Origin of the sequence: Pseudomonas sp. BP6, from assembly GCF_017875935.1 — a bacterium.
GTDB classification, from domain to species: domain Bacteria; phylum Pseudomonadota; class Gammaproteobacteria; order Pseudomonadales; family Pseudomonadaceae; genus Aquipseudomonas; species Aquipseudomonas putida_Y.
Map to the genome: position 1 here is coordinate 3,932,597 of NZ_JAGINI010000001.1, position 115,343 is coordinate 4,047,939.

Below are 115,343 nucleotides of genomic sequence, written 5' to 3' on the forward strand. Positions count from 1 at the left end.
CGCTCGCCCATCTGGCCCGCCGGTATTCATGGCTCGATCACACACGGCAAGGGCTGGGCCGCCGCGGTGGTTGCCGACGAAAACAGCTGCCAAGGCCTGGGCCTGGATCAGGAAGCCTTGCTGGATGACGAACGCGCCGAGCGGCTGATGGGTGAAATCCTTATCCCGGCAGAGCTCGAACGCCTGGACCGCCGTCAGCTCGGCCTGACCGTTACCTTGACCTTTTCGCTGAAGGAAAGCCTGTTCAAGACCCTTTACCCGTTGACCCGTCAGCGCTTCTACTTCGAGCACGCCGAAGTGCTGGACTGGTCCAGCGAAGGCCTGGCGCGCCTGCGCCTGCTTGCCGACCTGTCGCCGCAGTGGCGACACGGCGCAGAGCTGCAAGGCCAGTTCTGCCTGCAGGACGGCCACCTGCTGAGTCTGGTCAGCGTCTGACCTTTACAGCGGTGCCTGCTGCCGCGGCCAGGTCAGGCTGAAGCAGGCTCCACCCAACGCGGCACTGCGCCCCACCGTAGCCCGACCCGCGTGCCAGTAGATGATCCGCCGTACGATCGACAAACCCAGGCCATGCCCGCCCGAAGCACGGGTACGGCTGTCATCGAGGCGGGTGAACGGTGTGAAAATGCGATCCCAGACCCCTTCGGGTATCCCGGGGCCGTCATCTTCCACATCGATGCGGCAGCGTTGCTGCCCCAACTGAAAGCTAAGGCGTACCTCGGACTCGGCATGGCGCATGGCATTGCCGACAAGGTTCTGCAGGGCCCGGTGCAAGTAGCGCGGCTCGGCCTCGACCCAGGCGCCTTCGGTATCCGCACCCTGGCAGTCGCCGCGCACCACCCGCACCTCGGCACGCAAAGGTGCCAGCTCTTCGATCACCCGATCGAGCAAGGCATCCAGATCGACCCGCTGGAACTTCAAGGCCGGTGCGCCCTGCTCCAGGCGGGCGTAGGTCAGCATCTCGTCGACCAACTTGTCGAGGTCCTGGATATCCCCGTCCATGCCCGCCAGGTGCTTTGCACGCATCTGTTCATTCGTGGCGCTTTCGATCATCTCCAGGCCAAAGCGCAGGCGCGCCACCGGCGTGCGCAGCTCGTGGGACACCGCTCGCACCAGCTCGCGCTGCATGGTCAGCGAACGCTGCAGGTGCTCGGCCATGCCATTGAAGGCAGCAGCCAGGCGCCCTACCGAGTCGGCGTCGCCGGCCGGCACGCGGGTGTCCAGGCTGCCCTGGGCGATGCGCGTGGCAGCAATCTCCAGGCCTGACACACGACGCTCCAACTGACGCACCAGCAGGTAGACCACCAGGCCGATCAGGCACAGCCCCAGGAAGGCAATCAGGATCAGCAACTGCGGCGGATAAGGGTTGAGCTGGTACAGCGGGCCGATTTCCAGTACCCATGGCGAGCCCGTCAGCCCGGCGAACACACGGATCGAGTCACCATCCTTGCCCAGCGCCATCACCGTGTCCCCCTCCTCCACCCGGCGCCGCTGGTCATCGTCCAGGCCGACCCGCTCGATACGTTGCAAGGCGACGCCAAAGCCGAAGCCTTTTTCCTGCTTGATCTGTGCCAGGCGTTGCTGCTGTTCGGTTACCGGGTAGCGCACCAGCTCGTCGGCCAGTAAATAGAGGGTGGCCCGCGCCAGTTGCTCGCTGATCTGTTTGATCTGCGCGACCAGCATCAGGTCTTCCTGGCCCACCTTGCGCAGCACTTGCGCCGCATGCGGGCCAATCCTCTCGACCACCACCAGGCCACGGTACAGGCGCGCCCGCTGGCCGCCGTCAAGGCTGCGTGCGCTCATCGGCTGCAGCGCCAACGGCACGCCAAGCAGGCGCTCCCAGATCAGCAGCGAACGCTTGCGTTGGGTTTCATTCTGCACTGCCAGGTTGTCGGCCATCAGGCTGAAGGTGCCTTGGGCCAGACCCTCGCGGTGCTGAGCAGCGCGCACTTCATTGACCAGGTGCAGGCTGAGCACGCCAAGCAGGGCCACCAGCACCAGCACGGCCAGCATGCCGCCGTAGATGCGCAGAAAGATCGAATTGTTCATGGTGCCTCGCCGACGAACAGGTAGCCTTTACTGCGCAGGGTCTTGATCAACCGCGGCTGAAGCGGGTCATCGCCGATCTTGGGGCGGATTTTCGAGATGCGGATGTCGATGGAGCGGTCCTGGCCGTCGTAGCCCACGCCACGCAGTGCGGTGAAGATCTGTTCACGGGACAGCACCCGCCCAGCGTTGCTGGCCAACAGCCAGAGCAGGTCGAATTCGGCGCCGGTCAGCTCGATCAACTGCTCGCCCAGGTGCGCCTCGCGCAGGCGGTTGTCGATACGCAGCGCACCGAAGGCCAGGTCCTGGCGCTTGCTGTCCACGGTTTCGCTGCGGCGCAACAGGGCCTGGATACGTGCCAGCAGCAGGCGTGGGCGTACGGGTTTGCAGACGTAGTCGTCGGCGCCCAGGTCCAGGCCCTGAACCTGGTCGAGTTCATCGCTGCGCGCGGTGAGCATGAGGATCGGCCCCTGATACTGGCTACGCACCCGGCGGCAGATGCTCAGGCCGTCCTCGCCGGGCAGCATCAGGTCGAGGATGACCAGGTCGGGCTGGCTGTCGATGATGCGCCGGGCGGCGCGGGCACCATCACCCTCCACGCTGACCTCGAAGCCGTTGGCCTGCAAGTACTCGGCGGTCAGCTCGGCCAGGCGCTGGTCGTCTTCGACAATGAGGATGCGGGGTAGGGTTTGGTCCATGACTTTGGCCTTGTTTGTTCTTGGGATCGTGTCAGGGCAGCTGAGAGTATGACTGTAGATGGGTGGGGCCTGCGAGATCGAGCGCCACCCGCGCGGCGCATCGCGAGCGACGCTCGCTACTACGGCCTGTGTCCAACCCCCGATGTGTGCCCACCACCGATCAATGTGTAGGAGCGGGTTTACCCGCGAATACGGTGGCGGGGGCAACGGTGAACGGCAGGTGGAGATTGGCCAGCAGGCTCGGCCCTTTCGCGGGTAAACCCGCTCCTACAGGTGACCGCGCGCGGGGGAACCAGGATCTTCAGGCATGCCCCTACCGCCCCCTCGACTGAACCGTTTTTTGTGATAGGGTTCGCGCCCGAAAAAAACTGCCCAAGGGCGTCACGTTGCAGAAAAATACTGCAAACCACTTGGCACAAGGCCTACAGCGAATACCCACCATTCACTCACAAAGTACGCACACGTTATCCACAGGCGCTCGCCTTGCAAAGCCCCCAATACCGCATTATCTTGTATCCCGATCGCAGTGAACCACTAGATATAGGGTTTCGTGCAAAATCACACACAAAAGTCAACCCGCAAAATCAAGCGATTTTCCGGGCGGAACTTGAAGTGATTTCAGCAACCAAACCGCTCCTGCGGAGGCGACCGAGGCAAGCCCTTCCAGGGCCTTGTTCGGGCATGGGTGTTGCAGGCCAGGCCTGGCATCCATCAGCAACAGATTTTGGGCCCCGCCCAGAACCTTTGACTTCGGCCAGGGAGCGGCAAGCCATTGCCCCTTATTCCTGAGTCTGTCCCGAAGTCGGTACGCCCGTGCGGGCGGATGCGCATGCTTTGCGCATCCCCGCAGGGCCATCGAGCAAGTGGACGGAACGGTGGGCGCCCCTAGGGCGCCTGAACAAAATAGAAATTGTGGAGACACCCACCCATGCAAACCGACACAACTCGCGAGAACCCGCAGGCCAAGGTGCCGCAGGCCGCCGATTCCAACCAGGATCTGGCTGCCACCGCCCCTGGCCAACTGCGCGTGATCAAGCGCAACGGCACTGTCGTCCCTTACACCGACGACAAGATCACCGTGGCCATCACCAAGGCGTTCCTCGCAGTTGAAGGCGGTACCGCCGCCGCTTCGTCGCGCATCCACGACACCGTCGCGCGCCTGACCGAGCAGGTTACCGCCACGTTCAAGCGTCGCATGCCATCGGGTGGCACCATCCACATCGAAGAAATCCAGGACCAGGTCGAACTGGCCCTGATGCGCGCCGGCGAGCAGAAAGTCGCCCGCGACTACGTGATCTACCGTGACCAGCGCGCCAAGGAGCGTGCCACCCGCGCCAACACCGACGCCGTGGTCGAACCGCACCCGAGCATCCGCATCACCCTGGCTGACGGCAGCCTGGCGCCGCTCGACATGGCCCGCCTGAACACCATCATCAGCGAAGCCTGCGAAGGCCTGGCCGAAGTCGATGGCGACCTGATCCAGCGCGAAACCCTGAAGAACCTGTACGACGGCGTGGCCATCAAGGACGTCAACACCGCCCTGGTGATGACCGCCCGTACCTTGGTGGAGCGCGAGCCGAACTACTCGTTCGTTACCGCCCGCCTGCTGATGGACACCCTGCGCGCCGAAGGCCTGGGCTTCCTGAATGTAGCTGACAGCGCCACCCACCACGAGATGGCTGACCTGTACGCCAAGGCCCTGCCGGCCTATGTCGCCAAAGGTATCGAGTTCGAGCTGCTGAACCCGGCCATGGCCGACTTCGACCTGGAAAAACTGGGCAAGGCGATCAACCACGAGCGCGACCAGCAGTTCACCTACCTGGGCCTGCAGACCCTGTACGACCGCTACTTCATCCACAAGGATGGCGTGCGCTTCGAGCTGCCGCAGGTGTTCTTCATGCGTGTGGCCATGGGCCTGGCGCTGGAAGAAAAAGACAAGGAAGCCCGTGCGATCGAGTTCTACAACCTGTTGTCGTCGTTCGACTACATGGCCTCGACCCCGACCCTGTTCAACGCCGGTACCCTGCGCCCGCAGCTGTCCAGCTGCTACCTGACCACCGTGCCGGACGACCTGTCGGGCATCTACCACGCGATCCACGACAACGCCATGCTGTCGAAATTCGCCGGTGGCCTGGGCAACGACTGGACCCCTGTGCGCGCACTGGGCTCGTACATCAAGGGCACCAACGGCAAGTCGCAGGGCGTCGTACCGTTCCTGAAAGTGGTCAACGACACCGCCGTTGCGGTCAACCAGGGCGGCAAGCGCAAAGGCGCCGTGTGTGCGTACCTGGAAACCTGGCACCTGGACATCGAAGAGTTCATCGAGCTGCGCAAGAACACCGGTGATGACCGCCGTCGTACCCACGACATGAACACCGCCAACTGGATTCCTGACCTGTTCATGAAGCGTGTCTTCGATGACGGCAAGTGGACCCTGTTCTCGCCTTCGGAAGTGCCAGACCTGCACGACCTGACCGGCAAGGCCTTCGAAGAGCGCTACGAGTACTACGAAGCCCTGACCGAGTACAACAAGATCAAGGTATTCAAGACCGTCCAGGCCAAAGACCTGTGGCGCAAGATGCTGTCGATGCTGTTCGAGACCGGCCACCCATGGCTGACCTTCAAAGACCCGTGCAACCTGCGTTCGCCGCAGCAACACGTGGGCGTGGTCCACAGCTCGAACCTGTGCACCGAGATCACCCTGAACACCAACAAGGACGAGATCGCGGTCTGCAACCTGGGCTCGATCAACCTGCCGAACCACATCGTCGACGGCAAGCTGGACACCGCCAAGCTGCAACGCACCGTGAACACCGCCGTGCGCATGCTCGACAACGTGATCGACATCAACTACTACTCGGTGCCGCAAGCGCGTAACTCGAACTTCAAGCACCGTCCGGTCGGCCTGGGCATCATGGGCTTCCAGGATGCGCTGTACCTGCAGCACATTCCTTACGGCTCCGATGCTGCCGTCGAATTTGCCGACAAGTCGATGGAAGCGGTCAGCTACTACGCCATCCAGGCTTCCTGCGACCTGGCCGATGAACGCGGCGCCTACGAGACCTTCCAGGGTTCGCTGTGGTCCAAGGGCATTCTGCCGCTGGATTCGCAACAGATCCTGATCGAGGCCCGTGGCCAGAAGTACATCGACGTCAACCTGGAAGAAACCCTGGACTGGGCGCCGGTACGTGCCCGCGTACAGAAAGGTATTCGTAACTCGAACATCATGGCCATCGCACCAACCGCGACCATCGCCAACATCACCGGCGTATCGCAGTCGATCGAGCCTACCTACCAGAACCTGTACGTGAAGTCGAACCTGTCGGGCGAATTCACCGTGATCAACCCGTACCTGGTTCGCGACCTCAAGGCTCGCGACCTGTGGGACTCGGTCATGATCAACGACCTGAAGTACTACGACGGTTCGGTACAGCAGATCGAGCGTATCCCGCAAGAGCTGAAAGACCTTTACGCCACTGCGTTCGAAGTCGAGACCAAGTGGATTGTCGACGCGGCTTCCCGTCGCCAGAAGTGGATCGACCAGGCGCAGTCGCTGAACCTGTACATCGCCGGTGCATCGGGCAAGAAGCTGGACGTGACCTACCGCATGGCCTGGTACCGTGGCCTGAAAACCACCTACTACCTCCGTGCCCTGGCCGCGACCAGCACAGAGAAGTCGACCATCAACACCGGCAAGCTCAACGCCGTTTCCAGCGGTGGCGACAGCGCCCCGGTCCAGGCAGCCGGCCCTGCGCCAGTGCCAAAGGCCTGCGCGATCGACGAGCCTGACTGCGAAGCCTGCCAGTAAGGCCTGAATGCCGCGCGGGGTGCCCAACGGTGCCCCGCGCGGCATTTTTGTATCCGCGCCTCAGAGAAACCTTGCCCTTTGCCCACTGTTCACGCAGCTCGGTAAAAGAACAGGACCTCTCAAAACAGGATGTAAACCCATGGCGCGGAAAAAACTGGCATCTCGCAAGATTGGTCGCAACGCCGAAACCGGCCGTTTCACCTCGGTCGAACAGGCACGCAAGCACCCCAAGACACACATTGTCGAAACGCTGCACACCCACCGCAGCTAGTGGTAGCTGGCCTCATCGCCGGCAAGCCCGCGGTGAGGCCGGTTCCGACAACGCAGCCCTCATCAAAACACCATATGATGTGCCTTAAAATTTAAACTGGCACAACATATAGGTTGGCGCTACACTCTCCCCCGGTAGAAGAAGCCACCTATTTCGTGAACCGACGCATGCCAAACCGGTCGAAAAAGTTACCCTCGCCGGCAACACGCGCCCCCCGATCGAAGGTGATTTCCGGTATACTTTGCGCCCTCTGAAAAGAGCACCTATTCAATTGTCCTGGCCCCTCCCAGAGGCCTGGCCAGGTACAAGCCAGAACACATTCAGATGTAAACGAGAGTCAGCCTCTCGAGCTGCCCATTCGCCATTACGGCCTTGCGTCAGGCATCACATTCTTAAAATCCAACCGGTTGCCTCTGGGCGACCCTCAAGCAGGAGCCAAACCATGCTGAGCTGGGACGAATTCGACAAAGAAGACGGCGAAGTAGCCGCCAAAGGCAACACCCCTGCGCAGGCCGCTGCCACCGCCACCCTCGACAAGCTCGACAGCGCCGGTGGTGCCGCCGCCCTGGAGGCCCGTGCGGCCACCGCTTCTGACTCCGAAGCCGTCAAACGTGCCAAGGCTGCCCTCGACGCCCTCGACGTTGCCGAAGGCCTGGCCGAGCTGGAAGGCTCCTCGGCCCGCGTTGCAGTGGATGAAAAGCGCATGATCAACTGCCGCGCCGACCTCAACCAGCTGGTACCGTTCAAGTACGACTGGGCCTGGCAGAAGTACCTGGACGGCTGCGCCAACCACTGGATGCCGCAAGAGGTCAACATGACCGCCGACATCGCCCTGTGGAAAAGCCAGGACGGCCTGACCGAAGACGAGCGCCGCATCGTCATGCGCAACCTCGGTTTCTTCTCCACCGCCGACTCGCTGGTTGCCAACAACCTGGCCCTGGCCGTGTACCGCCTGATCACCAACCCGGAGTGCCGCCAGTACATCCTGCGCCAGGCCTTCGAAGAGGCGATCCACACCCACGCCTACCAGTACTGCATCGAGTCGCTGGGCATGGATGAAGGCGAGATCTTCAACATGTACCACGAGATCCCGTCGGTCGCTAAAAAAGCCGCCTGGGGCCTGAAGTACACCCGCGCCATCTCCGACCCGGAATTCAACACCGGCACCGTCGAAACCGACAAAGAGCTGCTGCGCAACCTGATCGCCTACTACTGCGTCCTGGAAGGCATCTTCTTCTACTGCGGCTTCACCCAGATCCTGTCCATGGGCCGCCGCAACAAGATGACTGGCGTTGCCGAGCAGTTCCAGTACATCCTGCGTGACGAGTCGATGCACCTGAACTTCGGTATCGACGTGATCAACCAGATCAAGATCGAGAACCCGCACCTGTGGGATGCGGCGATGAAGGAAGAAGCGACCCAGATGATCCTGCAAGGGACCCAGCTGGAGATCGAATACGCCCGCGACACCATGCCACGCGGCGTGCTGGGCATGAACGCGGCGATGATGGAGGACTACCTCAAGTTCATCGCCAACCGTCGCCTGACACAGATCGGCCTGAAGGAAGAGTATCCAGGGACTACCAACCCGTTCCCATGGATGAGCGAGATCATGGACTTGAAGAAGGAGAAGAACTTCTTTGAGACGCGTGTGATTGAGTATCAGACGGGTGGGGCGTTGAGCTGGGACTGATCGTCCGCGCTGAGCCTTATTTTTCAGCGAGAACCGAACAAATTTCAAATTTTCCGAATTCTCGCACCAAATAAGCGCATGAAATGAAAAAAGCCACCTGAACCGCAAAGGCCAAGGTGGCTTTTTCGTATAAGCCGAAGAACGGCTAAACCCCTACCCGCTTCAGCGCTCTGATTTCATCCCGGATTTTTGCCAGAAGCTCGTCCACATCGCCCTCCTGACCGACCTGCATCAAGACAATCAGGGTCGCAGGATTCACTCCTAGTCGCTCCGCAAATTCTTCCATTTTTTCGATCGTTGGACTGCGAATGCCACGCTCAATTGTGGAAACGAAGGATTGGCTCGCCCCCAGCTGCTCTTGTGCGATCTCCTTTCGTACCCGCACCTCCTTAAGCGCGGAGCCAAACGCCAACTTGCGTTCCATCTTGTTACCCACAAAAGGAACGATAAAGCCCTGATGTGGACTCAAACGCTATGCTGCATACAGCATATATGAGAAAATTCGTTGTACTCCTAAATAATCAGTACGACCCACTCCGTCTCCGTTTCGATTGAGGTTTCAAGCCGTGTTTGTTTCAGATCCCCAGGAAGAGGTCATCACTCTTATAGGCAAGGTCGACCCCAGCCACAAGAGTTGGCCTAGAGTTGATACTAGCGAAACATTCTTCCAGGTTCATACTAAGCAACAAGGGGACCCCAAGCTCACCTTCGGCGTAATATTGCTGGCGACCCCGCGGGCGCTCCTGGATTTTCTGGAATGCTGTCAACGGGATGAGCAAATACGAATTGTACAAATTATTATATCAACCCCTCCTCATGCTAACCGGTCTAGGAAATGGCGCACCGAGGCACTCGCCAAACTTGAGGTAGGCTTCGATGATAACGAGGTACCAAACTCGATCATCTACCACACGATTGACGAAACCTATTATGAGGATCGTGTGTACGGAAAGCGTAGAAACCAAGGTCAACCAGCATTAAAAACAGTATACAAAGCGCGCGCAAGACGCTCGACAACGCAAGAAAAAATTAACAAGCTGCAGCCACTCGCTAGCAAAAGCGTTGTCCAATGCTAAAACGTACAATGCTTGAAATCATTTTCAGACCTCGCGCTAATTTTGCTCGCGCACGGGCCACGCTCTCCCCACTAGGCCGTTGAGTTTTTTTCAACATGAGAATCACTTAAACAGCATTAAGCAGATCAAGCAGGCAATCCGGGTGCGACATATTAAGTCGCACCACCCCCCTAAAACTCAGTTACAAGTTACGAATTGAAAACACTATGTTTTGCTTCAAAAGCAAAATTAGATGAAACGATTCATCAAAGATTATCTTCTTTGACTTCCAATTGGATCCATGATCAAATCTGGTCTAGATAGAATATCCACACCCGCTCTTCTGCCTGTGCGGTGAGGATCAAACATTCAGCAAATCGATGTCAAAAAATCGCCGTCAATTCGGCAGCAAAAAAAACGGTGCAAGCTCTAGTCTTGGACAACTTTCACCGCGCACTTCTGTGAGCACCCCTTAGGGATTTCATCCTACGGCCGCGCGCATTATTTATCAGCTAAAAATTTACAACCTGCAACCCTACCATCTTCATTGCCGGTACATCTAAAGAGATTGGTTCTGGCAGCGCCGGAGCAGCAGGAAGCATATGCGTTATACACGCGAAAGAATGGAGCTATTAGACCATTCCAACGCCTTATGACCTTGGGCCACACTTCTGACGAGACTCGACCATGATTACAAAAGATGAATCAACCAGGCGCAGTAGCTGGGAACGCCTACTTCTGCGCGCTGCTAGCAGCATCTCTTTGACTGCCAGCCAATACAAGGTGATTGAGGATCGCTACTCACAGCTGCAGAGTATCCTCTCGGCCTCCAAAGACCCTTTGCTTGAGGGTGCGCATATCTTCCCTCAGGGTTCAATGCGCCTTAAGACGACGATCAATCCAGTCAAAGATGCCCCCAAAGATCTCGGCACGATCGATGCTGATGCCATCGTCTGGCTACCCAATGCCGGGGATGCAGATGCCGACACGGTTCTAGCAGCTATAGAACAGCGCTTCCGTGAAGGCAGCCGAGTGCAATCGGATATTGTCCAGCTGCGCCGAGGAATCCGTATCGAGTACGCAGACGAAAACCCTGGATTCCACATTGACATCACACCTGCGCGTGCGGTGCAGGGGAATAATGAGAGTAACGGTCAAGGAAAACTTGAAGTACCTGACCGTGTCACAGGCTGGAAGGCCAGTAGCCCAATCCCGTATGCCGACTGGCTACATAGCGCTTCGGAGCAAAAAATCTCGCTGGAGCTCCTCAAGAGCTTTGTGGCCAATGAGAGTCGAGCCATGGACTCTGCCACACAAGAGCCCCTTCCCTCGTATCAGGAGTACGACAAGCTCGATCCTTTGCGAGCCACCATCAAACTGCTTAAACGGCACCGCGATGAATGGGCAATTGAAACGCGAAATGAGGATTACCGCCCTATTTCTGCCGTGATCACCACCTTGGCAACTCATGCCTACCTCAAGGTGGTAAAAGAGTCACATCACACTCCACTGACCCCGATCGATGCGATCCTCAAGATTGTGGAAAAAATACCTGAGGAGATCAAAGTCTTTGCTGGGAAGTACTATGTGGTGAACCCTCGAGATCCCGGTGAAAACTTCGCGGAGAAATGGAATAGGCCTGACGAAGGACACAAATACTGCCAAGCCTTTGACAATTGGCATGCGAGTGCATTGGTTGCCTTTATGCTTGGCCTGCAGTCCCACGACAGCGCTGACTCATTCGCCAACGTCATGAGGCGAAGCTTCGGGATCGGCCAGAGTGTGATTACAGAGGTCAACAACGAAATTCCGGGGCACTGGACGATGGCTGGTCGAAAAGTTGGGACTACCAAAAACATCTTAGCCGCCACTGCAATCTTTGGCAGCTCGAGCCACGCCACTCCACAAACGAATGTGAAACCAGTTGAACGCCTCGGTTAAGCCCAACCTATCCCCGGCCGTGGAGCGTGGCATCGCCGCGCTTCGCGCATTTATAGGCGAGGAAGTTGCGACTACGATCCTTAGAACCACAGATCGGAAACAAGGCGAAGCCGCCAGCTTTCTGTTGCCTCTCCCACCCGACTACACCGGCATTGAAAGGCAGTTGCGCATAGCGTTTCCAAACCAGTTTCCATTGGTCTCGCTGAGGATCCAAGTCGAGCCGTCCCCCTGGCTCGCATGGCCGCATGCCACTAGATCCGGGCTCTGTCTGCACGGTTTCCGCGAAAGGCCAATTACGGGAGATCCGGAAACAGTGGTACAGGACTGCCTCGTACGGCTTGGGGCAATTCTTGAGTTTGTTCGAGCAGATGCAGATCCTGCATTGCGTGACACTGAATTCGAAAAAGAATTTACCTCGTATTGGAACATGCAGCTTGATATTTCTCCTCAAGATGTCTTGCTGCTGGAGAGGCCTAAGGCGGCATCAGAACTGTTTGCAACCAGCGACCCTCGCCCTGGCCGACGCACCCGTACCGCCTGGCTTGCACCGGATGTGCAATTACTCAGAACGCATATCAACCGTACGCTTGGGTTAAGCGCGAAAATCAAAGCACCAGCTGTCGCAGGCTTCTATCTGAAGTTGCTGACCTACCCCGATATCCAATGTCCAACTCCTGATCGCTTGCTGGAATGGCTGACACCGCACCTCAGCCCAGACGATAGCAAGCAATTCCTGGCCTGGTTCTCCGGAAAGGGCTCACTGGCCAATCGGTGGCTTGTACTTGAGTTACCCGGCCCCACAGGAGCGCCTCTGTATTGCCTAGATGTCCGTTCTTACAGTAAACAACCAGACCATGGCCGCTGGTATGGCTTTCGCTCAGCTCGGCGATGGTCAGGCAAGAATCAGCCATCCCACTCGCCTGTTCTGGTGAGGGGCGCCATCCTCAATGTGTTAGATCGGGATGACATTCTTTCCCGCGACCTCAGCGGTACCGCCAAGAGCCTGGAAAAGTCCAAAGTAGTAATGGTCGGCGTTGGCTCGCTGGGGAGCACTGTTGCCTTACAACTGGCCCGCTCGGGCGTGGGAGAGCTCGTCCTCATCGACCCTGACATCCTAGAGTCTGCGAATCTGGGACGTCATGTACTAGGGGCCGACGATCTCGCTCAGTCAAAAGCGACTGCTCTTGCCGAAAAGATTACGCATGATCTGCCTACCGTTAAGGTCACGGCCTTCATGGACTTCGCTGAGCTCATGCTGCTCAAGATGCCGGAAATTTTCGACAATGCAGACATGGTGCTTGTCACCACTGCAGACTGGTCATCGGAGGTAGCCCTGTGGTTCCGCAAAGCGCAAACCGCAGGCTGGAATCTCCTGCAAGCGTGGAGTGAGCCTCACTCATTTGTTGGGCATGCGCTCTTAGCGCCACAGGGGCAGCATGATGGACGCCCCTTGTTCGATGACACTGGTAATTTCAACTTCAAGTACACCGAGTGGCCGAACGGTGGCGGGGTGGTTCCACTGCCGGCGTGTGGCCAAACCTTCATCCCTGGAGGCGCCTCAGGCATGGCCAACGTGGCGTCGATGGTTACCCAAGTAGCATTGCGGGGTCTTACCGGGCAGATCACCAAACCTATGTGGACCACAAGTATCTATCGACCTCAGGACATTCCTACTCATGACGGCACTTACAGCGGGCCACCCTTAGCAGATGGAGTCCAACACATCGTGCTTGAACGTGATTGGCCAGATGCGGAGAGTGGTAAGCAGTGAGTGCTATAGCGTGGGCATGGAAATGGCCTGGCATCGATATTCGCTTGTCGGTTTCCCAAGCTGTTGCCGAAGTGCTTGATCAGTTCAGACAACGAACGTGGAGAACTGAAAGAGGTGGTCAACTGTTTGTCGACTTGGCCAACCCCGCTGGTTTGATCATGAGCCTCGCCACACCGCCACATGCAAGAGACCGCGCTGGATGGTCCTGGCTGGAACTCGACGCTGACCGCTGCCGCAGGGAAATTGAATCGGCCAATGCACAAGGGCTTCGGCTTGTGGGGTATTGGCATACACATCCACAAACCGTTCCGGCGATTTCTCCCACAGATATAGCAAGCTTTTCTCGATTCGCAGCACGCTACGCGCAGGAACTACCTCACCCGATCGCAGTGATTGTAGGCCTATCCCCAGAACCCGACGGCATCAAGGCGTGGTTGTTCCGTGACGGGAAGTGCGTGGAAGCCGCCTTGGCCAACTGATCAGGGCAGCGCTGCCCTACGCTGCAGCATCAACTGGAAAAGCTCTGCCTGATAGCGCGCGTCATCCAGCGCATTATGCGTGGGAGATGACTGCGGTAGCAAATTTGCACTCATGTACGATGATTTGGTCTGCTTCCAATCGAGATTGAAAGCCCCCATGTAATACGCCTTGATATCAAGTGCCGCAAACCCGAAGGGGTTCTCCCCCACATACTTATGAAAGTAATAATTGACAAACGACCAATCAAAAGGAGCGTTAAGACCGACAAATATAGCTCTTTGACCTGGCAGACTGACATTGGCCAACCATTCCGCAAGCCTCTGCATCGCTTGTACGGGAACAATTCCTGTAACTGTCAATTCCTGCAGATCGAATCCCGTTACAGCCACCGCTTCAGGATCGTGCTTGGGGCTGTCTGGCTTTAGCTCCAGGTAGATAGCCTGATCTGGGCGCCCTACAACACACGCCCCAAGGGAGAGCATGCTGTACTCGCCAGGGATCGGGCCCGAAGCCTCGATATCTATAGAAATATAAAGTTCTTCAGTGCTCATTCCCTTACCTCCTGGATAGACAACTGGCGATCTGCAGTGTCGAATTCACTATGCTACTAGAACACAGGCTAGCAGCCGAGCATATTGGAATATGACAATAAGTATTTAAACGCCAAATAGCTCGTCCACGCGATCCGGAATTTTTGGCGTCTTTGAGAGCACCAAACAGCGACTGGTACCGACGAACTCTTCAATCAGATAGAGCGAATCCCCAACGTCAACGCCAAGCTCTTGCAAGGCTTGATCGGGTATGCGGACGGCTCCGTCTCCATCCCAGTCTTCAATGGTTATTCTGAATCGAGTACTCATCGACGCTCCAAAATCCGCCATGCATAGAAAATCCCACAAGCCCCTTCCAGCTCAGCACCTGACTCGGTCAAGGCAGCACTCATTTGCCTGCCTTGAAGGGTCGGTGGCCGCCAATCTGGGCCACCTTGCTGGGAAACAGGATCAGTGAGCAACTCAAGAAAGCCAGGACTCTACGGTACCGGCACCGTACTGAGCTTTCCATTCTTTCAGTGTACGATGATTCCCACCCTTGGTTTCAACCACCTCTCCCGTGTGGGGGTTTTTGAAAACCTTTATTTGACGAGGTTTTCGAGCATTTTTGGCCGGCAGGACTGCTACTTCTGCGCGAGCGCTGGGGTCCAAAATCTGAATTACGTCGCGCAAGCTGTAACCATATTCTCCCAACAAAGAACGCAGCTTTCCTTCAAATTCGATTTCTTGCTTAAGCGCGTTGTCATTTTTCAAGCTTTCCAGCTCGGCCAGATGCGCCGCAAGCTTTTGCTCAAGGGCACGAAATTCAGCGAGTTTAGACATGATAAGAGCCTTTATCGGGTAAGTCCTATCATTCAATCATTAGCTTGCTTAGCATGTAAACCAGATGCCATCCCATTCAGGACCGGCGAAAAAACCAATCAAAATTTCCTAAGAAATCGTACCGATGTGGACAGTTTGATATCATTCGTACCAGCACTTATAGCTTTTCCGAAGGAATGCTAATTTCCTATTAACTTCACTGCAATCAACCTCGATCAATTAACCATCTGCACTCAGTCGTGAGACTGCGGCAGCCAGCCGTAAGGATGTACTTATGCTTAAGGAAGAATTGCTAAATTGGGGAAGAAAGCTAGTCGACTGGTTTGTTCGCCCCAAAAATCTCGGTGTAACGCTGATCCGCAGTGGTGCTGTAGTGATAGGCCTCTCGCTTGCCGGCGGGATCGTCGGGCAAATTGTGTATAAAAGCGATTCGACACAGCTACAGGCCAGCGTAGACACCTCAGGAGGGCCTGCCACCTGGATCAGCCTGACTGCGTTCGGCGTTGGCGTACTCATGATTGTGGTTGGGATTTACCTCAACCTGCAGGACCGTCAGCAGTTGGCCCGCCAACGAGTCCTGACCCTTGAACAAAAAGGACTATTCAAAATTGATAGCCCTTTGGACACCACGGTTAAGAACACCATTGGGGGTAACGTCGATACCATCCTCGTCGACATTCGCGAAGGGGTAACCGAGGGCCGAATCACCAATCCAGAGATCGCCCTGAAAAAGGTGGTAGACGGCAGAGGTGATCTGATCCGACGCCTTGATGGGCAGAATAAAAATGATATTGAGATCGTCTACGGCGGACTCATGGCCGTGCCTTTCACTTTTTTGACTGGATGCCTGCTCGATGACGAAGGAGGCAGAATTAAGGTCTTTGACTGGGACCGCCTAGGAGGCGGCCAGTGGCGCCTGATTCAGAGCGGCGTTGACGACAATCAAAGACTGCAAACTGTGTCTGCCATCACCGGCAGCGTAAAAGAAGTGGTCTTAGCCCTTTCGATTTCTTATCCGGTAGACGAGGCTGGCATCGCAACCACCTTCCCAGAATTGCCCGTCGTACACATGAAAATGGACGATCTGTCCTCCAATGCCCACTGGTCTATTGAAAAGCAAAGCGCGATGGCAGAACAATTTCTGCAAGCTCTCAAAGGGCTGTCAGCCAGAGGGGTTAAGACAATTCACCTGATCATCGCCGCACCAAACAGTGTGGTATTCAATCTGGGGCGTATCTATGATCGAAGACTGCTACCTTCGGCCATTGTCTATCAATACGAACGGTCATCCAGTCCGGCCTTCCCCTGGGGCGTTGCTCTTCCCTCTCACGCGCAGGATGAGCCCTCAATTTCTAGACACGAGGCGAAACAAGCGGCAGTGCCACTTTCTTAAATTGCCCGGATGATACACCGAAATATTGTTGCCCGGCTGGCACACGGATCCACGCATACGCAGCCAGCCCTCTACATCACGACATCACCCGTGGCCACAGGGAGGTGGCTACAGCACCAGTGAGCATCCTCAAACCAAATCTTTTTTGTCGGCTGGCTTAATGTCAAGGCGGTTGAGCGTGCGCTGAGCAGCACGAGCATCACGGCCACGGCATGTTGAACGATTAATGGCTCATCACGTATTTATTTCTGAGGAGCACGTTGCTTTACGAGATAGCTTAAGATGAGTAGACACCCTCTTTTTTTGCATGAACGGACACACTCCCCTCCAAAAAGCTCATTATTGCCCCCTCAAGCTGGGTGATGTAATTACGCGCAAAAGCCTCCAACTCATCATCATAATTATCTGGAGACTTGAGCAATTTGGCGCGAGCCAAAAAATTCAAACTACCGAAATAGGCCCTAGCAATTATCAATCCCAAATTGCGCTGAGCGCTCTCCAGATTGAACGCATCTTTCTTCAAGATGAATTTGCAGTTCAGGTAATCTTCACTATAGTCCGATCCAATTTTTACAGGTACCACCAAAGACGACCCATGAAAATTCCGCCATATATTCTTGGATTTCTCAACGATAAGTTCCTTTGCCGACTTACTTTTTTTGCGGCAGGGTGCGACCCCGACGCTACCTGAAAGCTGCATGAGGATTTGATAAATTGTAGGTCCAAAGCCGGCGGTAGCAACAACGTTTTCTATATGCCAAACTGTATCAAATCTCTTGAAGACAATAGCGGCCAATATATCGCCTTCAGAACTCAGCAGGGCCAGCATTGGGTAGTATGAACTTCCAGCTTTCTCAGGATGAAAGCCCTCCCTTTTAAAATAAAGACCAAGCCCATCAATATTGCGAATAGCCATGAAAGCGTCCTAGCACTGAAAAAGGGTTTGCATAGTACCTCATCTCAAGCCGCAACACTTCGTCGTCCAGTAAATTTAGGCGCTATCTTACAAAAAGGGATTCCACACCTGCGTGACGTCCCTCACAGCCAACCAGCCTTTCGTGTGTGATCTGCTGCCCGACTCATCAACTTTGCATAGCAAAGCATAAGTGATAAATCCGCCCACTATCGATCCGTTTAACCTTCATAGCCAGCTCGCCTAGGTGATCACCGGCTGAGCGACTAGGTGTGAGGTCCTGGAATGAGTTGGTGCGGATTAATAGAGAATCGCTCTGGGTTTTTCGTCCAGGCCTCAAATACCAGGTTGAAGGGAGTGCGCCATCTCAAGGACTCGAGGTGTCTGGCGAAGTTGTAAGCCATCACGAAGGCCAGTATTTGCGTCTTCAGCGCAGCGAAGTCGGGATAGTGATGCGCCTTGATGGTGGCGTCTTTGATCGTTCGGTTCATGCGCTCGACCTGGCCATTGATCCACGGGTGGTAGACCTTGGTCAGCCGATGTTTGATGGCGTGTTCGTGACAGACACAATCAAAATGTGCCCACCAAACCGCTTGGTCGTGCCGTTGCGATACCGGGGCTGCTCGTGAATGCCACACTGTTGCCAGCCAAGACGGTGTGCATCGTATGCACGACCTGGCGTAGAAACTCAGCGCCATTACGCTTACCCAGGCTGTTCGACCGGCCCAAATACCGACAGCGCAACATTATCGAACGTATGTTCGGCTACTAAAAGAGAAACGCCGAATCCTCACGCGCTTTCACAAGCTCGCAAAAAGTTATGCCGCGATGCTCTCGCTGGCTTGCGTCAAGCGGTGTATGCGACGGCTTTTTTCAGACAGAGCCTAAGGCACCCGTTCAGCATAAGGGTAGAATACCTCTGTTCCGCATTACCTCACGAAAAGCTACCTGCTTGGGCTGCAACACAATGCAATCGCCCTTCTTAGGACTGTCCAATTGCGAGGAGCTTTTGTCTTCGCTTAACTGCATCCAGTCGCGGGATGATTCGCCGCTAGCCACCCAGACAGTCATGGCTGGAATGCTGCCGCAGTTGCCGATAATCACCATGAAATAACGATTCCTGTCACCCTCAAAGGAATCAAGATAGTCCCAGGTAGTTTTCTGGTCACGCCAAGAGGGTGATGGCGTACTCTCTGGATGTGTATGCCACAACCCTACAGCATGCCTGTATTGTTCGAATTCACTTTGCCTGTTCCTATCAGAGGCTTTTACATCTGGATTCCAAGCGTGCCTGCTTCGCCGGTCAGCAGGATTCGGCCCCATGGCGTTACTGATGATCAGCCCGTGAGAGTCCGGCTCTGGGCTAAAAATCTCCCCTCCAGCTTCCTTCTGCCAGAACCGACGTTGAGCATAGCTGTACATGTGTGCCAGGACGTTATCAGTAAACAGCACGTATTTACTGTTGTCGGGATAGAAAAAGACCCTGCTCATGGAAATGCTCTTATCAGGGTCAGGCCTTCGAATCCAGATGCAATACTCGCCCACTCATTATGCTTCAATCCCGGCCAATGCTTATCCAAATAAAGCTGCCCGCGCACCCAGCTCCGCACTCGAGGAGGAAATGGTTCGACTGCATCGATCATCTCCAACGCGGACTCAGCAACCAAGGCGACGGCGTGTTCGGCTGCAGCTGCGGTGTAACTCTGGAACCGGCTGCTGCACCCAGGCTCTTGTTGGATCACTTCATCGGGCCACACCACCGCCTGTAAGCCATACAACGGATCTATCGGGCCTTGTAGCCACAATTGCCCCGATGGTAAAGAACAAGCATGAGCAGCAGCCACATAGGGCTCCATCCAACCTACCAACAGCGGGCATGGATGCTTTTGTCGAGCGTTCTCAATCTGCGCTCTCACATCTGGCTCACCGGTGAGATCGAGCACTGCGTGCACATCAGCCAATGAATTTTCTTTCAGCCATGCGGCCGTATTCTTGAAGTATGGAACTACCTCGGTCGAAGGGAAGGCCAAATTAACTCGCTTGGCCACTGCACGTGCTTTGCTCTCACCGATAGACTCTGCGCCAAGTAGATGTCGCCCGACATTCGCTGGAGACATGGTGTCAGCATCAACCAGAGAAATCTTGCCGACTCCAGCCTTGGCGAGGTGGTCGACTATCGGACTCCCTAGAGCTCCCGCTCCTAACACCAGAACATGGTTTGCCTGGCGCCGGTCAACCTCTGGATGCTGATCTCGACCGGCTGTCCAGTTTGGGTCTAGGCGAGACGTAATAAGTGGCAGTACTTTGGATGGAGAAGGAAACGATTTTTTTCGTTTACCTTTACCCTTCCCAATATCCCGAACCGTCGGTGGGCCGCCTGGAAGCAGGTACGCGAAAGCAAATTGAGCATTCCTTAATAAGACTACACGGTGTATCTCTCGGCCGCGGCGACTACGGTGTATCTGGAACTGTGAATAGTCCGCGGGAAGAAGACGACCTTTCAGTATGCGCTCCAGATCACCCATAGATTTAGGCCAGGTGCTGGGCGTAAGCACATATGAAATCGGGACGTCAGCAATCAACACCGCAGTACGTTGCTCAGCCCCCAACGACTGAACTACGCGATTGGTGATGCGTAGAGCTTCATCGGCGGCCACGATGATCCTGTTCGGCGTCAGGAGCATTCCGCTCCTGATCATTGCCTTCTTGGGCGGTGGGTCTACGGTCCAGACTGCGGTCACTGGGTCGTATTGCGACCGGGCCCGAGCAACCTCGATAACCCAGTAGTTGATTGCTTCCGTCTCAAAGGCTTCGTCCAAGCTACCATTCAACCAAGGCTTGAGAAACTGCTCCAAGTAAGCATTCAGAAGGAAAAGAACCCTCTCCTCTGCGGAGTGGCCCGAGCCTGGTCCGGGGTCACCGTCCATGCAAAGAGCCCCGTTATCGTCAACGTGCGGAAGCCTCAGCACCGCATCGGAGGAGAGCTGAATGAATGCCTTGGCGCACCCTGGGAATTCGGCAGGCAGACGTAACTCGGCCCACTTAAATCCCCTTCCCTCCTGAAAAGTAGGTAACTGCAACTGGTAAGCAGTGATGCCCCCTTCCCGACGAAACGCTGAAGGCAGCAAATCCGGAAATTGCTCGCGTATGAGGGCCAAGTTCAAAGTCAACTGATTCTCCCCACTACTCAAGCGAGTCCAGTCGTAACCGGAGTGGCTTTAGGTTTTGGGGTCTCTATTGTAGGCAACACGCCGCCCCCGCCAGTCGGCGCCGGAATACCGAACACCTCCCGCACACGCTTGGAAATAGCTTGTGGTTCAGTTAATGCCAGAATGGTTTTGAGATCCGCTGACAGCGCATCGCACCAAGTCATAAAGGATCGGAAACGCTCTTCCCCATCATCATTCCACTTCTCGGCAAAATTCTCTCCCTCGACGGTGGGGTTATCTACTCGATACTTGCCGTCAAGCTTAAGCACCAGGTGCGGCATGTAGAGCGCGAGCTCATTCAGCACCTCCACCGGATGTTGGAACACACGCCCCAGATCCGCCAAGCCTTCATAGCAAGTGGTCAGTAAGGTAACAATGATCACCGAGATCGGCTTGGTCCCCCCTTCAATGAGGCCACGCCTAACGCACATGTCCCGATGACGCTTGAACAGGCGAATGGCTACTCGGAGGGTATCGGTAATTTCCACGGTTTGATCTGGCACTGGTGCAATGCTATCCATTACCCGGTTCTTCGCCAATGCCTCCATCGCTGGGACAAGAATCAGCGCACGCTTGGCGGTATCGTCCACCCACTTGCTCATACCGGCCGGATTGGAGGTCTTCCAGCTTGTAGTAGGGGTATCCACCACTGCCAATGCCGTTCCCTCGTATCGCACAGCGCGATAGCGCGGAGCCATGGACTCATACGTATTCCGAGGAACAGTATTCAATGGTACCGATGGCGTGAACTCTAGGTAGAACGACCGCTGTGGGAAAGGGATATTCCAGCAACGCCTTTTTGCTTCAGCGTTCAGATCAACCAAAGCCTTCCCAATGGATTCAAAAAATGCCATTGGTTCGGAGGCTTCGATACGAGAGATGTCCACCTGGCATACTGCGTCGATGTCAAATTTCTCTCTTCCATTAGGCGACCGTATCAAAGTTTTGGTACTGACCGAGCCCTGAGGCAGAATTGATATGGCTTCGGGTGGCCACGAAAGGTTGGAAGCGAGTAGCTCAGCCACTTCCTGATAAGCCCCCTTGGCAGCCTCGATTTCCTCATCACGCACCGCGATGTGCTCATTCACCGCATTGAGCGCTTTTTCCCAATGCGAGTATTCGAGCTGCATGCTTCGAGAGTCGGACGCCAGGCCATCGAGTAGACCCGCATACGACTCAAAGGATTCCTTCAATCGAACAGGGCGTGACCGTTCGGCGTGGATCACCAGCTCAGCACTTTTGGTTTGGCTCATGGCATTAGGCTCGTTATCGAAGAGGAATAGTGATGGACTGCTGCCCGTGAGTGGCGGATACGTGATGACCTGTGATCGATAGGGCAGGAACAAATTTGAAGTCGCGACCTGCGCGGTCATAAACCACGTACTCGGGGTGGTGACCTGCTTGTAACATCTGGCCGAAACGGAACACCGTGCTGGCAGGGCTGATCGCGATGAGGTGGACCTTTGCAACTCGCATCACGTCTTGAGCGTGAACAATTGCTTTGCGCGCAGCTTGCGAAAACTGCTCAAGATCCTCCGGACACCCGATACAATCGGCTCCTGTCTTTGACGTGGTCACACGAATCCAAGGGATCTCGCCGGAATCGACCGCGCGCCTGAATTCAGGAGACAGTGAATCCTCATCAAGACTGGCCGACAGCTCGAGTGTTATAAAAACTTCGTCTGCGCGAACCGCTGGCAAAGGGCTAACGCTGAAAGTACCTGGTGAAGGAGCAGTGGCCTTTGGGTCCCACGCCCAGGTCTTGCGAACCTTGTCGTACTGGAAGACTTGAATAGCCTGCGCTTCACCCATCACTCGACCGGCCAGAACCAAGGTAGGAATATGGTGCAGAGGGAAGATGGCCAGACTTTCGGTGCTCAAGCCGCTGCTGGAATTGAATCCGGTGACGAGCTCTCGAATATGATGCTCATGCTCCCGTAAATATTGGTACCAAAACTCTGGCAGATGACGGTCATCTCGCTGTGATTTGCGGCGCACGTAATGGACGACACCTGGCTCCATGGCTCGTCTGGTCGCCACAATGGCCTCAATCAGCTCCGAGTCATGAAAGTAAGTCGGCACGTTTGCCAAATTAGCATGCAAAGTCACCGCTTTAGTACGCGGAAACGCCAGTGAATTTAGATAATTCCGTACGATATCCCGGTGAGACTGGCGCATTTCGTTCAGGATTTCGGCGGTATAAAACTGAGGTGCGAACGAGTCAATCAGACGATGGTGCTCATCACACATCAGCATGATGTTATCGGGGACATTGGCGAGACGGTGCGAATCAGTCTGACTACCCCGTGGCCCTTCTGGATCCGATGCAACGATGTGTGCCAAATATCCGACTCGGGCAGCTTTGGTCCACAAGGCAATCTCTGACAGATCATGCCCGCAGCCTTCAAACATGCATCTTGCACCTGCATCAGCCCAAACCTTTTGTGCCGTTTTCTCCGAGATCTCTGGTCCCCGACCACTGGTCCTACCGAGCAATCCATCCCGGGTCGCGATGAAAACATCCACCTGGGGCTTACTCTGTACGAGCACATATGCCCACGTGCTATCTGCGGTGTGGGCGGAAAGCAAGGCTTCAAGCCCCATGTCCAGAACGTAGAGCAAGCCTTTGGGGACCAGTTTTTTCAGACTCGATTTTGCTATCGGTCCTGGGTCAGCGGGATGTAAAACGAGACTCGCCTCATCGAGATCAACTAGCTTACAGAGGTAGTCCGCAGTGACGTACGCCACCCGGTGCTTTTGTGTCAGACATCTATCCAGCCAGACAGCCAATTCCTGATCGCTCAAATTGGTTGTAGTCGTGCTGCTGCGTGACGAGGTTGATGAGCCAGAAGACATTTAATCGCCCTAATCCGTGACCGAGTTAAATCGCGCCTCTTGCAGATGAGGGTAAAAAACAAGAATTCAATGGCAATGTGCCATTTTTTTCAGGCTAACACCACTTACGGAGTAGGACTGCCGTCCGCGCCATCGCTGCGACGGAATCAGCTAAGTGCTTGGCGTAAGTATCCAAGAGCATCGTTAGGTTCTGCATGCCCCTGCTCGCCGCGGATCGCCGAGTTGGGGTTTCGCATACCAACGCAGCCTGACTTCGCTTCCCACGCCGTGCCGGTTTATCATTGCAGAATCATAACGAAGGGGGCTTTCGGATCGCCGCACGCTTGCTCCCCGCCCTGGATTTGCGCTGCGCCTGTGGTCCACAGACTCAGGGCTGTGGAATGGTTCGGGTGATCCAGCCAACCAAATTCAACTAGTGCTTTTTGAGCAAGGAGGGCAATTGATACGGTTACCAAGAGCTGAGCCCCAGCCCGCGCTAACGGCTTCCTCCGCAGCAAAACCAGCACAGCACGACCGCCAACAGCGCGGACTATTCTCCATTTATTATAATAAACAACGGTAGCTCAAGATGTTTGATGAAAAGGATTTTTCCGCTGGCAAATTTTGGAGTTTACTGAAGAAGCGCGTCGCCTCGCGCGAGCGGAACGATGAGCTGCAAGTGGACAAAGCCCTGCTGCAGATGCTGTTTATTGTAGCTCTCGACCGTGAGCTGATATCGATTTCGTCCAAGCGATTCCCTTTCAAAGATCTCATTCACTCAAAAGATGATTATGAATTCGATGCACAATGGCGCAATACCCGAGAAGAGATAATTAGCACCATGGACTTGCCGCGTCGGACAGATTTTTTTGCACCGGTCATCGACAGACTCTTCTTTTTGGAAGCATTCCAGGCCATTGACAGTGAATTACCTCGCTCGCCTGTTGAAGCACTGAGACTATTCGATTATCTATTTTTCGCCAGCGCGGCCGCTAACCTCGGAGCCAGCTCACGCTACCTGAGCATGGTCGCCAGATTCTCGAGTATATTAGCTGGTCAAACTAGCAGGCGGGTCGAGGCGTTTGCCTTGACGGGCGAATTCTTATCACTCTCCCCCTCCGGCACGTCAACTATCCGTCCAGAATGGCCCACCGCCTTTATTCGATCCTTCAAGGGTTGGGAGTTTGAATTTGAGCTTCGCATGGAGTTCCTGCATGCCAACACGAAGCAACTCGCAGAGAAGAGTTTCAATACCATACAGCTGTCGCGGGGAGACTTCGTTCTAATCAATGCCCCTCGGAAGCTGGCAAACCGTGCCTCTGCTGCCGATCGACAGCCGCAGATAGCCTCCGCCGCCGATACCTCAATCCAGATGCTGGAAGCATTGCTGGGCCGCAATAATTTTCTCGAAGGTGTGGTGGTAGTTCCCGGTTTAGATCGGACCGCTTCCAAAACCGAGCTTAGACGTATTCGAGAGTGGCTCGTTGAATCGAAGATGTTGGTTGCGGTGATCGATTTCCCCTCGGGAAGCCGTAATGTGACCGTGTCTCATAGCGCCTGGGTGCTGCGTGCCCATTCGAACGCTTCGCGGGAATCCGTGCTAATGGTAGACATGCGATCGCTGCTCTCCCCCAATCATCGTGGGGGGTGGATCGCACTGGCGGAATTCGCGGCTCGCTTGGTCCTGACCTGGGAGAATGATCACCGACCTGCCGACTGGTCCTCGCAGGAGGTCACTAACACCAGTGACAAGCGTCTGTACAATATCTATACACGGGAGTTTAGCGAGGGTTATCGTGACGTACCGGGCCTGTGTGCACTTATATCTAGGACTGAGGTATTGGAGAACCATGCACGGCTACAAGCGCATGACTATTTGAGCACTCAATCCCCCCGCCTCTGGGCCTCTGGTCTTGATCATACTGTGATCACAGAGCTGCTAGCCGCTAAGCGACAGACCCGCGAGCCGATCTATGTGATTGGGAATAATGGTGCGGGAAAGAGCTTGTTGCTGCGTGAGATTGCAGAGCTGTCGGTTGAGCAAGGGTGCGCTACCATCGGTGTAGCATTTGGTTTCAATGATCGCTTTCCCCATCGCTCCCAAAAGAATAAAGAGGATGTTTTTTTTCGCTACGAGGGTAGCCGCGGCACCGGCTCGACCGCGTCATTGAAGAAGCTAGCCTTGGACATGGGTAAAAAGATCTATGACATTCATTGCGACCCTCATCGACTCGCCGCCTTTAGCATGGGATTGGAGCTCTTGGACTTCAGGGCACGCCGCTACTTGATGCCCTACGCAGCTGAATCGAGCGTTCGAGACAACCACCTAATGATCAGCTCGACCGTGTTGCTGAGTGATCTCGCCAGTGAAAATATCGATTTAGTTCAGCCGAATACTCTAGCGACTATGCAGCCTGCGCTGGGACGCATGAGCGCACGAAGCGAGGTCACGCCATTCTCCGAGCTAAGTTCGGGAGAACAACAGATGCTGGCGTTACTCGTGAAAGTCATCGTTTCGGCAACGCCTAACGCACGCATTTTGATCGATGAACCAGAGATAAGTCTGCATGTGAGTTGGCAGCGCTTGTTGCCCATCATGCTGAGTAAAATGTGTGAGCACTTCGATTGCGACATGGTGATTGCGACTCACTCCCCTCTTCTGGTTACGAGTGCGTTGAGCGCCAGCAATCACTGCTTTGTGGCGCAAGATCAGCAACTGATTCCTCTGCGAATTCACGATCGCGGTTCAGTTGAGCGCGTGCTATTCACTGGCTTTGGCACCCACACTGAGAACAACCGACAAGTCTACGAACGATGTGCCGCGATTGTTTCCGAGGCCATCAAAGCTGTGAACGCGGAGGATAAAAATCTACAGACCGTCACCCGCTTGGAAGAGGAACTGGCTGTCATGCAGCGCACCGTGGACGCTGCGACTGGACAGTTGCGCAGCTCATCCCTTGATAGCGAGCTGGACCTGATCGAAAAAACTCGCGAGGCATTGGGCCAGTTGCAAGCCCTGGCGCAAGAGACGGGGGAGAGCGGACAGTGACTTTGTTACCCGTCGGGCGTGACCAACAAGTAGAAGAAGCGCAATACTTGGCCAAATGCCATCGGCGAGTGAAGCGTCGTCCCCATGCAGCGCAGATCATGCAGGACGAGAGCTTCTTTGATGCTGCGCGTAGGGAAAACCGTGATGTGTGGGCCGAATTCTACGCGACTGAGTGGCAAACACCAGCAGGTGCAATAACCGGATCGGATCTGATGTCCGCTCTACGAGACCACCTTGCTCAACTGCAGGGGGAGCAGTGTTGTTATTGCCGACAGGCCTTACTTAAAGGCGGCAACTCGCGCCCTATAGAACATGTGCTACCCCGGGCTGAGCACCCAAGATTCACCCTGCACTTTTGGAATCTTGCCGTCAGCTGCGAACGCTGTAATCGGCTCAAGGGCAGGACACAATCTGAAAACTTTGGACGTGAGCTCGTTGATTATCCCGGCCACACAGATTTCGTCTCTCAGTATCATCCCCGGTTGCATGAGTACGATGCGCACTTTAAGTATGCAGTGATTATGCAAAATGGCGTGACCATACCGTTGTATGCTGGTCGAACCGCCCATGGTCGAAACCTCTGCTCGCAGTTTCTGCACGCCGCGGCTGTCGAGATAACCCTTTTATCACCTAAGTCAGCGCTGCATGAGGACTTGAGCACCATTCAGAAGTTCATCATCAGCCATGATGAGGCTGCGATTGACAAGTTGCAGGCAGCTCAGATCGCCCTGATCGAGGCGATGGTAAAAGCTGCCACTGGTTGATCGACATGCGTGCAAGGTTCCATAGCTGACCTAATCGCCAGCGGTCAGCCCTATCCAAAGGATCAGCGTCTGATTGATTCGGGACGATTTACACCGATTGGCCACCGTATTTCCATCACGTGACCTACGATCTCTTCACAAACCACTTAGTTAGGAGTCAGCACGGGAGCTGATTTCGCCTTGGGATATGCGAAAGCACATAAAAACCATCTTTGGGGTGGAGCGTATGGCGATCGCTCGAGCCCTCGCGCTGCAGCCTTCCGAACCTGATCGGCTTCGAAGAGTTCGGCGGTGCTGCAGACATGCGCTATGCCGCTGAGCACATCACCTCCCAGGATGAAGAAGTCATCCTGATGACTGGTGTAGACACTCAAGCTGTAGCACAAGGTGCGGCATGTAGTGCACGAGCGGAATCAGAGGACCACTGACTTTCATGAGATGGGATCCGGAACGGCTAGCATGCGAGGAGCAGACCCATTCGGATGACGGCTAGTCATGAGAGTCCTTGGCCAAGCGGAACGTCTCCGGATGTAAGACGGCGGAATCACTCTGACACCTCAAATCAGCGAGGCTGATGACAGCGCCTGATCGGGATCAGGGTAAAAATGGATTGCGGTAGGCGCTCAGCTCCGTCTATCGAAACACATCTTGCATGCTAGCATTTTAGTGAGGCATTATAAATTCATAACTACAAACCAGCGGTGCCCATCATGGTCAGCATTGCGTGCAAAGACTTCTCACTCCTGTCATCCCGCTACCGGGTGACCTCATCCTCTAAAGGCTGCCGTCTGGCCGAGCCTTCTCCTACTCGATTTCCCAAGCAGATGAATGCTTTAGCTCTTTGGAGCTAGGGCTCCCTCTGTGAGTGCCCAGGGCCATTGGCCCAATGAAAATAAGGAAAATAGAAATGAGCATGATGAAAGCTGCCCGTCTGCATAAGGTCGGTCCGACGTTCCAGCTCGACTCGATCGAGATCCCGAAACCACGTGCACACGACGTTGTTGTTGAAGTGAAGGCTTGCAACTTGGTGCCCAACCTTCGCAATGTCATCGAGAGCTACTCCACCTGGTTCCCCTACCTTCCACTTCCGAAGCTACCAGCGGTCTACGGCCTGGATGCCGCTGGCATTGTTAAAGAGGTAGGTGCCGGCGTGCACGGCATCAAAGTCGGAGACCGCGTGTACGTGAATCCCGGCCGTAGCTGCGGCTCCTGTCATGCCTGTCTGCGCGGTCAGCACATCAACTGCACCGCATTCACCTTCCAGGGCTACTTCGGGTTTGGCCCAGGCTCTCAAGAAATCTTCGAAGACTACCCCTACGGCGGATTGTGCCAATACATGACCGCGCCAGCGTCGGGCTTGGTCAAGCTCCCTGAAGCGATATCCTTTGAGCAAGGATGTCGGTTTGGCTATCTCGGCACCGCCTATTCGGCCCTTCGAAAAGCAGGCGTGTGTTCTGGTCAGTCTGTGCTGATCAGTGGCGCTACCGGAACACTAGGACTTGGGGCCGTCCTGCTTGCCCTGGCCATGGGTGCTACAAAAATCTTCGCGATGGCCCGAAACCGTCAATTGCTAGAGCGCGTACGTGCGCTCGCCCCAGATCGCATTTTCACTATTTCCGTCGGCGACGAGCCACTGGGTGATTGGGTTCGGAAGCACACCGATGAGCTCGGTGCTGACGTCTTCATTGATGCGGTTGGCCCGGGCGCTCCTCATGAACTTACCGTCGAGGCGATTGGTGCGCTTCGCCGCGGCGGCCGCATGGTGGATATCGGCGGTATGTCTGAGGATCTGCCAGTACCGATGTTCAAACTCATGTGCTTCCAGATCAGCGTGATCGGCTCCCTCTGGTTCACTGTGGCAGAAGGTCAGGACATGGCCGAAATGGCTGCTGCCGGCACCTTGGATCTTTCGGTATTCGACCAAGAGGTCTTCGCCATCGAACAGGTCAACGAGGCAATGGATGCAATAGCAGACCGCAAAGGCGGTTTCACCAACGTTGTAATTAATCCCAGCCTGGCCTGAACAGCAGCGCCGCTCGATCGAGCGGCGCTCAATCGGAGACCGAACATGAAAGTGAGACGAGTGGTTGCGGGAACGCAGAATGGTAAAGCTGTGTTCCTTTCCGACGATTTGGCGCCTCAGACCTATGAATACAAAGCGATTCCAGGATTCGCTACCTCTTTAATCTGGCAAACGGAGGCGCCTCCCACCCTTCCTGAAGCATTTGACGACCCAGTTCAAGCCACCTCTTCACTGCTGCCTCAGCCCGGAGAAACTAAATGCCTGGCGGTAAGCTTCCCGCCTGACACAATCTTCCAGTCCTCGGATTTCAATCCCGATGAAGCTCATGCAGAGCAGCAACGCCACCTGCTCGGGCTTTATGAATGCTTCGACCCTGAGCGACCAGGTATGCACGCTTCTCCGACAGTCGACTACGGCATTGTCGTCAAAGGTCCTCTCGTCCTCGAACTGGACGACGGCCAGATCAGGGAGCTCGCGAGCGGAGACATCGTAGTGCAGCAGGGCAACATTCATGCTTGGCGAAATCCAGGGACCGAACCTGCACTGGTTACATTCGTTCTGATTGGTGCCCACTCTCAGCGGTAAAAATTACATAGGATAATAACAATGAAAAATTATGTAACTCGCGCTGGCGTTGCCAGCGCGCTCGGCTGCTCTTTGCTCGTTTCTTCGCTATGTTACGGTACTGAAAATGGGGATACCGTTTGGCCGCTAGGCGTACAAACTGTTCTTCCAGCAATATTGCCTTCTCCAGGTGAAACCTCTTTGTACAGTTACACCGCCTACTACAAAGCGGACAGCTTTAAAGAGAACAGCGGAAAATCTTCCGTACCCGGATTTAGCTTGGAGAACTTTGTACAGGCTATTCGGGTGGTGCACACATGGGATGTGAAATTTGATAGCGGCGTTACACTCAGCAGCGGAATCATCGGATCAGCAAACAAGATCAAGGTTGAGGCGTTCGGAAACAGCGATACAGACTCCGGTTTTAGGCAGCTGTATCTGACCCCTCTGTATGTCGGCTACTCGCCTTCCGAAAATTTGCATTTGCTAACGGGATTCAGCGCCTTCGTCCCACTAGGTAACTATGACGGTAATAAACTAGCAAATAGCCCGACAGGTAATGCGAGCTATACCCAGGAATTCGACCTGACCTGGTTCCCCCATCCTAACTGGGAGGTATCGATTGCACCGACCTTCACCATCAACGCGAAGAACGACGACACCGACTATCGCTCGGGCAACGTGTTCAACGTTGACTACCTGCTCGGCTACAGGCTGCAGTCGAATCCCAAGGTTCAATTGGGCTTGGTGGGTTATTACACCAAGCAGGTCACCGACGATCGCTACGACCATGGTGACCTCGATGATGGGAATCGGCTGAGTAAATTCGCCGTAGGCCCCCAGATCTTTTATGCGTTCGATCAGAAGTCAGGAGTCGTTCTCAAATGGATGCGTGAGACCGCGGTCAAAAACGGCCCAAAAGGCGACTCGGTATGGCTTGAGTTCGCCTTCCCACTATGAGGCTAGCTTCGCATCCTCAGGCATTTTAGACACGACGTCCTTCGCCACACTGTGAATATGGCTCGCAGCCGCATTGGCTGCGGCCTTTTTGTTTCTGGTCTTCAGCGCTGCAAGAATCTCATCGTGCTCATCAGTAGCAGCATCCAAATGCACTTGGAAGCCACAGGTCTGCACGATGAAAAAGTCGGACAGCTCAAAATTTGCCACTTGGCGCGCCGAGAGTATTGGCGATTTTGCCATTGCGTGCAGCAGGCGATGGAATTCGACGTTCAATGTTCGATAGCTGTCGGCGGCATCGCTGTGCGCTGGGTTGATGCTTCTAATTTTGTCGTTAATTTCAGACATACGCAGCACATCATCAGGGGACCCACGTTCAGCAGCAAGCCCTGCGATTAGCGCTTCGTTGTTCGCAAACATCTGATAGAAGTCATCAACTTCCAAACGTGTAGGGTGCACAACCTCACATCCAACCTGGGCTGTGATCACAACAAAGCCCCTCTCCTGGAGGCTGTTCAGCGCGGTCATGATCGGCTGACGACTGACACCAGTCTCTTCGCCAATTTCCTTGACCAGGATTTTTTCACCGAACGCATATCTACGACTCAGTAGGCGTTCCAAAATGTGCTGATAGATAGCGGTCTTCTTGTTTGCCACTTGCATCGGTATGGTTTTCCTAGGACTGAGTGCACGGTTCAACATTTCGCTAACTGGCTTGCATACTAGCATTTCGGATAGTAAACCAGATTTTTGCACCCATCGCTTCGTCATACGTCGAGACCCATAGCCACGGGGAGGATCCACCCGACGATGAGCGGGCATCGTCAAGCTTGCATGCTAGCATTCTAGCGTGCATGATGATTAGGCAGACAAAAACAAATCTACCTGCATGGCGTTCCCCCTCTGCCCCCCGTTTTGGGAGTTGAGGAGACGCTCATGCCGTCCCAGTGCGAGGCGGCCTGCACTGGGGCACGACGTGAAGGTTTCGTATCGATGAACGCTTACCTGCATTGCCTATCGCACACGCCCCTCATCGGGCATTTCGATCCGCCCAAGAACGTGCTCGATGAAGTGGATGAGGTGGTCCGCGCTGCCCGTGCACGCATCGCCGCTTTCGACCCTGAGCTCGTGGTGCTTTTCGCTCCAGACCATTACAACGGCTTCTTCTACGATGTTATGCCCCCTTTCTGCCTGGGCATGGCGGCTGAAGCCATCGGCGATTTTGGCTCGCTCGCCGGCACCCTCTCTGTGCCTAAATCCATCGCTGAAGCTTGCGCTGAATCTTTGCTGAGCAATGGCATCGACATGCCTGTTTCGTATCGCATGCAGGTCGACCATGGCTTCGCTCAACCGCTCGAATTTCTTCTTGGCGGTTTGGACAAGTACCCGGTCTTGCCGATCTTCGTGAACTGCGTGGCCCCGCCCCTGCCTACCTTCGAACGAGTCAGATTGATGGGTGATGCGGTCGGTCGATTCACCCGCACTTTGAACAAGCGGGTGCTGTTCCTTGGGTCGGGAGGCCTTTCACACCAACCGCCAGTTCCAGAGTTAGCCAAAGTCGATGCCCGGATGGCTGATCGGCTCATGGGAAGTGGCCGCAATCTGCCAGAAGACGAACGTACCGCTCGCACTCAACGAGTGGTCATTGCAGCTGAGCGGTTTGTCGAAGACCAGACCACCCTGCATCCGCTGAACCCTGAGTGGGATCAGTACTTCCTCGACGTTGTTGAGCAGGACCTGCTAAGCGACCTGGATCAACTCCCCAACGCACATCTTTCCGAATTGGCCGGTAAATCCACGCATGAGGTCAAGGCCTGGGTCGCTGCGTTCTCAGCACTCGCTGCCCACGGCGCATATACCGCGACAGATCGCTATTACCGAGAGATCCCGGAGTGGATCGCAGGCTTCGGCTCTATCAGTGCGCACTCTCAGCGCTAACTCACCTTCACGGAGAATCAATCGTGACTGCAATTACTGAAAAAGACACCAGCAAATTCGTTCGCATCCAAGACGGCGAGCTGGATCTGAATATTCATTACAACGACTGCGGTGAAGGCAAAGAAACGGTTGTCATGCTGCATGGTTCCGGCCCTGGTGCTAGCGGCTGGGCCAACTTCAATCGCAATATCGAGCCACTGGTAGAGGCTGGCTTCAGGATCATCCTCATGGACTGCCCTGGCTGGAGCAAAAGTGATTCGATCGTCAGCACCGGCTCTCGCTCCGATCTTAATGCCCGCGTTCTGAAAGGGTTGGTCGATAAGCTGGACCTGGACAAAGTACACCTGCTCGGCAACTCCATGGGTGGCCACACTGCCGTGGCGTTCACGCTGACCTGGCCTGAGCGCGTAGGCAAGCTCGTGCTTATGGGCGGTGGCACCGGTGGGGTCAGCCCATTCGTGTCGATGCCAACTGAAGGTATCAAGCTGTTGAACGGACTGTACCGCGAGCCAACGATCGAGAACCTCAAGAAGATGATGAACATCTTCGTCTACGACCCCAGCGATCTCACGGAGGAGCTGTTCCAAGCACGCCTCGACAACATGCTGGCTCGTAAAGATCATCTCGAAAACTTCACCGCAAGCCTCGCTGCGAACCTCAAGCAATTCCCCGACTTCGGTCATCGTCTCGGCGAGATTCAGGCCGAAACTCTCGTAGTTTGGGGTCGCAACGACCGCTTTGTCCCGATGGATACCGGCCTGCGTCTGGTTGCTGGCATTCCCAATTCTCAACTGCATGTCTTCAACAAATGCGGCCACTGGGCCCAATGGGAACACGCGGACAAGTTCAACCGCATGGTTCTCGACTTCCTCACCCACTGATCGAGGTCAGCATGAACATCACACAAGAGACCCTTGAGCGCTTGGCGGCTGATCTGCGCAGAGCTGAAGGAAAGGGCGAGCCTGTTGGACCACTGCGTGACGTCATCGGCGCCACAAATGTGGAAAGTGCCTATGCGATTCAACGCCTGAACCAAGCCTACGCCATTGCCAATGGGCAACGCCTGGTGGGCCGCAAAATCGGCTTGACCAACCCTAAGGTCCAGGCGCAGCTGGGCGTAGACCAACCGGACTTCGGTTGCCTGTTTGCCGACATGGCGTACGGCGACAACGAAGTGGTTCCGTTCGAGCGTGTTCTTCAGCCCAAGATCGAGGCGGAAATTGCACTGGTTCTGGAGCGCGACCTGCCTAGCGCTTCTACAACCTTTGCAGACGTCATCGCCGCAACTGGCTGGGTGCTCCCGGCGCTCGAAATTGTCGGCAGTCGCATCGAAGGCTGGAACATCAAGTTCGCCGATACCGTAGCTGACAACGCATCAAGTGGGTGCTTTGTACTCGGTGGCCCTGCGCAGCGCATCGATGGCCTTGACCTGCGCGGTGCAACGATGCGCCTCTCCAAAAATGGTGAGGTCGTGAGTTCCGGAAGTGGTGCTGAGTGCCTGGGCAACCCGCTGAATGCCGCCGTTTGGCTCGCCCGCACAATGGCTGAGTTTGGTGAGCCTCTCAGAGCAGGCGACATCATCCTCACTGGCGCCCTGGGGCCAATGGTTGGCGTAAGTCCAGGTGATCATTTTGAAGCCGAAATTGAAGGCCTTGGCCGCGTCGGCGTGTCGTTCAGTGTCGAGTGATGGAGATCTAGAAATGACAACAAAACGCAAAGTCGCCATCGTCGGCTCCGGAAACATCGGCACCGACTTGATGATCAAGATCCTGCGCAATTCAAAGCATCTGGAAATGGCCGTGATGGTGGGTATCGACCCCGCTTCTGACGGCCTTGCCCGTGCAGGCCGAATGGGCGTCGCTACCACCCACGAGGGTGTCGCGGGCCTGGTCAAAATGCCAGAATTTGCTGACATCGATTTCGTCTTCGATGCAACCAGTGCCGGCGCTCATGTCAAAAACGACGCCATGCTGCGTGAGTGCAAGCCGGGCATTCGAGTGATCGACCTTACTCCGGCAGCTATCGGCCCTTATTGCGTGCCGGTGGTGAACCTCGAAGAACACGTCAACGCGCAGAACCTGAACATGGTTACGTGCGGCGGGCAGGCAACTATTCCAATGGTCGCTGCAGTATCGCGTGTTGCCAAAGTGCATTACGCAGAGATTGTCGCATCGATTGCATCCAAATCGGCAGGCCCGGGCACCCGGGCCAACATCGACGAATTCACCGAAACCACCTCGAAAGCCATCGAGGTGATCGGTGGTGCAGCCAAAGGTAAAGCCATCATCATCATGAACCCGGCTGAGCCTCCTCTGATGATGCGCGACACCGTCTACGTGCTGTCTGAAGCTGCGGACCAGGATCAGGTTGAGGCCTCCATTGAAGAAATGGTTGCAGCAGTGCATGCGTATGTTCCTGGCTACCGCCTCAAGCAGAAAGTGCAGTTTGAAGTCATCCCTGAGTCTGCCCCACTGAACATTCCTGGCCAAGGCAAATTCAGTGGCCTGAAGACCTCAGTTTTCCTTGAGGTCGAAGGTGCTGCCCATTACTTGCCAGCGTACGCAGGCAATCTCGACATCATGACTTCTGCCGCGCTGGCTACCGCCGAGCGCATGGCACAGTCGATGAGCCAGGCCTGAGGAGCGCAGATATGAACGGTAAGAAGCTCTACATCTCGGACGTGACCCTGCGTGATGGTATGCACGCCATTCGTCACCAGTACTCACTGGACCAGGTCCAGGCCATCGCTCGTGCACTGGATGCCGCCAAGGTCGACTCGATCGAGGTCGCGCATGGTGACGGCCTTCAAGGCTCCAGCTTCAACTACGGCTTTGGCGCGCACACCGATATCGAGTGGATCGAAGCTGCCGCCGACGCGGTGAAGCACGCCAAGATTGCAACGTTGCTGCTCCCAGGCATCGGTACTCTGCACGACCTCAAAGCAGCCTATACCGCGGGCGCTCGCGTTGTTCGTGTCGCCACCCATTGCACCGAGGCAGACGTTTCCAAGCAGCATATCGAATACGCCCGTGAGCTTGGCATGGACACGGTTGGCTTCCTGATGATGAGCCACATGCAGACCCCCGAAGGGCTCGCGAAGCAGGCAAAACTGATGGAAAGCTACGGTGCCACCTGCATTTACGTCGTCGACTCCGGCGGCGCGATGAATATGGATGACATTCGTGCACGCTTCCGCGCCGTGAAAGCGGTGCTCGATCCGGCGACTCACACCGGTATCCACGCGCATCACAACCTGAGCCTCGGCGTAGCCAACTCGATCGTCGCCGTCGAGGAAGGCTGTGACCGCATTGACGCGAGCCTGTCGGGCATGGGCGCCGGTGCTGGTAATGCTCCCTTGGAAGTCTTTATTGCAGCCGCAGACAAGCTGGGCTGGAACCACGGCACAGATCTGTACGCTCTTATGGACGCAGCAGATGATTTGGTTCGCCCACTCCAGGATCGTCCGGTACGTGTTGACCGCGAGACTCTCGCTCTCGGCTACGCCGGCGTTTATTCGAGCTTCCTTCGCCATGCAGAAGTTGCAGCTGCTCGCTACGGCATTAAGGCAGTAGACATTCTGGTCGAGCTGGGCAAACGCCGTATGGTCGGTGGCCAGGAAGACATGATCGTCGACGTCGCACTCGATTTGCTGAAGCGCTGAGTTCGCAGACAGCTCCACGCAAGCTGTCTGCAGCAATCCCCCTCCTGTAAAGGAGGGGGTCTATATCACAACAATAAGAGAAACCTCCAACATGAATGCCTCGCATACTTCCGAATCGCAGCACCTCCGAACACGCAGTGATCAGCCCACCTATTCACTTTTCTTGAGTGATTACTGAGCTGACGTAACTCCACATCACTGGCGGTACTAAAACCAAAATCACGTGTTTTCTGAAGACCTTTTGAAGGGCTTCGGAGGGGGTCGCTATGACTGACAAAACCGATAAGACCAAACTATTCATCACCATCGCGCTTTGCTTCCTCGTTGCATTGATGGAAGGCCTGGATCTCCAAGCCCCTGGGATTGCGGCGCACGGCATGTCTGCCGAGTACAGCTTGGATAAGCTGGAAATGGGCTGGGTTTTCAGTGTTGGCGTCCTGGGTATGCTTCCAGGAGCTTTCGTTGGCGGACGCCTGGCTGATCGTTATGGCCGAAAAAAAGTGCTCATCGCCTCTGTTGCACTGTTCGGCATCTTCTCTCTCGTCACCACAGTAGCCTGGAGTTTCGGCGCGTTGCTATTCGCTCGGTTCCTTACAGGCGTGGGCCTGGGTGCGTCGTTGCCTAACCTCATTGCACTCGCCTCTGAAGCTGCTGGTGAGCGCATGCGAGGCACAGCAGTCAGCTTGATGTATTGCGGTGTACCGCTGGGAGCCGCGTTGGCAGCCGCCATTGGTCTACTGGATTTCGGGGCTGGCTGGAAGCTCGTCTTCTATGTCGGCGGCATTGTTCCCCTGGTCATTGTCCCCCTGCTGCTTCTTTTTCTGCCTGACGTATACAAGCAAACAATTTCAGCTACCTCCACTATCGAAGTTCCCTCCACCAAAGCCATTTTGGTAGAGGGCGGTGCGCTGAAGAAAACCCTGCTCTTGTGGGTCAGCTTCTTCTTCACGCTGATGGTCACCTACATCCTGATCAACTGGCTTCCAAGCATTCTGATTGGACAGGGCTTCAAGCCGAGCGAGGCAAGCGTCGTCGTATTGGCCATGCAGCTTGGCGCGGCCATGGGCACGTTGATGCTCGGCGTTGCGATGGATCGCCTGCCTATCTGGGCGATGTCGGCGCTGGTGTATGGGGGCATCCTGATTTCTCTGGCCTGCCTTACAGTGGCGGCCTCACTCCCTACCATGATCGGTGCAGGATTCTTGGCAGGCATTTTCACAACGGGTGGCCAGTGCGTCCTTTACGCCCTCGCTCCGCAGTTCTATCCCGCTAATGGGCGGGCTACCGGGACCGGTGCAGCACTTGCAGTCGGCCGTATCGGTGCCATGACCGGTCCACTCGTCGTAGGAAAAATGATGGTCCTTGGGGCCGGTGCGAGCGGTGTGATGTTGGCCTCGGCACCGGGCATCGTTCTGGCGGCTATCTCGCTGCTTTATCTCTCATCGCTGAAAAAACGCCCTGAGCTCAGCGCCTCGGTGGTTTGACCGGGATTGCGTCATCACAAAAACAAGAAAGAAGACACGACATGAGCAAATCAAAAAAAATTGCATTCGCAGGGCTGCTGGCTGCACAAGCAGCTTCCCTACAGGCGGCCGGCTTCGTGGAAGATTCGAAAGCCAAGGTAACACTGCGCAACTACTACTTCGATCGCAACTACATCAACCAGACACCGCAAGCTGCAGCGCGAGAGTGGGCCCAGGGTTTCATCGTCAACTTCAATTCGGGCTTTACAGAGGGGGTTGTCGGCTTTGGATTGGATGCCCAAGCCATGATGGGGTTGCGCCTTGACTCCTCACCAGATCGTGTCGGCACCGGCCTATTGCCGTTCTCTGCCTCCACTAGGGAGCCTGCTAAGGAATACTCCGAGCTAGGGCTGACAGCGAAGGTCAAGGTTTCCAAAACTGAGCTTCAGTACGGGACCGTAAGCACGTTTTTACCGATCGCATTCGCAAGTCCAACACGGCTACTGCCCCAAACCTTCCGCGGCACTTACCTACGCTCGCAAGACATCACAGATCTTTCTCTGCACGCGGGTTGGCTGGATCGAATCAACCTGCGGGACTCGACTGACTACCAGAAGATGCGAGTTTCAGCTCCAAACGGACGCTTCAACGGGGCTGCTGAGTCTGATGCCTTTTATTTCCTTGGTGGCGATTACGCCTGGTCGAAGAACCTCACGCTCAAGTATTACTATGCAGAGCTCGAGGACATCTACGACAAGAACTACCTGGGTTTCGTGGACAACCGTGAGTTGGGCCCAGGCCGGCTCACTTCCGACTTCCGCTTCTATGATTCCAAAGACAATGGATCCGCAAAAGCTGGGAAGGTTGATAACCGCAATACTGCTTTGATGTTGACCTACCAGCTCGGCGTCCATCGTCTCGGCGCTGGCTACATGCAGCTGACCGGCGATACAGCGATGCCCTATCTGTTTGGTACCGAACCGCTGGTGATCACGGAAGGCACACTGAGCTCGGAGTTCCTGAACCCCAAGGAGAGAAGCTGGCAGGTCAAATACGACTATGACTTTGTTGGCCTTGGTGTTCCCGGCCTGAAGGGGATGTTGCGTTACGTCAGCGGGGACAACATTGACCTTCCGAACCTCGGCGGCAGCAACCTCAAAGAGTCGGAAAAAGACGTTGAGCTTTCCTACGTCATCCAAAGCGGCACGTTCAAGGACGTGGCATTCCGGGTCAGACACGCTTGGTACAGAAATGATTTCGGCCCTGGAGCAACGCACCGGGATGACAATGAGCTTCGTGTGAACATTGATTACACCTTTGCCCTTTGGTGAAGCCGACGTAGCTCCACTCCCTACGCGCTGCACCCTTAGCCACGAACTCACCTCGTGGCTTTTTTTGGCGTGACGAAAGGCATTTCCAGATGATTGCGACCATCCTTCTTGCATGCTAGCATGCAAGTATAAATTGAGTGATCTCGCCTGCCAGCTAATAGCGCTGAACCAGACACTCTGATGGCCTGAAAAAAAATACAAGATCAGGAGGTACCATGAATCTCTTTCCCCTCATTCGCATCGCTCGCCCGAGCTGCGGGTCCCAGTAGAGCCCGCCGTTTCCCAAATTTTTAATGTCTCGAACGCCAGGTCGGTGCTGTTTCGTGCTGGCTGGCTTTGGGACCTGTCGGACATGTTCCGGGCTTGCGTGCAAGTTCAGAGCATCAACAAGTAATGCCTGGAGAATAATAAATGACTACCTCCACTAGCTTCGATACCGACGTACTGGTGATCGGCACTGGCCCAGCTGGTGCAACTACTGCCTTGGCGCTCGCCACCTACGGTGTACGGGTCAAAATGGTCACCATGTTCAATTGGCTTGCGAACTCGCCGCGAGCCCATATCACGAACCAGCGCGCCATGGAGGTCGTGCGTGATCTTGGACTGGAAGACGAGGTTGTCAGAGCAGCCACACCTTGGGATCAGATGGGCGATACGCTTTTCACCACCAGCCTGGCCGGTGAAGAAATCGCACGCATGCGCACCTGGGGTACTGGCGACAAACGGAAGGGCGATTACGTCCAAGGCAGTCCCTGCACCATGCTGGATCTCATCCAACCCGAGATGGAATCGATCCTTCTGAAGCATGCCGCGATCCGCGGTGCTCAACTGAGCTTTAACACCGAGTACCTGAGCCATGTGCAAGATGCCGAAGGTGTAACTGCTCGCATGAAAGACGTTCTGACCGGCGTCGAGTACGAAGTCCGAGCGAAGTACCTGGTGGGCGCCGATGGAGCTAACTCAAAAGTAGCTAAAGAGATCGATCTGCCGATTGTTGGCGAGATGGCCAGGGCCGGAACCGCCTACGTAATCTTCAACGCCGACCTGAGCAAGTACGTCGAACACCGCCCGAGCATCCTGCAGTGGATCGCTACTCCAGAAGCTGGCTTTGGCGAAATCGGGATGGGCTTGCTGCGTGCCATTCGCCCGTGGGATCAGTGGATTGCAGGCTGGGGCTTCGACATGGCCAAAGGCGCTCCAGACCTGTCCCCAGAAGCTGTTTTGGAGAAAATCCGTCTCTTGGTCGGCGATCCAAAGTTGGAAGTCCAGGTTGAGCGCATGTCGACCTGGTATGTAAACCAGGCACATGCCACCGAGTACTCTCGTGGCCGCGTATTCTGCGCTGGCGACGCGGTTCATCGTCACCCGCCGTCCAGCGGTTTGGGCTCCAATACCTGCATGCAGGACGGTTTCAACCTCGCTTGGAAACTCGCTTATGTCCTCAAAGGATTCGCCGATCCGAATCTGCTGGAAAGTTACACCGCAGAGCGCGCTCCCGTGGGCAAGCAGATCGTGGCGCGTGCCAACCAGTCCCGCAAGGACTATGCCCTGCTGAAAGAGTGCTTCAATTTCGGCAATGGCGTGGACACGATCGCCAAGCTGCTTGATCGCATGCGCGACCCGAGCCCGGCTGGTGTAGAAGTTCGCATGAACCTGCAGAAGGCGCTGGAAATCAAGAGTCGAGAATTCAACGCTCAAGGTGTCGAGCTGAATCAGCGCTACGTATCCTCTGCTGTTAAGCCTGACCCAAGAGATGGAGCTGAGCTCTGGGCTCGGGACAAAGAACTGTACCTGCAGGCCACCACTCGCGCAGGCGCCAAACTTCCTCACGCCTGGCTGGTGAACGAGAACGGACATCGAATTTCGACGCTCGATGTCGTAGGTAAAGGGCAAATGACCCTTATCACTGGCCTTGCCGGTCAGGCCTGGGTCGCTGCTGCTGAGAGCTTGAAACTGCCATTCTTGAACACAGTCGTCACAGGCGCAAAAGGTACTGCGGACCTTTACTGCGATTGGCAATCGGTTCGTGAAATTCACGAGGCCGGTGCCCTTCTGGTTCGTCCTGATGGATATATCGCCTGGCGGCACAGCAATGCTGTCTGGTCTGCCGATGAAGCTGCTTCAGAGTTGCAGCAGGCGCTCAAAAGCGTCCTCGGTTAAGTGTTACCTCAAAAGGCCCGGCCCGAAATGCCGGGCCTTCTTTTTATTTGCTCACATCCTCGCAGGAGGCCAACCGGCCCACTGCGCTGGAACGCTTGAAAGAAAAATCAACCGATAAGGGCCCGTGGGCACAGCGGCGAACCTGCTGCTACGCCTTACTTAGGGGCTCAACTGCCTTGAGTGCGATGAGGGTGACTATGGCTAAGGCCGCTGATGTCGTTGTGCAATGCCTGGAAAACGAAGGTGTCGAGTATGTGTTCGGCATTCCCGGTGAGGAAAACCTCGACCTGTTGGAGTCCCTGCGCAAGTCGAAGATCAAGCTGGTCCTGACCCGCCACGAGCAGTCCGCGGGCTTCATGGCCGCCACCTATGGCCGCCTGACCGGCAAGACCGGCGTCAGCCTGTCGACCTTGGGTCCTGGCGCGACCAACCTGGTAACCGCCAGTGCCTATGCCTATCTCGGCGGCATGCCGATGATGATGATCACCGGCCAGAAGCCGATCAAGAAGTCCAAGCAGGGCCGCTTCCAGATCATCGATGTGTGCGGCATGATGGACCCCATCACCAAGTATACCCACCAATTCGCCTCGGCCGACAACATCCCGGCCCGTATGCGCGAAGCGTTCCGCCTGGCGGAAGAAGAGAAGCCGGGCGCGGTACACCTGGAGCTGCCGGAGGACATCGCTGCCGAGCAGACCGATGCGCTTCCAATCCCACCCAGCCTGCACCGCCGTCCGCTCGCTGAGCACAGATCGATTGAAGCCGCCGTTGAAAAGCTGCAGAGCGCACGCAGCCCGATCCTAGTGATCGGCGCCGGCGCCAACCGCAAGATGACCGCCAAGGTCCTCAAGCAGCTGATCGACCAGACCGGCATCCCGTTCATCACCACCCAGATGGGTAAAGGTGTGGTCGACGAACGCCACCCGCGCTTCCTTGGCAATGCCGCGCTGTCCTCCGGTGACTTTGTCCACCGCGCCATCGAAGCGGCCGACCTGATCATCAACATCGGCCACGACGTGATCGAGAAGCCGCCGTTCTTCATGGTCCGCGGCGGCACCGAGGTCATCCACATCAGCTTCCGTTCCGCCGAAGTCGACGCCGTTTACTTCCCACAAGTGGAAGTGATCGGTGACATCGCCAACTCCGTATGGCAGATCAGCGAAGCGCTGACCGACACCGCGCACTGGGACTTCACGCGCCTGATGGCCATCCGTGAGGCCAACGAAGCGCAAATCGCCGAAGGTGCCGACGACAATCGCTTCCCGGTCTACCCTCAGCGTCTGGTTGCCGACATCCGTCGCGTGCTGCCATCCGAAGGCATCGTCGCCCTGGATAACGGCATCTATAAAATCTGGTTCGCCCGCAACTACAAGGCACACAAGCCGAACACCGTGCTGCTCGACAACGCCTTGGCGACCATGGGCGCTGGCTTGCCATCGGCCATGGCCTCGCACTTGGTGTACCCGGATCGCCCGGTGATCTCGGTATGTGGTGACGGCGGCTTCATGATGAACAGCCAGGAATTGGAAACCGCAGTGCGCTTGAACATGCACATTACCGTGGTGATCCTGCGTGACGATGGCTACGGCATGATTCGCTGGAAACAGGCCAACATGGGCTTCACTGATTTCGGCCTGGACTACGGCAATCCGGACTTCGTCAAATATGCCGAAGCCTACGGTGCCCACGGCTATCGAGTAGAAAGCGCTGACGCCTTGCTGCCTCTGCTTGACCACTGTATCGCCAACCCTGGCGTGCACGTGATTGACTGCCCTGTCGACTATAGCGAGAACGACCGCATCCTCAACAGCGAGCTTCGGGAACGAGCACTGGCAATATAACCGACGCGTCATCCCCTCACTCGAAGGGTTTGGCTTGCTTAATCTGAGCCTCCTCGCACAACAAGAAGCGAGGAGGCTCCCTGAGCAAAGCCAAAAACGATCCCAGTGCAACTTTGATTATCTGAGCCTGCTGGTCCTTGCTTCGTAATCCCTCATAGAGCAGTCCGGTGATCAGTCCTTTGAAGACGCCGATTGAGGTGTGAAGATCCAGGTTAATGGGCAATTCCCCTTGGGTAACCGCGTGCCGAAGAACCTGGTGAATGTACTGCAGGAACCGATCGCTCGCTTGAACCATTCGATTATGGATCAGGCCCGACTCATGAAGCCCTTGGTAAATCAAGATCTCCGAGAACTGCTTTGACTGGGGGCTATGCACGGCGTCCAGCATGGCGACGACCACCGCCTCCCAAGAGCGCTCAATCCCTAAGTCAGGAGTAAAGTCCAATTCGAGAGGATGCTGCCGAGATGCCAGCACCGCCTGGAGCACTTCCAGCTTCCCGTTAAAATGCCAGTAGACAGCACCACGAGTGACGCCTGCCTTCCGAGCTATCTGATCTAGGGTCGCGTCGGGAACACCCTGGGCAACAAACACCTCAAGCGCCGCATCAATAATGCGCTGTCTTGTCTCCTCCGCCTCAGCTGCCGTCTTTCTGGCCATCTTATCTAGGGAGCTTTCTTCGACGCGCGGCCGATAGCACGCTCTATGTTCTGCTTGCTCTGCAGCAGAGCTTTTTTGATCAAGTCTGACTGCTTGCTCGCTCTGGAACTCGGCATTACGACCGCAAGGGAGTAATACCCGAGGTAGGTATCCAAAAGCGTTGCGAATGAGCACACGCCATCAATGTGCTCGTCCAGATCGGTAGCAAAACCAGTCTGCTTCACTTCGCTCAGCTGTTTGACAAGCGCCTTTCGCCCTAGGGTGTTGGAGGTGAATACTGGCAGCTGCTCGTCAAGCGCGGCTTGTAGGGTTTCGTCAGGTAATGCTGCCAAGAGGACCTTGCCGGCCGCCGTCGCTGCGGCGGGTACGTTAATACCAATCGGAAACACTACCCGCAGCTCTCGCTCTGACACGATACGGTCAAGAACGTAGATTTTATCTCCGGCCAGAGAAGCCAGACAGACTGACTCGTCCAGCTCCTCAGCCAGCGAGCGCAAGTACGGTTTCACCAAAGAAAGAATGTCTGTTTGCGCCTGATTGATTAGCTGGCCAAGCGCAGGGCCAAGTCGAAAACCTCCGGCAGGCCCTAATGCCTCGACTAGGAACTCTTCTTCCAGAGCATTGATGATTCTCTGAACGGTGGAGCGAGGCAGCCCGACCAGTTGCGCAATGGCCGCCAAACTCAAGCCATGCGGATGACTGCCAAGCGCTCGCATGATCGAGGCTGCTCTGGCGATGACCTGGATGCCCCCGGCCTTGCCAATATTTTCATCTGATTGGTTCATATCTTTCCTCTGCGCGTACGGCTGCGACCTATCACATTGGCCGCCACTGTAGAGCTCTCTGCCTCCGCTAGCCAGCCACACATCGCGAACGCCTCAATCGGTAAACCTCGACCAACGGCGGCTCAGGCTTGCTTGCACCAAGAGTATCGCATAATGGTACACTCTACCGCATTACGATTCAGCAATAGCCCCGTCATGCGGGCAGAGAGATGGAGCCAAACCGTGAGACAGATACGATCCCCGCGTGCATTACGCGTAATCCCCTTAACTGCGCTGATGCTGATTACGGGATGTGGTGAGAAAGAACAGGTGAGCTCAGCAACTCCACCACCGGACGTGGGCGTATACACCGTGCGTGCACAAGCTCTGACCCTGACAACTGACTTGCCTGGCCGGACTTCGGCATTCCGTGTAGCGGAAGTCCGCCCACAGGTTTCGGGGATCCTTCAGAAGCGGTCGTTCGTTGAAGGCGCTGAAGTCAAGCTGGGTCAGCAGCTTTATCAGATTGACCCACGGACATATGAAGCGCAGTTGCGTCGTACAGAAGCGAATCGAACGAGCGCACAAAACCTGGCTCGTCGCTATGAAACGCTGTTGAAGACCAAGGCAGTCAGCAAGCAGCAATACGACGATGCGCTTGCCGCATGGAAACAAGCTGAAGCCGATTACCAGGTTGCTCGCATCGACGTTCAATACACACGGGTGCTTTCCCCAATCTCCGGCCGCATTGGTCGCTCGACGGTCACCGAGGGGGCGCTCGTTACCAATGGCCAAGCTCAGTCGCTCGCCACCGTCACGCAACTGGACCCCATTTACGTCGACGTCACTCAGCCAATCACGAAGCTTCTTGGTCTGCAAAAGGCGCTGGAGTCAGGCCGCCTTCAAAAGACAGGCGAGAACCAGGCTGAAGTTAGCCTGACGCTGGATGACGGAAGTGCTTATCCACTGCCAGGAACTCTGAAGTTTTCCGAGGTGAGCGTTGATCCCACAACAGGTTCTGTGACCCTTCGCGCCGAATTTCCCAATCCTAATCGCAAGCTGCTACCAGGCATGTTTGTACATGCCCTGCTGAAAGAGGGCGTGCAAAACGCCGCAATCTTGGTACCGCAACAAGCCATCAGCCGCGACACGCGAGGGGTGCCAAGCGTCTGGGTCGTGAAGGATGACAACACCGTCGAGTCCCGTGAGATTCAGACCCTCCGAACCGTGGGCAATGCTTGGTTGATCAGCAACGGCGTGACCGAGGGAGAGCGAATCGTTACCGAAGGTGTTCAACGTGTTCGCAGCGGCATCGCTGTCAACGCGGTTGAGGCCAAGAACGTGAATTTGGTAGACGGCTTCGCCGCTATCACAGAAGCCTCGGCTAACTGAGGGGGCACCACTGATGTCTCGTTTTTTCATTGACAGGCCGATTTTCGCCTGGGTTCTCGCTATCGTGGCCATGCTTGCCGGCGCGCTGTCGCTGGCGAAGATGCCGATCAGCCAATATCCGAACATCGCGGCCCCAGCCGTTTCGATTCAGGTCAGCTACCCAGGCGCTTCTGCACAAACCGTACAGGACACGGTAGTCCAGGTGATTGAGCAACAGCTCAGTGGTCTGGATGGGTTCAGATATATGTCGGCTGAGAGCGCCTCTGACGGCAGCATGACCATCATCGTGACTTTTGAACAGGGAACCGATCCTGATATCGCTCAGGTTCAGGTGCAGAACAAGCTGCAGTTGGCGACACCACGTTTGCCGGAAGAAGTTCAGCGTCAGGGCCTTCGAGTAGTGAAGTACCAGATGAACTTCTTCTTGGTCATGAGCTTGGTGGACCGTTCGGGCAAGCTGGATAACTTCGACCTCGGTAACCTGATCGCTTCCCAGCTTCAGGATCCGATCTCGCGCATCCCTGGTGTCGGCGATTTCCAGCTGTTTGGCTCGCCATACGCAATGCGTATCTGGCTGGATCCTGGCAAGCTCAACAGCTATCAGCTGACGCCTACTGACGTTGCCAATGCTATCCGGGAGCAGAACGTACAGGTGTCCTCGGGCCAGTTGGGTGGATTACCAACTCGTTCAGGCGTCCAGCTGAATGCAACCGTTCTTGGCAAGACGCGTATGACGACGCCTAGCCAGTTCGATGAGATTTTGGTCAAGGTAAACGCGGACGGGTCCCAGGTACGAGTGAAGGATGTCGGTCGCGCCGAGCTGGGGGCTGACAGCTTCGCCATTTCTGCACAGTACAAAGACTCGCCAACTGCGAGCCTGGCGCTCCGGCTGTCCACCGGTGGCAACTTGCTGGAGACCGTAGAGGCGGTCAAAAAGCTGATGGAGGAGCAAAAGGCCTACCTGCCTGACGGCGTGGAAGTGATTTATCCCTACGATACAACGCCTGTCGTTGATGCCTCGATTGAATCTGTAGTCCACACCATCTTTGAAGCAGTGGTACTGGTGTTCCTGGTCATGTATCTGTTCCTGCAGAGCTTCAGGGCCACGTTGATCCCAACCCTGGCAGTCCCTGTGGTGCTGCTCGCCACATTCGCCCTTCTGCCGTACTTCGGCCTGAATATCAACGTGCTCACCATGTACGCCATGGTGCTTGCTATTGGCCTGCTGGTCGACGATGCAATCGTCGTAGTCGAGAACGTTGAGCGGCTTATGCATGACGAGGGCTTGTCGCCTCTTGAGGCTACCCGCAAGTCGATGGATCAGATTTCCGGGGCCTTGGTGGGCATCGGAATGGTGCTGTCGGCTGTATTCGTACCAATGGCGTTCTTTGGTGGATCCGCTGGCATCATCTATCAACAGTTCGCGATCACGATCGTGGTCTGCATGGGGCTGTCGATCTTCGTCGCTCTTGTGTTCACCCCAGCACTCTGCGTGACCATCCTCAAAGCTCCGGAGGGTAATTCCCACCACGAGAAAAAGGGCTTCTTCGGCTGGTTTAACCGCGTTTTCGACCGCGGCACGGTGCGATTCGAGCGAGGCGTCGGCGCAATGCTGAAGGGCCGCGGTAGGTACCTACTCGCATTCTTGCTCATCACGGGGGGAACTGGCTATTTGTTTACTCAGATCCCGAAGGCATTCCTGCCCAACGAGGATCAGGGCTTGATGATGATCGAAGTGCGCACGCCGGCAAACGCTTCCGCAGAGCGTACCGAGGGTGTACTTCAAGAGGTGCGTGACTACTTGGCAAATGATGAGGGTGCGTTAGTTGAGCACTTCATGACGGTGAATGGCTTCAACTTTGCTGGTCGTGGTCAGAACTCGGGGCTGGTACTGATCACCTTCAAGGATTGGAAGGAGCGTCACGGGGCCGGGCAGGACGTATTCAGCATCGCTCAGCGGGCTAATCAGCATTTTGCCAAGATCAAAGATGCAAGCGTGATGGCATTCGTGCCCCCTGCCATTTTGGAAATGGGCAACGCGATGGGCTTCAACTTGTACCTGCAGGACAACCTTGGTCTTGGCCATGAAGCATTGATGGCAGCTCGAAACCAGTTCCTGCAATTGGCAAGCGAGAACCCGAAGCTCCAAGCAGTGCGTCCAAACGGCAAGGACGACGAGCCGCAATTCCAGGTGAACATTGATGACGAAAAGGCACGTGCGCTGCAGGTAAGCATCGCGTCTATCAACGAAACGATGTCGGCAGCCTGGGGCTCGATGTATGTCAACGACTTCATCGATCGCGGCCGGGTCAAGCGAGTGTATGTCCAGGGCGAAGATATCTCGCGAATCTCACCTGAGGACTTCGATAAATGGTACGTGCGCAATAGCCTTGGCCAGATGGTTCCGTTCTCGGCGTTTGCAACCGGTGAGTGGGTAAACGGCTCACCTAAGCTGGAGCGCTACGGTGGTATTTCTTCCCTGAACATCCTCGGCGAGCCAGCCCCTGGATACAGCACGGGTGATGCGATGATAGCCATCGCTGAAATCATGCAACAACTGCCTGCTGGCATTGGCCTGAGCTACACCGGTCTCTCATATGAAGAAATCCAAACTGGCGACCAGGCACCGTTGCTCTACGCGTTGACTGTGCTGATCGTTTTCCTGTGCCTGGCCGCCCTGTATGAGAGCTGGTCGGTACCGGTCTCGGTGATCATGGTTGTTCCTCTGGGTATTTTGGGCGCGGTGCTGGCAACGCTTTGGCGCGACCTGACGGCAGATGTGTACTTCCAGGTAGGCTTGATGACCACGGTTGGCTTGTCCGCCAAGAACGCCATCCTGATCGTAGAGTTCGCCAAAGAGCTGTATGAGAAGGAGGGTTATCCGATCGTCAAAGCTGCGATAGAGGCCGCCAAGCTGCGTTTGCGTCCGATATTGATGACCTCGCTGGCATTCACCTTCGGTGTGCTGCCGATGGCCATTGCATCCGGCGCAGGCGCTGGCAGCCAGCACTCCATTGCTACGGGCGTCGTCGGCGGCATGATCACAGCAACCGTGCTGGCTGTTTTCTTTGTTCCGTTGTTCTACGTGGTGGTTGTCAAGCTGTTCGAGGGGCTCATGAAACGAAAGCCAAAAGCGGTCAAGGAGGTGACTCATGATGTTTAAGTCGCTCCCCATGTTTGCATTGCTGATGCTCAGCGGATGCAGCTTGATCCCCGACTATGAGCAGCCAGCCGCCCCCGTGCAAGCGCAGTGGCCAACGGGCGAAGCCTACGGCGGGCAGGGAGATCAACGCAGTATCGGGGCGGCTCTCCCCGAGGCAAAAGAGTTCTTCAAAGATCCAGCGCTGAGCCGCCTCCTCGATGCGGCGCTAGAGAACAACAGAGATCTTCGAATCGCTGCAAAAAATGTTGAATCCTACAGAGCGCTGTACCGGATCCAACGAGCAGAGCGGTTTCCCACACTTGATGGCCAAGCCTCTGGAAATCGAACGCGCTTGCCTGACGATTTGTCCCCCACCGGCGATTCTCGGATCGATAGCCAATACCAAGTAGGCTTGGTGACTGCCTACGAGTTGGACTTGTTTGGCCGAATCCGAAGCTTGTCGAACCAAGCACTTGAAATATACCTCGCTACTGAAGAGGCGCAGCGCAGCGTTCAGATCGCACTCATAGGCGATGTGGCGACGACCTATTTTCTGTGGCGAACCGACCAAGCGCTCTTGGAGCTGACCGAGGCGACGCTGACCAGCTACGTTGAAAGCTTGGCAATGATCGAGTCGAGTGCGTCGGCAGGAACCTCGTCGGAGCTAGATGTTCGACAAGCCAGGACTTTGGTGAACCAAGCCCAGGCCCAGCAGGCCTTGTACACCCGGCGAATAGCGCAGGATGTGAACGCACTGGAATTGTTGCTGGGCAGCAAAATTCCAACGGATTTGCCAAAAAACTCGCCACTGGCCATGAGCTCCCTAGGGAAGGTTCCAGCTGGGCTACCTGCTGATCTGCTGCTGAACAGACCGGACATCCGTTCTGCTGAACATCAACTTATGGCCGCGAACGCAAATATCGGCGCAGCTCGTGCGGCATTTTTTCCACGCATTAGCCTGACAGCTTCAGCGGGCTCAGCCAGTAGCGATCTTGATGGACTGTTCAACAGCGGATCTGACAGCTGGAGTTTCGCTCCACAAATCAGCGTACCGATTTTTAACGCAGGGAAGCTGCGAGCTAATCTCGATTACGCTGAGCTTCAAAAGGATGTGGGCGTAGCGACCTACGAGAAGAGTATCCAAACCGCTTTCCGAGAGGTAGCCGATGGACTCGCTGCGAGGGGAACTTATGGCAAGCAGCTCAGTGCTCAAAGCGAGTTGGTTGATAATTATAAAGCCTATTTTAGCTTAGCTCAGCAGCGCTATGACCAGGGCGTCGATAGCTATTTGACAGTGCTGGATGCTCAACGCGAACTGTTCTCCTCACAACAGAAGCTATTGAATGATCAGCTCGATCAAATCAATAGTGAAGTCCAGCTTTACAAAGCCCTCGGGGGCGGCTGGAGCGTGAGTCAAAACTAAGATCCTGGGCAGCGGCTAGCAGTAGCGCTGCCCTAGATTTCAAATTCAAATATTTTTCGAACTGAAGTGGCGAATTATCGTCGATTTTAAATCGGGAGTATTAGCAATGGGGTTGATATCAGCAAGCGCGTTAGAGGTTCGCTTCGAAGACCGCCCTGACGATGATGTACTTTTAGCCGTAGACGACCTGGTTAACGTGCTTCGCACTGCGCCGGGGTGTATGAGCTATACGATAATCGCGCTGAACAAGTACTTCAGCTCGATGATCATTAGCGGCTTCTGGGACAACGAGAAAGATATGATAGATCATTTTTCAAGCTCAAGTTTCGCAGCATTAACTGATTGCTTGATCTCCCATTGTCGAAGCATCTCCTTTAGAGCATTGTTTATGGACAATGAAATGCGGGGGCAACATGCAGAATCCTGAAAAAGCGCTACTGGATGCAGATTTACACAGCCTGATTACTTTCTTGGTGGTATATCAAGAAGGGGGAGTGACTCGGGCTTCTGAGCGCTTGGGTGTAAAACAACCAGCTATCAGCAATACCATAGCTAAGCTTCGCAAACGATTTGGTGATGAGCTCTTCTTGGGTAAGCGGGCTTGGACACCGACAGAACGCGCCAACCAGCTTGCAACCGCTCTGGGACCTGCCCTCAGCACTTTGCAGGAGGCGCTTGCTAGCGTGGATAACGAAGGCGCTCAGTGAGTTTCAAGGAAACATTTCTACCGCCTTTCCCCAGGCGGTTTTACTCTCTGCCTCAACCGAAAATAAAAAAACCATGGCCTGACGGCCATGGTAAAGGGAGGTTATTATCCCATCCCAAGGAGCCAAGAAGAGATCACTGCGTGCTCATTCCATACGCAATGACTGAAAGATTTTTGGTAAAAAAGCCGCCTGCAGGCAAGCGGCAACACCAAAGGGCAATGAAGGACACTCGGTTGGTACAAGGAGGGGTACCGCGCCTCGCTTCATTGAAAAACAAAGTAATGGAAAAACTAGCGCTGGCAAAATCAAACACGCTGATAGTCACTATTAATAGACTTCTCACCCTGTACATTCAACACTGCTCTAATCCAATCATTCCTAGTTCTCGCCACCAACATTAGGCGACGCCCATCTATGCTCCTCGCCGTTTGATCGTCATGGAAGGTGATTCTCCGAATCGCTGCTTGTAGTCAGACGAAAACCGACCAAGATGGGTAAAACCCCATTTTAATGCCGTGGACGAGACCTGAACGTCTGCATGCTGCTGGGTTTCGAGCTCTACACGAACGCGCCGCAGGCGAATCTCCTTCAAGAACTGCATCGGCGATAGCCCACGGAATCGTTGAAAACTGAGTTGAACCGTACGAGCAGTCACGCCGGCGTGCCTTGCAATTTGCGAGATCGTGAGAGGCTCCTGAGCATGCTCTTCCATGAAATCCTCAATCATCCTAACAACCGCAGGGACCACTCTTTTTTCGGCCGACTCTCGCAGCGCCTGGCTGTAATTACTTACATGAAAGTCGAGCAAAGAAGAGGCCAGCACCTCCCCAATTTGGCTTTGTAGATGCGATGAAACTAATGACTTGGACGATAGCTGACTGTAAGCCCACCCCATTGTCTGTAGCCAATTCAGGCCTGCTGACGTATCCGTGGGCAGATGAGGCTGAAAGTAGATGTCTTGCTTAATACTTCTTCCCAGCTGACGCTGAAGCATGGTTTCCAAGAGCGTTCGATCAATGCAGACGAGCAGCTTGTCAGTGCCAGGGAAATGATTGAAGAAGGAGTGTCGATGGTAGTTGAAAACCGTAGCATGTCCGGGGTTGCAGTTGAGGCGCAACTGATCACTGATCGCGTGCTCACGTCCAGTCAGGACCGACTGGACCAGCACGATGTCATCCAGCTTCCCAGGGTTGATCGCTACCTCTCCCCCAAAGGACATTCTGGCAACCCCAGCCTCGCCGGCCGATCGATGAAAAAATCGAGCCTTGAAGTCGATTCCCTTTTTTTCAAGCCGGTTCTTGCAGAACATCCGCTCACCGCATAGCACCGCCTCCTCTAGGTCGGACGACTCGCATACGCTGAAATCCGCGAGTACCTGATTAGAGGGTATAAATGGGGAGACGTTGGGCCAGGCCATGGAAAGCCCTCCAAAAGGGCGATGACTTATACCAGCAACCTACCAACATAAGAGAGCTGAGAACAACGTCAAGGCGACGATCTGTGTCGTCGCCTTGCTTAGCCGTTATGCGTGCACGATGTGATAGTTCAAGAAGCCGCTGGCATCGGTTTGGATATCTTCAAGGGCTTGGTTGAGCTTGTCCAGTGTGTAAGGACGGGGTGCCCACTGACTGGTGTCGAGTAATCCCGCTCTGATCAACGCCATCAGCTCCTGCGCTTCTGCTGTGGTAAACCACAGTGAGCCGATGTAATGAAGCTGGGTACACATGAACGGGTGAGGATCGATCGGAATAGGTCCGCTTACGCCGCCGATCTGTACGATCTTTCCTCCCGACGTGACGGCGTTCATAGCCGAAACAGAAAGCTCTGCTGGAGCTTTCGCGCCAAGCGTATCAACTACCGCGTGGACTCCTCCCGGAGCCATTTCACGAATGCTCGCGTGCAAGTCGGTACTCATGATCTGTAGGGAGCGAATGCGTTTTGGGGCCAATTGGCGAAGTCGTTCGAGTGCGGTCCTATCTCTCGCTGCCACGATGATATCCGTCACGCCCATCGCTAATGCGGCAAGCGTGGCCCCGATACCCAAGGTTCCTGAAGCCCCCAGTACTAGCAAGCTCTGACCGGGCGTGAGTTCAAGCTTTTTCAACGCAGAGTAAGCTGTGCCCAAGTATCCAAGGCGTGTGGCAACCTCGAATGGCAGTTCGTCAGCCAAGGTGATCAGGTTACGCGCAGGCGCTCGAAGATACTGGGCGTACCCGGCATGGCGATACTCGCGAAATACGTCACTCGAAGACGGGCTGAATCCGAAATAGCCCATGAAGGTATAGCTAGCGCACCGCGTCGGAAGGCCAGCCAGACACTGCTTACAGTTGCCGCAACTCAGTCCTGGATTGACGTAGACCCGGTCACCTTCTTTGAAATCTTTCACAGAGCGGCCAACCGATACCACAGTACCTGCGGCATCCAACCCGAAGACAGCTGGCAGCTCCGGCAGAGGTAGGAACGGGTACCACTCAGGAAAATTTGTGACGACGTTACGCAGATTTGGGATAACACCGCAGGCGGCAGTTTTGATCAGGACATCATGCTCGCCAACATCTGGAAGCGGAATTTCGTCCACGGTAAATTTGCCACCAACTTCGTGGAGGCGAGCAGCCAACATCGTACCTGGCATGAAGCAAACCCTCTTTTTTTCGTTGTCAGGGCTGTAAGGCGTTTGAAAGCCGTTGAGGTATGGCCAACAAATCGACCACAGCTCCAATTATCCTCCGGACCTCGAACATGACTATCCAGGCCCAGTAGCCGCTATCCAGATAACGAAATTATTTGGCACCGCTCGGTCAGGTTTGAAATGGTGCGGGCAGACTTTGAGCCAACTGACGCAGCCAGAGAATAGCCGCGTCAGCATCATCCCTAGGATGCCAAGCCAACATGAGCTGGAAAGGCTCGCTTTCAAACGGCAACTCAAACGTTTCGATGGCTTCGTGGCGGGACTGAATGAGCATGCGAGGCATCGTACAAACCAAGTCTGTCAACATCAGTACGCCTGGAACCATCCCCGCGGTGGGCACCGTAAGGTAAATCCTTCGACTCATACCCGCGGAGCGCAAATAGTCATCCATGTAGCCTTTGAAGCTTTCCCGTTCTGGCGAAACGACAAGATGATTGAGTTCACAGTACCCATCCAAAGTAAGAGGCTTGTGTCCACGAGGGTGCCCTTTGCGCTGTGCCATGACGAACTGATCAGTCCCCAGTGCCGTGTATTTCATCCCCGGCGGAATACCGCGGCTCGAGTCGATCAATAGGTCAAACCCACCCTCCTCCATTTGCCGACCTATGAGTTCGGGGTCAACGGCGTTGATGGACACCTGGATCTGGGAGCCTGCGTGCTTGGTGATTGAGGCGATCAACGGCTCACAGATAGTACTCAAAGCTGTGTCACAGGCGGCGATCCGAAAGACCCTCTTGTCGCTCCATGGATTAAATCCCAACTCACTCTGTATGACCGAGCCAAGCGTCTTCAACGCCGAGCGCAGCGGGCCCCGCAGCGCCAACGCCCGGGCGGTGGGGGTCATGCTCCGGCCTTTTTGTATCGGGACCAACAACGGGTCGCCCATCAGCTCGCGCAAGCGTGAAAGCTGTGCAGACATTGCTGGCTGGCTGATGTGAAGGCGTGAAGCCGCCTTGGTCACGTTCAACTCAGCCAGGAGCGTGTCCAGTGAAACCAAGAGGTTGAGATCAATACGCGACAGGTCCATAACCAATCCACCCAAATGATAGGTCGCATAACGATAAACAATTTCATGGATACCTTCGCGTGAATTTATTGTTCAGCCAGACCTACGCAATTGGAAATTGACCATGAGCAAGCAAAGAGTACTGATTACGGCCGGAGCATCTGGTATCGGGTACGCGATCGCGCTGGCGTTCAACAGCCGCGGCGCGGACGTCACAGTCGTAGACATCGACTCCGAAGGCTTGAACCGTCTTCAATTGGAGCAGCCCAGTATTCGCACCGCGGTGTGCGATGTAGCCGAGCGCGACAGCCTTGAACACGCCATTCCAGGCCTCATCGAAGCCATGGGGGGTCTAGATGTGCTCGTCAACAATGCTGGGGTATCCGGCCCCACTGCTCCCGTAGATCAGCTTGACCCGGATGAGTGGGACAACGTCATGCGGATAAACTTGAATGGGACCTTCAACGTGACGCGCCTAGCCATTCCTGCCCTCAAGCGCTCTTCCCATCCCTCAATCATCCACATGTCTTCAGTTGCGGGGCGACTGGGATATCCCGATCGGTCCCCCTATTCAACCAGCAAATGGGGATTGATTGGTTTCACCAAAAGCCTCTCTCGTGAACTCGGCGTGTTTGGAATTCGTGTTAACGCCATTTTGCCCGGGGCTGTCGAAGGGGAACGCTTCGAGAACGTGCTTAAAGGCAGAGCCAACCTGAGCGGCAACTCCGTGGAGGAAGAACGTACCAAGGCGTTTTCTGTTCAATCGCTACAGCGCCTGGTGGACCCGAAAGATATTGCAGAACTGGCAGTCTTCCTGGCATCGGACGCAGGCAAGTCCATTTCTGGACAACTTTTGCCGATCGACAATGACATGCAGCAGACAATGTGAGGTTTGACTATGAGTATGCGTGAAAAGCTAGTTGGAACCTGGGCGCTCGTCACCTACACGGAATTCCCAGTGGACGGCTCTGCGCCAGTGCAACCCTTCGGTGACAAACCTGAAGGGTTCATTATCTACACGGCAGATGGCTATATGTCGGCTCAGCTGAGCATGCCCCGTCGGGCATTGTTTTCCTCGGGTGACTGGTTTGAGGGCACCGATGCGGAGTACCGCGATCAAGGGATGACGTACATCTCATACAGCGGCCCCTTTCATATAGACGAGCACTCGGGCGAGCTCACGCACACCATCGCAGTGTCGTTGTTCCCGAATTGGGTTGGCCAGGTGCAGCCGCGAACGGTGAAACTTGCGGGAGATATCTTGGTGCTCGGTAACACCAGTCAATACCTCTCCCGTAGACGCGCAGTCAACGCTGAAATCCGCTGGCGTAGGGTTGTTCGCCATAACGCGTGACGCGCCTAGGAAGGCTGCTGGCAAGCCAAGGTGTGATTTAGTCCGCAGCCCAGCACGCATAACGTATGCTGGTCGTCGCGGGCGACTATGTCCGAGGCAGTCATGGCACTCTCCACGAAAGGTTTTGGCATTTGCCTAATCCCAGACTTTGTAGCCGCATCCGCGCTACAGAATGGAAGTTTAGTGAGGGTGTTACCACGATATAGACTTCACAAGCGCGACGTTTTTGCTGTCCACAGCCCGCGCCGATATACAGATCCAAAGCTTAAACGTGGATCGAACATTTGAGGAAGGGTATACCCAGTCTCATGAAGGCACGGTCTGCCATAGCAGATAATCCTGAGTTTTGGGTCGGCCGATCCGATAACCGAAAACGTAATAACGCCAATGACGAAGACTTCAAAGTTTTTGAACATCTGCGTTCATAATATGACCCATCACTATTATGATCCATCACTCCATTCCAGCTAGCAAAGTACTGAGCGCACCGAGGAAGTGACTACATTTACGATGTGAGGTCTTCCCGCAGACCTCCGTATTTTAAGAGTAAAGCCCGTCCGGTTCGATTTAGCTATCTATCTCAGTGTTCCAGCTTTGCCGGGGCCTTGGATGGAAACCATCTCTTCATGAAAGGCACCGCTGGACCCTGCGCTATTCTTTGAAAGATCGCCCTACAACGGGATCATTTCTTCCCAAATCAATCTAAGCTAACGATCTGGGTGGTTACTTATTGGAGCACGAACATGGCAAATCTAAAGGATTTCTATACGACGGCTGCCCAGTTATATGAAGCTCCCCTATTGGAATTGAGTCAGCATGTGCTTCAAGTGCTGGGAAGCAAGCTACAGCGCCCACACGACAGCGAATGCGCCCACAATTTTTTCCTCAGCGTACAGGCCGATTATGATGGCTGTGAGCAGGCCTTGATAGCGTGCTCGGAAGCTTGGAGCTGGCTGTACTCCAACGGTTTCATCTGCCAACACCCGAATCATGAGGCTCAGTGGATTTCCCTGACGCGCTTGGGAAAACGCCATTATGAGAAGGCGATTCCGCTCAAAAACTGGATGGCAGATCGACTACTTCCCGAGGAAATGATTCATCCCGCGCTACAGCCGATGGCCCTTCGGCTGTACAAACAGGAGCTGTTTGATACAGCGGTCTTCGAAGCGTTTAAATTACTTGAAGTGTCCATTCGCCAAGCGGCCGGTCTCGGTGACGAGTGGCTGGGAACCAAGCTCGCAGCCCGTGCTTTCAATCCAGAGAGCGGTCCACTGACTGACTCAGCCGCTGAAGCTGGTGAGCGGCAAGCGTTGATGAGCCTCATGTGTGGTGCAATCGGTAGCTACAAAAACCCGCAAAGTCATCGTCATGTAGGCTTGGATGCCTCAGAGGCGAGGGAAATGATCATTATGGCGTCGCATCTTTTGAAGATTGTCGATAGCCGACGCCCTGCATAGATCCTGACCATGGCCGCTAATGATCGGCAACGGGTAATTAAAAGGCTACGTGAGCGATCAGCGCGCCCATTCACCAAACGGCGCGTCACCATCGATATAACGCGCAGCCGTCTGCACATCGCGCCATCCGACGTAGTCCATCAAGGCTTTGCTGCTCCATTGATTTTCACTCGCCCAAGTGGCGAAGCCGCGCCGTAGCGAGTGGGCCGAATACCCCTCGGGGTCGACGCCACTGCGCAGAAACACTTGGCGCAGTAAACGCGAGAGGCTGTTAGCATTAAGCGCCTGCTTCCCGATATGGCCCCAGCGGTCGATGGCACGAAACAGCGCCCCCTCGCTGAGCCCACTCGCTTCCAACCACACCTCATAGGCCGCAACGGGGCACAAGCGCTTGAGGGCCGGCACCTTGACCACGCGGCCGCGGTTGCTGCGGTCGGACTTACTGCTCGGCAAGAACACCTCCAGCCCCTGGGCTGGGCGCCACTGGATGTGCTCGATGCGTAACCGGCTCAATTCATCGCTGCGAAATGCCCGCCAGAAGCCGAGCAGGATCAGCGCCTGATCACGCGCGGCACGCAGCCTCACCGCGGGCAGCGGATCCGCAAGCTCCTTAGCTAATTGGGCGATGCAGGTTTCTAGCTCCTTTAACGCCAAGGCCTCGGCCTGCTTCACCGGCTGCGGATGCAACGCCTGGATCCCCTTCAGCGTATCGCGCACCCGAGAGGATTTGGTGGGGTCGGTAAAGCCCAATTGCTGATGCCAGCGCGCCAAGGCGGCCAGATTCACCCGCAGGGTACGGCTCGTCAGCTGGTCGCCGTAATGCGTGAGGTAGCGCACCACACTTTCGCTGGACGCCGGCAGCAACCCACCCCACTCCGTCTCGAAGTGCGCGATGGCCTGGGCGTAGCGCCGCTCGGTGCTGGCTCGACGCGCCGCCCGGAGATAACGATCGGGCGAAGTGTTCACCACCGCCTCCGTCTGTACCCCCGCAAGCGGCAAATCACCGCTAAACGCGCTATCACGTGCGAGAAACTTGGCTTCTCAAACGTCAGTCTGTCCGATTATTAGGATCGGATCAGGCGCCTGTACACGTGTACTTCCATACTGTTTGAACAGTACGAAAAAGTGGGAGCAACAGCATGGCCCGCGCCGGAATCAACAAAGCCCTCGTGCAGCGCGCCCGGGATGCCCTCCTCGCCCGTGGTCTGTCACCCAGTATCGAGGCCGTGCGTGCAGAACTCGGCCACACGGGCTCGAAGACCACCATTCTTCGCTACCTGCGTGAACTGGACGTGGCAGAACCCCACCCGCCACAGGTGAATCTGTCGGAAGAATTGCAGGCGCTGCTGCAGAGTCTAGCTGAGCGTTTGGCCAACGAAGCGCAGGCCACTGTCGCCGTCGATCGTGCCCGCCTGGAACGGCAACAAGCGGCCTATCAGCAGCAGCGTGCGGTGGAGGCGGCGCGGTTCGAGCAGTTGCAAGCGGCACACACCGCAGAGATGGAGACCCATCGGCTGTTGCGTCTGCGTGAAGTGCAGTTGACGGGTCAACTGCAGCTGGCGGAAGGTGAGCGAAAACGCCTAGAGGAAGCGTGCCGGCAGCAGCTGCAGCTGCTCGAGGAGCGAGCGACGACGATCCACTCGCTCGAGGCCAAACACCAGCAGGCACGTGAATCGCTGGAGCACTTTCGTCAACAGCATCAATTGCAACGCCAGGAAGAACTGCAGCGGCATGATCAGCAGTTGAGTCAGTTACAAGCCGAGGTGCGGGGATTACGTGAACAACTCGCTGTCCGCCAGGAAGAACTGACTCAACTCTACCGGGATCTGGAACGATCGACCGGCGCACAGGTTTTCCAGCAGCAACAGCTCCGTCAACTCGAGCGTGAGTTGAACGCCGCGCAGCAGCACTTGGCGGCCGAGAAGCTGCTCATGAACCAAGCGCATCAGCAGGCAGAAATAATGGCGAGCGAGATCACCTTGCTACGCGAAAAGTCCAGGTCTTACCTCTTGGCCCACCGACATGACCAGCGCCTCCTGCGTGCGCAGGCGCAACAACTGGCACGCGTGCAAGGCTTGGTCCAGCCGGGATCATCCGACAGCCCAATTCAATGACGAATTGAGCCTGGCGTGGAGTCGTTCCTCCACACGCGAACGTCGCTGTGTGCCTCAGCGCATGCGGGCAGGAAAGTTAAGAAAAAATGCAGCAAAACTCCAAAACTGAAGATTTTCATGGGCCGCTTAAGAAAAAGCTGACGCCCGAGTCTTTCTGAACAGAAAATTCCCGGATAGCCTCATCCCCTCAAGCACTAAGCTAACCGGCCACAGCGACCTGGCGGTCCCTACGCTCGGAGCGGGGTCATGCCCGTCCAGCCCAGATTGTTGGACCCTTGGATCACATTGCAGAACTGAGGGAAGGCAGCCACTGATCACCAGACGGATATCCATGTCTATGCGCCCTACCCTTTCCCGAGAAACGGCCATGCTGGAAAAGGGCAAAGTACGTCTCCTGAGCAGCGGTGACTTCTTGACTGCCGAAGCGTTCGCAGTCCTGGCTCAGCTGAGCACGGAGCAATGCACTCTTGAACTCATGGCGTGGAAACGGGCGAGGAGAATCTTTTCGCTGGTTCATGAAGATAAGGAATTCTTTCCCCTCTATGCCTTTGACCCCGCTTCCGGCTTCCGTCCGCTTTCGCCATTGGCAGCCATTATCACGACACTCGGCTCTAGCAAGCATGACTGGGCTATGGCGCTCTGGTTCAGCTCATCCAATAGCTACCTGGGAGGCCAGATGCCGAAGGATGTAATGGCGACCGTCCCCGCGCGGGTACTGGATGCAGCCCGAAGCGAGGCGTACGGAGCGCTGCATGGGTGATAGATTGCCTGTAAATTTCGCGTTAGCGTCGCCAAGGCTGTGTGCATACCCGCCCATCAAGCCCTAAGCAACATTTTTCCGCCGGAAAACTCAACCAGCCAAACGCCCTACTGGCTCCCAACTCCGGTCTTTGGAGGCGGCAATATCAATAAAGCGACCCTGGCTAACGCGCTTGGCCAGCGCTTCGCGTGCTTCTGCTTGAAAGCGGGCGGCCATCAGGGGTTTGGGTTCGTGATTGATCTGCTTCATAGACACCTCGTGTGTCATGACCTTCGGGTGGACAGGATTCTGCTCATGGGGATAACAAGACGCTTCGTCTCAGCATACTCGACAACGTCAGATCGGAGCAGGCTGGGCCCATTACTTTGCTCTCCGAGATCAATAAACACCGTAGTCGAGCTGTACGAGGAAATCCGCGAGCTCCGTGTATCCCTCGTTGGTGTCCAAGAGCATGCACGGCAGCCGCCGTCCAAGCCCGATCGCCGGGGTGGTGAACCATTTTTCAGCCAGCTTACGATTGCCAAAGACCGGCTCAGCCATTGTCAAAATCTGTTCGCGGCGTCTCATGAAGCAGCGGTGATTGATGCTCCAACACCGAGCAGAACATGGCGTGCCAGGTACGAGGACATTGAGTTCGGTCATTTGCGCATAGCCCCCTCTGGTAAGCCGTAATCGATTAGAAAAGTGCTGCTGATCATCATGCCATGTGCTTCAGACTTCAGATCAGGGCACACAGCATAATCGCGCAGATTACCGCTCTTGAGCACATTGCGAAGGTATGCCCGTGACCAAGATGCTAATGCTTATCCCGCGGATGAAGGATAAGGTCAAAACCACCTAGCTGTGCAGCGCGCCTTACACGCGCTCGGGGCGGGGAACTCACGCCTCAGCGTGCTACCAATCCCTGATCGTCTCACATTCCACTGCCGCGCTCGGCACAGGCGGATGTTGCCTCTTAGGACTATTCAGTCTGGTAACGGTATTCGTGAGGAGAGAATCGTCCCGACCCAAAGAGTAACCGAGCGGTAAAATACTCCACGAACGTCAGAGCCTCCCTTTGCACGCACCGTTCGTACTGGTCGCGATAGGCAAGAGGGACGGTAGCGCGATTGCCTAAGCAGAGACTGACGACCTGAGATAACAGGTAACCGCGGACGTCATAACGCGCATCGGTTGCTTTGAGCACAGTGGCATAGCACGAGTGAAAAACGAGCGTTGCAGTGAGATGGCTTTGGGGCGGTGCTTGATCGTTAATCGCTAAATTCCTTGGCACTATTGAACAGCTATCGCACCTACGACAAGCGCGAGCGAGTAACTGAATTCGTTGTGCTCGGTATTCCGGTAGATGAAGAATGCATCCTGGTCCGGCCAACAAACCGTTCAGGATTTTGCCATTCCGGAATGAAGGTGACCACCTTCCTCTGCACGATCGCCCGCTAGCATCACCAGCAAGCTGCTTCAACACCCTAACCCCAAGCGTCCTCATCTCTGGTTACCCACCCTCGGAAAGCTGCAGGGTGACAAGCCAGAGTCGCAAAATTGAAGACTGTACCTCTGGCGATGCGCACGTTACGACTGGCCAGGCGGCGACAGCGCGGCCATATCGCTTGTATCCGGTCATCGGCGTTTTCATTGAGAGCTGCACGACAAGTGTTATCAGTGAGCAGTTCGAACAACAGCGCGGAAGGAGTGATCATAGCCTTCGGATTTCGACTACGTAACCATCGTTTTAGAGCATGCACTTGTTTAAGCCGGAGCTTGAAAGCGTGCAAACTCGTAGGCCAACCGTGCACTGGCGCCAAGCGCCCCGATACCAAGTGGGTGGAGATAATCTCATAAAGCAACCGAGCTGTACCGGTCAGCTCAGGCTCCGAGCACATCAACAGGAGCGACAGAGTGAAGTGCCGTCCGAACAAGACACGCGCCTCATAATAGCGGTTCGAATGGCTGGCGAGGATCGCCAACTGAATACACAGCACAATCCAAGTGCTCCCCTTAATCAACCGCAGGCAGCTCTTTAAAGTCACCCGAGACAGAGGTCGATCATTCAGTCTCAAGTCATCGGCAAAACGATCCGGCAACCGAGTTGGTTTTTCTAACCAAGCGAGGATCGACCACAATGGGTTAGTCAGCACCAGAAGCAACCCGGTGAATGGTCGCTGTCGCATCAGCGCGACGCGTAACGCCGGTCCAACCAGCACCCCTTTCAAATATCGGCGCCATTTGTGCGTGGACTCTTCCGGCCGGCGACCCTGAAAAACCTGGGCCTCAAACGCTTCCCCCCATCGCTCCAGAGCCCCCGGCGACCTAGCGCATTGTGCAGCCATAACGACGTGATTAATGAAAGTAATCGCGTGAATCCGCTTGGCAAGCCTGCGCAGACGGCAACTCATGGCGTCTCTCCACCTGTTCTGTATTTTTTACATCGTGATTTTCAACAGTGTAGGCGCCCCCGATAAAAATCCGCATCGGATATGCCAACCATAGGCTCGTTGACAAAAGTTTCCGCATTTTAGAGGCCAAAGCAACCGAGATAGAGCCGTTCGACTTAATGCGCTTCTAAGAATCGATACACTTTTATGAATATTTATTGAAGCGCATACTTAAATCCACTGAAGGGCATGCCACAGATATGGGTGATCCATCCCAGAGGAGCTGCCGTGATAAACCAGTTGAAGGACGCCGCGCGCCCCGAGCGGCTTCTCTCCCGTCCGCGAGGACACGCCAGCTGGCTCCGACGTCTGCGGCGCATGGCATTACTCCGTATAGGATTGAATGCTACGTACGCTTTGCAGAAAACGAGTACGCGTCCCCTGTGCAACAGCATCTCAGGCTCTCAGAATTCTGATCTGCGGCTGAGACCGCTTAATCATCCTGCTGTACACGGCTGTCGCTTCAGCGGAGTTCCAACGTTCTCGCGTTCACATTGCTTCGTGAGGGCGAGCGATGAATAGCCCCGCCAACTGCATCATGGAGTCGGTTACTTTCACTCCGAAAAAACCGCTCTATAAAGGTCGTCATCACATGAGTGTGACGATGTTTCCATCCAGGAAGAATGGCTGCCGATACATGTGCGGCACCACTGCAGAAGCTCAATTCTGCGTGCATTTAGAATACCTTTCAAAGGTCATCACCTATACGGTAAGACCGGGAACCATTGAAGTCGCCACGAGGAATTTCAAATTCGATCCAGACATCGTGGTCACGCTCGACGACGGTAGAATTATTTATTTTCAGGTCGACTCCTACCCAGCTCAGGCTGATACTCCGCAGGCGCGAAGAATCAACCAATGCAAAGAGCGTCTAAGCACTGCAGGGCTAATTTACGAATATACGACCCCGGAATTATTTGGCTCACCGGCCATCACCTTAAATTTAGAAGTGCTGTATCATTACAGCCACTCAGGGTCTATTGTGAAATCACGCGAATCGGCTGCTAGCCTTAGAAAACATTTCGCTGGCAAGGCAACTATTCAGTCCCTCATTGACTACGGCCACTCCCAAGCCGATGTGACACTAGCCCTTTTCAATCATCAGATAACGTGCAACCTCAATTATCCTCTAAGGCCATGCTCGCCCATATGGACTGACAGTGAAAATGCCATTGGAAATTAAGACCGGCGAACACTACCTATATTGTGGCCAGCCGTATCAAGTGATAGAAATCTCAGGTGATCGCGTGCAACTGAGGTCTTTACGTAGCGCCAGTGACATTCGATACCTTCGGCTACCGAATCTGCGCGACTCCCATCAGAAAGGAAATCTCAAAAAAATCCAAGACGCTCCATTAAACTCCGAGCGTAATCGCGTTATATCCGCACTAGCCCCTAGCCAAGTTGGCGAATTAACACGCCGTTTACATTACTTGAACGCGCTCCTGCAAAACCGGGGCGGATCGTTGCCCAGCGGCGCGGGCTATATTGAGTGGATTGCGACTGTGGCAGAAGAGCTTCAAGACTCCACTCCGCCAAGCCGAACCACACTTTATGAGTGGAAGCGCAAATATTTGCTTGCGGGCCGTAACTGTTTAGCACTAGTAGATGTGCGTGCCCGAGTCCGTAGCTCGCCTTTTGAGCGACTGCCAGAGCAGATCAAGGAAATAATTCGGCACTATATAAAGCTTCATTACAAGACCACAACTCCTTACTCGCAAGTGGCGCTATTCAGTGAAATTAGCGACGCCATTGACGACCTGAATTCGCACCTACCCAAATTGGAAACATATCGCGTCCCCTCCAACTCCACTTTATATCGAATACTTGTTAGCTGGGACCGATATGAGATTGATCGCGCTCAACTGGGCCCAGACAAAGCTAATAAATTGCATTATTGGGGACGTGCATTTTTTCGCCAGCGCCGGCTTCTGCAATATGTTGAAGCCGACACACAGCAACTTCATATTTTTGCCGTCGACAATTATGGAGAAGTTATTGGCCGCCCCTACCTGACAATATTTATCGAAGTTAAAACACGCTGGGTAATTGGCTGGGATATATCCTTCAACCCCCCGTCCATCGACTCAACGCTCAAAGCACTGAGAAACTCCATCCACGAAGATAACCCCCGTGGGGGGCTGGCGATGTGTTATCGCACTGACAATGGAGCGGAGAACATTGCTGAAGACCTTAAGATAAAATTACACTGGCAAGGCGCTAAGATATGGTTTTGCCCGCCCAAAACACCAAACCAAAAACCATTCGCCGAGTCCTTCTTTAAAGTTTGGAGCATCCAGATCGTACATCACTTAATGGGCACGACGCTTTCAAACGCTAAGGAACTGGGTGACTACAACCCGGAAAAGGAAGCAGGGCTAACAATCGAGAATATTAGGGAAGGGTTCGCCAGGTGGCTAAACGAAGATTATGGAGTTCACCCCCATAGCGGGATAGGCGGTATCTCACCTTTAGCTGCTTGGGATGAAGCTATTAAAATGGAGTTCACCCCTCGGAAATATTCGGAGGAGGATCTTCGCATGCTGTTCTGGGCTTGCGAAACTGTGACCCCTTACGCCAATGGCCGAGTACGCCATAACTATCTGTTCTGGACGGGAAGTCCAGTCCAGTACCTGAAAAATCGTCAGCCACACTCAGACTATTTATACCTCTATTATGACCGCTCGGACCTGGGTAAAGCATGGCTAGTACACCCTGCCTATCAAGACGATCCTTTAGAGTTGGAAGCTGTTCATCCCGAATACCAAGTTGGCCTGAACATGGATATGCACGAGCACATCCTCAAGGAACTTAGACCCAAAGACGGAAACCTTAATATTGCCGCCGCCCAACGGGCGAGGGCCGCCATACTTGAGAAACTCCAAAACCAAGGGAGCAAATCCGCCCGTTTGAATCATCATCGAGCAGCCGAAAAAGGCCTTCTTGCAGAAGACGCTAAAGCAAATATGGCGCCTGATGATACGGCTAAAATGCAAGATCATACGCGACCGTATCACTATTACAGCAACACGCCAGACTTGTACTCTATCGTGGAGATTCCGCATGATCGAAAGCGCTGAGAGAGAGTGCATCTTAACAACCTTTGAAACAACCGTCGTATTCTTCGAGAGTTTTAGACGTTGTTATACCAAAGTTAGGCGCTCAATTGAAGCGACTCTTCTACGTGGCGCTCCATCCTCGATCATTATCCGCGGCCCATCAGGATCGGGAAAGTCGACCCTAATAGAGTGCATTCAGCTGACGTTAGAAAGTGAATACAAAGAGCTCCGGGACGATGGTGAATACACGATCATCTCTGTTGTCAATTTCGAAACGCCTCCAGAAGTCACCATTAGAGGGATGGCTCGTGCAATGTTGATCGCGCTAGGAGATCCAAACCCGCGCGGCAGCACTGAGGAAATGACCCATCAACTGATCACGATTTTGAAAACACGCGGTACTCAAGTCGTTTTTTTGGATGAAATCCAGCGACTCTGCCTCCCAACAGCCGACAAGGTGCGTCCAAAAGCGCTTGCTTGGATTGTCGGATTAGCTAACGCACTACGCATACCTATTATTCTTGCCGGCACCGAGGAATGTGAAGTGCTGCAAGGTGAAAACGAAGATTTCAGCTCCAAGGCATTCAAACGTCGCTATCCATTTACCGCAACAATGGAGCACTTGAAATTTTCAGCGGATTTAGACTCAGAATATCAACAGTTTATACGCACGTTGGACACCAAACTCTATGCGCTTTCAAAGCTGCCAGATGGGCTGCATCTCCACGACCCCTTACTCTCCGCTCAGCTCTTCGCAGCTAGCAATGGCAATCTGGAGACATTGCGCCTGACTATTTGGAATGCTCTCAGAGAATGCTTAGATCGAAAGCTAGACCACAACCAAAATCAAGGTTTGACACTTGAAGACTTTATTTATGCATATGAGTTAACCATAAGTGAGGATTCGCGGCACATAAATCCGTTTACGCTGACGCTTGAGTCCACCCTTGAGCATATAGCAGAGATGCAAAAGCAAAAAGAGCTCGAGAAACTGTCTAATGAATAGGTTATATTTTATACCCTTTGGCCTTCCAGAGGAAAGCCCTACTAGCATCATTAAACGCTTCGCGTTGGCTCATGGTTGCTTGAATAGTAAATCCCTCTCTCATCTAATTGGACGTGTTTGCAGCGCGCGACCACCTCTGTCCCAGGCGAACAAATTCACCCGAGACATTGCTAATCTCTTTAACTCACACAAAGATGAGTTTATCGATGGGTTTTATTCACCTGCCGGCGACACCCTGAAAACGGACCTCAGGATTCATGGACTGTTTACCCCAATCAAATTAATTCGTCTTCGAGTAGCAGCTTTCTGCAGTCGATGTTCAGCGGAGGGACACGAGCACTTCCTCAAAGATATAAAGCTGGCTGATTACTGCCCCCTACACCAATGCAGTCTTCTGCGTCAGTGCAACGTATGCGGCGTAAAATTGAAGTGGTCATCGCTGTTTACAAATACTTGTAAGTGCGGTGCGATATTAGAATGTACGCCATGCAGTCGCGAAGATTGTACAGTTGAGTCTAGACTACTGGAAATTTATCGAGCCCGCGATGAAGGTGCCTTACGGGAGCTCTACAGGATTCTAAAAGAACTAGGCTATACGTATCCCTCAGGCCGTACCCCCCAGGAACAGCGAGAATTAGTAAAAGCGGCTTTTTCAGCTTTAGACAATGACGCAAACGGTGTCGCTAATTATTTGCATTTTTTAAAATCCGTCTATCCTTCAATAGATAAAAATATTCTATCGGCGAAAATTAGCCGTCTCACTCCAGCAGATTTGCGAAGAAACGCGATACAATACTTCCTTGCCAACTCTAGCCCTACCTTTCCAGCTGAAAACCTGCGACCAGAACGAGAGTTCAATCTAAATAAATCTCAACTAGCGAGGTTTTGCAAGGTTCCCAAGCTTAACTCCTATTGCACAGAATGGTTTTCCTCGCACCAAAAAGCGCATAAAACCCACCTCTTTAACATCGATGAAATCCATTCGCTTCTCAAGTTTATCTCAGACAGGCAAAACACCTCTACAAACCGCGCGACTTCAGATCCTGCCGATTTTTACACCGCAAATGAAACCACCCAAATGCTCGGAATTTCGTTCGATTATCTAAGAGAGCTTGTTAGAGCCGGACATCTTAAACGATTCTTCCCGAACTCCAAAGCTGCCTATCGTCGAGAGGATGTTTGTGAGATTCATGATAAATTTATATCTGCCGAAACATTCGCGCAACAACTAAAAACGACAGTTCGCAAACTACGCGCATCTGTAGACAGACAACTTACTTGCGAGGATTATCTTCCAACCCGACTAGCAGTACATCTTTATAGTAAAAGCTTTGTCACCCGAACAATAAACGACATTCCCAATCAGAATTGCAAGCCATGTGTTCGGAAACACGCCATGTCACTCGAGATACTAGACGAATATCATCCATCTCAATATCTGACCATACCTCAAATGGCTCTGAAATTAAAATATCAGCTAGCCGGCATCAGGTACTATGTGCACAGCAACATAATCCCTGTTGCAGCCAGAGGCAAATACGGCGTGTGGCTTGTGACTGCCGATGAAGTAGTGAGATTTAATGAAAAATACATCAGCGCAAGCGAGACGGCGAAGCTGCTTAAAATCTCAAAAAACAAAACCGTCGATTTTCTTGCATGCCATGGCGTAACTCCGGTGAAAATGCAAAGTAAGCCTATCAATGTCAGTTATTTGTATTTGAGATCCGATGTAATTAGGACGCTACGCACGTGCACATCGCAAACTCCGTCTGAACACGCTAGATCACTTACACGCTCTGAAGCATGTCTAAGACTTGGAGTCAGCAATAGTTCTTTTTCAAGCCTAGAACTCGCAGGTGCTTTCGTAGGCGATTCCCTCATTCCTGCAAGCAACTCATTTCTTGAGAAAGATATTGAATGCTTTGGCGAGCACTACATCCGACTACATCACATTACATTATTTTTAGGGTGCAGCGCGAGGAACGCAATAAATTTCCTTAAGAAGTTTTGTATTCACCCCTTCTGTGGGGCAATGACAACCAGGTCCTCTGTTACTTTTTACAAAGTCAGCGACTTAGCCTTATTCGAGTTAACGCCAGCCATTGCACGCACATATCATGAAATTTATATCTCAGGCAAAACGCCTATCCCTTCAACACATTCCCCCATATCCACATTGCGAGTAAGCCTCGTACCAATAACGGATATTTTGACCGTATTCGAAATATCACTAAACTCTTTTGCTCGTCTTTTTATTTCATCAGGACTGGTTACACCACTCACCATAAAGAGGATCAAATATTTATTGAAATCGGAAGCCAATATTGTCAATGACATTTTGAGCAGCCACTACACCTATTCCGGCGCTGATAAAATTCTGGGTGAAGGCGTAACTCGCCGCTTCATTGCAAGTGGAAAACTTATGCTAGCAAATTTTTCAGATCCAAAGCTGGCCTCTGCGAAACTTATCAGGCGATCAGATATCACAAAGGTTGGCACTATTAAGATGTAATTAAATTTGAGTAACGCTTACCTTCCTATCTTGTAACCACTTCCCTAGCTCAAAAAATCGTAGCGCTGTTCAGTTGAATTGATCATCCAGGTTTGCAGATCGATAACCTTTTTGATTTCAGTCTCAGGTGCAAGCATTTGAGCATCTGATCGAGGTCTCTTAATTTTACCAACCCCGCACCCGTTGATAAACCGTTGACCAAGGGCTGAAGCGCTCCGGCATATCTCGCCACGCAGCAACCCGAAGAGGTACACAGAGTAAGCCATCGTGCATCAGTCGGTTGCTTAGTCGGGGTCGCCCCTACCACGGGCTTCGATGAAGAGCTCGGAGACCACAACTCAGGGCCTCGTCTGAGAGTTCGTTACGCTTCGCCATCACACGATTCCTTTCTGTCGAAAGCTGAGATTCTCCAATATCTCAGCGTTCGAGAGGCAGCAATTAGGTTTCTCGGGATTTCGGTCAGAGCCAAACGTTGGTTCACATAGCGAGAAACAGGTAAAACCGACGTTCAGCCCTTTAGAAAAAAATATTCACATTACCTTGAAAAACGTTGGAAAAATCAATGCGAATTATTCACCAAAGAATAGAAAATAAGGCTGAGCATCGAGAAGGCTGCCGATTGGCAGCCTTTTTTTATGATTTTCCCCAAGAGTCCTGACGTCAGTTACGAAGATTGATTTCTTAATCCTATAAAAGACCGCCCCTGCGAAGGCCCATGTGAACAGGGGGCCATTTATTGCCTGTGCTGGCCTCTTCGCGGGTGAACCCGCTCCTACAGAGATCGCAGTTTGCCGGGGTTACCTGGCAAGCTGGTCTGCCTGACTTGGCAATGAGCCCTCTGGGCTGATGGGGGACCTGTGCGGGTTCATCGAGGCGTTGAACCGCCGCGAACACCGGCGAAGCCGGTGCCATACACCGAGTCGGATTCTTCGCGGGCAAGCCCGCTCCCACCGAAGCACAGCTCTAGCTTTGAAGCGGTGTTTTACCTTGAGATTTCGGCCTGAGGCTGCCAAACCCTATAGGCCTACTCAAGTCGCTCAGCAGCCTTTTTGTAAGCTTGGTCCCGCTCACGGCGATCGACAGCGACGACAAAAACCACGATCTCTTGGTCAATGACCTGATAGACCAGCCTGTACCCACTGCTGCGTAGCTTTATCTTGTAGCAATCTGGCAGCGAATGCGCGGGAATCGAAGTCGAGGCTATAGGTCATCCAGCTGAACCCTCACGCGCTGCGGAGAAGCAAGCCGCTCTTGTACGGTAGCAATGAGATCTTCATCTTCCTCGGTCATCAGGACCGGCCGGAAGGGTAGCTTGCCCCGCTCAGCTACATATTGCAGAGCCTGACGCATGAGTTCGGAGGGGGTGACACCGAGGCGATCGAGCTCTTTGTAGGCGCGGGCTTTGAGATCATCGTCGACGCGGATATTGATAGAAGCCATGACATAGCCCTCATGTAAAGACGATTGTCATTACACTGCACTGATCGTGGGACTCTGCAATGGCAGTTTGTCTGCCGGAAGTGACCACAGCGCCATTCCCTTCAAATGAAGAGGCCTCGCCCCTGCCGACAGGAGGGGTACGGCACCAGCAAGGATGCCGGGACTGGACATGCCAGTCTAAGTGGTCAAGGGCGAGGCCAGATCTAAAGATAGCGCAGGCTCGGGGATGGGGCCACCGCTGTTACGATTTGATTTGTAACCCTGTCCCCGGTTTGCGGTGCGAGGCAACCAATGGGGTGGATGGCACGGGCTTTACCCGTGTTCGCGGGCAAGCCCGCTCCTACCAGTAGATCGTGTACGTGCGTGGCATGGTGCAAGGCAGTTGTAGTATGTCTGCAGCGCGTTCAGGGTAGAGCCTCTGCCGCTCAGTTTTTCGCGTCTAGTACCCTATTTGCTCTGCGATCAGCCGTTGACAGCCCTCCTCCCCCTTGCTAATAATCGCCCACAGTTGTACGACAACGCATAACAAAAACAACAATCCGTGGACGAACCCATGTCGACACCCATCCCGCTGCACCCACATCTGATGCACACCCCTCTTCCCCCGGCCAGCTCGCGTACACCAGCCAGTACGTAGCGCCCGGTTACCGCGCGTTCACCCCTGGCCCTTACCGGCCCGTTATCTACCCGCCCCTGCCGCAGGCCGCTTGCGCGTGCCCGGTGGACGGGCTGCCACACCCTTAGGGAGCACAACAATAATGAAAATCTTCCACACCCTGCCTTTCGCCCTGCTTGGCGCCGGGGTTATCGCCGGCCTGCCAGGCACCAGCCTGGCTGCGGGATTTGTCGAAGACAGCAAGGCCACCCTCGGGCTGCGCAACTTCTACATCAACCGTAACTTCACCAACCCCAGTAACCCGCAGAGCAAGGCCGAGGAGTGGACGCAAAGCTTCATCCTAGATACCCGCTCTGGGTTCACCGAAGGGCCAATCGGCTTTGGCGTGGATGTGCTGGGGATGTGGTCGGTCAAGCTCGACGGTGGTGGCGGCACCTACGGCACGGCGTTGCTGCCTCGCCATGACGATGGCCGGCCAGCCGACGATTACGGGCGCCTGGCAGTGGCGGGCAAGGCGCGTATTTCCAAGACCGAACTGAAGATCGGTGAATGGATGCCGGTGCTGCCGATTCTGCGTTCGGACGACGGGCGTTCGTTGCCGCAAACATTTCGTGGCGGGCAGGTTACCTCCAACGAAATCGCCGGGCTGACCCTGTACGGCGGCCAGTTCCGCGGCAACAGCCCGCGTAACGACGCGAGCATGGAAGACATGAGCTACGGCGGCGGCGTGTCGGACCGTTTCAACTTCGTCGGCGGCGAGTACAAGTTCAACCAGGACCGCACGTTGGTGGGGCTGTGGAATGCGGTGCTGAAGGACGTGTACCAGCAGCAATACCTGCAACTGAGCCACAGCCAGGCGGTGGGTGACTGGACCCTGGGTGCGAACCTGGGCTACTTCCATGGCGACGAGGACGGCTCCGAACGCGCCGGGCAGCTGGACAACAAGACCTACTCGGGGATGTTCTCGGCCAAGTACGGTGGCAGCACCTTCTGGGTAGGGCTGCAGAAAGTCGATGGTGATACCTGGATGCGGGTGAACGGCACCAGTGGCGGGACCTTGGCCAACGACAGCTACAACTCCAGCTTCGACAATGCCAACGAGCGTTCGTGGCAGGTGCGCCATGACTTCAACTTCGTCACCGTCGGGGTACCGGGATTGACCCTGATGAACCGCTACATCAGCGGGCGCGATGTGCACAGCGGGGGCGTGAGCGATGGCAAGGAGTGGGTGCGTGAAACGGAGCTTGCGTATGTGGTTCAGAGCGGGGCGTTCAAGGATTTGAGCGTGAAATGGCGTAACGCGTCGATTCGCCGGGATTACAGCAATAACGAGTTCGATGAGAACCGGCTGATCTTCAACTATCCATTGTCGTTGCTCTGATCAAGACCTGCGGGTTTACCCGCGAATACGGTGGCGATGGAAACGGTGAACGACGGGTGGAGATTGGCCAGCAGGGCCGGCCCTTTCGCGGGTAAACCCGCTCCTACAACGGCCTGTGCCCAACCACCGACCTGTGTCCACCATTGATCAGGTGTAGGAGCGGGTTTACCCGCGAACGCGGTGGCGGCGGAGACGGTGAACGGCGGGTGGAGATTGGCCAGCAGGGCCGGCCCTTTCGCGGGTAAACCCGCTCCTACAACGGCCTGCGCCCAACCACCGACCTGTGCCCACCATTGATCAGGTGTAGGAGCGGGTTTACCCGCGAATACGGTGGTGGCGACAACGGTGAACGACGGGTGGAGATTGGCCAGCAGGGCCGGCCCTTTCGCGGGTAAACCCGCTCCTACAACGGCCTGCGCCCAACCACCGACCTGTGTCCACCATTGATCAGGTGTAGGAGCGGGTTTACCCGCGAATACGGTGGTGGCGACAACGGTGAACGACGGGTGGAGATTGGCCAGCAGGGCCGGCCTCTTCGCGGGTGAACCCGCTCCTACACGACGGTCTGTGTCCAACCACCGCTGTGTGTCCACCACCGATCTGCGTAGGAGCGGGTTTACCCGCGAATGCGGTGGCGGCGGAGACGGTGAACGGCGGGTGGAGATTGGCCAGCAGGGCCGGCCTCTTCGCGGGTAAAACCGCTCCTACGGGCGACCGCGCAGGCCCTTCGCATTTTTTACACGCGAAAAGGCCGGCAAAAGCCGCCCAAGCCTCATTGACAACACACAGAACCACCGCCAATAATCACCCAAGTCATACGACAACCTACAACAACTAACAACAAGAGCCGGCCATGACCACTACCCCCTTCAATCGCCTGCTGCTCACCGGAGCCGCAGGCGGCCTGGGCAAGGTCCTTCGCGAACGCCTACAAGGCTACGCCGAGGTCCTGCGCCTGTCTGACATCAGCCCCATGGCCCCGGCCGCGGGCCCGCACGAAGAAGTCATTACCTGTGACCTGGCCGACAAGGCTGCGGTGCATGCCCTGGTCGAAGGCGTAGACGCCATCCTCCACTTTGGTGGGGTTTCTACCGAGCACGCCTTCGAAGAGATTCTCGGCCCCAATATCTGCGGCGTGTTCCACGTGTACGAGGCGGCGCGCAAGCATGGGGTGAAGCGCATCATCTTCGCCAGCTCCAACCACACCATCGGTTTCTATCGCCAGGATGAGCGCATCGACGCTCACGCGCCGCGCCGTCCCGACAGCTATTACGGGCTGTCCAAGTGCTACGGCGAAGATGTGGCCAGCTTCTACTTTGACCGCTACGGCATCGAGACCGTCAGCATTCGCATCGGCTCGTCGTTCCCGCAGCCACAGAACCTGCGCATGCTCTGCACCTGGCTGAGCTACGACGACCTGGTGCAGTTGATCGAACGCGGGCTGTCCACCCCCGGGGTTGGCCACACCATTGTCTATGGCGCCTCCGACAATCGCACCGTGTGGTGGGACAACCGCCATGCCGCGCACCTGGGCTATGTACCCAAGGACAGCTCCGAAACCTTCCGCGCTGCCGTGGAGGCCCAACCGGCCCCCGCCGCCGATGACCCGAGCATGGTCTACCAGGGCGGCGCTTTCGCCGTGGCCGGCCCGTTCAACTGACCCCCAAGCCAAGAGGCATGGCATGAACTGCGAACTGATCGTCGACGCCCGCAACGGTACCGGCGAAAGCCCTGTGTGGCACCCCGGTGAACAGGCCTTGTACTGGGTAGACATTCCCGCTCGCCAGTTGCATCGCTGGCAAGCGGCCGATGGCAAACACCAGTGTTGGCAGGGCGACGAGATGCTGGCCTGCATCGCCCGCAGCGGTCAGGGTTGGGTTGCGGGCATGGAAAGCGGCATCTTCCAGCTCCAGGCCAGGGCGGACGGCAGCCTGGACAGCCGGCTGCTCAGCAACGTGCAGCACGCTCAGGCCGGCATGCGCTTCAACGATGGCCGCTGCGACCGTCAGGGCCGCTTCTGGGCCGGGACCATGCTGCTGGACATGCAGCAAGGTGCCCACGTGGGCGCGCTGTACCGGCATGACGGCGAAGGCCAGCTGCACCTGCAGCAGGACGGCATGATCGTGCCCAACGGCCTGGCGTTCAGCCCCGACGGCACGCGCATGTACCTGTCCGACTCGCACCCGAACGTGCAGAGGGTGTGGGCTTTCGACTACGACATCGACAGCGGCACACCGCACAACAAACGGCTGTTCATCGACATGCGCGACTACCCCGGCCGCCCGGATGGTGCCGCCATCGACCAGGACGGCTGCTACTGGATCTGCGGCAACGACGCCGGGCAGATCCACCGTTTCACCCCCGAAGGTCGCCTCGACCGATCACTCAGCGTGCCGGTGAAAAAGCCGGCGATGTGCGCCTTTGGCGGCGCCAGCCTGGACATTCTGTACGTCACCTCGATCCGCCCCACGGGCATCGACCTGCGCGACCAGCCCCTGGCTGGCGGGGTATTTGCCCTCGACCCTGACACCAAGGGCCTGGAGGAACCTGCCTTCCGGGGCTGACGCCCCCTAGCCATACCCACACTTGCACCCACGAAACCAGATAATAAAAACCACGGAGTTTCATCATGACGTTCAAACGCAAGCTGCTCCTTGCCGTACTCCCGTTCGCCTTCAGCGTGGCCATGCCTGCTTCGGCGCTGGACATCAAGTTCGCCGAGATTCACCCGGCCGGGTACCCGACCGTGGTCGCGGAACAGAACATGGGTAAAAAGCTGGAGGACGCCAGCAATGGCGAAATCACCTTCAAGATGTTCGCCGGCGGCGTGCTGGGATCGGAGAAGGAAGTGATCGAACAGGCTCAGATCGGCGCCGTGCAGATGACCCGCGTCAGCTTAGGGATCGTCGGCCCGGTGGTGCCGGATGTGAACGTGTTCAACATGCCGTTCGTGTTCCGCGACCATGATCACATGCGCAAGATCATCGACGGCGAGATCGGCCAGGAAATTCTCGACAAGATCACCAATTCCGATTTCAACCTGGTAGCCCTGGCCTGGATGGATGGCGGCTCGCGCAGCATCTACACGAAAAAGCCGGTGCGCAGCCTGGAAGACCTCAAGGGCATGAAGATTCGCGTACAGGGCAACCCGCTGTTCATCGACATGATGAACGCCATGGGCGGCAACGGCATCGCCATGGACACCGGGGAAATCTTCAGTGCCCTGCAGACTGGCGTGATCGATGGTGCCGAGAACAACCCGCCCACGCTGCTCGAACACAACCACTTCCAGAGCGCCAAGTACTACACCCTCACTGGCCACCTGATCCTCCCGGAGCCGGTAGTGATGTCCAAGACCACCTGGAACAAGCTCAGCCCCGAGCAGCAGGCGCTGGTGAAGAAGGTGGCGCGTGAAGCACAGATGGAAGAGCGCGCGCTGTGGGATGCCAAGACCGCCGCCAGCGAAGAGAGGCTCAAGGCCGCCGGTGTCGAGTTCATTACCGTCGACAAGAAGCCGTTCTACGACGCCACCGCTGCGGTACGCGAAAAATACGGCGCGCAGTACGCCGACCTGATGAAACGTATCGACGCTGTCCAGTAACCGCGCCCCCTCCTGAATGACCTCGGCAGCGCGGCCCCCGTCGCACTGCCGCTTTGGTGATGCCCATGAAAAACCTGTTCCTGCGTGTGAATGACACGCTGTACTGCGCCTGCACCTGGGTTGCCGGCCTGTCGATCCTGACCATGTCGCTGATCATTCCGTGGGGCATCTTCGCCCGCTACGTGCTCGGCACCGGCGCCAGTTGGCCGGAGCCGGTGGCCATCCTGCTGATGGTGGTGTTCACCTTCGTCGGCGCCGCCGCAAGCTACCGGGCCGGGGCACACATGGCGGTGACGATGATCACCGACCGCCTGCCACCGCTGCAGCGCAGCCTGGCCGCGCTACTGGTGCAAGTACTGATGATTCTGGTGTGCGTATTCATGACCTACTACGGCACCAAGTTGTGCATCACCACCTGGAACCAGTTTCTGGCGTCACTGCCGGGTGTGCGGGTGGGCATGACCTATGCGCCGATCCCGATCGGTGGCGTGCTGACCCTGGTCTTTGTGCTGGAAAGGCTCCTGCTGGGCGATCAGAGCCACCGCAAGGTAGTGCGTCTCGACCACCTGGAAGAAAACGAAGGAGCGGCATAAATGGATGCGTTCATTCTGTTGGGCAGCTTCATTGCGCTTATTCTGCTGGGCATGCCAGTGGCCTACGCCCTGGGCCTGTCGGCGTTGATTGGCGCCTGGTGGATCGACATCCCGCTGCAGGCGATGATGATCCAGGTGGCCAGTGGGGTTAACAAATTCTCGCTGCTGGCGATTCCGTTCTTCGTGCTGGCCGGCGCGATCATGGCCGAAGGCGGTATGTCACGGCGATTGGTGGCGTTTGCCGGGGTACTGGTGGGCTTCGTACGTGGCGGACTATCACTGGTCAACATCATGGCCTCGACCTTCTTCGGCGCAATCTCCGGCTCGTCGGTGGCGGACACCGCGTCGGTGGGTTCGGTGCTGATCCCGGAGATGGAGCGCAAGGGCTACCCGCGCGAGTTCTCCACCGCCGTGACCGTCAGCGGCTCGGTACAGGCGCTGCTGACCCCGCCCAGCCACAACTCGGTGCTGTACTCACTGGCGGCGGGCGGTACGGTTTCCATTGGCTCGCTGTTCGTGGCAGGTGTGATGCCCGGGTTGCTGTTGAGCGCCGTGATGATGGGCCTGTGCCTGATCTTTGCCAAGAAGCGCAACTACCCCAAGGGCGAAGTGATCCCGATGCGCCAGGCGCTGAAGATAGCCGGCGAAGCGCTGTGGGGCCTGATGGCCATGGTGATCATCCTGGGCGGCATCCTGTCGGGTATGTTCACCGCGACCGAATCGGCAGCAGTGGCGGTGGTGTGGTCGTTCTTCGTGACCATGTTCATCTACCGCGACTACAAGTGGCGCGACCTGCCCAAGCTGATGCACCGCACGGTACGGACCATCTCGATCGTGATGATCCTCATCGGCTTTGCTGCCAGTTTTGGTTATGTGATGACGCTGATGCAGATTCCGTCAAAGATCACCACAGCATTCCTGACCCTCTCGGACAACCGCTATGTGATCCTGATGTGCATCAACTTCATGCTGTTGCTGCTGGGCACGGTGATGGACATGGCGCCACTGATCCTGATCCTTACGCCGATCCTGTTGCCGGTGATCACCGGTATCGGCGTGGACCCGGTGCACTTTGGCATGATCATGCTGGTGAACCTGGGGATCGGGCTGATCACACCACCGGTGGGCGCCGTGCTGTTCGTCGGCTCAGCCATCGGCAAAGTGAGCATCGAGTCGACGATCAAGGCAATGCTGCCGTTCTACCTGGCGCTGTTCATGGTGCTGATGGCGGTGACCTACATTCCGGCCATCTCGCTGTGGCTGCCCAGTGTGGTGCTGTAAATAAGATCGGGGCTGCGATGGGCTGCAAAGCAGCCCCCTTGGCCCTACCTGCAACGGATCCTGCACATGGCTGCCCCCTCCTCGGCTGTACCTCTATTCCCACGCAAACTGGCAATCGCCTTACTGGCCCTGCTGGCCTGTTCATTCGCCGGCAACCACATTGCCGCTCGCATCGCATTCGACGACGGCACCGGCGTGCTGCTGGCCATTCTCTGCCGCTCAGGTATTACCTTGCTGGTACTTGCCTGCCTGCTGCTGTGGCAACGCCAGGCCCTGGGCCTGCCCGCCGGTACCCGGCACTGGCAACTACTGCTCGGCCTGCTGATCGCCACCCAAAGCCTGTGCCTTTATTCGGCGGTCGCACGCATTCCGGTAGCCTTGGCGCTGCTGGTGGGCAACACGTTCCCGATGCTGCTGGCGCTGCTCACCTGGGCACTGGGCGGTGCACGCCCCACCGGCCGCACGGTGTTGTTCATGGGCCTGATTCTGTGCGGCCTGGTACTGGCGCTGGATGTACCGGCACACCTGGCCGACAGCGGTGCGGCCAACCCGCACTGGGCATTAGGGGTGAGCCTGGCTTTCGGCGCGGCCTGTGCCTTTGCCTGTGCCTTGTGGGTCACCGACCACAAACTGGCTGCCGTGCGCGGCCCAGTACGCAGCCTGCTGACCTTGCTGATCGTGTTCTCCAGCATGCTGGTGGCAGGCGCAAGCGGCGTGATCCCATCCGGTTTGTCACTGCCAGGCAGCAGCAGTGGCTGGGCAGCCCTGGCCACCCTGGTAGTGCTGTATGGCCTGGCCTTCAGCTTGCTGTTCGTCTGTGTCCCTCGCCTGAACATGGCGCAGAACGCACCGGTAATGAACGTTGAACCCATCGCCACGTTGTTGCTGGGCTGGGCCTTGCTCGACCAGCACCTGAGCCCTGTGCAACTGGTCGGCGCTGCGGTGGTGGTGTGTGGCATCGTGCTGCTCACCTACCGCCGGGCCAATTGATTGATCTTCCATAAAGGAGCCTTGCATGGCTGTGACCGAACTGCACCTGCAAGACCGCCTGACACACCTGAGCCTGGCCCCGGAAATAGGCGCCAGCCTGGTCAACTGGCAGGTAAAGGCGACCGGGCAGGCACTGCTGCGCCATACCGACGCGGCCGCGCTGGCCAGTGGTACGCCGCGACGCTTGGCCTGCTACCCGCTGGCGCCGTGGTCCAACCGCATTGCCGAGGGTGGCTTTGCCCGGCCCGAGGGGTGGCAGGCACTGTTACCGAATACCGGGCATGACCCTTACCCGATTCATGGCAGCGCCTGGCAGCAGGCCTGGCAGGTAGAACACCACAGTGAACAGCAGGCTCGGTTGACGCTGGACAGTGCCGTGCCGTTTGCCTACCAGGCCACGCTGGATGTGCACCTGCATGAGGGTTGCCTGAACCTGGACCTGCAGGTGATGCACCAGGATGAGCCTGCTACCTGGTATGGCCTGGGGCTGCATCCCTACTTTCCGCGGTATCCCGATACCAAGTTGTACGCAACTGCGCGTAACGTGTGGCTGGCCGGGGATGGGCGGTTGCCCTCGTACCAGGCCGAGGTGCCCGAACAATGGCGTTTCAATGCCATGGGGCGTTTGCCCGAGACAGTGGTTGATCACGCCTTCAGTGGCTGGCCAGGGGAGTGCGTGATCGAACAGCCCAGCGCGGGTTATCGACTGGCGTGCAGTGCCAACGAGGCTGGACACTTCTTGCTGTTTTGCCCGCAAGGGCAAGGGTTTTTCTGCTTTGAGCCGGTTAGCCACCCCATCAATGCGCACCACCTGCCAGGGCGGCCAGGGTTGCGATTGTTGCACCGGGGGGAGGCAATGAACCTGGCGTTCAGGATGCAGTATCAGGCGTTGTGAGCGGGTTGCCTGAAAAACGGCCGCCACGGTATCAAACATTGTTTAGCATCATTTCTCGACACGATGCAGGTTCTCAATCCAGCTGCTGATCGCGCAATCCTTGCGCCAGCATGTCGATAAAGGCCCTGACCTTGGCCGAGCCGTACTTGCTTTCGCGGTGCAGCACATGAATGGGCCAGGGCGCCTCTTCGTACTCGGCCAGCAGCACCTGCAGCTGCCCGCTGGCCAGTTCGTCTACGACCTGATACGACAGCAGCCGGGCAATCCCCAGCCCGCCGCTGGCAGCGGCGATTGCCCCGTCATTGCTGGTTACCGTCAGCCGTGGCTTCATGCGCACCAAGGTCGGCTCGTCGGTCACGCCGAAGCGCCAACCGGCCCGCGGCGACAGGTTGGTGGTGCCGATTACCGCATGCCCGGCCAGGTCCGACGGGTGCTTCGGCACACCATGGCGCGCCAGGTAGTCGGGTGAGGCACACAACATGCGCCGCACCCTGCCCACCCGCAGCGCCTTCAACCCGGAGTCGGGCAACGGCCCGATGCGCACGGCCACGTCCATGCCCTCCTCGACCATATTCACCACGCGGTCGAGGAAGTACGCGGAAACATCGACTTCCGGGTACTGCTGCAGATAACGGACGATGCACGGCATGACGAACTTCCTGCCGAACAGGATCGGCGCGGTCACCGCCAGGTCGCCCCTGGGGGTCGCGTTGATGCCGGCTGCGGCTTCATTGGCCTCGTGGATGCTGGCGAGGATGTGCCGGGTGTCTTCCAGATAACGGCCGCCGGCCTCGGTCAGGCGCACGCTGCGAGTTGTGCGCAGCAACAGCTTGACCCCGAGCTGCTCTTCCAAGGCGCTGACGGCGCGAGTGACAGCAGCCGGGGAAATGTCCAGACGGCGGGCAGCCGCGGCGAAGCTTTCCAGCTCGCCGACGGCGACGAACACCTTCATCAGGTGGATCTGGTCCATGCGGGCTCCTGAAGGTTAAGAGGCGTGGGGATTATCTTTCATCTGGATGCCTGGTGTTAGCTGTGCCGGCCTCTTCGCGGGCAAGCCCGCACCTGCGACTGGCTTGAATCAGACATCCAGCACCAACGCCTGCATCCCCTCCTCCACCTTCGCCGGCACAGCACAACAGATCAGCACCGAACCCGCCTCCGGCAACTCTGCCGGCGGATTCGGATAATGCACCTGGCCGCTCACCAGCCGGGTCTTGCAGGTAGCACACGAACCACCCCGGCAACTGAACTCCGGGGCCAGCCCACGCGCCTCGGCCAGTTCCAGCAAGGTGCCGCTACCGGGAACCCAGCGTGCCTCCTTGGCCGACGCGGCAAAATACACCGGCACCGGTTCGTCAGCGGCAGGTGGCTGTTGCAAGGTTGGCTGGTCTGCGTCGGTGTACCGCCGCAGCGTCGACGGGCCAAACGCTTCGGCGTGGATCCGCGCATCCGGCACATGCACCCCACGCAGCCCTTCGTAAAGCTGCTGGGTGAAGCTGCCCGGCCCGCACAGGTAGAAATCGTAGTCGTCCAGCGCCAGCGTTGCCTTGACCTGATCGATACCCAACCGACCAGCGAACTCATAATCACGGCCGACCTGCGCGTGCCCTTCAGGCTGGCTCAGAGCGCGGTGTACATGCAGTAGATCGCCAGCCTGTTGCCGCAAGGTCGCCAGTTCCTGCTGGAACGGCAAGTCAGCCAGGCTGCGTGCGCCATGGAACAGATGAATGCGCCGAGTCTGCCCCGTGCTCAACTGTTGGCGCAGCATGGCCAGCAACGGTGTGATGCCCACGCCCGCGCCGATCAGCACCAGCGGCCGCGTGCTTTGCTGGTCAAGCGTGAAGCTGCCCATCGGCGGCCGTACATTCAACACATCGCCGGCCACAACGTGCTCATGCAGATACCGCGAAGCCGGGCCCTGGGCTTTGACGCTGATGCGCAAGAACCCATCGGCCGGGGCACTTGAAAGGCTGTAGGTACGAATCAGCGCCGCTTCGCCATCACGCGGCACTTGCACAGGCAGATGCTGGCCAGGGGCAAAGGCCACACGGCAGCCTGCCGGTGATTCGAGATAGAACGAGCGGATGTCGCGGCTTTCCTGCTCCACCCGCAGCACCCGCCAGGCCAGCCATTGGCGCTGTTGTTGCCGCTGCTCCAGGCGCGCATCGGCCTCGGCCCAGGTACCGGTCACCAGACTGGTCGGCGCGTATTCCTTGAAAGCCCAGCGCAGGGCAACGGCAGCCGGACGCCACACCACCTGCTCGACCTGCAGTGTCCATAACCGCTCCGCGCCTTCAAAGGCCTGGATGGCCGGGCTGTCCAGCAGCACCTCGGCACGCCCGTACAGTTGCAACACATTGCCATTTTTAAAGTCGATGAACAGCAAGCCGGCCCGCGGGTTGACCACCAGGTTACCCAAGGTGTTGAAATGCAGATTGCCAGCATAATCGGGAATGGTAAGCCGATCGCCTTCGACCTTGATGAACCCTGGCCGGCCACCACGGTGGGAGACATCCACCGAGCGCCGGCCGTCAGCATGCTCGACATAGCTGGCGACGAAGAAGGTATCGGCGGCCTGGATCATGCTGACGGTGGAGGTATCCAGTGTTGTCGCATCGATGCGCCCGAGGGCGGGTTCGGTGACGCGGGTGTAGTCACGCAACTGGATGTACTGCGGGCAGTTGCCAAACGCCTGCTCTACGGCCACTTGCAGTTGCCCTTGGGCAGCGTGGCGGATCTGCCCGTTGATGCGATTGCGCCGACGGGTGTGCAGTTCGATCCCCAGCAAGCCCACCGCCTGCCCGGCAGCCAACCCGGGGGTGGCGGGGTCATCTACTGGCAACGTGGTGTGGATCGTGAGCATACAAGGGTCGGGCGAGCTTACGAACCCTTCTGGCCCTTCCAGCAGCGTGGCCCATGGCCGACCCTGGGCATCCACACTGGCGGCGACCATGAACGGTAACTGGTGATAGAACGTCCGGTGCTGGTCGGGCATGTGGTCACGAATGACCTTTTGCCCGAACGCCTCCATGCGTTCTGCTACACCGACCTTTTCCTGCAGGGTCTTTTCACCCGCATGCCAGGGTGAGGGGCGGTGATCAGGAGACTGTTGCATGGCGGCGTTCCTCGCGATGGCGGGGTTTCAGGCGTGGGTTTGCAGCCCGATCACGGTGCGCGGCATGGGGACGAAACGCGGCAGCGCCTCGATCCGCGCCAGCCAGTTGCGCACATTGGCATACGGCTCCAGCGACACATTGCCTTCGGGGGCGTGAGCGATGTACGAGTAGTTGGCAATGTCCGCGATGGTAGGTGTGCTACCCGCCAGGAATGGCGTGTTGGCCAACTCGGCATCGATCACCTTGAGCAAGGTGTGGGCACGGGAAATCACCTCGTCGGTATTGAACGAAGCCCCGAACACCGTGACCAGGCGGGCGGCTGCCGGGCCAAATGCCAGCGGGCCCGCGGCGACCGATAGCCAGCGTTGCACACGGGCAGCGGCGGCAGGTTCTTCGGGCAGCCAGGCACCGTTGTCATACTTTTTGGCCAAGTAGACGAGGATGGCGTTGGAGTCGGCAATCACCGTGCCGTTGTCATCGATGACCGGAACCTGGCCGAACGGGTTGAGTGCGAGGAAGTCCGGCTGCTTGTGCGCGCCTTTGGCCAGGTCGACGAACACCAGCTCGGTGGGCAGGTTCAGTAGCGAGAGCATCAACTCGATGCGATGGGCATGGCCAGACTTGGGGAAGTTGTAGAGCTTGATCGGGTTCGACATGGGCTTGGCTCCTGGTCAGCGCCGGGATGGGGCTGATGGAGCACATGCTGCACTGGATCGGCTGGCAGCAGAATCAGTGCGCAGGGGAAACCATAATTTCGCGGGGCGGAACAATGGTTTCCAAACACTTGCGCTGGCGCCTACAGGTGAGCGCTAGCCAACGATCCGATCAGTGCAGCTTTTTGAAATGTCGGTACAGCCCACGCGCAGCCTCGACTACCTGCGGCACACAGGCCTGGATATCCTCATCGCTCATCTGGTCCAGCAGCTCGAAGTTATCTTCCAGCCCATGTAGCGAAATGGCCTTGAGCAGCGGGGCCTGCTCCGGTGGCAACTCGCCCCAACCGGCCACCTGGGTACCGCGCATGTAGCCGAAACACCACTCCTCCATCACGATCACAGTGCCCTGCTCGCCTTCGCGTTCCTCGAACAGCGGTTCGAACTGGTCGACCTCATTGCTCAGTTCTTCTGCCACCTGGCTGGCATAACGCAGCATCAATGCCGTGTAGGCCTCCTCATGCGCGGGCTTCTTGAACTTCGGTACCTTGCCACCCGCTACCGCCGGCAGCCATTGTTCCGGCAGGACAGTGATCGGCGAACTGGCGAGTGCGACGAAAAAGCCATTGAGCTCGGCCAGGTCCAGCACCGAGTAGTCATTGCCATAGGTGATCAGCAGGTCTTCGAGGCGGTCGAGTTCTTTTTCGCTGAGTACGGGGAGCATGGGTAAAAATCCTGGGAAGCAAAAGTGTGTGCACCCTAGCACAGCAACGCCGGAAGGGCTGCCCGCGCGAACGACCGCGCGGGCAGATCGTTCAGGAGTGCAACCAGTCCTGCAGCTCATGTTGCCGGCCGGTGCCAATCAGCAGCCACAGCAAGATACGGCACTTGCGCGGGCAGAGTTGCCCAGCCATGTACACGCCTTTTTTCAGCAGGTCGATCTCTGCACCAACAAACCCGTAGGTTGCCCGGGCTGTAGGCCCTCTACCTGTGCGCGTAGCAACCATGACCGGCAAGCTGGTCGCCAGGTGTTCCAACACTTCGGACCAACTGGCGGAAACATGGCCAGCACCGAAACCGGCGATGACCATCCCCTCATAACCCAATGTGGCCACAGCCTGCAGCAGCGCCGTGTCTGCGTCCAGGCAGGCTTCCAGCAGGGCAACGCGCTGGTCGGTGCGATAGGGTAACGGCAACACTTTCCGTCGCCCGGGCCGATGGCGATACAACACAACACCCTCCACAACGTCGCCCAACGGGCCACATCCGGGCGACTCGAATGCCGCCATCGCCAGGCTGGCCGTCTTGCGAACCCTTGCCGCGCAGTGGACCTGATCATTCATGACCACAAGCACACCTCGCCCACGGCTGTCTTGTGCCAATGCAACCTGAGCCGCAGCCAACAAGTTGGCCGGCCCATCATTGCCCGGCTGACTCGCCGAGCGCATGGCACCGGTCATCACCAATGGCACATCGAATGGCCAGAGCAGATCCAGGAAATAGGCCGTTTCCTCAAGGCTGTCGGTCCCTTGGCTCAATACCAAGGCCTGAGCTCCGCGCTCCACCTCGCCACGGGCCCATGCCAGCACCTCCAGCAACGTCGCGAAACCCAGCGATGCACTGGGGAGCAGGCACAATGAAGCAACGTTCAACTGCGCCATCTCGCGCAACTGTGGAACCTGAAGCAATTGCCGCTCACAATCCAGGCTTGGCGTTACACCATCCCCGACAGCACAGGCCTGCATACTGACCGTGCCGCCCAGAGTAGCGATCGACAGCCTGGGCAGGCTCGAATGTTCACTCATGCTTCTCCCCCCACAAGTAATCCGACTACAGGCACGATTCCCAGCGTGCAGACGGCCATCGACACCACATTGCCGATGTAGCCATGCACATAGGCCGGCAACCGCCGAGTGATCGCCACTGCCAGCGGCGGAGCCACCAGTGCCCCCAACACTGCACTGGCCACCACCACTTGCCAGCTGCCGCCATGTGTCAACACCGCGGCTGGGACGATCGACACAATCGGAATGTAGGTAGGGTACCACCCACGGGCTTTCCACTGTCCACGCCAGAATACGACCCCGACCAGGGATGCCAGGGCCTGGCCGGCCACCATCTGCATCACCAGCATCGAACCGTATGACACGGCAGCCGGGCTCAACAGGTAAGCCAGCAACACACCCAGCAATAGCCCTAGGCTGGCCAATTCATTACCAAAGAATGGGGCTTCGCTGAAGTCGGCCAGAACCCGCCGTAAAGTCCAGACCACACCGTAATCAGGCTGTTTGACTACCGGCTCCACGACGGTGGGTTCACAACATTGGCGTACCCATGAAGGAAAGCGCTTGCACAGGATGAAGGCCACCACGCTTGCCACTGCCATGCCACTCACATTGCCCACTACCACTGGCAACTGCAGGGGATAACACAGGTAATTGACCATCAGCAGGCTGGCCGGTGTTACCAGTAGCGCCCCCAGTAGTGCCCCCGTGATCGTCACCCGCCAGCCCGCACCAAAAAGCAATACCATGGCTGCCGGCAATGACACGAAGGCAACGAAGGTGGGTTGCCAGGTGCCACTGGCCAATGTCCATCCCCACAACACATGACTGAGCAGCAAGCCCAAAAGCGAGCTGGTAAACACCCATGGCCATAATCCGCTGCCATAGCAGATGGCAAAGCCCTGCCACCGGTACCCTCGCAGCTGCGCCCAGTGCGCCAGGCACGCCCCCAGCAGCAAGCCCAGCGCGGGCAGTTCGTGCTTGTAGAAAGCCACTTCACTGATATCACCCACAATCCAGCGCAAACGGCTGAGCGGCTCATCGAGCGTCGCCACCCTATGCGCATAATCCAGCCATTGGCCATGGGCAAGGCTTGCAGCGAGAAACACCAGCAGGCAGCCGAAAATCAACACAAGCCAATACTGCTGTCGTGAGAAGAGGAGTGTGTTCATTCGCAACTCCTCAACGTGGCATAGGTGCATGCAAGCGATAGCCAAGGGTGGCATCGTAGAGGTCGGTGCGCCGGTCTCTTGGCAGGTCGTTGAGGCTGTTCCAGATCGGTGCCGAGCGCGCACTGCTCAAGTCGACATCGGCATAGATAATCTCCTCGGCTTCTGCACTGCCCACCTCGCCGATCGGCCAGCCATTGGTACCGGCGATCAGCGAGCAGCCCAGGAAGCGCCCGCCCCGCTCGCTGCCGACACGGTTCGCGGCGGCGATATAAACGTTGTTGACATGGGCTGCCGTCATGGTCAGGTACGAGGCCATACAACGCCCTGCATCATCGAACAACGGCGGCGGGGTCCATACCCAGTTGTTGAGGCTGCAGATGATGTCGGCGCCTTGCGCGGCCATCACCCGTGGTACTTCCGGGAACCAGATGTCCCAGCAGATCAGCAGGCCGATACGGCCGATAGGCGTCTCGAACACCGGGAACCCCAGGTCCCCAGGGGTGAACCAAAGCTTTTCCTGGTTCCACAGATGCGCCTTGCGGTAGTGCCCGAGCAGGCCTTCGGGGCCAAACAGTACAGCACTGTCGTAGAGCTTCAGCCCGTCACGTTCGGCAAACCCCGCAGCCAGGTATACCTGGTATTGCTTGGCGAAGTCTGCCCAGGTTTTCAGGCAAGGGCCGTCCCGCAGCACCTGCGCATGGGAATAGGCTTCGGCACGGGAGTTGAAGGTGTAGCCCGTGTTGGCCAGTTCAGGCAGCACGATCAGGTTGGCACCTTCGCGTGCTGCGCGCCGGGCCAATGCCAGGCCTCTGCTCACGTTGTTCTCACAGTGCTCGAGACCGACCTGAGGGTCGTACTGAATGACAGCGATACGTACGGGGCTGACGGGGGAACAGGATTCAGACATGGCGGCTTCCTTTTTATGGTTGTTTTGGAAGGACGCCAGTAAAGCGATGTTGGGTCAGGGAGCGACAGTCAGGAGAGTCCTATGGGGCCAAAGGAAAACTACATAATCGCAGTAGGACTCCCCCTACAAAATGCCCCGTACGCCGTTATTTCCCAAGCTGATAGTGTGGGTAGTACTCAAGGGTGAAGCCGCCATTGAACTGTGCTGACGTGTTGTGGCAGAGATTGATGACCGTATCGATTGCCGTGCGCAAACACGGCTCGGTCCATCCGGCGTCAACTGAAAAGGACTCGCCAGCCAGATACAGCCCTGAGCGCGCACTCAGGTCTCGGTTGTATTTCATCAGGTTTACAGCATCAAAGTAGGTACCTGCCCTATACAACTTCGCGCACCCGAGCGCATTTCGGTCTGTGATCCAACGCTGTATGCAAATATTTCGAGTATCGACGTAAGGCGAAATAGCCTCCCCCACATTGGTGCAGCGTAGAAGGATCCGATCGAGCTCCTTCAGGCATTTGCTCGCCAACTCCGCATCAGAGAAGGCTGCCAGTTTGGTCGCGTCATCCTCCCAGGTATAACTGAGGAGAATGCAGTCATCTGGATAGCTATCGTTGTACCGATAGGCATAGACATCGTGCACAAAGCTATCGGTGATCAGAATTTGCGGCATCGGCTTGTGGTCGAGGAAACTTTTCTTCAACGGTGCATAGACCTTGCAACTGGTCTCCCAATGGGCATGCTTCCAGGCGTCGATAATCGGCTGCGGCAACATCTGGCGAGTGAAGCCGTTGAGGCTGATGTTGGTTTCGATCAGCCATGACGGAGTGGTCATGATCACGCTGTCGAAGTCTTCATATTCGGTGCTCTGGTGTAACGGATCACTGCAGCGCCAACGGTATCCGACCCGAATACGGCCATCTTTCAGCTTCTGCACCGCACACACGGAGGTATCTGTCAGTAGCCCATCATTTGTTTTCAGAAGATGTTCATATAGCGAGATCCCACCCATGCCGACGTCCAGGTGCAAAAGGCTTTCGTCGAGGGCCGCAAGTCCGAGGTAGGCAGGCCCTTGAAACGGCAATCCCCTGCTATCAGGGACATTGTTTGCTTCAGGTTGCGGCGCAGTGTAAGGCACACCTCTTGAATCCACACGGCCATGCACCAACTGCAAATGACTGCTGAAGCCAAAGATTGCCGTACGTAGCGGGTACAGGCAGCAAACATCATAAAATGCTCCCCAGCTGCCATCGCCAATACCGATTGCATAGAAAATGGCTGACTCGTCACTGCTCATGCCCAAACCGCCAAAGTCACCGGGGTTTTCAGGGTCCCAGGCAGTAAGGGCGGGCAAATGCACCAGATCCCTGAACGACAGTCGATGATAGCGTTCGACGATTTCCCGCCATAGCGACTCCCAGCTTGACGTTCCATAAACCGCGGCAACATGTTCAGCAAATTGCTGAGCAAAATTGCGCCATTTCTCGTAGACCTGTTGCAAGATTGCCGAAGGAGGTGGGGTTTCGCCTGACGGATTACGCCAGATCAAAAGACCCGGGTCACCTTCCCCTTCTAATTGACCTTCGCGAAGATAAATCCCCGTGGCATTCACCCAAGGTGTACCTGGGTTAGGGAAGTCAGAAATCCGCAGCTCGAACAGTTTTGCGTAATAGGCCATAAGCGAGCGCCCCTCTTTAGGCGACTCTCCAGTCCTATTGAAGAACGGCATGCGCATCGCCCCCATTTCAAAAGGGGTTGCAGGTTGCTTGTGGCTTGCTGAGCTGTTCACGACCGTCAGGTGTCGCCCGCCTACACGCCGGGACTGCTCAATCAATGTGATACGGTTGAAACCACAGCGTAATAACTCGCGGGCAGCAGTCAACCCGGTAACTCCGGCACCGACGACGCAAATGCGGTGATCGGGTTGTGTGGCACGTGCGACGCCGCCCTCTTGTTCGAGAAGCCGGCGGTAGTCGAAGCAGAGATCCGGGGGGGTTAGGGAAACGCGCGGCCCACGGCTGCGTGGCCAGTAATGGGTCGATGGCCAGATCGGCAGGATGGTTGTGTGTTGAACCAATAGTCATGTTCTCGTGTTCTCCATGAGTAGAGAACCTGAGAATGATCAATTGCAAGAGGCGTAAAGTGGTTGCTATGCACCACCCGACGGCACCTACAGGATCGTGAAACACCTGTGGGTGCCGCCTTACAGCGATCAGGGCGCCAGGGCTTACACCGCCAGGGCGCGCTCACGCAGCTCGCTGTTGAGGATGCGGTCGTTCTCGCTGTAATCGACCGGGCAGTCGATCACGTGCACACCCGGGGTCTTGATGCAGTGCTCCAGCAGCGGCAGCAGGCCTTCGGCGCTTTCCACGCGGTGGCCGTTGGCGCCGTAGGCTTCGGCATATTTGACGAAGTCCGGGTTGCCGTAGTCCAGGCCGAAGTCGGTGAAGCCCATGTTGGCCTGCTTCCAGCGGATCATGCCGTAGCCGTCGTCACGCAGAATCACCACGGTGATGTGCATGCCCAGACGTACTGCAGTTTCCAGTTCCTGGCTGTTCATCATGAAGCCGCCGTCGCCGCACACCGAGATTACCGGGCGGTCCGGGTGCACCAGGTGCGCAGCCATTGCCGATGGCAGGCCGGCGCCCATGGTCGCCAGGGCGTTGTCCAGCAGCACGGTGTTCGGCTTGTGCGCTTTGTAGTTGCGGGCGAACCAGATCTTGTAGATACCGTTGTCCAGGGCGACGATGCCTTCGGACGGCAGTACACGACGGATGTCTGCGACCATGCGCTGTGGGTAGACCGGGAAACGGTCGTCGTCGGCGCCTTCGGCGATCTGTGCTTCGTTGGCTTCACGGATGGCCATCAGGCGGGTGAAGTCCCAGTGCGAAGTCTCGGTCAAGGCTTCGCCGATTTGCCACACGGCGTTGGCGATGTCACCGATCACTTCCACCTGAGGGAAGTACACGGCATCGACTTCAGCAGAGCGGAAGTTGATGTGGATGACTTCAGTGCCGCCACGGACCATGAAGAACGGTGGCTTCTCGATCACGTCGTGACCGATGTTGACGATCAGGTCGGCAGCTTCGACGGCGCGGTGAACGAAGTCGCCCGACGACAGTGCAGCGTTGCCGAGGAAGCGCGGGTGACGCTCGTCGACCACACCTTTACCCATCTGGGTGGTGATGAACGGGATGCCGGTCTTGTCGATCAGTTGCTTGAGGACCTTGGCGGTCATCTTGCGGTTGGCACCGGCACCGATCACCAGGATCGGGTTACGCGCGTTCTGCAGTTTCTCGACGGCTGCTTCGATGGCCACGTGCTCGGCCAGCGGGCGGCGGTGCAGGCTGCGCGGGATCGGCAGCGCGTCGGTCTGCTCGGCGGCGATGTCTTCCGGCAGCTCCAGGTGTACCGCGCCCGGCTTTTCTTCTTCGGCCAGGCGGAAGGCTTCACGCATACGGGCCGGGATGTTGTCGGCCGAGGCGAACTGGTGGGTGTACTTGGTGATGGGGTCCATCATGCCGCACACGTCAATGATCTGGAAGCGACCCTGCTTGGACTTCTTGATCGGCTTCTGCCCGGTGATCATCATCATCGGCATGCCGCCCAGGTAGGCGTAGGCGCTGGCGGTCACCAGGTTGGTGGCACCAGGGCCGAGGGTCGACAGGCTGACGCCGGTCTTGCCGGTCAAGCGACCGTAGGTGGCAGCCATGAAACCTGCAGACTGCTCGTGACGGGTCAGTACCAGCTTGATCTTCGACTTGCGCAGGGATTCGAGCAGGTCGAGGTTTTCCTCACCGGGAATGCCGAATACATACTCGACACCTTCATTTTCCAGGCATTGCACAACGACATCGGCGGCCTTGGCCATCTTGCTTGCTACCTCAAGTGATGGGACGGGGAAGTCCAGAAATGCGCAGCACGGTACGCTGGCATCGCCAGGTCCAGGAGCAAAAGTGCCCCGAACCAGAGTCTTGACGTAGGGGGCGTGCGGGAAAGTCACGTTAATGCGTAAGGGATCCATCATCCCCACATTCCAACCGTCCACCTGATTCCCGATGCTGTGCTCCCGATTTCTTTCTGGAGCCAGCCCGCCATGATGCGCCCCGACAGCAAAGTCGATAAAGTCTACCTCTACCCCAAGCCCGTGGACTTTCGAAAGTCCATCGACGGCCTCACAGCCTTGGTCGAACTGGACATCAAGGTCGCCGTGTTCGACCCGGTACTTTTCGTCTTCCTCAATAAAGCCCGTAACCGCATCAAGGTGTTGTATTGGGAGCGCAACGGCTTCTGCCTTTGGCTCAAGCGCCTCGAAGCCGAGCGTTTCAAAACTTCACCCAACGCGACCGACGAAGCTATCGTACTGACCGTCCAGGAACTGAATTGGCTACTCGACGGTTTCGATCTCTGGCGCAACCGTCCGCATCAGGTTTTGACTCCTCGTTTCGTCGCCTGACCGGGTATAATCCGGGCCATGATTTCAGTGCCCGATAACCTTCCTGACGACCCTGCCGCGCTCAAACTACTGCTTGCGCAGTTGTTGGCCGAGCGCACGGTCGACAAAGGTCAGATCGTCGATCTTAAAGAACAGGTCAAGCTGCTGCGTGACCGATTATTCAATCGCAAGTCCGAGCAAACCGTCGAGTCCAACACGCCCCAACTGGCGTTGTTCAATGAACCCGAAAGTCAGTGGGTTCCTACCGCTGATGATGCCGACGAAGAAGTTGTTGCGCCAAGCAAGCAGCGCGGCAAACGCAAGCCACTGTCGGCTGACCTGCCACGCATTGAAGTCATTCATGACTTGCCCGAGCACGAACTGACTTGCGCCTGTGGTTGCCGCAAACACGTGGTTGGCGAGCAAACCAGCGAACAACTCGACATCGTGCCGATGCAGATCCGTGTGCTTAAACACGTACGCAAAATCTATGGCTGCCGTGGCTGCGAATCCGCGCCGGTCACCGCTGACAAGCCGGCCCAATTGATTGAAAAGAGCATGGCCAGTCCCAGCGTGCTGGCGATGTTGCTAACCACCAAGTACGTCGATGGCCTGCCGCTGCACCGCTTCGAGACGGTGCTGAACCGACATGGTATCGAGATCCCCCGGCAAACCCTGGCCCGCTGGGTCATCCAGTGCAGCGAACACTTTCAGCCACTGCTGAACCTGATGCGTGACCGCCTGCTGGAAAGCCCGGTGATCCATTGCGATGAAACTCGCGTGCAGGTGCTCAAAGAGCCGGATCGTGATCCGACCAGTCAATCCTGGATGTGGGTGCAGGCCAGTGGCCCGCCTGATCGACAAGTCGTGCTGTTCGATTACACCACCAGCCGCGCGCAGGAGGTGCCGCTGCGCCTGCTGGAGGGCTATCGCGGTTACGTGATGACCGATGATTACGCCGGTTACAACGCGTTGGCGCTACAGCCGGGCGTTGAACGACTGGCGTGCATGGCGCATGTTCGGCGTAAATTCGTCGAAGCGCAGAAGGTGCAGCCTAAGGGCAAGACCGGTCGCGCCGATGTTGCGCTGACGATGATCAACAAACTGTATGGCATCGAACGCGACCTCAAGGATGCCAGCGATGAACAGCGATTCATCGGTCGTCAGGAACGAAGCCTGCCGATCCTTGAGCAGTTGAAAAGTTGGCTCGACAAGACGCACTCACAGGTGACACCGCAAAGCGTACTGGGCAAGGCGGTGCTTTACCTGGCAAACAACTGGAACCGCTTGGAGCGGTATGTCGAGGCGGGCCACCTGCCGATCGACAACAACCTGGCAGAGCGGGCCATAAAGCCGTTTGTGATCGGGCGCAAAGCTTGGCTGTTCAGTGACACGCCCAAGGGAGCCACGGCTAGCGCGCAGATCTACAGCTTGGTCGAAACCGCCAAGGTCAACGGCCAAGAGCCCTATACGTGGCTGCGCCACGTCCTGGAGCGACTGCCGCACGCCTCATCGGTAGCAGACTACGAAGCGCTGCTGCCATGGAACTGTTCGCCAGAGATGCCACGGTAACCTTGGCTTCCACCTTGTGGTAGGTGGGGTTCATGGATCGGTTACGTTAATGCCGCGTTGAGGCCATTCTAACCTGGCTTCGCACCATCCTCTGTAGGAGCGGGTTTACCCGCGAAGGGGCCGGACCTGCTGGCCAATTTCCACCTGCCGTTCACCGTTGCCGCCGCCACCGTATTCGCGGGTAAACCCGCTCCTACACAGATCGGTGGTAAACACACATCGGGGGGTGGACACAGGCCGCTGTAGGAGCGGGTTTACCCGCGAACACCGGCGAAGCCGGTGCCATCTCCGCTCTCGAGCAGGTCCAGTTTTTTGCCCATAAAGACAAAACCCCTACCTGCATGTGCAGATAGGGGTTTTGCGAAATGAATCTTGACGATGACCTACTCTCACATGGGGAAACCCCACACTACCATCGGCGATGCATCGTTTCACTACTGAGTTCGGGATGGGATCAGGTGGTTCCAATGCTCTATGGTCGTCAAGAAATTCTGTAGCCAGAATGTCCAGATGGACAGCCCAGCGAATCCGGATATGCGATATTTGTGGTCTTACGAATTTTCGGGTCTTTCGTCTTCACCACCGCAATCTGCGTCAGCAAATTGCTTGGGTGTTATATGGTCAAGCCTCACGGGCAATTAGTATTGGTTAGCTCAACGCCTCACAGCGCTTACACACCCAACCTATCAACGTCGTAGTCTTCGACGGCCCTTTAGGGGATTCAAGATCCCAGTGAGATCTCATCTTGAGGCAAGTTTCCCGCTTAGATGCTTTCAGCGGTTATCTCTTCCGAACATAGCTACCCGGCAATGCCACTGGCGTGACAACCGGAACACCAGAGGTTCGTCCACTCCGGTCCTCTCGTACTAGGAGCAGCCCCTCTCAAATCTCAAACGTCCACGGCAGATAGGGACCGAACTGTCTCACGACGTTCTAAACCCAGCTCGCGTACCACTTTAAATGGCGAACAGCCATACCCTTGGGACCGGCTTCAGCCCCAGGATGTGATGAGCCGACATCGAGGTGCCAAACACCGCCGTCGATATGAACTCTTGGGCGGTATCAGCCTGTTATCCCCGGAGTACCTTTTATCCGTTGAGCGATGGCCCTTCCATACAGAACCACCGGATCACTAAGACCTACTTTCGTACCTGCTCGACGTGTTTGTCTCGCAGTCAAGCGCGCTTTTGCCTTTATACTCTACGACCGATTTCCGACCGGTCTGAGCGCACCTTCGTACTCCTCCGTTACTCTTTGGGAGGAGACCGCCCCAGTCAAACTACCCACCATACACTGTCCTCGATCCGGATAACGGACCTGAGTTAGAACCTCAAAGTTGCCAGGGTGGTATTTCAAGGATGGCTCCATGAGAACTGGCGTCCCCACTTCAAAGCCTCCCACCTATCCTACACAAGCAAATTCAAAGTCCAGTGCAAAGCTATAGTAAAGGTTCACGGGGTCTTTCCGTCTAGCCGCGGATACACTGCATCTTCACAGCGATTTCAATTTCACTGAGTCTCGGGTGGAGACAGCGCCGCCATCGTTACGCCATTCGTGCAGGTCGGAACTTACCCGACAAGGAATTTCGCTACCTTAGGACCGTTATAGTTACGGCCGCCGTTTACCGGGGCTTCGATCAAGAGCTTCGCTTGCGCTAACCCCATCAATTAACCTTCCGGCACCGGGCAGGCGTCACACCCTATACGTCCACTTTCGTGTTTGCAGAGTGCTGTGTTTTTAATAAACAGTCGCAGCGGCCTGGTATCTTCGACCGGCATGAGCTTACGGAGCAAGTCCTTCACCCTCGCCGGCGCACCTTCTCCCGAAGTTACGGTGCCATTTTGCCTAGTTCCTTCACCCGAGTTCTCTCAAGCGCCTTGGTATTCTCTACCTAACCACCTGTGTCGGTTTGGGGTACGGTTCCCAGTTATCTGAAGCTTAGGAGCTTTTCTTGGAAGCATGGTATCAACCACTTCGTCGCCTAAAGGCAACTCGTCATCAGCTCTCGGCCTTGAAATCCCGGATTTGCCTAAGATTTCAGCCTACCACCTTAAACCTGGACAACCAACGCCAGGCTGGCCTAACCTTCTCCGTCCCTCCATCGCAATAACTGGAAGTACAGGAATATTAACCTGTTTTCCATCGACTACGCTTTTCAGCCTCGCCTTAGGGACCGACTAACCCTGCGTCGATTAACGTTGCGCAGGAAACCTTGGTCTTTCGGCGTGCGAGTTTTTCACTCGCATTGTCGTTACTCATGTCAGCATTCGCACTTCTGATACCTCCAGCAAGCTTCTCAACTCACCTTCACAGGCTTACAGAACGCTCCTCTACCGCATCATCATAAGATGATACCCGTAGCTTCGGTGCATGGTTTGAGCCCCGTTACATCTTCCGCGCAGGCCGACTCGACTAGTGAGCTATTACGCTTTCTTTAAAGGGTGGCTGCTTCTAAGCCAACCTCCTAGCTGTCTAAGCCTTCCCACATCGTTTCCCACTTAACCATGACTTTGGGACCTTAGCTGACGGTCTGGGTTGTTTCCCTTTTCACGACGGACGTTAGCACCCGCCGTGTGTCTCCCATGCTCGGCACTTGTAGGTATTCGGAGTTTGCATCGGTTTGGTAAGTCGGGATGACCCCCTAGCCGAAACAGTGCTCTACCCCCTACAGTGATACATGAGGCGCTACCTAAATAGCTTTCGAGGAGAACCAGCTATCTCCGAGCTTGATTAGCCTTTCACTCCGATCCACAGGTCATCCGCTAACTTTTCAACGGTAGTCGGTTCGGTCCTCCAGTCAGTGTTACCTAACCTTCAACCTGCCCATGGATAGATCGCCCGGTTTCGGGTCTATACCCAGCGACTAAACGCCCTATTAAGACTCGCTTTCGCTACGCCTCCCCTATTCGGTTAAGCTCGCCACTGAATATAAGTCGCTGACCCATTATACAAAAGGTACGCAGTCACCTAACAAAGTAGGCTCCCACTGCTTGTACGCATACGGTTTCAGGTTCTATTTCACTCCCCTCTCCGGGGTTCTTTTCGCCTTTCCCTCACGGTACTGGTTCACTATCGGTCAGTCAGTAGTATTTAGCCTTGGAGGATGGTCCCCCCATATTCAGACAAAGTTTCTCGTGCTCCGTCCTACTCGATTTCATTGATAAGAGATTTTCGTGTACGGGGCTATCACCCACTATGGCCGCACTTTCCAGAGCGTTCCACTAATCTCAAATCAACTTAAGGGCTGGTCCCCGTTCGCTCGCCACTACTAAGGGAATCTCGGTTGATTTCTTTTCCTCAGGGTACTTAGATGTTTCAGTTCCCCTGGTTCGCCTCTTGCACCTATGTATTCAGTACAAGATACTCAGCTTATGCTGAGTGGGTTCCCCCATTCAGAGATCTCTGGATCACAGTCTGTTTGCCGACTCCCCAAAGCTTATCGCAGGCTACCACGTCTTTCATCGCCTCTGACTGCCAAGGCATCCACCGTATGCGCTTCTTCACTTGACCATATAACCCCAAGCAATCTGGTTATACTGTGAAGACGACATTCGCCGAAAATTCGTACGTTGCTCTTTCGAGCAGAACTCACAAATTTTACCTTAGCCTGATCCACCAGCAGTGAAACTGGTGTTCAGTCTATATCTATCACATATCCGAATTTTTAAAGAACGATCTGACAAAAGTCAGAAATCAACATTCGAGCTGAATGTTCATTTCTAAGTTCTGACAAGTGACTGCGTACGGCGAAAGTGGTGGAGCCAAGCGGGATCGAACCGCTGACCTCCTGCGTGCAAGGCAGGCGCTCTCCCAGCTGAGCTATGGCCCCGTATTTTACGGCTGAACCATGTAATGGTAGGTCTGGGCAGATTTGAACTGCCGACCTCACCCTTATCAGGGGTGCGCTCTAACCAACTGAGCTACAGACCTATAACAGGGTCGCGTTACAGCATCGTCTTTTACAATGAATCAAGCAATTCGTGTGGGAGCTCATCAGCAGGCTGATGTCGTCGATTAAGGAGGTGATCCAGCCGCAGGTTCCCCTACGGCTACCTTGTTACGACTTCACCCCAGTCATGAATCACACCGTGGTAACCGTCCTCCCGAAGGTTAGACTAGCTACTTCTGGTGCAACCCACTCCCATGGTGTGACGGGCGGTGTGTACAAGGCCCGGGAACGTATTCACCGCGACATTCTGATTCGCGATTACTAGCGATTCCGACTTCACGCAGTCGAGTTGCAGACTGCGATCCGGACTACGATCGGTTTTGTGAGATTAGCTCCACCTCGCGGCTTGGCAACCCTCTGTACCGACCATTGTAGCACGTGTGTAGCCCAGGCCGTAAGGGCCATGATGACTTGACGTCATCCCCACCTTCCTCCGGTTTGTCACCGGCAGTCTCCTTAGAGTGCCCACCATAACGTGCTGGTAACTAAGGACAAGGGTTGCGCTCGTTACGGGACTTAACCCAACATCTCACGACACGAGCTGACGACAGCCATGCAGCACCTGTGTCAGAGTTCCCGAAGGCACCAATCCATCTCTGGAAAGTTCTCTGCATGTCAAGGCCTGGTAAGGTTCTTCGCGTTGCTTCGAATTAAACCACATGCTCCACCGCTTGTGCGGGCCCCCGTCAATTCATTTGAGTTTTAACCTTGCGGCCGTACTCCCCAGGCGGTCAACTTAATGCGTTAGCTGCGCCACTAAAACCTCAAGGATTCCAACGGCTAGTTGACATCGTTTACGGCGTGGACTACCAGGGTATCTAATCCTGTTTGCTCCCCACGCTTTCGCACCTCAGTGTCAGTATCAGTCCAGGTGGTCGCCTTCGCCACTGGTGTTCCTTCCTATATCTACGCATTTCACCGCTACACAGGAAATTCCACCACCCTCTACCGTACTCTAGCTTGCCAGTTTTGGATGCAGTTCCCAGGTTGAGCCCGGGGCTTTCACATCCAACTTAACAAACCACCTACGCGCGCTTTACGCCCAGTAATTCCGATTAACGCTTGCACCCTCTGTATTACCGCGGCTGCTGGCACAGAGTTAGCCGGTGCTTATTCTGTCGGTAACGTCAAAACAGCAAGGTATTAGCTTACTGCCCTTCCTCCCAACTTAAAGTGCTTTACAATCCGAAGACCTTCTTCACACACGCGGCATGGCTGGATCAGGCTTTCGCCCATTGTCCAATATTCCCCACTGCTGCCTCCCGTAGGAGTCTGGACCGTGTCTCAGTTCCAGTGTGACTGATCATCCTCTCAGACCAGTTACGGATCGTCGCCTTGGTGAGCCATTACCCCACCAACTAGCTAATCCGACCTAGGCTCATCTGATAGCGCAAGGCCCGAAGGTCCCCTGCTTTCTCCCGTAGGACGTATGCGGTATTAGCGTTCCTTTCGAAACGTTGTCCCCCACTACCAGGCAGATTCCTAGGCATTACTCACCCGTCCGCCGCTGAATCAAGGAGCAAGCTCCCGTCATCCGCTCGACTTGCATGTGTTAGGCCTGCCGCCAGCGTTCAATCTGAGCCATGATCAAACTCTTCAGTTCAATACTGCTTGGGTTTTTAAGAAACCCTAAACTTGGCTCAGCAATCTCAAATGACTATGTGATTTCTCGCATGGCCACTTGTGATGCTGATAATCTTTTTGACTACCAGTCCGTACTCACAAGCACCCACACGAATTGCTTGATTCGATTTGTTAAAGAGCGTTTGGTTAAGAGCTTTTCGCCTCAACCGAGGCGCGCATTCTACGCTTTCCTCAGAGTCTGTCAAGCGTTTGTTTTGAAGTTTTTACTACCACTTTCTTTCGAAAGCTAACAACTTCAACAACTTACTGCTTGCCCCGAAGCGTTCATCGCTGCGAGGAGGCGAATAATACGCGCTTTGAAATCAGAGTCAACACCTTGTTCTGAAAAACTTTTCCAACAACCTTTTGCCGCTACCTGGCAACTAATGAAAGCGCAGTGGATCTGTAAAGAAACACACCACGGAGCGTAGCGGCCATGAGCAATGGGCAAAGCGAGAAAACCCCCGGTCTCTCTGCAGATGAAGAGCAGGAGGTCAGCCACAGCCAACCGCCGCGGGCGGCACTGCTGCATGAAATCATTCGCTACCAGGGCGATCAGGAGCTGGAACGTACACTTGCCGCGTTGTGGTGGTCGGCACTGGCCGCCGGCCTGTCCATGGGGTTGTCGTTGATGGCCATGGGGCTATTCTACGCCCGCCTGCCGGAAGGCGACGGTGCCCACGTGATCGCCAGCATCGGCTATAGCGCGGGCTTTCTTGCCGTGATACTGGCCCGCCAGCAACTGTTCACCGAAAATACGATCACCGCGGTGCTGCCCGTCATGACCGCCCCTACGCTGGCCAACTTTGGACGACTGCTACGTCTCTGGGGCGTGGTGTTGCTTGGCAACCTGGCAGGTACTCTGCTGATAGCCTGGGTGATGCTGGAACTGCCGATCTTCGACAGCAAGACCGATGTGGCATTCCTGGAGGTCGGCCGCAAGGTAATGAAGAACGACGTCAGCCAGATGTTCGCCAAGGGCATCATATCGGGCTGGATGATTGCCACCATGGTCTGGATGATTCCGTCAATGGAGCACGCCAAGATCTGAATCATTCTGATGATCACCTACCTGATGGCCCTTGGCGATTTCACTCATATAGTGGTGGGGTCAGTCGAAGTGTCCTACCTGGTGTGGGCTGGCGACGAAACCTGGCGCCGCTTCTGGCTGGAATTTGCATTGCCGACGCTGGCGGGCAACATCATAGGCGGCAGTTTCATCTTCGCCCTGATCAGCCATGCACAAGTGCGCAGTGACAGCGGTAAACCACCCTCGCGACTTCTGGACGACGACCAGGCCCTGTCCGCGCGCAGCAGGCACGAGCACAAATGATACTCAGCGTGCCGCTACGGTGAGTTCATTCCCCCTGGCCTTGCTAACTCACGGGCCAGGGGCTACACACCAGTTCCGCCCGCCATGCGGCGAGTCCTGGCTACCCCGTCTCCATCTGAGCCGGGTTGGCCAACATTACAAGGAACCGTCAACTGCCCCCACTTTGATCGAATCAACCGTGAATTGGCTTGTAAGGTCATTACTCGCCAATGAAGCACTGTTCAACAATATTCAAGCGAATTATGCGCTGAACGGTACATCGGCAAAAGAAGATGAGCATTATGGACAACCGCAACGGCAAAGGGCTTTCATTCGTCAAGCGCATCTACCTGCCGCGTGTCATCGGCCTGGGAATCGGCCTGTTCACGGTCATGGCGGCCATTGCGCCGCTGTCGCCACCCTTCTGGACATGGCTGCTGGTACTGTTCAATGGTTTGCTGTGGCCGCACGCGGCCTACCTGTGGGCTTCCCGCTCGACAACGCCTTACCAGGCGGAACAGCGCAACCTCCTGCTGGACTCGCTGATGGGCGGGTTCTGGACCGCCGCCATGCACTTCAACCCGCTGCCCAGCGTGACCGTGCTGTCGATGATGACGATGAACAACGTCGCCGCCGGCGGCAAGCGCATGGTCTTTCGCGGGATGCTGGCGCAACTGGCCGGCATGCTCGCCGCCCTCCTGCTGCTTGGCCCTGGCTTGCAATTGATCGCCACGCCCCAGCAAGTCTATGCGTGCCTGCCAATGCTGGCGCTGTACCCGCTGGCCTTGGGCTGGGTGTGCTACCAGCTTGCGATCAAGCTGGGCGACCACAAGCGCCGGCTGAGTGCCCTGAGCCTCACCGACAGCCTGACCGGCCTGTTCAACCACGGCGCCTGGAAGGACCTGCTGCTGCTGAAGTTCCAGGCTTGCAAGCAGCAACAGGGGCACGCGGTGATTGCCCTGATCGACATCGATCACTTCAAGACCATCAACGACACCTTTGGCCATGTGGTCGGCGACTGTGTACTGCGCCAGCTCAGCGCTGAGCTGCGGCGAAGCCTGCGCGAGGGCGACCAGGCCGGACGTTACGGCGGCGACGAGTTCTGTGTGATCCTGCCCGAGACCAGCCAAGCTCAGGCCTGCCAAGCAATGGAGCGCCTGCGCGAACGGGTTTCCAGCTACCGCAACCCGCAGCTACCGCACCTGCGCATAAGCCTGAGTATCGGCCTGTCGCCCTTCGAGGCCGACCTCGAGTCCCCTGAACATTGGCTCGAACAGGCGGACAAGGCGCTATACCTCGCCAAGCACGCTGGCCGCGATCAGGTCAATTTTGCCCGCGGTCAAGCTGCCACGCTCAGGCTGGCCTATCCTGATTGAACCTCCTTCCTGACTGCCTGGCGGGAGGTTGCCTGAAGGAGCCGCTCGCGCATGGCCAGGACCGCCAAGCTTTCACCCGCTAGCCCCACACCGCGCTTTCAGGTGCGCCACCTCATTGCCGGTTTCAGCGCAGTGTTCGGTCTGGCTTGCCTGGTCATTCTCGGCGCGCTGTTCAATATCGCTAGCACACTCGACCGACAGGAGCGCCAACGTAGCGCCTTCCATGCGAACCAGGCGCTGGAACAACGGCTGCTCGCCTCACGCCAGTTTCTGTCCAGCTATGCCGTATGGGATGCAGCCTTCGAGCACCTGGCGGGCCAAGCCGACTGGCAATGGGCCTACGAGGAAAAGAACGTAGGCGAGTCGCTGTACAGCGCCAGCGGCTACGAAGGGGTGTTCGTCGTGGAAAACGACCGCACCACCTATGCCTTGTTCAAAGGCCAGCCCAGCCAGGCAGGTGCCAACACCTTTATAGACACACCGCTACAGCCGATCATCGAACAGGCCCGCGCAGCAGCAATTTCACGCGAGCAGGTCACCCGTTTCGTGCTGTTCAATGGCTGGCCGGCCGCACTCAGTGCAGCAGCCGTGCGCCCGGACAGGGAGGTTACCGACAGCGAAGTGAGCCAGGCGCCGGTAATGCTGTTCATCGACCAGCTCACCGAAAGCAAACTGGCACAGTTGGGCAACGGCGCCGGCCTGACCGGCATGCACGTGGAAAAGGAGGATAGCCAGGATCACAGCCACCTGCGTATCGACCTGGGCGACACCGGCTACCATCTGACCTGGAACAGCCCGCTGCCGGGGCGTCAGATGCTGTGGGCTGTGTTGCCAGCACTATTGTGCGCACTACTGATACTTGGACTGGTGATGCTTTACCTGTTCCGCCATGCCTTGCGCAGCTCCCGGGCAGTCGGCCTCACGCTCGTGCATCTGCAACAAAGCAACCAGGCCCTGGAGGCCAGCGAGCAACGTTTCCGCGCGGTGGCCGAGTCGGCATCCGACTGGATCTGGGAAACCGACCGGCAACAACGCCTGACCTACCTGTCGCAACGCTTCGCCACCGTCACCGGCTACCAGGTGGACGGCTGGCTGGGCCACCCGCTCAACCAGTTGCTGGCCTGCGATACCACGCCGCTGTCACCTTGGCTGGACGCTCTGGCTACCGCCGACCCGCAGCAATTGGCCAACCTGCGCTGCACTTACCGCGACCAGAATGGCCAGAACCGCTACTGCCGGATATCCGCCCGCGCTATCTGGCGCGATGGCAAGGCCATCGGTTTTCGGGGTACCGCCAGCGATATTACCGACGAAGTCGACGCCCACGCGCGCATCCAGCACCTTTCGCAGCACGACCCACTGACCGGGCTGGCCAACCGCAACAAGCTCGCCAGGCACCTGGAGCAGGCCTTGTTGCGCGGCAGTGACTCGCCGCCGCTGACCTTGTTGCTGCTGGACCTGGACAACTTCAAGCCGATCAACGACTCGCTTGGTCATGCCGCCGGAGATGCCGTGCTGCAAGAAGTGGCAACGCGCCTGCGCGACACCACCCGCGACGGCGATCTGGTCGCGCGTCTGGGCGGCGACGAGTTCATCCTGGTACTCAACGGCATGGACAACAGCAGCGAAATCGACCGCTTCTGTGCGCGCCTGATCGGTCTGCTGCAGCAACCCATCGTTTTCGACAGCCAGCCTCTGCACATTGGTGCCAGCATTGGTGTTGCCCAGACGCGCAACCAGGGCTTCGATGCCGGTGAGCTGATCCGCTGTGCCGACATCGCCCTGTACCAGGCCAAGGCCGATGGAAAGAACACATGGCGCTACTTCGTTGCCGAAATGAATCAGCAGATCCAGTATCGCCGTCAGTTGGAGAACGACCTGCGCCGGGCCCTGCGCAATGAGGAGTTCGAGTTGCATTACCAGCCGCGCTATCGCCTCGACGACCTGCGTATCGTCGCGGTCGAGGCCTTGGTGCGCTGGAGGCATCCACAGGAAGGGTTGCTGGGGCCGGACACCTTCATCCCGTTGGCCGAGCAAAGCGACATCATTGTTGCGCTGGGCCGCTGGGTACTGCGCGAAGCTTGCCGCACTGCCCATGACTGGCCGGCCGACGTGCTGGTTTCGGTCAACCTGTCGCCTGCGCAGTTCTTGCGCAGCGATGTGGTAGCCGACGTACGCGAAACTTTGCTCGACACGGCCTTCCCCGCCCAGCGGTTGGAACTGGAAATTACCGAGAACGTAATGCTCAACGACATCGAGGGCGCGCTAGGCACCATGCTGTCGCTCAAGGAGCTCGGTGTGCGCCTGAACATGGATGATTTCGGCACCGGCTATTCGTCGCTGGGCTACCTGCGTACCTACCCGTTCGACAGCATCAAGATCGACAAGCGCTTCATCAGCGGCCTGAACAACAACGGCGGCAGCGACCGCGCTGTGGTCCAGGCCATCATCAACCTGGGCGAGGCGATGGGGCTGACAGTGACAGCCGAAGGCGTGGAAAGCGAACACCAACTCAAGGCGCTGGAAAAGGACCGCTGCCAGGAAGTGCAAGGCTATTACCTGAGCAGGCCCCTGGACAGCGCAGGGTTGGCGGCGTTGTTGCACCAAACATCCCAAAGCACAGCACAGCCCTAGCAGAAACAGCCTTGTGCTACTCCGACACAGATCGGGTGTGCTGCTGCAGGCTGCGCTGCGCCACGATCTCGGGCAGATCACACCGGCGCAGGTAGGCGCGCAGCGGTTCACCAATGTTCAAGCGTTCATCCACATGCTGATCCAGCAACAGCGACAGTCGTTCGCGGCACAGCGCCATGCGCTGTCCTCCTTCAGGGCGCCAGACAAACTCGCTGCAGGGGGTGATACTGGCGTCGGCCACGTCCATGCCGAACGCGTCCTCGGAGAAACGCACGATATGAACACCGCGCTTGCCGTGAAAACCGACAAAGCCCTTTAGCTGATCGGCAGCGTTGCAGATATCCTGGGAAGTGATGGCCATCACGTAACCTCGCAATGAAATCGGAAGATACGCACGCCTGGCGGGAGAAGGGTTGCCTCTGTCGGGCAACTCACAGCGGCAGCCTAGCGCAACTGACGGGGCGTTCGCCAAGTTTTTCGTGTTTGCCCAACGTCGTCGGCAAACTCAAGCGGTACTACCTTCAGCACACGACCAGGCTGTACCGCTTCGATAGTTTCATTTCTGTCTATTGAGGCAGCACCATCACTGTGGGTCGCGGTCCTCATGCACCTGCACACTCGCCGTCATCCCCGCACTCAAGGTCAGCCCTTCCGGCACCTGGTCCAGGCGAATCCTCACCGGTATGCGCTGGGCCAGTCGCACCCAGTTGAAAGTCGGTTCTACCTCCGGCAGCAATTGGCTGTCCGGATTGCTGTTGCGGTCGGTGATGCCGCGGCTGATGCTCTCCACGTGCCCCTGCATCGGTTCACCCGCCCCCATCAGCCAGACTTTCACGGTGTCCCCAACACGAATGCGCGGCAGCTTGGTTTCTTCGAAATAGGCCTGGATGTAGAACGTCGAATCATCCACCAGTGCCATCACCGATTCCCCGGTGTTCACATAATTGCCTTCAGCCAGACGCAGATTGGTGATATGCCCGCTGCGCGGTGCCCGCACTTCACTGCGCGCCAGGTTGATCTTGGCAACCTGCAACTGCGCCTCGGCCTCATGCAACTCGCCGCGCGCAATGGCGGCATTGATCTGGGCGTTTTCACGCAACTCGGCACTGATCGCCTCTGGCCCTAAAGCAGTACGCCGGGCCGCTTCACGCTCGCGCAAGCGCAGTTGCTGGGCGCGGGTCTCGGTCACCGCACTGGCCTGGTCGAAGGCGGCCTGGAAACGCTCGCGGTCGATACTCATCAACAGGTCGCCAGCCTTGACCTGCTGGTTGTCATGGACCTTGAGTTCGCGCACCCAGCCAGACACATCAGGCGCAATCACCACAACATCGGCGCGTACACGGGCATCGCGCGTCCACGGGGTGAGCATGTAGTACTGCCACAGCTGGTAGCCGGCCAACACGGCCAGGGCCACCACACACAGGGTCACCAGAGTACGTACGGCCGCACGCATCGAAACACTCCTTTATAAAGTTCCCAGCAGGCGTACCACCAGGAACAACACACAAACGAACAGCGCCGCGTCGAACAGCGCCTCATGCCAGATCCAACGCCCCAACGGTGTGGCATGCACCACCAGGCGCAGCAGGCCGGTGAGCAGCAGCGCCAACAACACATAAAGCAGAAACGGGCTGAGCAGCACACCGCCCACTTCCCACTCACGCAAGCCCATGGGTGTCCTCCTGCCAGCGGCACCATTTGCCCCAGCTTTTCTGTAATTGCAGCACCGCCCCCTCGGCCAGCCGAAGCGGGTCGCTGGCAGGCAGCCGACGCAAGGCAGCAATGAACTGCTCACTGGCAGCATCCAACCGCTGCCCTCGCCCGGCAGCAGGCCCATTGGCCAGCACTGCTTCCACTTGTTGCAGGTACTCGCGCTCGGCCCGCCCCAGGGGGGCCTGGGCGACCGCCAGGCACATGCGCAGGTGCACCAGCTCGTCGCCGATATCCAGCCCGTGCAGGCCGTCATCCCAGCGTTTGCGTTCACCTTCCGGTAATTCACTCGCATGCCGCGCCAGTTGCATCAGCCGGTCGGCCATGCGCCCGCCAAACCAGCTGTCAGCCCCGCGCAGGTCGCGCCGAGTCAGGCGCACCAAGTCGTTCTGGGTTGCAGCACGCAAGCGCCGGCCCAGCCAGGCCGGGTGGCGGAACACCAATAAGCGAAAGGCCATGACCGCTGCCGACACCCCCACCAGCATGGCCAGGGCACTGTTCAGCATGGTCGCCACGCCGAACTGCATGGCGTTGAGCGGCGACACGAGCACAATGAAGTGCAGGCAATAGGAAGTGGCCGTAGCCCCGGTACGCGGATGGGCCATGCCCAGAGCACCAAGAAACAGCGGCACGCCCATGCCCAGGCAGAGCATGGCGAAACTGCTCCATTGCGGCAGCATGATCTGCCCGACCAGAAACGCAGCCGGTATTGCCAGGAATATCCCGCGCAGGAAGCTCAGGCCGATCTGCGCGCCGTTTTCGCGACTGGCGAACAGGCTGCAGACCACGCAGGTCAGCACCAGGCCACCCGGGGCCGAAGGCCAGGCCGTAGCCAGCCAGAAGCCACTCATCACCAGAAAGGCCAGCGCGCTGCGCGAGCCGAACAGCAGGGCCAGCGACCAGTCTCGGTGCGCAGCCAATCCCTGGGACACGTCCTTGGGTGCCCTGCCCGCCTCCACATCCTCAAGTGCCTGGCTGGCGGCCATGGCATAGTCCAGCAGCAGGGCCATGCGCGCCAGGCAGAAGTGTTCAGCCGAACTGATCTGCTCATCGTGTGCGGCATCCCAGATGCGCTGACGCAGCAACAACAGGCTGGGCTGGTCGGGTTGGTCCAGCAACGTGCGCACTTCCTGCAACCAGGGCGTCAGGTGCTCGACCTCACACTCTTCCAGTTGCCGCCACTGGCGGCGCACCGAACGGGAAATACGCAACAGCACCATCAGTTTCTGGCTAAGGCCACGAATGGCACGAGCACGTTGGCGCCCGCGATTGCCCTCGAACCAGGCATGCTCACGTTGGCTGTCGATGGCAACGATGCGCCCCAGGCTTTCCAGCAGGCCTTTGCGCGCCTCATCCTCTCCGCCCAGCATGGCTCTGGCGGCCTGCAGGCCGTTCTGCCAGGCCTGTCGCGCCTGCCCGCCCAGTTGCTGCTCGACCCGCATGGGCCAAAGCAAGGCACTGCTGGCTGTTGCACAGAAAATACCCAGGCAGATCTCGGTACAGCGAGCCACGGCCTGGTCGAATACCTGCAGGGGGTGATCGATGGCCGGCAAGGCAATGATCGCTGCGGTATAGCCGGCCAGTACAAAGGCATAGGCCCAGGCGCTGCGCAACTGGGTGGACGCGGCGGTGCACAGGGCCAGCCACAGCGCCAAGGTAAGCAGGAACAGGCCGGGGGTCTGGGCGAACAGGCCGATGAACAGCACCGACATGACGGTACCTACCAACGTGCCGGCCAACCGCGCCAAGCCTTTCTGCACCACCATGCCCGATAGCGGCTGGGCGACGATGAAAGCAGTCATCAATGCCCAGGAGGGTTGCTCGAGCCCCCAGCGCATCGCCAGCCACAACGCCAGGCCGCCACCGAGCAGGGTCTTGATGGCGAACTTGAGGGCGAGGCTGCTGGGAGCGAACAGGGCCTGAAAGGTGATGGGCACGAGGCGGACCTTGCGGGGAAAAGTCTTGCTGAAAAGATAGACAATGATAAGCAGGATAAAGCGGAAGCGATTAATTAGCTAGCTAATCATGTATATTCGATTGGCCTGCACTGAAAGGGACAGCTCAGGCAGTAAAAAATGCAGGCAAAAAAAATGGGCGACCGAAGTCGCCCTAAATGCCTTGCGTGCTCGTGTACCCGGAAGGTCAGCGCGGCTTGCGCTTGTTCGAGTCCTTCCAGATGAAAATGCCCAGACCGGCAAAGAAGGCGACCATCAACCCGACCGTTACCACACCGGCGATAACCACGTTGTCGAAGAACATGTTGGCCTCCCCATTCGTTTGCCGTTGTCCGATGGGTGCAAGTTAACCAATGTGGAGGCGGGGAAAATTGATCAGCGTCAATGGTGCCCGGGGCCGGGCACGCGAGGGGGGCGCAGGGTTGACCTGCGTCAAGTTTCAGCGCTTCTTCGGCTTGCCCTTGGGCTTCTTTTTCTTGCTGGTATTCAATGGCAGGGCCTGCTCGAAAGCATTGCGCATTTCGTTCAGCCGCTTTTCCTTGAGGTCGTGGACGCGCTTGGCACGTTCGGCATCGAAATCGATGAGGTTGTCTTGGCTCATGGGTGGGCTCGACGATCAACAGAGAATTGCATGATGAAGCCAGGCGCAGGCGCTGACCAGCCCCTGTATCAGACTTCGATGTCCACCAGCAGTCCCTGGCGTACATGCTCGCCCATCAATGGCGCTACCGGCACGGTGTTGTCGGCATTGACCTCGTCACCCGGGACGGCATCGTAGCGCTCGTGCTCGCCCTTTTGCCGGCGTTGCTGCTGGCGGCGCTGTTCATCGCGCAGCAACAGTACCTGCTCCTGCGGATCGCGCTGGCGCTTGAGGTCGATGGCACTATCGCCGGACGCAGGCTGCGTCGGCACCACCGGCTTGATGTCAGGTGTTGGCTTGACCGGGTCCTGTTGCGAGGTGACCGGGGCGGCACTGAGCGGAATGATCGGCGGCAGCATGGACGTTCTCCTATGCCCCCTGTATCGGCAGGTGCAGCTTTACCTTGATGTCATGGACAACATTTACTCGGCTTCGTCACCAGGGAAGTCGTCACCTGGCGGGCTGGCCTCGCTCCAGGGTCGCTTGTACACCTGCTGCCAAATCGCAGCCATATGATCGCGTATTGCCTGCGGCGCGGCTTTCAGCGAGGCGCTGTCCTCGCGCTCACCACCGACCGGCTCCTCGCCCGCCGGGCTGATCAGCGACTGACCGGTAATGGTGTAACTGGCCTGCCCTTCACGCATCTCGATGTCGATGTCGTGCGGGTCGATACCGCCGCCGCAGAACGCATGGCTGGCCAACGTTACCTCGGCCACGCCATTCTTGTTCAGGTCACTGACATCACTGACGTCATTATAGAAGTCAACGTCCAGATCCAGCCCCGGGCAAGTGGTTTCCTGCTCGATCTGCCAACGCGCCCTGAAGGTGTCGTTCTCGGCCGTGCGCCCGTACAAGGTGGCCTTGAGCACCACCTTGTCCACTTCCTGTCCGCTTTCCAGGTCGCTGGCCTGGCCATCGCTGCGGCTCAGAACCAGCAGCCCCTCGCCGTCAACGTCCCGAAAGTGCACGCTCTTTATCGGCGTCTGCACGCCCAGTACCTCAAGCTGCTCCATCGGGATGGGGGGCAATGTCTCAAAGTCTTTCTGCTCGCAGGCGCTCAGCAGCACCAGGCTGCCCACGGCTATCGAAGCGCTGATCCAGCGTTGCTTGGCAGACATGTTGATCCAGGGCCCTCGTCGGCGGCGCTGTGCAGAACGATGAAACGACTAGACTGTGCCTTTCGGTACCTTTCGATGCTATCGGCACTTTGGTCTGACCGGCCGATCCGTTAACATAATCGGCTTTTTCACCGCGGGAGTTCAGGCAGTATGGCGCAGCAGTATCAACCGGGGCAACGCTGGATCAGCGACAGCGAAGCAGAGCTCGGCCTGGGTACCATCCTGGCGCAGGATGGCCGCCTGTTGACCGTGCTCTACCCGGCCACTGGCGACACCCGCCAGTATTCCCTGCGCAACGCGCCGCTGACCCGCGTGCGCTTCTCGCCAGGTGACCAGATCACCCACTTCGAGGGCTGGAAGTTGACCGTGCGCGAGGTCGAGGACATCGACGGGCTGATGGTCTACCACGGCCTGGACGGGCAGAACCAGCCTCGCACCCTGCCCGAAACCCAGTTATCGAACTTCATTCAGTTCCGCTTGGCCAGCGACCGTCTGTTCGCCGGGCAGATAGACCCACTGTCGTGGTTCAGCCTGCGCTACAACACCCTGCAGCACACCAGCAAGCAGATGCAGTCGGCACTGTGGGGTTTGGGCGGCTGCCGCGCACAGCCCATTGCCCACCAACTGCACATCGCCCGCGAAGTCGCCGACCGCAGCGCCCCGCGCGTTCTGCTGGCCGACGAAGTGGGCCTGGGCAAAACCATCGAAGCCGGCCTGGTCATTCACCGCCAGCTGCTGTCGGGTCGCGCCAGCCGCGTACTGATCCTGGTACCGGAAAACCTCCAGCACCAGTGGCTGGTGGAAATGCGCCGGCGCTTCAATCTGCAAGTGGCGCTGTTCGACGCCGAGCGCTTCATCGAGAGTGACGCCAGCAACCCGTTCGAGGACGCCCAACTGGCGTTGGTTGCCCTGGAGTGGCTGGTCGACGACGAAAGGGCCCAGGACGCGCTGTTTGCCGCAGGCTGGGACCTGTTGGTAGTCGACGAAGCCCACCACCTGGTCTGGCACGAAGACCAGGTCAGCGCCGAGTACGGCCTGGTCGAGCAACTGGCCCAAGTGATCCCGGGCGTACTGCTGCTCACCGCCACCCCAGAGCAGCTTGGCCAGGACAGCCACTTCGCCCGCCTGCGCCTGCTCGACCCCAACCGTTTTCACGACCTGGCCGCTTTCCGCGCCGAGAGCGAGCACTACCGCCCGGTAGCCGAGGCGGTGCAGGAGCTGCTCGACGAGGGCCGTCTGTCGCCCAAGGCCCACGCCACCATCCAGGGCTTCCTGGGTGCCGAAGGCGAAGCCCTGCTGGCTGCGGTCAGCGACGGCGACACACAGGCCAGCGCGCGGCTGATTCGCGAGTTGCTGGATCGCCACGGCACCGGCCGCGTATTGTTCCGTAACACCCGTGCGGCGATTCAGGGCTTCCCCGAGCGCCAGTTGCACGCCTATCCGCTGGCCATGCCCGAGCAGTACCGCGACCTGCCAGCCGGCGAGCACGCCGAGCTGTACCCGGAAGTTGCCTTCCAGGCCCAGGGTGACGTTGCGGATGACGAGCGCTGGTGGCGTTTCGACCCGCGTGTCGACTGGCTGATCGACACCCTGAAGATGCTCAAGCGCACCAAAGTACTGGTGATCTGCGCCCACGCCGAAACCGCCATGGACCTGGAAGATGCCCTGCGCGTGCGCTCCGGCATCCCGGCTTCGGTGTTCCATGAAGGCATGAGCATCCTCGAGCGCGACCGCGCCGCTGCCTACTTTGCCGATGAAGAGTTCGGTGCCCAGGTACTGATCTGCTCGGAAATCGGCAGCGAAGGCCGCAACTTCCAGTTCGCTCATCACCTGGTGATGTTCGACCTGCCAGCGCACCCCGATCTGCTCGAACAGCGCATCGGCCGCCTTGACCGGATCGGCCAGAAGCACACTATCCAGTTGCACATCCCGTACCTGCAGGACAGCCCGCAGGAGCGTCTGTTCCAGTGGTACCACGAAGGCCTCAACGCCTTCCTCAACACCTGCCCCACCGGTAATGCCCTGCAACACCAGTTTGGCCCACGCCTGCTGCCGCTGCTCGAAGGCGGCGAAAACAAGGCCTGGGATACCCTGGTGGCCGACGCCCGCGGCGAGCGCGAGCGTCTGGAAGCCGAACTGCACACTGGCCGTGACCGCCTGCTGGAGCTCAACTCCGGCGGTGCCGGCGAAGGTCAGGCGCTGGTCGAGGCTATTCTCGAACAGGACGATCAGTTCGCCCTGCCGATCTACATGGAAACCCTGTTCGACGCCTTCGGCATCGACAGCGAAGACCATTCCGAGAACGCCCTGATCCTCAAGCCGAGCGAGAAGATGCTCGATGCCAGCTTCCCGCTGGGCGACGATGAAGGCGTGACCATCACCTACGACCGTGGCCAGGCGCTGTCGCGCGAGGACATGCAGTTCCTCACCTGGGAGCACCCGATGGTGCAGGGCGGCATGGACCTGGTGCTGTCAGGCTCAATGGGCAACACCGCCGTGGCGTTGATCAAGAACAAAGCGCTCAAACCAGGCACTGTACTGCTTGAACTGCTGTTCGTCAGCGAGGTAGTGGCACCCCGCAGCCTGCAACTGGGCCGCTACCTGCCACCGGCGGCACTGCGCTGCCTGCTCGATGCCAATGGCAACGACCTGGCGTCGCGCGTGGCCTTCGAAACCCTCAATGACCAGCTCGAGAGCGTACCGCGCGCCAGCGCCAACAAGTTCGTCCAGGCCCAGCGCGATGTGCTGGCCAAGCGTATCAGTGGCGGTGAAGAGAAGATTCTGCCAACCCACGTCGAGCGCGTGGCCGAAGCCCAGCGCCGCCTGGCAGCCGAGGCCGACGAAGAGTTGGCGCGCCTGGTAGCGTTGCAAGCGGTCAACCCGAGTGTGCGTGACAGCGAAATCGACGCCTTGCGCAAGCAGCGCGAAGATGGCCTGGCGATGCTGGAAAAGGCCGCCCTGCGGCTGGAAGCCATCCGCGTGCTGGTGGCTGGCTAAGAAAAACCAGGCACCGCTGCCCTTGTGGGAGCGGGCGGCCCGCGAACACCGGCGCAGTCGGTGACAGCCACCGTGCTGGATTCTTCGCGGGCACGCCCGCTCTGACCGGGCAAGCAATATTCCTGACTGCGATTACAGTGATAACCAAATCGTAGAAGTCATTGTGCCATTAGTCAGGAAGGCTTAAATACTCCTTCCTATACTGCCTCTGGACAGTCTGCACAGGGTTGTAGCGCAGACGAGTGAAGACTCGATCAAGAGGCATTCCATGGAATGGCTGGGGCTGCAACTGTTCGCCGATCTTCCCGCAACCGGGCGCATCGTCATCGACTGCCGTCATGAACCGTTCTTGGTTCTGCTCGCCTATTTCGTTGCTTGCGCGGCCTGTCTAGCCACCCTCGAGATGGCCGAGCGCCAGTCCCACAGCGACGACCCGACCGCCCACCGGCAATGGAACATGCTGGGAGCCTGCTGCCTGGCAGGCGGTATATGGGCCATGCACTTCATCAGCATGCTGGCTTTTCGGGCCCCGGTAGAAGTGCACTACGACGTATCCCTGACCATTCTTTCACTGCTCATCGCGTTGTGCGTGGCCTGGCTGGCCATGCACAGCCTCGAACGCAGCAAGATGCGCGCGTACCACTTTGTGCCGAGCGCAGTGCTGATCGGCCTGGGCATCATCCTCATGCATTTTGTCGGCATGGCCGCAATGGAAACGGGTGCCCGCCAGTACTACCAGACCGGCTTGCTACTTGCCTCTGCCGCCATTGCCCTGCTTACCGCCCTGACCGCGCTGTACCTGGCCCGCTACTTGCGCAATGGCAGCGGCACCCTGTACCAGGCCATGAAGTACGGCGCCAGCCTGCTGATGGCCGGCGGCATCGTCGCCACTCATTTCACCACGATGTCGGCCATGACCCTGATCATCCCTGCCGATACCGCACTGCGCCTACCGTCTGGCGACAACAGCCTGCAACTGGGACTGGGCATCGGCTTCATCACCCTGCTGATCAGTGGTGCCAGCATCAGCGCCGCACTGGCCGACAAGAAGTTGCAAAGCAAGGAGCACGACCTGCGCCGGGTCAGCGTGCTGCTCAGCCAACTGGACCAGGCCCGCGCTTCGCTGCAGCAGGCGGCGCACTACGACGCCCTGACCAACCTGCTCAACCGCCGTGGATTCAACCAGGTATTCGCCGAGCGCCTGGTCGAACATCAGGCCAGTGAAAACCGCCTGGCCGTGATGTTCCTCGACATCGACCATTTCAAGCGCATCAACGACAGCCTCGGCCACGACGCCGGTGACGAGCTGCTCAAGGTGATCGCCAACCACATCAAGGCCGCTACCCGCAGCCACGACCTGGTTGCGCGCTTTGGTGGCGACGAATTCTGTGTGGTCACCAGCCTGAACAGCCGCGACGAAGCCCGCCACCTGGCCCAGCGCATCATGCAACGGATGAAAGACCCCATCGACCTGGGCGGGCGGCGCATGGTCATGACCACCAGCATCGGTGTAAGTATCTTCCCGGACGATGGCGGCACAGCCGAAGAGCTGCTCAAGCATGCCGACCTGGCCCTCTACCAATCCAAGGACAACGGGCGCAACAGCCTGAACTTCTTCAATGACAGCCTGAAGGCCCGCGCGTCGATCGCCTTGCAACTGGAAGAAGAGCTGCGCCTGGCCCTGCTCGAAGAGCGTGGGCTGCGTGTGTACTACCAGCCGATCTTCGACCTGCGCAGTGGGCAAGTGGCCAAACTGGAAGCGCTGGTACGCTGGCAGCATCCTCAACACGGCCTGCTCGGGCCCGACCGTTTTGTCGGCATTGCCGAAGCCAACGGCCTGATCATCGACCTGGACCTGTGGGTGCTTCGCCACGCCTGTGCCGACCT

At 56.8% G+C, this 115,343-nt stretch carries 88 protein-coding genes, 2 tRNA genes, 3 rRNA genes and 5 pseudogenes (2 of these 98 running past the window's edge); 53 read left to right on the forward strand and 45 right to left on the reverse strand.

Annotated elements, in window-relative coordinates; genetic code table 11:
• A protein-coding gene (locus tag J3A98_RS17885) for a 4'-phosphopantetheinyl transferase superfamily protein (protein ID WP_176685115.1) crosses the window boundary here: on the forward strand, positions 1 to 435 show its 3' portion. It extends 267 nt beyond the left edge of the window; the window shows 435 of its 702 coding nt (coding positions 268-702); its start codon lies off the left edge, out of view; its stop codon occupies positions 433 to 435.
• Positions 436 to 438: 3 nt separating this feature from the next.
• Here the strand turns inward: J3A98_RS17885 and J3A98_RS17890 are convergent, their stop codons facing one another.
• A complete protein-coding gene (locus J3A98_RS17890; RefSeq protein WP_209967606.1) occupies positions 439 to 2,046 on the reverse strand; it encodes an ATP-binding protein in 1,608 nt (535 codons plus the stop codon).
• Positions 2,043 to 2,741 (reverse strand): response regulator transcription factor, encoded by a 699-nt coding sequence (locus tag J3A98_RS17895; protein WP_176685117.1) that lies wholly within the window; start codon positions 2,739 to 2,741, stop codon positions 2,043 to 2,045. Before J3A98_RS17895 ends, J3A98_RS17890 begins: the two co-directional genes overlap by 4 nt.
• 928 nt (positions 2,742 to 3,669) lie before the next feature.
• Between J3A98_RS17895 and J3A98_RS17900 the strand changes: the two genes are divergently transcribed.
• From J3A98_RS17900 to J3A98_RS17905, 3 genes are all read left to right on the forward strand, one after another.
• Positions 3,670 to 6,549 (forward strand): ribonucleoside-diphosphate reductase subunit alpha, encoded by a 2,880-nt coding sequence (locus J3A98_RS17900; protein WP_176685118.1) that lies wholly within the window; start codon positions 3,670 to 3,672, stop codon positions 6,547 to 6,549.
• 139 nt (positions 6,550 to 6,688) lie between these two features.
• Positions 6,689 to 6,820, forward strand: coding sequence for a hypothetical protein (locus tag J3A98_RS27120; protein WP_276208953.1), 132 nt, complete (start codon positions 6,689 to 6,691; stop codon positions 6,818 to 6,820).
• A gap of 442 nt (positions 6,821 to 7,262) precedes the next feature.
• Complete coding sequence (locus J3A98_RS17905) at positions 7,263 to 8,513, forward strand: ribonucleotide-diphosphate reductase subunit beta (RefSeq protein ID WP_060498595.1); 1,251 nt, start codon at positions 7,263 to 7,265, stop codon at positions 8,511 to 8,513.
• A gap of 145 nt (positions 8,514 to 8,658) precedes the next feature.
• On the opposite strand, the gene J3A98_RS17910 is transcribed toward J3A98_RS17905, so the two are convergent.
• Positions 8,659 to 8,937 carry a helix-turn-helix transcriptional regulator gene (locus J3A98_RS17910; RefSeq protein ID WP_082421369.1) on the reverse strand — a complete coding sequence of 93 codons (279 nt, stop codon included), beginning with the start codon at positions 8,935 to 8,937 and terminating at the stop codon, positions 8,659 to 8,661.
• Positions 8,938 to 10,255: 1,318 nt separating this feature from the next.
• Between J3A98_RS17910 and J3A98_RS17915 the strand changes: the two genes are divergently transcribed.
• The 3 genes from J3A98_RS17915 (at position 10,256) to J3A98_RS17925 (ending at position 13,759) form a co-directional block, all read left to right on the forward strand.
• Positions 10,256 to 11,509, forward strand: a complete 1,254-nt coding sequence (locus J3A98_RS17915) for a nucleotidyltransferase (RefSeq protein ID WP_182408365.1) — start codon at positions 10,256 to 10,258, stop codon at positions 11,507 to 11,509.
• Complete coding sequence (locus tag J3A98_RS17920; RefSeq protein ID WP_182408366.1) at positions 11,493 to 13,280, forward strand: ThiF family adenylyltransferase; 1,788 nt, start codon at positions 11,493 to 11,495, stop codon at positions 13,278 to 13,280. The genes J3A98_RS17915 and J3A98_RS17920 overlap by 17 nt, the downstream gene beginning before the upstream one ends.
• Positions 13,281 to 13,351: 71 nt before the next feature.
• On the forward strand, positions 13,352 to 13,759 hold the full coding sequence (locus tag J3A98_RS17925; RefSeq protein ID WP_279840515.1) for a Mov34/MPN/PAD-1 family protein: 408 nt from the start codon (positions 13,352 to 13,354) through the stop codon (positions 13,757 to 13,759).
• Here the strand turns inward: J3A98_RS17925 and J3A98_RS17930 are convergent, their stop codons facing one another.
• From J3A98_RS17930 to J3A98_RS17940, 3 genes are all read right to left on the reverse strand, one after another.
• Positions 13,760 to 14,311: a 3'-5' exonuclease gene (locus tag J3A98_RS17930; RefSeq protein WP_182408368.1), complete on the reverse strand. Its 552-nt coding sequence runs from the start codon at positions 14,309 to 14,311 to the stop codon at positions 13,760 to 13,762.
• Positions 14,312 to 14,416: 105 nt separating this feature from the next.
• Positions 14,417 to 14,620, reverse strand: coding sequence for an AbrB/MazE/SpoVT family DNA-binding domain-containing protein (locus J3A98_RS17935; RefSeq protein ID WP_182408369.1), 204 nt, complete (start codon positions 14,618 to 14,620; stop codon positions 14,417 to 14,419).
• A 153-nt stretch (positions 14,621 to 14,773) separates the two neighbouring features.
• Entirely contained in the window at positions 14,774 to 15,133 is a 360-nt protein-coding gene (locus J3A98_RS17940; RefSeq protein ID WP_182408370.1) for a histone-like nucleoid-structuring protein, MvaT/MvaU family, read from the reverse strand.
• 274 nt (positions 15,134 to 15,407) lie between these two features.
• Between J3A98_RS17940 and J3A98_RS17945 the strand changes: the two genes are divergently transcribed.
• The gene (locus J3A98_RS17945; protein ID WP_182408371.1) at positions 15,408 to 16,526 is read left to right on the forward strand and encodes an SAVED domain-containing protein; all 1,119 of its coding nucleotides are present in this window, start codon (positions 15,408 to 15,410) and stop codon (positions 16,524 to 16,526) included.
• A 277-nt stretch (positions 16,527 to 16,803) separates the two neighbouring features.
• Here J3A98_RS17945 and J3A98_RS17950 read toward each other — a convergent pair whose 3' ends face one another.
• Positions 16,804 to 17,442, reverse strand: coding sequence for a hypothetical protein (locus J3A98_RS17950; protein WP_182408372.1), 639 nt, complete (start codon positions 17,440 to 17,442; stop codon positions 16,804 to 16,806).
• Positions 17,443 to 17,819: 377 nt separating this feature from the next.
• Between J3A98_RS17950 and J3A98_RS26995 the strand changes: the two genes are divergently transcribed.
• Both J3A98_RS26995 and J3A98_RS17960 read left to right on the forward strand, forming a co-directional pair.
• Positions 17,820 to 18,068 carry a hypothetical protein gene (locus tag J3A98_RS26995; protein WP_233455701.1) on the forward strand — a complete coding sequence of 83 codons (249 nt, stop codon included), beginning with the start codon at positions 17,820 to 17,822 and terminating at the stop codon, positions 18,066 to 18,068.
• A gap of 74 nt (positions 18,069 to 18,142) precedes the next feature.
• Positions 18,143 to 18,327: pseudogene (locus J3A98_RS17960) on the forward strand (transposase); the annotation flags it as partial.
• Between the two features lie 9 nt (positions 18,328 to 18,336).
• Here J3A98_RS17960 and J3A98_RS17965 read toward each other — a convergent pair.
• From J3A98_RS17965 to J3A98_RS17980, 4 genes are read right to left on the reverse strand one after another with little or no spacing between them, the layout of a single operon-like run.
• Entirely contained in the window at positions 18,337 to 18,930 is a 594-nt protein-coding gene (locus tag J3A98_RS17965; protein WP_182408374.1) for a Mov34/MPN/PAD-1 family protein, read from the reverse strand.
• A complete protein-coding gene (locus J3A98_RS17970) occupies positions 18,927 to 20,609 on the reverse strand; it encodes a ThiF family adenylyltransferase (RefSeq protein ID WP_209967608.1) in 1,683 nt (560 codons plus the stop codon). The genes J3A98_RS17965 and J3A98_RS17970 overlap by 4 nt, the downstream gene beginning before the upstream one ends.
• 17 nt (positions 20,610 to 20,626) lie before the next feature.
• On the reverse strand, positions 20,627 to 21,901 hold the full coding sequence (locus J3A98_RS17975) for a nucleotidyltransferase (RefSeq protein WP_182408375.1): 1,275 nt from the start codon (positions 21,899 to 21,901) through the stop codon (positions 20,627 to 20,629).
• Positions 21,902 to 21,914: 13 nt separating this feature from the next.
• Positions 21,915 to 23,453: an SAVED domain-containing protein gene (locus tag J3A98_RS17980; RefSeq protein WP_209967610.1), complete on the reverse strand. Its 1,539-nt coding sequence runs from the start codon at positions 23,451 to 23,453 to the stop codon at positions 21,915 to 21,917.
• Positions 23,454 to 24,072: 619 nt separating this feature from the next.
• On the opposite strand from J3A98_RS17980, the gene J3A98_RS17985 reads away from it, so the two are divergent.
• The 6 genes and pseudogenes from J3A98_RS17985 to J3A98_RS18010 all read left to right on the forward strand — a co-directional run bounded on the left by J3A98_RS17985 (position 24,073) and on the right by J3A98_RS18010 (position 30,843).
• On the forward strand, positions 24,073 to 26,532 hold the full coding sequence (locus J3A98_RS17985) for an AAA family ATPase (protein ID WP_182408377.1): 2,460 nt from the start codon (positions 24,073 to 24,075) through the stop codon (positions 26,530 to 26,532).
• Complete coding sequence (locus J3A98_RS17990) at positions 26,529 to 27,296, forward strand: hypothetical protein (protein WP_182408378.1); 768 nt, start codon at positions 26,529 to 26,531, stop codon at positions 27,294 to 27,296. Before J3A98_RS17985 ends, J3A98_RS17990 begins: the two co-directional genes overlap by 4 nt.
• 260 nt (positions 27,297 to 27,556) lie before the next feature.
• Positions 27,557 to 27,676, forward strand: a pseudogene (locus J3A98_RS17995) (dihydrodipicolinate synthase family protein); the annotation flags it as partial.
• A gap of 527 nt (positions 27,677 to 28,203) precedes the next feature.
• Positions 28,204 to 29,319 (forward strand): alcohol dehydrogenase catalytic domain-containing protein, encoded by a 1,116-nt coding sequence (locus tag J3A98_RS18000; RefSeq protein WP_019437714.1) that lies wholly within the window; start codon positions 28,204 to 28,206, stop codon positions 29,317 to 29,319.
• Positions 29,320 to 29,364: 45 nt separating this feature from the next.
• Complete coding sequence (locus J3A98_RS18005; protein WP_182408379.1) at positions 29,365 to 29,904, forward strand: cupin domain-containing protein; 540 nt, start codon at positions 29,365 to 29,367, stop codon at positions 29,902 to 29,904.
• A gap of 21 nt (positions 29,905 to 29,925) precedes the next feature.
• Positions 29,926 to 30,843, forward strand: coding sequence for a transporter (locus tag J3A98_RS18010; protein WP_233455702.1), 918 nt, complete (start codon positions 29,926 to 29,928; stop codon positions 30,841 to 30,843).
• Here J3A98_RS18010 and J3A98_RS18015 read toward each other — a convergent pair.
• On the reverse strand, positions 30,838 to 31,503 hold the full coding sequence (locus tag J3A98_RS18015; protein ID WP_156867047.1) for a GntR family transcriptional regulator: 666 nt from the start codon (positions 31,501 to 31,503) through the stop codon (positions 30,838 to 30,840). The two genes, J3A98_RS18010 and J3A98_RS18015, sit on opposite strands and share 6 nt — an antisense overlap.
• 330 nt (positions 31,504 to 31,833) lie before the next feature.
• Between J3A98_RS18015 and mhpB the strand changes: the two genes are divergently transcribed.
• The 9 genes from mhpB to J3A98_RS18060 all read left to right on the forward strand — a co-directional run bounded on the left by mhpB (position 31,834) and on the right by J3A98_RS18060 (position 43,234).
• Positions 31,834 to 32,778, forward strand: a complete 945-nt coding sequence (gene mhpB / locus J3A98_RS18020; RefSeq protein WP_182337307.1) for a 3-carboxyethylcatechol 2,3-dioxygenase — start codon at positions 31,834 to 31,836, stop codon at positions 32,776 to 32,778.
• A gap of 23 nt (positions 32,779 to 32,801) precedes the next feature.
• On the forward strand, positions 32,802 to 33,659 hold the full coding sequence (locus J3A98_RS18025; RefSeq protein WP_182408380.1) for an alpha/beta fold hydrolase: 858 nt from the start codon (positions 32,802 to 32,804) through the stop codon (positions 33,657 to 33,659).
• 11 nt (positions 33,660 to 33,670) lie between these two features.
• Positions 33,671 to 34,465 carry a 2-keto-4-pentenoate hydratase gene (gene mhpD, locus J3A98_RS18030; protein WP_019437720.1) on the forward strand — a complete coding sequence of 265 codons (795 nt, stop codon included), beginning with the start codon at positions 33,671 to 33,673 and terminating at the stop codon, positions 34,463 to 34,465.
• A gap of 13 nt (positions 34,466 to 34,478) precedes the next feature.
• Complete coding sequence (locus J3A98_RS18035; protein WP_156867044.1) at positions 34,479 to 35,417, forward strand: acetaldehyde dehydrogenase (acetylating); 939 nt, start codon at positions 34,479 to 34,481, stop codon at positions 35,415 to 35,417.
• Positions 35,418 to 35,428: 11 nt separating this feature from the next.
• Positions 35,429 to 36,439, forward strand: coding sequence for a 4-hydroxy-2-oxovalerate aldolase (mhpE, locus tag J3A98_RS18040; protein ID WP_156867043.1), 1,011 nt, complete (start codon positions 35,429 to 35,431; stop codon positions 36,437 to 36,439).
• Positions 36,440 to 36,705: 266 nt separating this feature from the next.
• Complete coding sequence (gene mhpT, locus J3A98_RS18045; protein WP_182329768.1) at positions 36,706 to 37,923, forward strand: 3-(3-hydroxy-phenyl)propionate transporter MhpT; 1,218 nt, start codon at positions 36,706 to 36,708, stop codon at positions 37,921 to 37,923.
• 41 nt (positions 37,924 to 37,964) lie between these two features.
• Positions 37,965 to 39,233, forward strand: a complete 1,269-nt coding sequence (locus tag J3A98_RS18050; RefSeq protein WP_182337304.1) for an OprD family porin — start codon at positions 37,965 to 37,967, stop codon at positions 39,231 to 39,233.
• A 411-nt stretch (positions 39,234 to 39,644) separates the two neighbouring features.
• Positions 39,645 to 41,393: an FAD-dependent monooxygenase gene (locus J3A98_RS18055; RefSeq protein ID WP_156867041.1), complete on the forward strand. Its 1,749-nt coding sequence runs from the start codon at positions 39,645 to 39,647 to the stop codon at positions 41,391 to 41,393.
• Between the two features lie 197 nt (positions 41,394 to 41,590).
• Positions 41,591 to 43,234 carry an acetolactate synthase large subunit gene (locus tag J3A98_RS18060; RefSeq protein WP_182408382.1) on the forward strand — a complete coding sequence of 548 codons (1,644 nt, stop codon included), beginning with the start codon at positions 41,591 to 41,593 and terminating at the stop codon, positions 43,232 to 43,234.
• Between the two features lie 16 nt (positions 43,235 to 43,250).
• Here the strand turns inward: J3A98_RS18060 and srpR are convergent, their stop codons facing one another.
• Together srpR and srpS are read right to left on the reverse strand one after the other, a co-directional pair.
• Positions 43,251 to 43,892: a solvent efflux transporter antirepressor SrpR gene (gene srpR / locus J3A98_RS18065; RefSeq protein ID WP_139657513.1), complete on the reverse strand. Its 642-nt coding sequence runs from the start codon at positions 43,890 to 43,892 to the stop codon at positions 43,251 to 43,253.
• A 5-nt stretch (positions 43,893 to 43,897) separates the two neighbouring features.
• Positions 43,898 to 44,677 (reverse strand): solvent efflux transporter transcriptional repressor SrpS, encoded by a 780-nt coding sequence (gene srpS, locus J3A98_RS18070; RefSeq protein WP_182408383.1) that lies wholly within the window; start codon positions 44,675 to 44,677, stop codon positions 43,898 to 43,900.
• Between the two features lie 222 nt (positions 44,678 to 44,899).
• Between srpS and srpA the strand changes: the two genes are divergently transcribed.
• From srpA to J3A98_RS18090, 4 genes are all read left to right on the forward strand, one after another.
• Positions 44,900 to 46,048 (forward strand): solvent efflux RND transporter periplasmic adaptor subunit SrpA, encoded by a 1,149-nt coding sequence (srpA, locus tag J3A98_RS18075; protein ID WP_182408384.1) that lies wholly within the window; start codon positions 44,900 to 44,902, stop codon positions 46,046 to 46,048.
• 13 nt (positions 46,049 to 46,061) lie between these two features.
• The gene (gene srpB / locus J3A98_RS18080) at positions 46,062 to 49,211 is read left to right on the forward strand and encodes a solvent efflux RND transporter permease subunit SrpB (RefSeq protein WP_182408385.1); all 3,150 of its coding nucleotides are present in this window, start codon (positions 46,062 to 46,064) and stop codon (positions 49,209 to 49,211) included.
• The gene (srpC, locus tag J3A98_RS18085) at positions 49,201 to 50,613 is read left to right on the forward strand and encodes a solvent efflux RND transporter outer membrane subunit SrpC (protein WP_182408386.1); all 1,413 of its coding nucleotides are present in this window, start codon (positions 49,201 to 49,203) and stop codon (positions 50,611 to 50,613) included. Before srpB ends, srpC begins: the two co-directional genes overlap by 11 nt.
• A gap of 413 nt (positions 50,614 to 51,026) precedes the next feature.
• Positions 51,027 to 51,320, forward strand: a complete 294-nt coding sequence (locus J3A98_RS18090; RefSeq protein WP_182408387.1) for a LysR family transcriptional regulator — start codon at positions 51,027 to 51,029, stop codon at positions 51,318 to 51,320.
• A gap of 412 nt (positions 51,321 to 51,732) precedes the next feature.
• Here the strand turns inward: J3A98_RS18090 and J3A98_RS18095 are convergent, their stop codons facing one another.
• From J3A98_RS18095 to J3A98_RS18105, 3 genes are all read right to left on the reverse strand, one after another.
• Positions 51,733 to 52,737: an AraC family transcriptional regulator gene (locus J3A98_RS18095; protein WP_209967613.1), complete on the reverse strand. Its 1,005-nt coding sequence runs from the start codon at positions 52,735 to 52,737 to the stop codon at positions 51,733 to 51,735.
• A gap of 105 nt (positions 52,738 to 52,842) precedes the next feature.
• Positions 52,843 to 53,952, reverse strand: a complete 1,110-nt coding sequence (locus J3A98_RS18100) for an alcohol dehydrogenase catalytic domain-containing protein (protein WP_209967614.1) — start codon at positions 53,950 to 53,952, stop codon at positions 52,843 to 52,845.
• Positions 53,953 to 54,118: 166 nt separating this feature from the next.
• A complete protein-coding gene (locus J3A98_RS18105; RefSeq protein ID WP_209967616.1) occupies positions 54,119 to 55,036 on the reverse strand; it encodes a LysR family transcriptional regulator in 918 nt (305 codons plus the stop codon).
• Positions 55,037 to 55,139: 103 nt separating this feature from the next.
• Between J3A98_RS18105 and J3A98_RS18110 the strand changes: the two genes are divergently transcribed.
• The 3 genes from J3A98_RS18110 (at position 55,140) to J3A98_RS18125 (ending at position 57,826) form a co-directional block, all read left to right on the forward strand.
• A complete protein-coding gene (locus tag J3A98_RS18110) occupies positions 55,140 to 55,904 on the forward strand; it encodes an SDR family oxidoreductase (RefSeq protein ID WP_209967617.1) in 765 nt (254 codons plus the stop codon).
• Positions 55,905 to 55,913: 9 nt separating this feature from the next.
• Positions 55,914 to 56,369: a lipocalin-like domain-containing protein gene (locus J3A98_RS18115; RefSeq protein WP_245355002.1), complete on the forward strand. Its 456-nt coding sequence runs from the start codon at positions 55,914 to 55,916 to the stop codon at positions 56,367 to 56,369.
• A 743-nt stretch (positions 56,370 to 57,112) separates the two neighbouring features.
• A complete protein-coding gene (locus J3A98_RS18125) occupies positions 57,113 to 57,826 on the forward strand; it encodes a TIGR02391 family protein (protein WP_209967623.1) in 714 nt (237 codons plus the stop codon).
• A 57-nt stretch (positions 57,827 to 57,883) separates the two neighbouring features.
• On the opposite strand, the gene J3A98_RS18130 is transcribed toward J3A98_RS18125, so the two are convergent.
• Entirely contained in the window at positions 57,884 to 58,792 is a 909-nt protein-coding gene (locus J3A98_RS18130) for a site-specific integrase (protein WP_209967625.1), read from the reverse strand.
• A 173-nt stretch (positions 58,793 to 58,965) separates the two neighbouring features.
• On the opposite strand from J3A98_RS18130, the gene J3A98_RS18135 reads away from it, so the two are divergent.
• Both J3A98_RS18135 and J3A98_RS18140 read left to right on the forward strand, forming a co-directional pair.
• Positions 58,966 to 59,940 carry a DNA-binding protein gene (locus J3A98_RS18135; RefSeq protein ID WP_182408390.1) on the forward strand — a complete coding sequence of 325 codons (975 nt, stop codon included), beginning with the start codon at positions 58,966 to 58,968 and terminating at the stop codon, positions 59,938 to 59,940.
• Positions 59,941 to 60,271: 331 nt separating this feature from the next.
• A complete protein-coding gene (locus J3A98_RS18140; RefSeq protein WP_182408391.1) occupies positions 60,272 to 60,700 on the forward strand; it encodes a DUF2384 domain-containing protein in 429 nt (142 codons plus the stop codon).
• A 90-nt stretch (positions 60,701 to 60,790) separates the two neighbouring features.
• Here J3A98_RS18140 and J3A98_RS18145 read toward each other — a convergent pair whose 3' ends face one another.
• The 3 genes from J3A98_RS18145 to J3A98_RS18155 form a co-directional block, all read right to left on the reverse strand.
• Positions 60,791 to 60,949 carry a hypothetical protein gene (locus J3A98_RS18145; protein WP_182408392.1) on the reverse strand — a complete coding sequence of 53 codons (159 nt, stop codon included), beginning with the start codon at positions 60,947 to 60,949 and terminating at the stop codon, positions 60,791 to 60,793.
• Positions 60,950 to 61,078: 129 nt separating this feature from the next.
• The gene (locus J3A98_RS18150; RefSeq protein ID WP_182408393.1) at positions 61,079 to 61,342 is read right to left on the reverse strand and encodes an antitoxin Xre/MbcA/ParS toxin-binding domain-containing protein; all 264 of its coding nucleotides are present in this window, start codon (positions 61,340 to 61,342) and stop codon (positions 61,079 to 61,081) included.
• An 824-nt stretch (positions 61,343 to 62,166) separates the two neighbouring features.
• Positions 62,167 to 63,093, reverse strand: a complete 927-nt coding sequence (locus J3A98_RS18155; protein ID WP_182408394.1) for a hypothetical protein — start codon at positions 63,091 to 63,093, stop codon at positions 62,167 to 62,169.
• A 553-nt stretch (positions 63,094 to 63,646) separates the two neighbouring features.
• Here J3A98_RS18155 and J3A98_RS18160 point away from each other — a divergent pair.
• From J3A98_RS18160 to J3A98_RS18175, 4 genes are read left to right on the forward strand one after another with little or no spacing between them, the layout of a single operon-like run.
• Complete coding sequence (locus tag J3A98_RS18160; RefSeq protein WP_182408395.1) at positions 63,647 to 64,315, forward strand: hypothetical protein; 669 nt, start codon at positions 63,647 to 63,649, stop codon at positions 64,313 to 64,315.
• Positions 64,293 to 66,212 carry a DDE-type integrase/transposase/recombinase gene (locus J3A98_RS18165; RefSeq protein ID WP_182408396.1) on the forward strand — a complete coding sequence of 640 codons (1,920 nt, stop codon included), beginning with the start codon at positions 64,293 to 64,295 and terminating at the stop codon, positions 66,210 to 66,212. Before J3A98_RS18160 ends, J3A98_RS18165 begins: the two co-directional genes overlap by 23 nt.
• Complete coding sequence (locus J3A98_RS18170; protein ID WP_182408397.1) at positions 66,196 to 67,197, forward strand: TniB family NTP-binding protein; 1,002 nt, start codon at positions 66,196 to 66,198, stop codon at positions 67,195 to 67,197. The genes J3A98_RS18165 and J3A98_RS18170 overlap by 17 nt, the downstream gene beginning before the upstream one ends.
• Positions 67,190 to 69,709 (forward strand): TniQ family protein, encoded by a 2,520-nt coding sequence (locus tag J3A98_RS18175; RefSeq protein WP_182408398.1) that lies wholly within the window; start codon positions 67,190 to 67,192, stop codon positions 69,707 to 69,709. The genes J3A98_RS18170 and J3A98_RS18175 overlap by 8 nt, the downstream gene beginning before the upstream one ends.
• Positions 69,710 to 70,733: 1,024 nt before the next feature.
• Here the strand turns inward: J3A98_RS18175 and J3A98_RS18185 are convergent.
• Together J3A98_RS18185 and J3A98_RS18190 are read right to left on the reverse strand one after the other, a co-directional pair.
• Positions 70,734 to 70,889, reverse strand: a pseudogene (locus tag J3A98_RS18185) (type II toxin-antitoxin system RelE/ParE family toxin); the annotation flags it as partial.
• A gap of 20 nt (positions 70,890 to 70,909) precedes the next feature.
• Positions 70,910 to 71,149, reverse strand: coding sequence for a type II toxin-antitoxin system RelB/DinJ family antitoxin (locus J3A98_RS18190; protein ID WP_004577199.1), 240 nt, complete (start codon positions 71,147 to 71,149; stop codon positions 70,910 to 70,912).
• Positions 71,150 to 71,907: 758 nt separating this feature from the next.
• Here J3A98_RS18190 and J3A98_RS18195 point away from each other — a divergent pair.
• From J3A98_RS18195 to J3A98_RS18230, 8 genes are all read left to right on the forward strand, one after another.
• Entirely contained in the window at positions 71,908 to 73,146 is a 1,239-nt protein-coding gene (locus J3A98_RS18195) for an OprD family porin (RefSeq protein ID WP_209967629.1), read from the forward strand.
• Between the two features lie 853 nt (positions 73,147 to 73,999).
• The gene (locus tag J3A98_RS18200) at positions 74,000 to 74,806 is read left to right on the forward strand and encodes an NAD(P)-dependent oxidoreductase (protein WP_176685120.1); all 807 of its coding nucleotides are present in this window, start codon (positions 74,000 to 74,002) and stop codon (positions 74,804 to 74,806) included.
• Positions 74,807 to 74,828: 22 nt separating this feature from the next.
• Positions 74,829 to 75,710 carry an SMP-30/gluconolactonase/LRE family protein gene (locus J3A98_RS18205; RefSeq protein ID WP_209967631.1) on the forward strand — a complete coding sequence of 294 codons (882 nt, stop codon included), beginning with the start codon at positions 74,829 to 74,831 and terminating at the stop codon, positions 75,708 to 75,710.
• Between the two features lie 65 nt (positions 75,711 to 75,775).
• Positions 75,776 to 76,747 carry a TRAP transporter substrate-binding protein gene (locus J3A98_RS18210; protein WP_209967634.1) on the forward strand — a complete coding sequence of 324 codons (972 nt, stop codon included), beginning with the start codon at positions 75,776 to 75,778 and terminating at the stop codon, positions 76,745 to 76,747.
• A gap of 65 nt (positions 76,748 to 76,812) precedes the next feature.
• The gene (locus J3A98_RS18215) at positions 76,813 to 77,340 is read left to right on the forward strand and encodes a TRAP transporter small permease (protein WP_209967636.1); all 528 of its coding nucleotides are present in this window, start codon (positions 76,813 to 76,815) and stop codon (positions 77,338 to 77,340) included.
• A complete protein-coding gene (locus tag J3A98_RS18220; RefSeq protein WP_176685124.1) occupies positions 77,341 to 78,621 on the forward strand; it encodes a TRAP transporter large permease in 1,281 nt (426 codons plus the stop codon). It abuts the gene before it with no gap.
• A gap of 66 nt (positions 78,622 to 78,687) precedes the next feature.
• Positions 78,688 to 79,611 (forward strand): DMT family transporter, encoded by a 924-nt coding sequence (locus tag J3A98_RS18225; protein WP_209967639.1) that lies wholly within the window; start codon positions 78,688 to 78,690, stop codon positions 79,609 to 79,611.
• A 25-nt stretch (positions 79,612 to 79,636) separates the two neighbouring features.
• Complete coding sequence (locus tag J3A98_RS18230) at positions 79,637 to 80,506, forward strand: aldose 1-epimerase (RefSeq protein ID WP_176685126.1); 870 nt, start codon at positions 79,637 to 79,639, stop codon at positions 80,504 to 80,506.
• Positions 80,507 to 80,579: 73 nt separating this feature from the next.
• Here the strand turns inward: J3A98_RS18230 and J3A98_RS18235 are convergent, their stop codons facing one another.
• The 9 genes and pseudogenes from J3A98_RS18235 to J3A98_RS18275 all read right to left on the reverse strand — a co-directional run bounded on the left by J3A98_RS18235 (position 80,580) and on the right by J3A98_RS18275 (position 92,006).
• The gene (locus tag J3A98_RS18235; protein WP_021784473.1) at positions 80,580 to 81,476 is read right to left on the reverse strand and encodes a LysR family transcriptional regulator; all 897 of its coding nucleotides are present in this window, start codon (positions 81,474 to 81,476) and stop codon (positions 80,580 to 80,582) included.
• 108 nt (positions 81,477 to 81,584) lie between these two features.
• Positions 81,585 to 83,621, reverse strand: coding sequence for a pyridoxamine 5'-phosphate oxidase family protein (locus tag J3A98_RS18240; RefSeq protein WP_209967642.1), 2,037 nt, complete (start codon positions 83,619 to 83,621; stop codon positions 81,585 to 81,587).
• Between the two features lie 27 nt (positions 83,622 to 83,648).
• Positions 83,649 to 84,278: a glutathione S-transferase gene (locus J3A98_RS18245; protein ID WP_103462089.1), complete on the reverse strand. Its 630-nt coding sequence runs from the start codon at positions 84,276 to 84,278 to the stop codon at positions 83,649 to 83,651.
• Between the two features lie 169 nt (positions 84,279 to 84,447).
• Entirely contained in the window at positions 84,448 to 84,999 is a 552-nt protein-coding gene (locus tag J3A98_RS18250) for a UPF0149 family protein (RefSeq protein WP_104960945.1), read from the reverse strand.
• Positions 85,000 to 85,090: 91 nt separating this feature from the next.
• Positions 85,091 to 86,080 (reverse strand): asparaginase, encoded by a 990-nt coding sequence (locus J3A98_RS18255; protein ID WP_209967645.1) that lies wholly within the window; start codon positions 86,078 to 86,080, stop codon positions 85,091 to 85,093.
• Positions 86,077 to 87,231, reverse strand: a complete 1,155-nt coding sequence (locus tag J3A98_RS18260; protein WP_209967647.1) for a hypothetical protein — start codon at positions 87,229 to 87,231, stop codon at positions 86,077 to 86,079. The genes J3A98_RS18255 and J3A98_RS18260 overlap by 4 nt, the downstream gene beginning before the upstream one ends.
• Before the next feature lie 10 nt (positions 87,232 to 87,241).
• On the reverse strand, positions 87,242 to 88,138 hold the full coding sequence (locus tag J3A98_RS18265; protein ID WP_176685130.1) for a nitrilase family protein: 897 nt from the start codon (positions 88,136 to 88,138) through the stop codon (positions 87,242 to 87,244).
• A gap of 145 nt (positions 88,139 to 88,283) precedes the next feature.
• A pseudogene (locus J3A98_RS18270) lies at positions 88,284 to 90,219 on the reverse strand (FAD-dependent oxidoreductase).
• 143 nt (positions 90,220 to 90,362) lie between these two features.
• On the reverse strand, positions 90,363 to 92,006 hold the full coding sequence (locus J3A98_RS18275; protein ID WP_209967650.1) for an acetolactate synthase large subunit: 1,644 nt from the start codon (positions 92,004 to 92,006) through the stop codon (positions 90,363 to 90,365).
• 225 nt (positions 92,007 to 92,231) lie between these two features.
• Between J3A98_RS18275 and tnpB the strand changes: the two genes are divergently transcribed.
• Together tnpB and J3A98_RS18285 are read left to right on the forward strand one after the other, a co-directional pair.
• Entirely contained in the window at positions 92,232 to 92,591 is a 360-nt protein-coding gene (gene tnpB / locus J3A98_RS18280) for an IS66 family insertion sequence element accessory protein TnpB (RefSeq protein ID WP_245354962.1), read from the forward strand.
• An 18-nt stretch (positions 92,592 to 92,609) separates the two neighbouring features.
• Positions 92,610 to 94,142: an IS66-like element ISPpu15 family transposase gene (locus J3A98_RS18285; RefSeq protein ID WP_010954877.1), complete on the forward strand. Its 1,533-nt coding sequence runs from the start codon at positions 92,610 to 92,612 to the stop codon at positions 94,140 to 94,142.
• Between the two features lie 370 nt (positions 94,143 to 94,512).
• Here the strand turns inward: J3A98_RS18285 and rrf are convergent.
• From rrf to J3A98_RS18310, 5 genes are all read right to left on the reverse strand, one after another.
• Positions 94,513 to 94,628, reverse strand: a 5S ribosomal RNA gene (gene rrf / locus J3A98_RS18290).
• A gap of 131 nt (positions 94,629 to 94,759) precedes the next feature.
• Positions 94,760 to 97,652, reverse strand: a 23S ribosomal RNA gene (locus tag J3A98_RS18295).
• Positions 97,653 to 97,895: 243 nt separating this feature from the next.
• Positions 97,896 to 97,971: transfer RNA gene (locus J3A98_RS18300), tRNA-Ala, on the reverse strand.
• 24 nt (positions 97,972 to 97,995) lie between these two features.
• Positions 97,996 to 98,072 (reverse strand) — tRNA-Ile (locus tag J3A98_RS18305).
• Positions 98,073 to 98,157: 85 nt separating this feature from the next.
• Positions 98,158 to 99,694, reverse strand: a 16S ribosomal RNA gene (locus J3A98_RS18310).
• The 16S, 23S and 5S rRNA genes sit together here with 2 tRNA genes alongside, the layout of an rRNA operon.
• A 456-nt stretch (positions 99,695 to 100,150) precedes the next feature.
• Here J3A98_RS18310 and J3A98_RS18315 point away from each other — a divergent pair.
• The 3 genes and pseudogenes from J3A98_RS18315 to J3A98_RS18325 all read left to right on the forward strand — a co-directional run bounded on the left by J3A98_RS18315 (position 100,151) and on the right by J3A98_RS18325 (position 105,036).
• A pseudogene (locus tag J3A98_RS18315) lies at positions 100,151 to 101,047 on the forward strand (formate/nitrite transporter family protein).
• A gap of 281 nt (positions 101,048 to 101,328) precedes the next feature.
• Positions 101,329 to 102,402, forward strand: a complete 1,074-nt coding sequence (locus tag J3A98_RS18320; protein ID WP_176685302.1) for a diguanylate cyclase — start codon at positions 101,329 to 101,331, stop codon at positions 102,400 to 102,402.
• A 51-nt stretch (positions 102,403 to 102,453) separates the two neighbouring features.
• Complete coding sequence (locus J3A98_RS18325) at positions 102,454 to 105,036, forward strand: EAL domain-containing protein (protein WP_209967652.1); 2,583 nt, start codon at positions 102,454 to 102,456, stop codon at positions 105,034 to 105,036.
• A 16-nt stretch (positions 105,037 to 105,052) separates the two neighbouring features.
• On the opposite strand, the gene J3A98_RS18330 is transcribed toward J3A98_RS18325, so the two are convergent.
• The 8 genes from J3A98_RS18330 to J3A98_RS18360 all read right to left on the reverse strand — a co-directional run bounded on the left by J3A98_RS18330 (position 105,053) and on the right by J3A98_RS18360 (position 110,459).
• Positions 105,053 to 105,397: a DUF2025 family protein gene (locus J3A98_RS18330; protein WP_209967654.1), complete on the reverse strand. Its 345-nt coding sequence runs from the start codon at positions 105,395 to 105,397 to the stop codon at positions 105,053 to 105,055.
• A gap of 222 nt (positions 105,398 to 105,619) precedes the next feature.
• Positions 105,620 to 106,489, reverse strand: a complete 870-nt coding sequence (locus tag J3A98_RS18335; RefSeq protein WP_021785853.1) for an HlyD family secretion protein — start codon at positions 106,487 to 106,489, stop codon at positions 105,620 to 105,622.
• A gap of 12 nt (positions 106,490 to 106,501) precedes the next feature.
• Complete coding sequence (locus J3A98_RS18340) at positions 106,502 to 106,708, reverse strand: DUF1656 domain-containing protein (RefSeq protein ID WP_012051433.1); 207 nt, start codon at positions 106,706 to 106,708, stop codon at positions 106,502 to 106,504.
• Complete coding sequence (locus J3A98_RS18345; RefSeq protein WP_209967656.1) at positions 106,695 to 108,683, reverse strand: FUSC family protein; 1,989 nt, start codon at positions 108,681 to 108,683, stop codon at positions 106,695 to 106,697. The genes J3A98_RS18340 and J3A98_RS18345 overlap by 14 nt, the downstream gene beginning before the upstream one ends.
• Before the next feature lie 205 nt (positions 108,684 to 108,888).
• On the reverse strand, positions 108,889 to 109,005 hold the full coding sequence (ccoM, locus tag J3A98_RS27125) for a cytochrome c oxidase subunit CcoM (RefSeq protein WP_003254862.1): 117 nt from the start codon (positions 109,003 to 109,005) through the stop codon (positions 108,889 to 108,891).
• 135 nt (positions 109,006 to 109,140) lie between these two features.
• Positions 109,141 to 109,302 carry a hypothetical protein gene (locus J3A98_RS18350; protein WP_162948979.1) on the reverse strand — a complete coding sequence of 54 codons (162 nt, stop codon included), beginning with the start codon at positions 109,300 to 109,302 and terminating at the stop codon, positions 109,141 to 109,143.
• Positions 109,303 to 109,370: 68 nt separating this feature from the next.
• On the reverse strand, positions 109,371 to 109,700 hold the full coding sequence (locus J3A98_RS18355; protein WP_176685307.1) for an aspartate-semialdehyde dehydrogenase: 330 nt from the start codon (positions 109,698 to 109,700) through the stop codon (positions 109,371 to 109,373).
• Positions 109,701 to 109,763: 63 nt separating this feature from the next.
• Positions 109,764 to 110,459, reverse strand: a complete 696-nt coding sequence (locus tag J3A98_RS18360) for a hypothetical protein (protein WP_209967657.1) — start codon at positions 110,457 to 110,459, stop codon at positions 109,764 to 109,766.
• 150 nt (positions 110,460 to 110,609) lie between these two features.
• On the opposite strand from J3A98_RS18360, the gene rapA reads away from it, so the two are divergent.
• The gene (gene rapA, locus J3A98_RS18365) at positions 110,610 to 113,456 is read left to right on the forward strand and encodes an RNA polymerase-associated protein RapA (protein ID WP_209967658.1); all 2,847 of its coding nucleotides are present in this window, start codon (positions 110,610 to 110,612) and stop codon (positions 113,454 to 113,456) included.
• Between the two features lie 268 nt (positions 113,457 to 113,724).
• Positions 113,725 to 115,343, forward strand: the 5' portion of a protein-coding gene (locus J3A98_RS18370; protein ID WP_209967661.1) for an EAL domain-containing protein. The gene runs 646 nt beyond the window's last position; only the first 1,619 of its 2,265 coding nucleotides appear in the window; it begins with the start codon at positions 113,725 to 113,727; its stop codon lies beyond the right edge, outside the window.

Bases quoted from the DNA above. Each gene is read 5' to 3' on its own strand.
- J3A98_RS17940 (WP_182408370.1), bottom strand. From the start codon at position 15,133: ATGTCTAAACTCGCTGAATTTCGTGCCCTTGAGCAAAAGCTTGCGGCG.
- J3A98_RS18320 (WP_176685302.1), top strand. From the start codon at position 101,329: ATGGACAACCGCAACGGCAAAGGGCTTTCATTCGTCAAGCGCATCTAC.
- J3A98_RS18145 (WP_182408392.1), bottom strand. From the start codon at position 60,949: ATGAAGCAGATCAATCACGAACCCAAACCCCTGATGGCCGCCCGCTTT.
- J3A98_RS18260 (WP_209967647.1), bottom strand. From the start codon at position 87,231: ATGAACACACTCCTCTTCTCACGACAGCAGTATTGGCTTGTGTTGATT.
- J3A98_RS17890 (WP_209967606.1), bottom strand. From the start codon at position 2,046: ATGAACAATTCGATCTTTCTGCGCATCTACGGCGGCATGCTGGCCGTG.
- J3A98_RS18330 (WP_209967654.1), bottom strand. From the start codon at position 105,397: ATGGCCATCACTTCCCAGGATATCTGCAACGCTGCCGATCAGCTAAAG.
- J3A98_RS18205 (WP_209967631.1), top strand. From the start codon at position 74,829: ATGAACTGCGAACTGATCGTCGACGCCCGCAACGGTACCGGCGAAAGC.
- J3A98_RS18035 (WP_156867044.1), top strand. From the start codon at position 34,479: ATGACAACAAAACGCAAAGTCGCCATCGTCGGCTCCGGAAACATCGGC.
- J3A98_RS18230 (WP_176685126.1), top strand. From the start codon at position 79,637: ATGGCTGTGACCGAACTGCACCTGCAAGACCGCCTGACACACCTGAGC.
- J3A98_RS18050 (WP_182337304.1), top strand. From the start codon at position 37,965: ATGAGCAAATCAAAAAAAATTGCATTCGCAGGGCTGCTGGCTGCACAA.
- srpB (WP_182408385.1), top strand. From the start codon at position 46,062: ATGTCTCGTTTTTTCATTGACAGGCCGATTTTCGCCTGGGTTCTCGCT.
- J3A98_RS18335 (WP_021785853.1), bottom strand. From the start codon at position 106,489: ATGCGTGCGGCCGTACGTACTCTGGTGACCCTGTGTGTGGTGGCCCTG.
- J3A98_RS18140 (WP_182408391.1), top strand. From the start codon at position 60,272: ATGTCTATGCGCCCTACCCTTTCCCGAGAAACGGCCATGCTGGAAAAG.
- J3A98_RS18215 (WP_209967636.1), top strand. From the start codon at position 76,813: ATGAAAAACCTGTTCCTGCGTGTGAATGACACGCTGTACTGCGCCTGC.
- mhpB (WP_182337307.1), top strand. From the start codon at position 31,834: ATGAACGCTTACCTGCATTGCCTATCGCACACGCCCCTCATCGGGCAT.
- J3A98_RS18015 (WP_156867047.1), bottom strand. From the start codon at position 31,503: ATGCAAGTGGCAAACAAGAAGACCGCTATCTATCAGCACATTTTGGAA.
- J3A98_RS18060 (WP_182408382.1), top strand. From the start codon at position 41,591: ATGGCTAAGGCCGCTGATGTCGTTGTGCAATGCCTGGAAAACGAAGGT.
- J3A98_RS18010 (WP_233455702.1), top strand. From the start codon at position 29,926: ATGAAAAATTATGTAACTCGCGCTGGCGTTGCCAGCGCGCTCGGCTGC.
- srpC (WP_182408386.1), top strand. From the start codon at position 49,201: ATGATGTTTAAGTCGCTCCCCATGTTTGCATTGCTGATGCTCAGCGGA.
- mhpD (WP_019437720.1), top strand. From the start codon at position 33,671: ATGAACATCACACAAGAGACCCTTGAGCGCTTGGCGGCTGATCTGCGC.
- J3A98_RS17895 (WP_176685117.1), bottom strand. From the start codon at position 2,741: ATGGACCAAACCCTACCCCGCATCCTCATTGTCGAAGACGACCAGCGC.
- J3A98_RS18155 (WP_182408394.1), bottom strand. From the start codon at position 63,093: ATGAGTTGCCGTCTGCGCAGGCTTGCCAAGCGGATTCACGCGATTACT.
- J3A98_RS18340 (WP_012051433.1), bottom strand. From the start codon at position 106,708: ATGGGCTTGCGTGAGTGGGAAGTGGGCGGTGTGCTGCTCAGCCCGTTT.
- J3A98_RS18005 (WP_182408379.1), top strand. From the start codon at position 29,365: ATGAAAGTGAGACGAGTGGTTGCGGGAACGCAGAATGGTAAAGCTGTG.
- J3A98_RS17900 (WP_176685118.1), top strand. From the start codon at position 3,670: ATGCAAACCGACACAACTCGCGAGAACCCGCAGGCCAAGGTGCCGCAG.
- J3A98_RS18115 (WP_245355002.1), top strand. From the start codon at position 55,914: ATGAGTATGCGTGAAAAGCTAGTTGGAACCTGGGCGCTCGTCACCTAC.
- J3A98_RS17905 (WP_060498595.1), top strand. From the start codon at position 7,263: ATGCTGAGCTGGGACGAATTCGACAAAGAAGACGGCGAAGTAGCCGCC.
- J3A98_RS17945 (WP_182408371.1), top strand. From the start codon at position 15,408: ATGCTTAAGGAAGAATTGCTAAATTGGGGAAGAAAGCTAGTCGACTGG.
- J3A98_RS18125 (WP_209967623.1), top strand. From the start codon at position 57,113: ATGGCAAATCTAAAGGATTTCTATACGACGGCTGCCCAGTTATATGAA.
- J3A98_RS17930 (WP_182408368.1), bottom strand. From the start codon at position 14,311: ATGAGCACTGAAGAACTTTATATTTCTATAGATATCGAGGCTTCGGGC.
- srpS (WP_182408383.1), bottom strand. From the start codon at position 44,677: ATGAACCAATCAGATGAAAATATTGGCAAGGCCGGGGGCATCCAGGTC.
- J3A98_RS18160 (WP_182408395.1), top strand. From the start codon at position 63,647: ATGAATAGCCCCGCCAACTGCATCATGGAGTCGGTTACTTTCACTCCG.
- J3A98_RS18090 (WP_182408387.1), top strand. From the start codon at position 51,027: ATGCAGAATCCTGAAAAAGCGCTACTGGATGCAGATTTACACAGCCTG.
- J3A98_RS18250 (WP_104960945.1), bottom strand. From the start codon at position 84,999: ATGCTCCCCGTACTCAGCGAAAAAGAACTCGACCGCCTCGAAGACCTG.
- J3A98_RS18135 (WP_182408390.1), top strand. From the start codon at position 58,966: ATGGCCCGCGCCGGAATCAACAAAGCCCTCGTGCAGCGCGCCCGGGAT.
- J3A98_RS18170 (WP_182408397.1), top strand. From the start codon at position 66,196: ATGATCGAAAGCGCTGAGAGAGAGTGCATCTTAACAACCTTTGAAACA.
- J3A98_RS18255 (WP_209967645.1), bottom strand. From the start codon at position 86,080: ATGAGTGAACATTCGAGCCTGCCCAGGCTGTCGATCGCTACTCTGGGC.
- J3A98_RS18095 (WP_209967613.1), bottom strand. From the start codon at position 52,737: ATGGCCTGGCCCAACGTCTCCCCATTTATACCCTCTAATCAGGTACTC.
- J3A98_RS17965 (WP_182408374.1), bottom strand. From the start codon at position 18,930: ATGAGCAGGGTCTTTTTCTATCCCGACAACAGTAAATACGTGCTGTTT.
- J3A98_RS18190 (WP_004577199.1), bottom strand. From the start codon at position 71,149: ATGGCTTCTATCAATATCCGCGTCGACGATGATCTCAAAGCCCGCGCC.
- J3A98_RS18350 (WP_162948979.1), bottom strand. From the start codon at position 109,302: ATGAGCCAAGACAACCTCATCGATTTCGATGCCGAACGTGCCAAGCGC.
- J3A98_RS18325 (WP_209967652.1), top strand. From the start codon at position 102,454: ATGGCCAGGACCGCCAAGCTTTCACCCGCTAGCCCCACACCGCGCTTT.
- J3A98_RS18000 (WP_019437714.1), top strand. From the start codon at position 28,204: ATGAGCATGATGAAAGCTGCCCGTCTGCATAAGGTCGGTCCGACGTTC.
- rapA (WP_209967658.1), top strand. From the start codon at position 110,610: ATGGCGCAGCAGTATCAACCGGGGCAACGCTGGATCAGCGACAGCGAA.
- J3A98_RS18110 (WP_209967617.1), top strand. From the start codon at position 55,140: ATGAGCAAGCAAAGAGTACTGATTACGGCCGGAGCATCTGGTATCGGG.
- J3A98_RS17935 (WP_182408369.1), bottom strand. From the start codon at position 14,620: ATGAGTACTCGATTCAGAATAACCATTGAAGACTGGGATGGAGACGGA.
- J3A98_RS18360 (WP_209967657.1), bottom strand. From the start codon at position 110,459: ATGTCTGCCAAGCAACGCTGGATCAGCGCTTCGATAGCCGTGGGCAGC.
- J3A98_RS18055 (WP_156867041.1), top strand. From the start codon at position 39,645: ATGACTACCTCCACTAGCTTCGATACCGACGTACTGGTGATCGGCACT.
- J3A98_RS18220 (WP_176685124.1), top strand. From the start codon at position 77,341: ATGGATGCGTTCATTCTGTTGGGCAGCTTCATTGCGCTTATTCTGCTG.
- J3A98_RS18200 (WP_176685120.1), top strand. From the start codon at position 74,000: ATGACCACTACCCCCTTCAATCGCCTGCTGCTCACCGGAGCCGCAGGC.
- J3A98_RS17910 (WP_082421369.1), bottom strand. From the start codon at position 8,937: ATGGAACGCAAGTTGGCGTTTGGCTCCGCGCTTAAGGAGGTGCGGGTA.
- J3A98_RS18240 (WP_209967642.1), bottom strand. From the start codon at position 83,621: ATGCAACAGTCTCCTGATCACCGCCCCTCACCCTGGCATGCGGGTGAA.
- mhpT (WP_182329768.1), top strand. From the start codon at position 36,706: ATGACTGACAAAACCGATAAGACCAAACTATTCATCACCATCGCGCTT.
- J3A98_RS17915 (WP_182408365.1), top strand. From the start codon at position 10,256: ATGATTACAAAAGATGAATCAACCAGGCGCAGTAGCTGGGAACGCCTA.
- J3A98_RS18245 (WP_103462089.1), bottom strand. From the start codon at position 84,278: ATGTCGAACCCGATCAAGCTCTACAACTTCCCCAAGTCTGGCCATGCC.
- J3A98_RS18150 (WP_182408393.1), bottom strand. From the start codon at position 61,342: ATGACCGAACTCAATGTCCTCGTACCTGGCACGCCATGTTCTGCTCGG.
- J3A98_RS18100 (WP_209967614.1), bottom strand. From the start codon at position 53,952: ATGCCAGGTACGATGTTGGCTGCTCGCCTCCACGAAGTTGGTGGCAAA.
- J3A98_RS18235 (WP_021784473.1), bottom strand. From the start codon at position 81,476: ATGGACCAGATCCACCTGATGAAGGTGTTCGTCGCCGTCGGCGAGCTG.
- J3A98_RS18175 (WP_182408398.1), top strand. From the start codon at position 67,190: ATGAATAGGTTATATTTTATACCCTTTGGCCTTCCAGAGGAAAGCCCT.
- J3A98_RS18225 (WP_209967639.1), top strand. From the start codon at position 78,688: ATGGCTGCCCCCTCCTCGGCTGTACCTCTATTCCCACGCAAACTGGCA.
- J3A98_RS18105 (WP_209967616.1), bottom strand. From the start codon at position 55,036: ATGGACCTGTCGCGTATTGATCTCAACCTCTTGGTTTCACTGGACACG.
- J3A98_RS18210 (WP_209967634.1), top strand. From the start codon at position 75,776: ATGACGTTCAAACGCAAGCTGCTCCTTGCCGTACTCCCGTTCGCCTTC.
- J3A98_RS18195 (WP_209967629.1), top strand. From the start codon at position 71,908: ATGAAAATCTTCCACACCCTGCCTTTCGCCCTGCTTGGCGCCGGGGTT.
- J3A98_RS17985 (WP_182408377.1), top strand. From the start codon at position 24,073: ATGTTTGATGAAAAGGATTTTTCCGCTGGCAAATTTTGGAGTTTACTG.
- J3A98_RS17975 (WP_182408375.1), bottom strand. From the start codon at position 21,901: ATGAGCCAAACCAAAAGTGCTGAGCTGGTGATCCACGCCGAACGGTCA.
- tnpB (WP_245354962.1), top strand. From the start codon at position 92,232: ATGATGCGCCCCGACAGCAAAGTCGATAAAGTCTACCTCTACCCCAAG.
- ccoM (WP_003254862.1), bottom strand. From the start codon at position 109,005: ATGTTCTTCGACAACGTGGTTATCGCCGGTGTGGTAACGGTCGGGTTG.
- J3A98_RS18265 (WP_176685130.1), bottom strand. From the start codon at position 88,138: ATGTCTGAATCCTGTTCCCCCGTCAGCCCCGTACGTATCGCTGTCATT.
- srpR (WP_139657513.1), bottom strand. From the start codon at position 43,892: ATGGCCAGAAAGACGGCAGCTGAGGCGGAGGAGACAAGACAGCGCATT.
- J3A98_RS18275 (WP_209967650.1), bottom strand. From the start codon at position 92,006: ATGGCCAAGGCCGCCGATGTCGTTGTGCAATGCCTGGAAAATGAAGGT.
- J3A98_RS27120 (WP_276208953.1), top strand. From the start codon at position 6,689: ATGGCGCGGAAAAAACTGGCATCTCGCAAGATTGGTCGCAACGCCGAA.
- J3A98_RS17950 (WP_182408372.1), bottom strand. From the start codon at position 17,442: ATGGCTATTCGCAATATTGATGGGCTTGGTCTTTATTTTAAAAGGGAG.
- J3A98_RS18355 (WP_176685307.1), bottom strand. From the start codon at position 109,700: ATGCTGCCGCCGATCATTCCGCTCAGTGCCGCCCCGGTCACCTCGCAA.
- J3A98_RS18285 (WP_010954877.1), top strand. From the start codon at position 92,610: ATGATTTCAGTGCCCGATAACCTTCCTGACGACCCTGCCGCGCTCAAA.
- mhpE (WP_156867043.1), top strand. From the start codon at position 35,429: ATGAACGGTAAGAAGCTCTACATCTCGGACGTGACCCTGCGTGATGGT.